We start from the raw sequence: 115,343 nt of genomic DNA, 5'->3' as shown, positions 1-115,343 counted from the left end.
CTCGCAACCTATAATAATATACTGCGGCATCGCCCGTGCATTGTCTGCGCGCATTGCGCGCGCGGCTCGGATATGGTCGCTTGCGCTTGGCCTTCCCTCGCGGAGCATCACCATGCCAACCAGCATCACCTCACCCGTCGCCAAGCTCCACATCACTGAAATCCGCGCCAGCTGGGGCTGGTTCGTGGCCCTGGGCATCGCCTTCGTGCTGCTGGGTTTCATCGCCCTCGCCCATTTGCTGACATCCACCATCGCCACCGCCCTCTATGTGGGCGCCATGGTCCTGGTGGCAGGAGTGGTCGAGATCATCCATGCCTTCCGCGTCCAGAGCTGGGGCCGGTTCCTGTTCTGGCTGCTCGGCGGCGTGCTCTATGTGGTCGCCGGCGCGCTGATCATGTACCAGCCGCTGCTCGCGGCCGGTGTCATCACGCTGATGATCGGCGTGTCCCTCGTCGTCGGCGGCGGCTTCCGGATCTTTGCCGCCATCGGCGCACGTCCGGCTGCAGGCTGGGGATTTCTTGCGCTCTCGGGCGTCATCACCTTCCTGCTTGGAGTCGTGATCATTGCGGGATGGCCGGTCAATTCGGTCTTCCTGCTCGGCCTGTTCCTGGGCATCGACCTGATCGTGAACGGCGTCACCACCACCCTGTTCGGGTTCGCCCTGCGCCAGAAGGCGCTGTAGGACCCCAAAAAAGGAGCGCGGCATGGCCGCCAGATTTTCCGGCGCGGCGCGGCATTTCAAGCGCGCCGCGCTCTTGGTCCTTACCGCCTTTTCTGCCACTCCTGCGCTGGCGCAGATGCCAGCCTGTCCGCCTCAGCCGCCGCAGGCCGCCCTGAGCGTGCCGCGCGCGGCAGAGACGCTGGCGAAGACCAAGGCCCTGACCATCGTCGCCATCGGCTCCTCCTCCACCACCGGAGTCGGCGCGTCCGATGCAACGCGGACCTATCCCGCGGTGCTCGAAGCGGAATTGCAGGCTCGCTTTCCGGGCACGCAGATCAAAGTCGTCAACAAAGGCGGCAATGCCGAGGACGTGCCGGAGAATCTCTCCCGCTTCGATCGTGACGTGGGTGCCCTGAAGCCGGACGTGGTGCTCTGGCAGGTCGGTACCAATTATGTGCTGCGCAGCTTCGGGCTCGGTACGTTCGCCGACCAGTTGCGCACCGGCATCGCCCGCATCCGCGCCTATGGCGCAGACCCGGTGCTGATCGACCTGCAATATTCGCCTTGGGTAAATATGGACGCCGACACCGGCCCGATGTTGAAACTCATCGCCGACGTGGGCCAGCAGGAGCGGGTCCCCGTGGTCGCCCGCTACGCCATGATGAAGCGCTGGAAGGAGAGCGACGGGGTGCCCCTATCGCAGATGATCATCCTCGACGGCCTGCACCTCACCGACTGGAGCTATAAATGCTTCGCCCAGGCAGTAGCGGTGCGGCTTTCCGCCGGGCTGGCGCAAACTGTAAGGCCCGCGAAACCGGCGGACGCCGCCCCGCGCGCGCCAACCGCGGTCCCGGTGCAATGAACCGTACGGTGCAGTCTCAGCGCCGCATTCCTGTGCCACGGCGCTGATCCCGCAAGGGACCGGCGCCTGAAAGCTCAGATCATCAGGTCGCGAGACTCTTCCACCGTCGCGTCCGCCTTCAGACGGTAGATGATGGGCGCACCCGTGGCGAGTTCGCGCTTCACGATGGTCTCGGGCGTGTGCCGCTCCAGCACCATCACCAACGCGCGCAACGAATTACCATGTGCCGCCACCAGGGTCCGACGGCCCCGCAGCACGCTCGGCAGGATCTCCTGGACATAATAGGGCAGCGTACGCGCCACCGTGTCGCGCAGGCTCTCGCCACCCGGCGGGGGCACGTCGTAGGAGCGGCGCCAGAGGTGTACCTGCTCGTCGCCCCAGCGCTCGCGCGCATCATCCTTGTTGAGACCGGAGAGGTCACCATAGTCGCGCTCGTTCAGAGCCTGGTCCGAGATGGTCTCGATACCGCTCAAACCCATCTCCTCCAGCATCAGGGAACATGTGCGCTGGGCACGGCCGAGGACAGAGGTGTAGGCAAGATCAAAGATGAGACCTTCGGACGCGAGCAGGCTGCCCGCACGCTGCGCTTCCGCGACCCCCTTCTCGGTCAGGCCGGGATCGCGCCAACCCGTGAAGAGATTCTTGAGGTTCCACTCGCTCTGCCCGTGACGGACGAGGACGAGAAGCCGTTCCATGGACGCATTCCTTGAGCGAAAAAGCCGAAACGGCGAGGAATATTTTGTCGGCGCGACTGATAGCACGGTTGCCGCCGGAAACTCAAAATCCGCAAGGCTCTCAGCCCCGTGGGGCGACGTTTTGCAGCGCTGTGCCCGGAGAAGGGCGAACGCTGCAAGGTTGCGTCAGAAATCGGAAAGGCCAAGCACGTCCGCCATGGAATAAAGGCCGGGCTCACGATCCTTGGCCCAGCGGGCCGCAACCAGCGCGCCATGGGAAAAGATCGACCGATCCTCCGCCTTGTGCACCAGTTCGATGCGCTCGGCCGGGCCAGCGAAAATCACCTGATGCTCGCCGATCACCGAACCGCCGCGCAGACTCGCAAAGCCGATGGTGCCGGGCCGGCGCGGGCCGGTCACACCGTCGCGGCCGCGCACGCAATAATCATCGAGATTGATATTGCGGCCGGCGGCCGCCGCCTCGCCCAGCAACAGGGCGGTGCCGGAGGGGGCGTCCACTTTGCGGGCGTGATGCATCTCGACGATCTCGATGTCGAATTCCTGTCCCAGTGTCGCCGCGACCCGTTTGGTCAAAGCCGCCAGCAAGGTGACGCCCAGGCTCATATTGCCGGAACGCACGATCGCGGTGCGCCGCGCCGCCGCCGCGATGGTGGAGAGGTCGGACGCGGAAAACCCGGTGGTACCGATGACATGGGCAATGCCGGCCTCCGCCAGCGTTTCCGCAAGCCGTACCGAGGCGGCGGGCGTAGTGAAGTCGATCACCACATCGGCGCCATTCAGCACCCGGGAGACGTCATTGCGGACCGTCACGCCACATGCGCCCTGCCCCGCCAGCAGACCGGCGTCCTCGCCGAGATGGGGACTGTCGGCATGCTCCAAGGCCCCGACCAGGGCAAATCCTTCGGTTTCCAGCACCGCGCGCAGGAGGGTGCGCCCCATGCGCCCGCTGGCCCCGGTGATGACGACACGCAGATCCGACACTTAGCGTTGCTCCCTGATCAGGCCGACCGGTCCTGTTTCAAGCCGGCTGCGGGCCGACATAGCCGGACGCGATGATGAGATCCACGTCCGCCGCGCCTTCGCGCAGCTTGACCGCCTTTTGATATCCGTCCGACTGGTAGCAGGCGCGCGCGGTCGGCACATCATCGAACGCCAGCAATACGATGCGCTGCCGGCCAATGCCTTCGAGCAATTCCTGCCGTCCGCCGCGCACGAGGAAGCGCGGTTTGAAATCTGCAGTGCCGCCCGCCGCCGCGTAAGCGCGGTATCCGTCCTCATTGGTCACGTCGATGCCCATGATCCAATAGCCGGCAGGCACATCCGACACGGGCGGAGCCGCGACCGGCGGCTCGACACCTTCCACGATCAGGACGTCGGCTATGGAATAGGGTTTGCGCAGTTCGAGCGCTGCCTGATACTCGGGCGAGAAATAGCAGGCGCGCGCCGCTTCGAAGCTTTCGAACTCGATCACCACGTTGCGGCCGCGCGAAATGCCTTCCAGGGCATCGATCGCGCCGCCACGCACCAGGAAATGGGCCTTGTGGGCCAGGAACGGCGCGGCGTTCGCCTTCGCATATTCCGCATAGCCGACCGGATTGACCACATCGACCCGTGCGATCCAATAGCCCTTGGCCATCTGCTTCCGCCCCTTATGTTTCCTGCCCGGCTGCGGCGCTGGCGCGCGCCGGGCGACCATCCCATAGCCACGCCCCCGCCGTCGAGGCGTCAGACGTCGGCGATTTGCGTCAAAATGGCCCTCGCCGCCGCCACCGGGTCCGGCGCGGCGATGATGGGGCGACCGACCACGATCATGTTGGCCCCGGCCGCGATGGCGGCTGCGGGCGTGGCGATCCGTTTTTGATCACCCACGTCCGAGCCGCTCGGCCGCACGCCGGGCGTCACCACAAGGCCGTCCGGCCCGAGCACGCCGCGCACCATGGCCGCGTCGGTGGGGGCGCAAATGACGCCGGCAATCCCGGCATCGCGCGCCTGCCCGGCGCGCATGCGCACGATCTCGCCGACACCGCGCCCGTAGCCGGCGGCCGCAAGGTCAGCATCGTCATAGGATGTCAGCACGGTCACGCCGAGTACCTTGAGGGGAGTGCCCTGCGCGCCCCGCGCGGCGGCGGCGAGGGTTTGGGGATAGGCATGGACGGTGAGCAGGGTCACGCCACGTTCGGCGGCGGCGGCGGTCGCACGCTCCACCGTATGATCGATGTCATGGAGCTTGAGATCCAGGAACACCTTCTTGCCGGCACTGATCAGGTCACTTGCAAGGTCGAGACCGCCGGCGATCGTAAGTTCCAGGCCGATCTTGTAGAAGCTGACCGCATCGCCCAATTGCCACACCAGCGCTTCGGCAGCGGCGACATTGGGGAAGTCCAGGGCCACGATGAGTTTTTCGCGCGCCGATTCTGCGGGAGGCGGGACGATCGTCGATCCGGCTATCATGGGGTCAAGACCTCCTCCATGGCGCGCCAGTGATCGGGGGGGCGACCCGGCGCGGATTGGAACCAACAGCCCCCGCCCACAGGTGGCTGGTCGTGCGCCCGGGAGATCGGATAGCCCGCGAGATGGCACAGGAGCAACGTGCCCACCCCGCCGTGGCCAACGAAGATGGGGGGTGTCTGCGGCGCATCGGCAAGCGCTGCTTCCACTTCCCGCACAATCCGCGCCTGAGCGTCGATGGCCCGCTCCCACCCGCGCACGCTCGCGTCTGGCGTCGCGAAGAAGGCGTTCGCTACCGATTGGAACTCGGCCTCCTTGAGATAGCCAGTGGCCGAGCGATCGTTTTCGTGCATCGCCGGGCGCACCTCCACCGAAAGACGCAGCGCCTCCGCCAGGATTGCGGCGGTCTCCTTGGCCTTCACCTCATCGCTTGAGACGATGCGGCCGAAGCCGAGAAGAGCTGAATCGCGGGTGAAGGCGAGGGTGCGGGCGATGCCGATTTCAGACAGACCCCACAGCGGCACCGGTACGTCCGCGTCCACCTTCACCTGGGGGTGACTGACATAAAGAAAGGGCGTCACGGCCGCCGATAGGCCCACACGCGCGCCGGAGGCAGGTTCAGCCAAACGCGGGGAGAGCGCTCGCCATTGATGCGGCCGTTCTTCAACGGCACCGGCGAGACCACCGCGTAGGTGAACTGGACAAACGGTGCTCCGCCGACGCACAGGTCAAATGCCTCGTTCACCATCCGGTCGCGATCTTCGGGCGAGCGGGTGAAGAGCGGCAGGGAGGAGATGGTGCCGACCGCCGGTCCGGGGAGGACGCCGTTCAGCGTCTTGCGCATTTCATAGGCGTCGCCCTGAATCACGGTAACACCGGGATAACGACGGCGCAGAAGAGCGCAGAATTCCGGGTTATATTCGATGAGAAACAGACGTTCTGGCGCGAATCCCCGCGCCAGCAGCGCCCGTGTCACCGGCCCCGTGCCGGGTCCAAGCTCGATCACCGGGCCGGGAACCGCCGGGTCGAGATAGCCCGCCATCATCCGGGCCAGAGCCTTTCCGGAGGGAGAAACCGCCCCGGTTTTCAAGGGATTCTGAAACCAGGATTGGAGAAACCGCAGCTCGTCGTTCATACGCGGCTTGCGCAATTCGCCGCTATGGTTTTGGGACTGCAGCATTCGCGGGCTCCGCGCCTGACCAAATATGTCGTAAGGAACCGCGATTAGACGGGAAAAGAGTTCCGGTCAAGGCAGGGCGCGGCGAACCCCATGGTATTGTAGTAGTTCAGAGTCCACCGCCCCTTAGGTCATTTGTCGAGAAATGCGATGAGTTCCTTGCGGAACTCCGGTTCGATATCCGGCCGCATCAAGGCGTAGGCGACATTGGCCATCAAGAACCCGATCTTGGAGCCACAATCATATACTGCGCCGTCGAAGGTCACGGAGAAGAAACGTTCGCGTTCCATCAGCTTCAACATGGAATCGGTGAGCTGGATTTCACCGCCGGCACCCTGCTCCTGCTTTGCCAGCAGATCGAAGATCGTCGGCTGCAAAATATAGCGTCCGGAAATGGCGAGGTTGGTGGGGGCGGTGCCGCGCTGCGGTTTTTCCACCATCTGTGTGATTTCGGGCACAAACCCCGGCGCCGAAGAGGTGCCGACAATGCCGTACTGATGGGTCTGGTCGTCCGGCACCTCATAGACCGAGATGACATTCCCGCCGGTATGCTCATAAGCCTCGACCATCTCCGAGAGGCAGCCTTTGCCATTCTTGGGGAGATGGAGCATGTCGGGCAGCAGCAGCGCGAACGGCTCGTCACCGATCAGATCGCGGGCGCACCATACGGCGTGCCCCAGGCCCAGCGGCAGTTGCTGGCGCGTGAAGGAGGTGGTGCCGGGCTTCGGCGTATCCCGGTCGAGCTGCTCCAGCTCGGCGGTCTTGCCGCGATCCACCAGGGTCTTCTCCAGCTCGAACTGGCGGTCGAAATGATCTTCGATCACCGCCTTGTTGCGGCCGGTGACGAACACGATGTGCTCGATGCCTGCGGCGCGCGCCTCGTCCACGACATGCTGCACGACCGGCCGGTCGACGACGGTCAGCATCTCCTTGGGCACCGCCTTGGTGGCGGGCAGGAAGCGCGTACCAAGGCCGGCAACCGGCAGGATGGCTTTCCGCAGAGGCTTCGGCATGGATTGGCACCATTCTGGTTTTGGGGGTCGGGGGCTTCTAGCACGCGTATCCGGTTCCCGGCAAAGCACACGATCGGGGCAATGGGCGACCTTTTGGCCGCCCGGGCCGGCCGCATCCGGTTTGCATGCAGGCTGGGCAAAAGGTAACCTATGGCCATCGGAAATGTTCCCGTGCCATTGCCGCTCAGCGATGATGCGTCGCACAATGAGCCATCGACGCACTTCAAAAAAGGGACGACCACATGGCGGTTCTGGTGACTGGCGGGGCTGGCTACATCGGGAGCCACATGGTTCTGGCCCTGCTCGACGCTGGCGAAAAGGTGGTCGTGCTGGACGATCTCTCTACCGGCTTTCGCTGGGCGGTGCCCCCCAGGCTGAATTCGTTGAGGGCGATGTCTGCGATGGCAGTTTGGTCGCCGGGATCGTGGCGCAGCACGGCATCGATGCCGTGATCCATTTTGCCGCTCGCATCGTCGTACCGGACTCCGTCACCGACCCGCTCGGCTATTATCTTGCCAATACGGTTAAGACGCGTGCGCTGCTCGAGGGCCTCGTGACGACCGGGGTGCGGCATTTCATCTTTTCGTCCACCGCCGCCGTCTACGGCATGGTCGGCACCGAGCCGGTTGACGAGGATGCCGCTCTCAATCCCATTTCGCCTTACGGCCGCTCCAAGCTGATGAGCGAATGGATGATGCGCGACGCCGGCGCTGCTTTTCCGCTGCACTATGTCGCGCTGCGCTATTTCAACGTGGCGGGCGCGGACCCGCATGGCAGATCCGGCCAATCGACGGCGGGGGCGACGCACCTCATCAAGGTTGCCTGTGAGGCGGCGCTCGGCAAACGGCCCGGCTTGCACGTGTTCGGCACGGATTATGAGACCCCCGACGGCACGTGCCTGCGCGACTACATTCATGTCAGCGACCTCGCCGCCGCCCATCTCGATGCGCTTGCCTATCTGCGGACGGGTGGCGCAAGCAGCATCTTCAATTGCGGCTACGGTCGGGGCTATTCGGTGCTGGACGTGGTGGAGACGGTAAAGGCGGTTTCCGGGGTCGATTTCCCCGTGACCTATTCGCCCCGCCGGCCTGGCGATCCCGCGGCCATTGTCGCAGCCTCCGATCGCATCCAGGCCCGGCTCGGCTGGAGGCCCAAGCTTGACGACCTGCCAACCATCGTTGCCCACGCCCTGGAATGGGAACGCAGCCTGGCCGTGCGGGCGGATATTTGATCGCCCTGCCCTCGCCGCCACATAAATTTGCCCTACGTTAACCACAGGGCAACCATATGCGCTTCCCATTAGCGGTCATGGCATCCGTGGGGCGACGTTTCTGCGCGCCGCCGTAGCGAAGAGGGCAGACATGGCGCTTAAGACAACTGGCGGAGCGCTCGCCATCGCATTCGGTCTCTCCCTGGCAGGGCTCGCGCCCGCCGGGGCACAGGCCCAAACGACCGGCTCCATCTTTGGCGTACCCGCCAATCCTAATCCCGAGGCGCCACGCGCCAGCAGCCACCCGCTGATGACGCCAGAGGCCATCGCCCAGGCGCAGGCCAATTTCCCCAATTGCATCGCCGGCATGTGGCCTCTCGCCCAGGCTAAAGGTGTGTCGCAGCGCGGTTTCGTACAATTCACCTCCGGGCTCGAGCCCGACATGAAGATCATGGACTATCTCGACAGCCAGCCGGAATTTTCCCGCGCGCTGGGCGATTACGTGAACATGCTGGTGAGCGAGCGCCGCATCGCCAAGGGCAAGGAGATCCTGGCCAAGTACAAGCCGATCTTCAATGCCGTAGAAAAGGCTTATGGCGTGGACCGCTACGCCATCGCAGCCATCTGGGGCATCGAATCCGACTACGGCAACCCCAATGGCATGGGCTCTCGCTCGGTACTGCGTTCCACCGCGACGCTAGCCTGCATCGGCCGGCGGCAGGATTATTTTCGCGACGAATTCATCGCCACCTTGCAGATCCTCGATAAGGGCGATGTGCCTGCGGACCATCTGAAGGGCTCGTGGGCCGGCGCGTTCGGCCCCACCCAATTCATGCCGACCAGCTTCCAGCGCTTCGCCGTGGATTTCGACCGCGATGGGCACCGCAACGTCGTGGATTCCATTCCTGACGTCATTGCCTCCACCGCCAACAACCTGAAGCTCGACGGCTGGCAGTTCGGCAAGACCTGGGGCTACGAGGTCGTGTTGCCGGCGAATTTCGATTATCGCTATGTGGACCGCTCGAAGCGCTACAGCCTCGCCCAATGGGCTTCGCTCGGCATCCACCGTCCCGGCGGCAAGGCGTTCCCCCGCGCCACCGATACCGCCTTCCTGCTGCTTCCAGCCGGAGCCAAAGGCCCGGCCTTCCTGATGCTGCCGAACTTCGGCTCCATCCTGAGGTATAATCCAGCGGATGCCTATGCCCTCGCCATTGGCCATCTGTCGGACCGGCTGCGCGGCGGCGGGCCGTTCGTGGCATCCTGGCCGGCTGGGGAGCGCACGCTGACCCGCGCCGAGCGGGTGGAAATGCAGACCCTGCTGCTGCAGCGCGGCTATGAGATCGGCAATCCCGACGGCATCCTCGGCACCAAGACCCGGGTCGCGGTGCAGGATTTCCAGGTCAAGAGCGGCATGGTGCCAGACGGCTATCCCAATGCGGATGTGCTCAACCGCCTCCGGCGCTGAGCGCTAAAGCCACCCGCCGCGTCGGAAACACCGGTTACAAAAGGTCACGCGCCGGATACATCGCGACATCGGCGCGAAAAACGCCCCGCTTATGCTCCGACCGTCCAGCACTTCTCCCGAAGGGCCGGACGGTCGGAGCATCTGTTCGGAGCGTTGCCATGAAACTCCCCTTTGCCTGCGCGCTTGTCGGCGCGGCCTTGGCCTTTGCTGACACCGCCGAGGCGATGAGCTGGGCCCGCAGCGGTTCTGTCGCGACCTATCGCGGCACCTATAGCGGCGCGGTGTCTGGCGCCTGCGGCGGCGGCACATGCTCGCGCACCGCCAGCATCGTCGGGCCTTATGGCGGCACCGCCAGCCGCAGCGGCACCGTCACCCGCACGGCCCCTGGCGCCTACAGCTACAGCCGCACGACGACGGGCCCCTACGGCCATAGCGTCACCCGCAGCGGTGCCTTCGCCCGCAACTGAGCTTCGCGGCGCAGCGCTTCCCCTCGCCCCACGATCGGACACTTCCATGCCCCACCTGCCCAAACGCGCGCTGCTGCGGCTCGCGCGCTTCGCCTTGCCCCTGCTGGTGCTCGGCCCGCCGCCAGCACTCGCCCAAAGCGCCGCGCCTCCTGCTGTTCAGGCGGCGCAGCAAGCGTGCCGGACCGACGCCCAGAAACTGTGCGCAAGCGTGCAGCCCGGTGGTGGGCGCATCGTGCAATGTTTGCGCGAGCAGCAGGGCCAATTGAGTGAGGCTTGCCGCACGGCGTTGGCCTCGCTCCCCTCACAGCAAGGCCAATAAGGCACGGCGACCTCTCGCCACGCCGGCTGAAATCCGCGCGCGCTCGACTTCCCTCTCCGCCTCGCGTATCCGCTGGGCGCTGGCGCTGCGTCTCTCCCGAAGGGGCATCCGATCTGCGGCGCGGCTCTGCGAAGGAGAGTTCGGGATGCGCACGCTGTCCGCTTCCATCTCGGCCCTGGCCGGCTTGGCCGCCCTCTCGGCTGCCCTGTGTGCCACGCCCGCGCACGCCCAGCAGGGCGAGATCAAGATCGGCGAGATCAATTCCTATTCCACTTTGCCCGCCTTCACGGAGCCCTATCGCAAGGGCTGGCAATTGGCGGTGGAGGAAGTGAACGCTGCCGGCGGCCTGCTCGGCAAGAAGCTGGTTGTGATCTCCAAGGACGATGCCGGAAAGCCCGCCGATGCCGTGACGGCCGCCAACGAACTGGTCTCCTCGGACCAGGTGGCGATGCTCACCGGCACCTTCTTTTCCCATATCGGCCTCGCGGTCTCTGACTATGCCAAGCAGAAGAAGGTATTCTTCCTCGCCGCCGAGCCCCTGACCGACGCCATCACCTGGGACAAGGGGAACGCCTATACGTTCCGCCTGCGCCCCTCCAATTACATGCAGGCGGCGATGCTGGCGGAGGAGGCGGCCAAGCTTCCCGCAAAGCGCTGGGCCACCATCGCCCCGAACTACGAATATGGTCAGTCGGCCGTTGCCGTGTTCAAGAAGCTGCTCTCCGCCAAGCGGCCGGATGTGGAATGGGTGGCCGAGCAATGGCCGCCCCAGGGCAAGATCGACGCCGGCCCGGTGGTGCAAGCCATCGCCGCCGCCAAGCCCGATGCGATCTTGAACGTCACCTTCGGTCCCGACCTCGCAAAGCTGGTGCGCGAAGGCAATGTGCGCGGCCTGTTCAAGGACCGCAGCGTGGTGAGCTTTCTCACCGGCGAGCCGGAATATCTCGACCCGCTGAAGGACGAGGCGCCGGAAGGCTGGATCGTCACCGGCTACCCCTGGTACGCCATCCAGAGCCCCGCGCACGACGCCTTCCTCAAGGCCTATCGGGCGAAGTTCAACGATTATCCCCGCCTCGGCTCGGTGGTCGGCTACAGCACCATCAAGGCCGCCGCCGCCATCATCGCCAAGGCAGGTTCCACCGACACCGATCAGCTGATCGCCGCCGCCGAGGGGATTTCACTCATCAGCCCGTTCGGCCCCATCGTGTTCCGCAAGGGCGACCACCAGTCCACCCTGGGCGCTTTCGTGGGCAAGACCAAAGTCCAGGACGGCCAGGGGCGGATGGTGGATTTCGTCTATCGCGACGGCGCCGCCTATCTGCCGAGCGAGGACGAGGCGGCAAAGCTGCGCCCGGCGCAATAGGCTTCCCCGCCTCGCCCGAACCGCCCCTCTCCCCGAGGGGGGGGTAGAGGGTTGGGGTGAGAGGGGAAGATCTCCGGCGAGGTGCTGTGTCCCCTCACCCGTCCGCTGCGCGGCCGACCTCTCCCCGTCGGGGAAGAGGTGAGTGGAGACCGTGAAAATCGAGGCGTGGAGACGTGAAGGCGGGGCTTCTAGCGAAGCGGAAACTGCGAAACATAAGCTGGGAGGACAAGTTTCCCCGCCTCGCCCAAGCCGCCCCCTCTCCCCGAGGGGGAGAGGGTCGGGGTGAGGGGTGAAGCTCTCCGGTGAAGCGCGGTGCCCCCTCGGGGAGAGGTGAGGAACGGCCCTGTCAAACCGAGGCGAGGAGACGAGACTTTTGGATTTCATCGTTGCCCAATTCCTCACCGGCCTTGCCAGCGCCTGCGCGCTGTTCCTGGTGGCGAGCGGGCTTTCGATCATTTTCGGCGTCACCCGCATCGTCAATTTCGCCCACGGCGCCTTCTACATGCTGGGCGCCTATGTGGCCTACAGCCTCACCGAAGCCTTGTCGGGTGCCCTCGGCTTCTGGCTGGCGCTGGTGCTCGCGGCCGGCCTCGTGGCGCTGGCCGGGGTGGGGATGGAAATTCTTCTCCTGCGCCGCATCTATCGCGCGCCCGAACTGTTCCAATTGTTGGCGACCTTCGGCGTGACGCTGATGGTGGAAGATGCCGTGGTCCTGCTCTGGGGGCCGGAAGACCTACTCGGCCCCCGCGCGCCCGGACTGAAGGGCGCGGTGGATATTCTCGGCCAGGCCATTCCCGCGTATGATTTGTTCCTGGTCGGGCTCGGCCCGGTTGTGCTCGGCGCCTTGTGGCTGGCCTTCCACACCACGCGCTGGGGCATATTGGTGCGCGCGGCGACCCAGGATCGCGACATGGTGGCCGCGCTCGGCGTGAACCAGAAATGGCTGTTCACCGGCGTCTTCGCCCTCGGCGTCTTCCTCGCGGCATTGGGCGGAGCGCTGCAATTGCCGCGCGAGGCGGTGAACCATTCCATGGACCTGAAGATCATCGTCGAGGTGTTCGTGGTGGTGGTGATCGGCGGGCTGGGCAGCGTCACGGGCGCGTTTCTGGCCGCCGTGCTGGTGTGCGAGCTGAACGCCTTCGGCATTCTCATCCTGCCGCAAGTGTCGCTGGTGCTGGTGTTCGCGGTGATGGCGCTGGTGCTCGTGCTGCGGCCCTATGGACTGCTGGGCCGGGCGGATGGCACCGCGCGGCCGGCCATCGGCAGCTTCATCGTGCCATGGCGCCCCTTCACGGCGCGCGAGCGCGCGCTGGTGGTCGGCCTGATCGTGATCGCCGCCCTGCTGCCGCTCGGAGCCGGCGCCTATGTGCTGAACGTCGCGGCGGAGATCGCGATTTTCGTCCTGTTCGCCGCGAGCCTGCACTTCCTGATGGGGGCGGGCGGCCTGCCCTCGTTCGGTCATGCGGCCTATTTCGGTCTCGGCGCCTATGGCGCGGCATTCGCCCTGAAATTCGCCGGCCTTTCCATGATCGGCGCGATTGTGCTCGGCCCGTTGCTCGGCCTTGCCGGGGCACTGCTGTTCGGCTGGTTCTGCGTGCGCCTTTCCGGCGTCTATTCGGCCATGCTCACTTTGGCCTTCGCGCAGATCGCCTGGGCGGTCGCGTTCCAATGGGTTGAGGTGACCGGCGGCGACAACGGCCTGCTCGGCGTCTGGCCGCAAGGCTTCGCCGCCACGCCCGCCGGCTTCTACTGGTTGGCTCTTGCCATCGCCGCGCTCGGAGTGATGGCTTTGCGCGCGCTGATCTTTTCCCCCTTGGGCTACGCCCTGCGCGCGGCCCGCGACAGCGCATCGCGGGCCGAGGCGCTGGGCATCGACCGCCATCGCACCCAATGGGTGGCATTCGCGCTCGCCGGCCTGTTCGCGGCCATCGCCGGCGCGCTGTTCGCCTTCCTGAAAGGCAGCGTGTTTCCCGACACGTTGGGCATTCCGCTCTCCGTGGATGCACTCGCCATGGTGCTCCTGGGGGGGGTCGAGACAATCTCCGGCGGGGTCGTCGGCGCCATCGCCTACAAGCTGCTTACGGTGTGGCTGGTCAGCGAGACCGAGCACTCCAAGCTGGTGCTTGGCATGATTATCGTCGCGCTGGTAGTCGCCTTCCCCCATGGCATCGTCGGCACGCTCGGCCGCCTGCGCGCGCGCCGCAGGGCGGCCACCCCATGAACCCGCCGCTATTGGAGGCGATCGGCCTCGCCAAGAGCTATGGCGGTGTCGCGGCGGTGCGCGACGTGTCCTTTTCCCTCGCAGCCGGCGAGATCCTCGCCCTCATCGGCCCCAACGGCGCCGGGAAGAGCACCTGCTTCGGCCTGATCGGCGGGCAAGTGGCCCCGGATGCCGGCACGGTGCGCCTCGCCGGCACCGATATCACCGGCGCACCGGCGCGCCGCCTGTTCCGCCTTGGGGTGGGGCGAACGTTTCAGATCGCCGCCGTGTTCGGCTCCATGAGCGTGCGGGAGAATGTGGCGGTCGCCCTGATGTCGCACCATGGCGCCCTTCGCCGCCCGTTCGACTTCGCTCGGCGCGATGGCGGCGAAGCCGACGCGCTGCTGGTTCTGGTCGGTCTTGGCGACCAGGCCGAGCGGGCCAGCGGCGAACTGGCCTATGGCGACATCAAGCGCCTGGAACTGGCGCTGGCGCTTGCAAACCGGCCGCGCCTGCTGCTGATGGACGAACCCACCGCCGGCATGGCGAGCGGCGAGCGCATCGCTTTGATGCGCCTCGTCGCTCGTCTCGCACGCGAGCGGCAGATGGGCATCTTGTTCACCGAGCATGATATGGACGTGGTGTTCGAGCATGCGGACCGGGTGCTGGTGCTGGATCGCGGCAGCTTGATCGCGCAGGGACCGCCCGCCGCCATCCGCGCCAACCCGCAGGTGCGCGCAATCTATCTCGGCACTGGCCTGACCTTCTCCGGGGGCGCGGATGCTTGAGGTGGCGCATCTCGATGCCTTCTACGGGCAAGCCCAGATCCTTCACGACGTGGCGCTGAAGGTCGAGCGAGGAGAGGCCCTTGCCCTGCTGGGTCGCAATGGGGCGGGGAAATCGACGACGCTGCGCGCCATCATGGCCCAGGGGCCACGCCGCACCGGCACCATCCGCTTCCTCGGGCGCGACGTCTCGGCCTTGCCGACGCACGACCTGGTCCGCGCCGGACTAGGCTATGTGCCTGAAGACAGGCGCATTTTCACCGATCTTACGGTGATGGAAAATCTGGAAGTAGGCCGCCGTCCCGCCCGCTCAGGCCTTACCCCGTGGACGGTCGAGCGGCTTTTTGCCTTGTTCCCCAATCTCGCCGAGATGCGACGGCGGCGCGGCGCGGAGATGAGCGGCGGCGAGCAGCAAATGCTCACCCTCGCCCGCACCCTCATGGGCAACCCTTTGATGCTGCTGCTGGACGAGCCTTCCGAAGGACTGGCGCCGCGCATCGTCGAGCAGATGGCGCAGGCGGTTACGGTCTTGAAGGCGGATGGATTATCGATCCTCCTGTGTGAACAGAACCTGCATTTCGCCCGACTGATCTGCGATCGCGCCAACATCATCGCGCGCGGTGGCATCGTATTCGGCGGCAGTTTCGCGGCGCTGGACCAGGACGCCGCACGCCGCGATTCCCTCCTCTCGGTATAGGACCGCGCGGCCGCGCTAAGCCGCACCGCTCGATTGGGGGGGCCAGCCCACCACAGGATCGAGCTGGGCGAGGATCGCATTCACGTTCACCGCGTCGCGCTGGTCGGGACGCAGGAAGCGACGCGCATAGACCTCCCAGAGTTGCGAATTGAGGAAATAGCGGAATACGTCGGGATCGAGATGACCGTCGCGGCACATGGAGGCGATGATCTGCAAAGATTCCGTCAGAGTCTTCTGCCGCTTGTAGGGTCGGTCCGAGGCGGTCAGCGCCTCGAACACGTCGGCCAGGGCCATGACCCGATCCATCAGGTCGAGCTGCGCCCCGCCGAGACGGCGCGGATAACCCTGCCCATCCAAACGTTCGTGATGCGTGGCGGCGATCTCCGGCACGCGCCGCAGGTGGGCCGGCCAGGGCAGGCTCAGCAGCATGATGTAGGTCTGCACAATGTGATCATTGATCTTGAAGCGCTCTTCTTCCGAAAGCGTGCCACGCCGGATCGAGAGATTATGCAACTCCCCGAGATTCAGCCGGTTGGCCGGCAGCTTCATGTCGAAGCCGTAGATATTGTCCGGATCGCCTTTTTCCACGGGCGGCTTGCGGCCATGCCAGGCGACCACATGCTCGGGCCGGTCGGCGAGCAGCGGCTCCGCGACCGGCAACACCGGCGCCGGCACATCGGCCATCCGCCGGGCTTCCTCCGCGGACAGGCCGAGGCGATTGTCGAAATGGCGCATCCAGGTCTGGCCGGCGATGGATTCGAGGCGAGCAATGCTCGCGTCGGTCAGGAATTCCCCACCGACATTGCAGGCGGCGACGAAGGCGAAATCCTCGCGCAGGGCCGTTTGTTCCGCCTGCATGTTTTGCTCCGAGGCGGACACGCTGGCGCCGTCCAGCAGACGCCGCAGATGGCGCAGCTCGGCATCGCGCCACAACACCTCGAAGCGGGTCCGGACTTCGTGAATGCGGTTGAAGATGGTCTCCAGCTTGGTGGCCTTGTCGATGACGTGCTCCGGGCTCGTGACCTTGCCGCAATCGTGCAGCCAAGCCCCGAGGTGGAAGGCGTAACGCTCGTCCTCGGTGGGGCGGAAGGTGCTGTAGGGGCCGCTTGTCTCCTGCCGCATGCTGTCGACGATCATGCTCGCCAACTTTGGAACCCGCTCGCAATGCCCGCCGGTATAGGGGCTCTTCGCGTCGATGGCGTCCGCCATCAGGTGGATGACGCCGTCAAGCAGCGTCTTCTGCGCCTCGATGAGCTGGCGGGTCTCGATGGCGACCGCGAGCACGCCGGACAGCTTCTCCGCGAAGGCGTGGAAGTCCGCGCCGTGGTTGTCGTTCAGGGGATGGTTCAGCAGCAGCAGCCCGAGGGTCCGGTGCTGACGATCCCGCAAGGTGAAGGCGATCTGCCCGACTTTTGGAGGAAGCATGCCCACCGTGGCGAGATCGTCGGTGCCCGGAAGCGGCAAATACTGGGGAAACGCGAAAACGCTGCTGTCGTCCTTCTCCCCCCGGCGGGCGGTCGCGGCGCGCTGCAAGCCCGTGCCTTTTTCATCCGCGAGATAGACGGCCCCGAACAGGCAGCCGGTGATCGCGATGGTATGGCCCAGCACCTTCTGCAGCATCTGATCGAGCCGCGTTTCGGTGCTGATGGTCTCGGTGGTGACGAGGAAGTTCTGGATTGTCACGCAGACATCGCACAGCACGTCCTCGAGATCGCGAATTTCCCGTACCACGCTGTGGACCCGCTTGGGCTGGCGGAAATCGAAGCGGGTCAGTTGCTGCGCCTGCAGGGTCAGGCTCGCGAGGCTAAGACCGAGACGCCGCCCGGCGAACCATCCAGCGAGCAGCAGGACGCCGATCAAGGCGAGCGTCCACCACAATTGGCGTGCAAGGCCTTTACGGATCGACGCCAGGAGATCGCTATCGGGCGTGGCGATCAGGAGTCGAAGGTCGCGGCCGGGGAGTGCGTCGAGGGAGATGGATCGGCCAAACCAGGTTTCCCCACCCGCCTCGTAGATCATGGAGGATGGGCGGCCGTGGGCCAGTTGCGCCAGTTTGCTAAGCGCTTCGATGCCGAGGCTTGAAATCTGCCGAAATTTGAGCGTGTCGCTCTCGCGCTGCACCGTGCGCGCGAAATCCGAATAGGCGATGACAGTGCCGTCGGGATCGATCACGGCGATCTCTGTGCGGGGCGTCGGCCTGAAGTCGCGCAGTTCGTTGTGGAGGTCGGAAACAGCGACGTCCATTCCGAGGGTCGCGCCGCCATCCTCGCTGCGGCGGCTCAGGGTCACGCCGACTTCCCCGGTGGTGTGGAAAATATAGGGGTTGGTGAGATATTCGCCGCCGTCGGCAGGAGCGGCCCGATACCAGGTCCGCTGCCTCGGGTCGTATCTGTAGTCCGGCTTGATCTCCGCCTGAAGCAGCCGCAACTGCCGGTCGAAGAACCTCCATTCGCCCACCGGATCGCCTTTGGTGTCGAGCGTGACGGACTGGACGAGGAATGCCGCGTGGGGTGGTGCGTTGAAGAATTTTTCCTCCTGCCTCCCGGAGAGGCCGCGAACCAGGAAGAACTCCCCGTTCGGATAACCCGCATACACGGCGGACACGAAGGGGATGCTGTCCAGCATACTCGCGAAGACCGGCAGGCGTTCCAGGCGTTGCGGCAAGTTGCTCGCCTCGGAGAGGGGATCGTGGGCGAGATAGTGCAGCGTTGCCGACGCAGGACCGAGCATCCTGCGTGATTTTTCATTGATCAGCTTGCCAAGGTTCTGGGCATTCTCGCTTGCAGAAGCCAGGAGCGCCCCCCGGGCTACTTGCCAGCCCTGCCACATCAGCAACGCACCAAGCGCTGCCATCGCGCAGACCACGACGAGCGCGATCAAAAATTGCAGAGGCAGCGTTTTCCGGCGGTCCCGGGGCACTGGGATTGAGGCCGCATCAGGTGTGATGAGAGTCACTTTGGGCCTTCCGAAAGAAATATCTGCGGTAGTTGCTTCGGACCTCGCAAGAGTCCGCAATCAGGGTGGGCGCCCGAACATCGTCGCCCTCAACGATCCGGAGGCAGGTCGAGAAAATCCGCCAAGGCCTGCGGCGGCATATAAGGTTGTACAATTCTGCGCCACACGCCGGACAGGATCAATCCTTCCATCACACGTTGCCAATTGGCCATGTTCGCCGGCGTGAAGCGGACGTGGGAGAAGGCAAGGCCGACTGGGAATGAGGGAAGCTGCAACGCCGGGTAGGGCGTGAACGCCTCGCGCGTCGCCGGGTCGAGACCGAGATAGGCGTGCACAATCGGCTCGATCATTGCCGTTACCTCGCCGGCGCGCAGGCCGGCCAGGGAATCGACAGCAATAGGATATTCACGCACCTTGCCGGCGAGACGGAGCTGCCGGACCTTGCCGTCGAGGAGCGGCCCGTAATGCAGGCCTTCAGTGATTCCGAGCCGGAAGCCGGGAGCGTCCATCCAGGCCTCAATCGCCTCGGTCGTCTCAAGCCCCAAGCCCCCGCGCGCCACGATGACGTTGCGCCAGCGTCCATAGGGAATGAAATAGGCGATGCGACGCCGTTCGGGCGTGGAGGCGGACATTGTCGCAATCTGCACCTCGCCGCTGCGCAGGCCTGCCCAAATCTTGCTGCGCGGAAGGACGACGATGCGAAGCACGCAGCCGGACGCATTGGCCAAAGGCTGCACCAAGTCCGCGTCGAACCCCTGCCCGTCATTGAAGGAAACCACGTTCTCGAACAGTCCGAGAGTGATCGCCCGCGTGCATCCCATATCGCCACGGCGCTCGGCATCATTCGCATAGGGTGAGGTGGAGGCCGGCTCGACGACGCGCCAGGGCTGGCTTTCCGGCGCAGCGTCGGCCGCCGCCCAGGCGGACGAGACCGTCCACCCGAGCACCAGCACCGCAGGTATGGGCACCACCATCCGGAAGAACATCGCTAACACGATACGCCTCCCCTGGCCCCGCGCGGGGGCGCGCCCCCACCATGTACCGCCAACCTACAAGCTTTGGCCATAGCTTAGCCAGCAAGAGTGCGGCGGAATCAGCGCATCCGCGCCGCTACCGCACGGGCGGGGCGAAGGACTGATTGCTGAAGGGAGAAGAAGTCGGCACCTGCACGATGATGAAGCCCCGCCCGATCGACTGATGACAGGCATTGCAAGCCCCGGTCATGTCGTGGAAGGCGGCGGCGAACTTCGCCCCGTCCTTTTGCCGGATCGCCTCGCCGATGAGATGGGCGGGCTCCGTCATGGAACTCATGTCGGCGACCGGAATGCCGGGATACAGCATCAGGGCGTCCTCAAAGCTCGCCCGAATCTGGCCGAGTTCATATTCGGCCAAGTCCCAATTGCCGAGGCGTCCTGCAAACCAAAGCTTGAAGTGCCGAAGTTGCATCGTTTCCATGATATCGCCGAGGCGCGGAATATAATGGTCGCGGGTCGGCGATGGCGTGTTGACCTGCGTCACCCCAGCCATGGGAAACAGCAGAAGGCCGGAAAGCGCGACCCCCGCAAGCGTAACCATCCATTTTGTGCGCATGGATTTAACTCCGGCCGGGTTGAAGTCTCTCCGCACCTTACGCGACACAGCGGAATACCGTTTGATCAGGATCAATGCCCGCGCCCAGGTTCGCGGCGCTCAGCACAACAGGATACGCCCACCCTGCCCCGCAGGCGATGATAATAGACACAGATGCAATGCGCACCTATTGAAGTTTTCCCGGGCTGGCGCTGATTTATTTGCCTCTACACTGGATGATGTTTTTGCGGAGCAGCACACTTTGCAAAGGACTTCCCGCGACTTCAGAGGCAAGCGCCTCACTCGGATACCCCGACCAGAGCGCATGGCGCCCTGATCGGGACCGGCCTGTGGAGCAACCGACCCTTCAGCCGGTTGCGGACCCTTCCAAAAGACGCGCCGACCGCATCGCACGCTCAAGTCGCGGCGCGGCGCTTCGTCAAACGGTCTTGGACTTTCGCAGCGCCGGATCACCATACCCGCCGCCGGTAGGCGTGATGACGATCACCGCCTCGCCGGCCTCCAGCACCGTCTGGTCGCAGCCTTCCAACACGTTGTAGGACCCATCATTGCGGCGCACGAACCCTTCGCCCACCGCGCCATATTCCCCGCCGTCCACGCCGAACGGGCGCACGCGGCGGTGCGAGGACAGCAGCGCGCAATCCATCTTCTCCAGGAAGCGGATGCGCCGGTAGGTGCCCGCGCCCGCGTTCCACTGTCCCCTCCCGCCCGAGCCGGGCCGCACGTGGAAATCCTCCAGCAGCACGGGGAAGCGGGTTTCCAGGATTTCCGGATCGGTGAGGCGGGAATTGGTCATGTGCACATGCACCGCATCCGTGCCGTCAAACCCGGGACCTGCCGGGGAGCCCGAGCAGATGGTCTCGTAATACTGGATCTTCTCATTGCCGAAGGTGAGATTGTTCATGGTGCCCTGGGAAGCGCCCATGGCTTTGAGCGCACCGAACAGGCAATTGGTGACCGCCTGCGAGGTCTCCACATTCCCCGCAACCACGGCCGCCGGATAGACCGGGGAGAGCATGGAGCCCTGCGGCACCACGATGTCGATGGGGCGCAGGCAGCCGGCATTCATGGGGATTTCGTCCTCCACCATGACGCGGAAGACATAGAGCACGGCGGCGCGCGTGACCGGGGCGGGGGCGTTGAAATTGGTCTCCTGCTGGGGCGAGGAGCCGGTGAAATCCACCGTGGCGCGGCGGGCCGCCTTGTCGACGGTGATCTTCACCTTGATCACCGTGCCCTGGTCCATCTCATAGCTGTATTCGCAGTCATTGAGACGATCGAGAACCCGGCGCACGCTCTCCTCGGCGTTGTCCTGCACGTGGCCCATATAAGCGGTGACGACATCGAGCCCGAAGGTCGAGATCATCTTGCGCAATTCCTGGATGCCCTTCTCATTGGCGGCGATTTGCGCCTTGAGGTCCGCCACGTTCTGCACCGGATTGCGCGCGGGATATTTCGCACCGGAAAGCAGGCCCAGCAATTCCTCTTCGCGGAAGCGGCCCTGGTCCACCAGTTTGAAATTGTCGATATAGACGCCCTCTTCCTCGATGATCGTGGCGCGCGGGCTCATGGAGCCGGGGGCAACGCCGCCCACATCCGCATGATGGCCGCGCGAGGCCACCCAGAACAGCAGCTCCTTGCCCGCATCGTCGAACACCGGCGAGCACACGGTGATGTCGGGCAGATGGGTGCCGCCATTATAGGGCGCGTTGAGGGCGAACACGTCGCCGGGCCGGATGGCCCCCTCATTCTCGCGGATCACGGTTTCCACCGAACGATCCATGGAGCCCAAATGCACCGGCATATGGGGCGCGTTGGCCACCAATTCTCCGGTGCCCGAGAACACCGCGCAGGAGAAGTCGAGCCGCTCCTTGATGTTCACGGAATAGGCTGTGTTCTGTAACGTCACGCCCATCTGCTCGGCGATCGACATGAAAAGATTGTTGAACACCTCCAGCATGACCGGATCGGCATGGGTGCCCACCGCCTCGGCCCGCTTGAGCGCCACCGCGCGGGTGAGAAGCAGGTGATCCTTCACGCTCACCTGAGCGCGCCAGCCCGGCTCTACGATCACTGTCTGGTTGGGCTCGATGATGATCGCCGGGCCCTCCAGCACCATGCCGGGCCGGAATGCGGCGCGCAGCACCGCCGGGGCCTCGTGCCAGTGCGCGCGCGAGAAGAAGCGGACGGTGCGATCGGCCTGCGGGGTGCCGGCGCTCAAGGGATGGTCGGCCTCCGCAATGCCGGCGCCGCCGCCGGAGGACTGCACCTCGATGGCCTCCACCACTACCGGCTTCTCGGGCGAGACGAAGCCGAATTGGGCCTTATGCTTGGCCTCGAACGCGCCCAGCATGGCGGGAATGTCGGCCAGGGTCACCGAGAGCGGGGTATCGGTGCCCTCATAGCGCAAATGGAGCTTGGCCTGGGTTTCCACCTCTGCCGTTGGAACGCCCTGCCCCACCAATTCCGCAGCGGTCTCCGCCGCCAGCGCCTCGCGGGTTTCGCCGAGCGCGACCAGGGCTTCCGGAGCCAGGCGCACGCCCACCGCCTTGGTGCGATGCGCGCGGATCGCGGCGAGCCCCATGCCATAGGCCGACAGCAGGCCGGAGAAGGGGTGGATGTGCACGCTCTTCATGCCGAGCGCGTCGGCCACCAGGCACGCGTGCTGCCCGCCCGCCCCGCCGAAGCAGGTGAGGGCATAGCGCGTTACGTCATAGCCGCGCTCCACCGAAATCTTCTTGATGGCATTGGCCATGTTTTCGACCGCGATGGTGATGAAGCCGTCCGCGACGGCTTCGGGCGTGCGTCCGTCACCGATGTCCTGCGCGAGGGTGGCGAACTTCGCCCGCACCACTTCGGCGTCGAGCGCTTCGTTCTGGCCCGGCCCGAAGATCTTCGGGAAGAAATCGGGAATGAGCTTGCCGAGCATCACATTGGCGTCGGTCACCGCCAGCGGCCCGCCGCGCCGGTAGCAGGCGGGGCCGGGATTGGCGCCGGCGCTGTCGGGGCCGACGCGGAAGCGGGCGCCGTCATAATGCAGGATCGAGCCGCCGCCCGCCGCCACGGTGTGGATGCGCATCATCGGCGCGCGGATGCGCACGCCGGCCACCTCGGTATCGAAGGCCCGCTCCAGTTCGCCGTCGAAATGGCACACGTCCGTGGAGGTGCCGCCCATGTCGAAGCCGATGATGCGCTCAAGCCCGGCGATGCCGCCGGTCTCCGCCGCGCCAACCACGCCGCCCGCCGGACCGGAGAGCAAGGCATCCTTGCCCTGGAACAGGTCCGCCGCAGTAAGCCCGCCCGACGACATCATGAACATGAGTCGGATGGGATCGGCGCCCGCGGGCTCACCGGCGCCGAGTTCCTCGGCCACCTGACCCACATAGCGGCGCAGGATGGGGGAGAGATAGGCATCCACCACGGTGGTATCGCCGCGCCCGACCAGCTTGATGAGCGGGGAGACCTCGTGGGACACCGAGACCTGGGCAAAGCCGATCTCGCGCGCCACGGCCGCCACCTGCTGCTCATGGGCGGGGAAGCGATAGGCGTGCATGAACACGATGGCCACCGCGACGATGCCGGCGGCATAGGCTTCTTCCAGGCCCGCGCGCACCGCATCAAGATCGGGCGCCGCCTCAATGGTGCCGTCGGCGCGCAAACGCTCGTCCACTTCGAGCACGCGCTCGAACAGCATGTCGGGCAAGATGATCTTCTTGGCGAAAATCTTCGGCCGCGCCTGATAGCCGATCTTCAGCGCATCGCGGAAACCGCGCGTTGTGACCAGCAGCGTGCGGTCGCCCTTGCGCTCCAACAGCGCATTGGTTGCGACGGTGGTGCCCATTTTAACGGCAGAGACGAGACCCGCCGGGATCGGTTGCCCCGCCTTCAGACCGAGCAACTCGCGGATGCCGTGGACCGCGGCATCACGATAGGCGCCGGGATTTTCCGAGAGCACCTTGTGCGCGACAAGGCTGCCATCGGGGCGGCGACCGATGATATCGGTGAAGGTGCCGCCCCGATCGATCCAGAATTCCCAAAGCCCACGCTCGCCCGCGCTCGCGGCGTCTGCGTCCACTGCCATGTCTGACCCCTGTGCTGATCTCATTCGCCGCGCCGCCCGTATGGGTCCGGCTGGCCCGTTTTCTGCAATGCACCGATGGCGCACGTGTCTCGCAAGCCAATCACGCCGTGAATAGATTGATATCGATCCAGGTATGAATGGGCTTAAAATTAGAATTTCCTATTCCCGATCCTTGTGCCCCACTCTGCACTTGAAGCCGTGACCGGGGCGGGCGTTCTGCACCGTCCGGCTTGAATGAAGTCATGCATGAGAAAAAACGTCAACATTTTGTTGACGAAATGACGGCATCAGGCCAGCATATCTTTTCAGAGCATCCAGGGTTTTGCCCGAAGGATGCCGCACCGACCGTTGAGGGGTTCAGATGACGAGTGAAGAATTCCGCCATCGATGGCGGCAGAGGAGCCGTGCGCGCCGGCCGGTGCTGCACGGCTGCCCTTCATCGCTACGCACGGGCTTGATCCACCCCGAGAAAAGGGTGGTGCGATGATCCGCAAAGCCCTTGATGGTCTTTATCTGCTCTCCGGCATTCTCGCCGGTTGCTTCCTGGTCACGATCTTCTTGTTGATGATGGCCCTTTCGCTGGGGCGGGAAGTTGGCCTCAATGTTCCCGCCGGCGATGATTTCACCTCCTGGTCGATGGCGGCCATGGCTTTCCTCGGTCTGGCCCACACCTTCAAGCACGGTGAAATGATCCGGGTCGGCCTGGTCCTTGAGCGTCTCAGAGGGCCGGCGCGCCGCTATCTTGAGCTTTTCTGCCTGCTGGTGGGTGTTTCCTTCATCGGTTATTTTGCGCTCAGCGCGACGCGTCTCACTTACGATTCTTATCGCTTCTTCGATATTTCGCAGGGCGTGATCGCGGTTCCCCTCTGGATCCCGCAAAGCGGATACACGCTCGGCCTGTGGGTCTTGTTCATCGCCATGCTGGACGAATTGATCCACGTCCTGCGCGGCAATGCCCCCCGCTATGAGAAGGAACCGGCCGCCACGCCCGACGAATTGGTCGAGCGCATCGCATCCGGCGGGGGAGTGTGAGCATGTTTCCCTCCCTCGATCTTGTACAACTCGCGCTCATTCTCCTGCTGCTGCTTGTGTTCGTACTTGGCAGCGGTGTTTGGATCGCCATTGGTCTCGGCCTCATCGGCCTTGCCGCGATGGTGCTCACGACAAACGTGCCGATCGGTCAGGTGCTCGCCACCACGGTGTGGAGCGCCAGCGCGTCCTGGACCCTCGCGGCCTTGCCACTGTTCATCTGGATGGGAGAAATCCTGTTCCGCACGCGGCTTTCGGAAGAGATGTTCCGAGGACTCTCCCCCTGGCTCCAATGGCTCCCCGGCCGGCTGTTGCATGTGAATGTCGTCGGCTGCGGGATTTTTGCTGCGGTGTCGGGGTCATCCGCGGCCACCTGCGCGACCATTGGTAAGATGGCCCTGCCGGAACTGCGCAAACGCGGTTACAGCCAAGAGCTTGCCATCGGCTCGCTTGCCGGCTCGGGCACGCTCGGCCTTCTGATCCCGCCGTCGATCCCGATGGTGGTTTATGCGGTTACCGCGAACGTATCGGTGCTGCAGGTCTTCCTGGCGGGATTCATTCCCGGCGCGCTCGTGATGGCGCTGTACAGCGGCTACATCGTGATCTGGTCACTGATGAACCCGACACTGACCCCGCCACGCGATCCCATCCTGCCTTTCCGCGAAAAGATCCGGCAATCGGCGAAGCTTATTCCCTGCCTTTTGTTGATCGCAGGCGTGTTCCTGTCGCTGTTGCTGGGGCTGGCCACGGCAACGGAATGCGCGGCATGGGGTGTGACCGGAGCCCTTGCCCTCGCCCTGTGGAGCCGCACCCTCACGTGGCGGACCTTGTACGAAAGCCTTATGAGCGCGACGCGTCTGAGCTGCATGATTATGCTCATCATTGCGGGGGCTGCCTTCACCACCGCCGCGATGGCCTATACCGGCATTCCCGCGGCCCTAGCGGCCTGGGTGGATGCCATGCACCTTAGCCCCTACATGCTCGCCCTTGCTTTGGCGATCATGTACATTTTCCTTGGATGTCTGGTGGATGGCATCTCGATGATCGTGCTCACCGCCGTCATCGTGCTGCCCATGGTTCAGCAGGCGGGCTTCGATCTGGTTTGGTTCGGCGTCTTCCTCATCATCCTTGTTGAGATGGCGCAGATCACCCCGCCGGTGGGGTTCAATCTGTTCGTGCTTCAGAGCATGAGCGGGAAAGATACACTGGCCGTGGCGAAGGCCGCGATGCCGTTTTTCATCCTGCTCAACATCGCTCTTTTAATCATTACTGTGTTCCCGGAAATCGTCCTTGTCCTTCCACGCTGGGTGTTTCCGGGCTGAGCCGAGCCTAAAGCCAAACAGAGAGGAACAACAACATGGCACGACGTCATCTTTTTGCGCCGGCATTCGCCGCCTTGGGCCTCATCGCCCTTGGGGCGAGCCCGCTTGCCGCGCAGACCAAATGGAACCTGCCTTCCGCCTATCCCGCGGATAATTTCCACACCGAGAATATCGCCCAGTTCGCGAAGGATGTGGAAGCCGCTACCGGCGGCAAGCTGGTCATCACGCTGCATCCCAACGCCTCGCTGTTCAAGGCGCCAGAGATCAAGCGCGCGGTCGCCACCGGCCAGGCCCAGGCCGGCGAAGTCATCATGTCGATCCACGAAAACGAGGACCCGATCTTCGGCATCGACGTGGTGCCCTTCCTCGCAACCTCCTATGAGGCGTCGAAAAAGCTGTGGGCCGCCTCGCGTCCGTTCGTCGAAAAGAAGATGGAAGCCCAGGGACTGATGGTCCTGTATGCGGTGCCCTGGCCGCCGCAGGGCATCTTCTCCAAGAATCCGGTGACCAAGGTCGAGGATCTGAAGGGCGCAAAATGGCGCGCCTACAATGTCGGCACCTCGCGCATCGGCGATCTGCTCGGCGCGCAGTCGGTCACCGTGCAGCAGGCAGAACTCGCGCAGGCGCTCGCCACCGGCGTGGTCACCGCCCTCATCACCTCCGCCGCCACCGGCTATGACGTGAAGATCTGGGAAAGCATCCCGTATTTCTACGACGTCCAGGCCTGGCTGCCGAAGAACATGGTGTTCGTGAACAAGGCGGCGTTCGACGCCCTCGACAAGCCGACCCAGCAGGCCGTGTTGAAGGCCGCCGCCGCCGCCGAAGAGCGGGGCTGGAAGAGCTCCATCGAGAAGAGCAAGTGGTATGTCGAGCAACTCCAGGCCAAGGGCATGAAGGTGGAGCCCCCCTCCCCCGAGCTGCGCGCCGGTTTCGAAAAGATCGGCGCCCAGCTCACCGCCGACTGGATCAAGAAGGCCGGTCCGGACGGGGAAGCCGCGCTCGCCGCCTTCAAGAAGTGAGAGCGGTAGCGTAAGGTGATCCAATCGGCCGGCCTCACCAGGGCCGGCCACACCGCCGGAGCGGCCGCGCCTTGCCGCCGCTCCTCGCTTCCGGCCCAGGCTCGCCCGGCCGGGGCACTTCTGCCCGCAAGAACAGCCGGACGCCAAGCCGCATGACCCGACGCCCCGCCTCTCCCGCACCGGCCGGCGAAGCCGATCGCACGATCTCGTCCGGACCGCTCGGCTCCATCGTGTCCTCGGCCCATCTCGCGGATGGCGCCCTACCGGCGCTCTCGGAGCTGGAATTCGGCCTCAACATGATCACCCACGGCTATCAGCGCTGGATGGTTCGCTGCATGGCCGCCGCCGGCCTGCCCGACCTTTCCGCCCTCGACGTGCTGGTGCTGCATCATGTGGCGCACCGCGAGCGTGCCAAGACCATCGCCGATCTGTGCCTCGTGCTGGATGTGGAAGACACCCATCTCGTGACCTATGCGGCCAAGAAGCTGCAGGGGATGGGCCTGGTTTCGAGCGGCCGACGCGGCAAGGAAAAGACCTTGAACGCCACCGACAAGGGCCGGCTCGCCTGCCAGCGCTATCGCGAGGTGCGCGAAGCTCTGCTGACTAAGACCGTCGCGGCCACCGGCATATCGCCGGACAAGCTCTCCGAAATCGCCGCCATGCTGCGCACCCTCTCGGGCCATTACGACCAGGCGGCGCGGGCGGCGGCCAGCCTGTAGAGGCCCATCGGGCGCGGCACAAAAAAAATCGGGGCGGGCGGCGCGCGGCGCCGGAAAGGCTGCGAGCGACACGCGCTACGCACTCTCACCGCCGCAGCGCATGGCGCCGCACGCCCCGCTCAGTGGGGTAGGAAACGAACTCAGGGTCCGACGGCGCGGGAAGCGGCGCCGCCGTCAAGATGATCGGAACTCCCTTTCAAGATGGAGGACGACCTGAAGACGGTGCCGGCGCCGCGCGCGCTGCGGGGCCGGCGAGCGGGCCCGGCCTGAGGCCGTGCGGCGCCGCTCCGCCTATCGGGCGCTCAGCACCGCAAGGTGTTGCCCCGACGCTTGGAGTGAAGCCCGGCCGAGCCCCGTGCGTCCAATCGTTTGGACGGAAGAATTGATCGGCGCCGCCAATGAAGGCGGCCTGCTCCTGCCCGTCACACGGTCGGCACGGGCACGGCGAGAGAATTGCGTGCGCAGGCAAGGAAGGCATCGGCAACCGGCGGGCGCGGGTCGCGATCGCTTGCGACGAGGCCAACCGCTTCGTGGCGCACCGGATCGACGAGGGAGAGCGCGCGCATGCCCGCGATCCGGCCGAAGCTGGAGAGATGGGTCTGCGGCACAATGCTGGCCCAGGCCCCCGATGCCACTTGCGACCAGATGCCGAAGAAGGAATTCGCCTCGATACGCGGGAGCGAGGCAACGCCCGCCTCGGCGAGCACGCGGTCGATGATCCGACGGTTCTGCATATCGGATGTCAGCAGGCACAGTGCGCTTGCCGCCGCCTCGCGCCAGGTGATGCTGTCTCGGTCGGCAAATTGAGCGGGATCGGCTGTGACGAACACATAGGTCTCATCATAGAGGACGAGGCCCCCCACGCGGCTCAGCGGTTCGGTGTCGAGATAGGTCACGCCCACGTCGAGGTCGAGATCGTCGAGGCCGCGCTGGATCGCCGCCGAGCTGAGCGATTGAATCTGTACCCGCACCTCAGGATGACGCGCACAAAATGCGTTCACCAGCGGTGGAATCGCCGGCAAGGTGGCTGGCACGGCGCCGATCCGCAACTGGCCTGAAAGCCCGGCGCCACGGCCGGACAATTCCTGCTTCAGCCCGTCGTAATCGGCGACGATACGCTGGGCCCACATCAAGATCCGCTCGCCCTCGGCGGTGAGCCCGAGAAATCTGTGGCCGCGCACGACCAGGGGCTGCCCGAGTTCTTCTTCCAGCTTGCGCAGCCCGGCCGACAGGGTGGGCTGGGAGACGTGACACGCTTCCGCCGCCCGGCCGAAATGCCCTTCCCGCGCCACTGCCAGAAAATAGTGAAGCTGGCGGACGAACATGGACCGACGCCTTGTCTTGCGCGGCCGGACGCATGGCCGCAGATCGAACCTACGATATAGCCAGGTCCATCGCCTGCGTCTGCGCCGTGCCGTTTCCTTGATGGCGAAGGCACCGCGATTGGAGCCTCCGCCCGTGCTGAGCCTTCGCCTTGCATGGGGAGGAGACGAGAGCCACATGGGGCGGCCCTCGTCGTCCTCGATGGATCAGTTGACGGCAACCATCACGTCGGATGCCTTGATGATGGCGGCGGCCTGCTGGCCGACGACAAGCTTCAGCTCGTCCACGGCCTCATTGGTGATCGACGCGGTCACGGTTGCACCGCCGCCAAGGTCGAGCCGCACATGGGACGTGGTCGCGCCCTTGATGATCTCAAGGATCGTACCCTTCAACACATTGCGTGCACTGATTTTCATGATCTTTCTCCGATGACCGCAGACGCGCGAACCGGCGTCTGTCGACCACGCACCGACATAGTTTAGAAAATATATCGCTAGCAAGAACCCATGGCGCGATATATGTGAAAATATATCGCGCTGCACCCGGAGGGGACTATGAATCTGGCTCGTCGCACTTGGCTGAAGATCGCTTGCGTTGCCCTAGGGGGCGCTTGGCTCGCCACCACGCCGTTCACCGGCGCCGCACGCGCCGCGTCGGAACCGGTCACTATTTTCGCTGCCGCTAGCCTGAAGAATGCGCTCGATGCGGTCGCCGCCGACTGGCAGAAGGAAACCGGCAAGACGACGCGCATCTCCTATGCCGCCTCCTCGGGCCTCGCCAAACAGATCGAGGCCGGCGCGCCGGCGGACATCTTCATCTCCGCCGACCTCGACTGGATGGATTATGCCGCAAGCCGCAAGCTTCTGCAGGATGGAAGCCGGTTCAATTTCCTCGGCAACCGTCTGGTCCTGATCGCCCCCAAGGAAACTCCGGCTGCGGTCGACATCAAGAAGGGCTTCGACCTTGCCGGCCTGCTGAAGGGCGGGCGCCTGGCCATGGGTTCGGTGGAAAGCGTCCCGGCCGGCAAATACGGCAAGGCGGCCCTGACCTATCTCGGCGTGTGGTCCTCGGTAGAGAACAAGGTTGCGGGCGCGGACAGCGTGCGGGCCGCCATGCTGCTGGTCTCGCGCGGTGAGGCGCCCTACGGCATCGTCTACCAGACCGACGCCGCCGCCGACCCGAGCGTGGTTATCGTCGGCACTTTCCCGGAAGACAGCCACCCCAAGATCATCTATCCGGTGGCGCTTGTCGCGGCCTCCAAGAATCCCGATGCGGCGGCTTTCCTGGCCTTCATGCGCTCGGCCAAGGAACTGCCCGCATTTGAGAAGCAGGGCTTTTCCATCCTAAAGTGAGGCGCGCGGCGCGTCCCACGCGCCGCTATCCTCCGACGCCCGGAAGGCCTGCGTGGATTTTCTGCACCTGAGCGCCGACGAATGGACGGCGGTTGTTCTCACCTTGCGCATCGCCACCGTCGCGATGCTGGCCAGCCTGCCGTTCGGCATCCTGATGGCGCTGGCCCTCGCGCGCGGCCGCTTCTGGGGCAAATCGGTGCTCAACGGCATTGTGCATCTGCCGCTCGTGCTGCCGCCGGTCGTGACCGGCTTCATCCTGCTGCTGCTGTTCGGCCGGCGCGGCCCCATCGGCGCCTTTCTGGATGCGCATTTCGGCATCGTCTTATCGTTTCGCTGGACCGGCGCGGCGCTCGCCTGCGCGGTCATGGGATTTCCGCTGATGGTGCGCACCATCCGCCTGTCCATCGAGGCGGTCGACCGCAAGCTGGAGGATGCCGCCGGCACGCTTGGCGCCAGTCCGGTGTGGGTGTTTCTCACCGTGACGCTGCCGCTGATCCTGCCGGGCGTGATCGCCGGCATGATCCTTTCGTTCGCCAAGGCCATGGGGGAGTTCGGCGCCACCATTACCTTCGTGTCCAATATTCCCGGCGAGACGCAGACCCTCTCGGCCGCCATCTACACCTTCACCCAGGTGCCCGGCGGCGATGCTGGCGCCTTCCGCCTGACGCTGATCTCGGTGGTGATCTCCATGGCGGCCCTGATCGCCTCGGAAATCCTGGCCCATGTCGCCGGCCAGAAGGCGAACCAGAGATGAGCTTGCGGGTCGAAGCCACGCTGAAGCTTGGCGCGTTCACGCTCGACGCGCGCTTTGCCTCCCATGCGGGAGTGACCGCCTTGTTCGGGCCGTCCGGCTCGGGCAAATCGACGCTGGTCAATATCATCGGCGGGCTGATCCGGCCCGACCACGGCCGGATCGAGTTCGACGACGAGGTCTTGGTGGATACCGAGCGCGGGATCTATCTGCCCAAGCACCGCCGACGCTTCGGCTATGTGTTTCAGGAAGCACGCCTGTTCCCGCATCTCTCGGTCCGGCGCAACCTGTTGTTCGGCCGTTGGTTCGCCCCTCCCTCCCAGCGGCGGGGCAATCTTGGGCAGGTGGTGGAGCTGCTCGGCATCGGCCATCTGCTCGATCGGCGGCCCGCGGCGCTCTCCGGCGGCGAGAAACAGCGCGTGGCCATCGGCCGGGCGCTGCTTTCCGAGCCCCGCCTGCTGCTGATGGATGAGCCCCTCGCGGCCCTCGACGAGGCGCGCAAGGCCGAGATCCTGCCCTATCTGGAGCGACTGCGGGACGAGACCCGCATTCCCATCGTCTATGTCAGCCATTCCCTGGCCGAAGTCTCGCGCCTCGCCTCCACTATCGTCGTGCTGGTGGAAGGGCGAACGGCCGCCGTCGGATCTGCCGACCAGGTGCTGACCCGGCCCGAGCTGGTCGCCGCGACCGGGCGGGCGGAAAGCGGCGCGGTCATCGACGCCAAGGTCGCCGCCCACGACCCCGCGCACCACATGACGGTGCTGGACACCGGCTGCGGGCAGATGCGCGTGCCGCTGTGCGACCAGCCGCCGGGTTCGAGCGTGCGGGTGCGCATTCCGGCCCGCGACGTGATGATCGCACTCGCGCCGCCGCAGGGCCTGAGCGCACTCAACGTGCTCGAAGGACAGATCGCGGAAATCGGCGCGCCCGCCGATGGAATGGTGGACATCCGACTGCTGTGTGGCGGGCAGTCCCTGCTGGCGCGGCTGACCACCTTTTCACGGGAAATGCTCGACCTGCGGACAGGAATGCCGGTTTATGCGGTGGTCAAATCCGTGGCGCTGAACGAGAGCCAGGGGTAGCGGCGTCGACCGCCTCCGACTCGGGTGGCGGCACATAGGCGGCTTCGAGCCAGGAAATATCCGCCGCCAGCGCCTTTTGGGCCTTCGCCTCCATCCCCCGGAACCGCACGATCAATTCCGCGCCGAAAGGCGTCAGGCTCGCCCCGCCTCCCCCGCCGCCGCCGCGCTTGGATTCCACCACCGGGGTCGCAAACATGCGGTTCATGGCGGCGACCAGCATCCAGGCACGCCGATAGGACAGGCCCATGGCCCGGCCGGCATTGGTGATCGAGCCTTCGGTGCGAATGCGCTCCAGCAATTCGATCTTGCCCCGCCCCAGCCGGTCCAGGGGCGGAAAGTCGATCCGCATTACGAATTTGGACATGCGCAGCTGTCTCATGCGGGCCGGGGCGAACGGCGCCATGGCCGGAAGTTCGTCGCGACGATCAAGGGACTGGAGCGGGCGATGGGAATCGAACCCACGACATACAGCTTGGGAAGCTGTCGTTCTACCACTGAACTACGCCCGCAACGCGCCAGCCAAATCAAGCAGTTACCACGACACCGCGACACGTCGCGCGCCGCGCCGAGGTCGGCAACACGTGGTTAAGGTGTAGCAAAGCCGCCCGGCCCGTGTCCATAGCCCGCGTCCATCGCTTCGCGCCGATATCTTGCCGCATCCCCCGCCCGCCGGGACGAAGAAAGGATGTGTTGCCGCGGGAGAAAAATTTAACCTTGGGATGCAATAGAGGATACATGCGCCGCTCCCGCCTTGTCATGCACGACGGGTGAACGGCAAAAGCGGGATGGGGAATGGGCATCCGCTCGTCGGGTTTCGGCGGCAGTCGCGGTTGGCCCATCGGGGGGACTTCGGATGGAGGGGGCCGCCAGGAATGGGGCAGAAGCACCGTGCGCCGAAGAGGCCGCGCCGCCCCGGAATCTCATCCGCTTGGCTGTTTCACACCCAGATCGGATCAGGAATCCCGCACTATGGTATCATGGTAGGATGGTCGCTTCTTGCGCTCACGCTATCCACAGGATATCGAACACATTCGTGTCCTTGAACCCTCAAGCAGAACGTACGGTCCGGGATTTTCGGTCTGGAGTGTTGAGCTTCAATTTTCCGCCTCGGCTGAAACGGCACCTGAGAAGCCCCCGCGCACTTTCTTTTCGAGACATGACAATGATTAAGCAAGGCGGTCATTTGCGCGTTCTGGTCGCTCTCGCTGTACTGGCCCCGCTGTGTGCCGGTGTCGCACAGGCGCAAGCCCCTCAAGGGCAGCCCCCACAAGGACCGGCGCCCCAGGGGCAGGTCACCCCTCCGGTCCAGCCAGCGCCGGCAGCCCAGGCCCAGACGCCCCCGGCACCCGAAACGCCGGCCGCGGCGCTTGCCCGCCTCGCCAGCGACCGCTCCATCACCGTGAGCATGAACCTCGAAGACCTCGGCATCGATCGGCCGATCTCGCTCTGGGGCATGGATGCGCGGCGCGAACTGTTCCTGCCGGTGCCCGCTGGAGTGCGGATCCGCGATGCGCAGATCACGCTCGACGGGCTCTACCTGCGTGGCGATGGCGGACACACAACTTACGTCGTCTCCGTCGATGGCACGCCGCAATTCTCCCGCCCGGTGGACGGAGACAAGGGCCGCGTCCACGAGGTATTGCCGATCTCCGGAGATATTCGGCCCACCGGCTTCGTCAATCTCAATCTGGCTTGGTCCTCGGTGATCTCGCAGGAATTGTGCGGCGACGAGCGCTCCATCGGCAACATCCTGGAATTCAACCCGGCGACGCGCTTCACCTATACCTACAGCGCGTCCGACATCCGCGACCTTGCCACCGCCTGGAGCGCGCTGCCGCCGCGGCCGGTGATCCTCATTCCGCCGGGCGAACTTTCCAAGCCGGCCTATGACGCGGCTTGGCGCATCGGCGTGGTGCTGCAGCAGGCCGGCAAGCAGCCCCGCATCATGGTCATGCCCGCCGTCGGGCAAGAAGTGGACACCTCGGGCATCGTGCTGTCGCCCGGCCTTGCGGCCCTGCCCGCCTTTTCGGCTTTCTCCGGCGGCGGACGCCATCGCATCGCCAACCGCGCGGAACTGGGCGCCTATATCGCGCTCGCCCGCCAGGGCGGCTTCTCCGCCGACTTCATCATTGAGGATCCCGCCATCCGGGAGACGATGGACCAGTCGGTCCGCGCGCTCGAGGACGATCTGCGTGGCACCTCGCCCGACAATGCCAGCGCCTTCGCGCCCCTGCGCAGCCAGCTGATGGGGACGGCAGCACAGGGCGAGGAGAATGTGCGCCTCGTCACCATCGCCGGGCGTCCGGTCATCGCCATCTCCGCCCAGGCCGCCGCGCAAGCCGCCGGCGTGCTTTCCGACCTGTGGCGCCAGATGCTGGTGGTGCCGGCAGCAAACGTACGCATCGCCACCACGCCCGACTTCTCCGGCGTCACCTCCATCGACCTGTCCCGCCTGGGCGGACGCACCGGCACGTTCGACGTGCTGGCGCGCGGCGACTGGAGCGCCACCTTCGATCTTGGAACCCTGCTTGGTGGCGGTCGTGTGCCGTCGGAATTCCTGGTGGACGTCTCGGCCGCGCCGAGCGCCGGCGATTCCGCGCCCATCGCCTCGATCATGCTGAACGACTATCTGCTGGGGGCGCGGCGGCTGTCCGCCAACGGCATCACCGAGCGGATTCCGGTCCAGGTGCCGCGCTACGCGCTCGCGGCACGCAACGTGTTGAAGATCTCGTTCCAGCGCCAGCCCATGAGCGACCGCTGCCGCGAGACGCCCCAGGCCTTCCCCGTGGCCGTGCTGCCCTCGAGCCGCGCGGTGCTGGTGGACGCTCCGGCCACGGTCGATTTCTTCGGCGCCATGCCGCGCCTCGCCACCCGGGCCAACGTCATCATCCCACAGGCCTATCTGCGCGAGCCGGCGACGCTGCGGCGCGTCATCGCGCTGGCGGTGGCCTCAGGCGTGACGCCGGAGCGGGCCGTCCTGACCGTCGCAGGCGACGGCGCCGAGATCACGCCGGACGGCGCCTTTCTTGCCATCGACACGCGTGTCGCCTCGGTGACCAGCAAGGCGAAGGTGGAGGGTAGCCGCCTCTCTATTAGCGGCAACAACGGGCAGACCATGCTCGACGTCGGCTCGCTGACCAATCTCGGCGTGATCGAGGCGGTGACGTCCGCCCGCCAGATCGGGCTCGTCTACCGCACCATCGGCGGGACGCCGCCGGAGTGGAAAAAGCCCTTCCTCCTCGCGGCAGGAGATATCAGCCTGCTGGCCACGACCGGCCCGGTCGTGACGCTCGACACCAATTCCGCCAGCCTCACCCGCGAGACTGCGGAAACCGATTCCTTCAGCGGTTTCCTCAAGCGCGGCCCCGCATGGGGACCTGCGGCCGTGGGCGTGGCGATCCTGCTTTTCCTGCTTTTCGTGGTCCTTGCCCAGCGGGCGCGCCGCCGCACGCGAGAGGAACCGTGATGCCAGACCGGACCGGCGTAGCGTCATGTCATATCTCTTAAACTACGGAGCGGCGGACTATTATGCCGCGCTCGAATGGGTCGCCGCTGTTGTGGCGATCATCATCCTGGTGTCGAGCCTGGATGATCTGTTCATCGACATCTATTTCTGGGTGCGCGAGACCTACCGCGCCCTCACCATCAAGCGCGTCTATCGTCCGCTGACGGTGGAGCAATTGTTGGAACGGCCGGAACAGCCGTTCGCGATCATGATCCCGGCCTGGCTGGAGGCGGACGTGATCGCCGGCATGCTGGAGACTTTGGTCGATACGCTCGATTATCGCGACTACACGATCTTCGTCGGCACCTATCCCAACGATGCCGCGACCATCGTCGAGGTCGAGAAGATGCGCCGCCGCATCAAGCAGCTGCAGCGCGTCGAGGTGCCCCACCCCGGCCCGACCTCGAAGGCGGACTGCCTGAACTGGGTGGTGCAGGCCATTTTCCTCTACGAGCAGGAAAAGGGCATGCAATTTACTGGTGTGATCCTTCACGACAGCGAAGACGTCACCCATCCGCTCGAACTGCGCCTGTTCAATTACCTGATCCCGCGCAAGGACCTGATCCAGCTGCCCGTGATCTCGCTCGAACGCGAATGGTTCGAGCTGGTGGCCGGAACCTATATGGACGAATTCGCCGAATGGCACGCCAAGGATCTGCCGGTGCGGGAGAGCATCTCCGGCATGGTGCCCTCGGCTGGCGTCGGCACGGCCTTCTCGCGGCGCGCCCTGCTTGCCCTGTGCGACACCAATGACAACCGGCCGTTCAATACCGAGAGCGTCACCGAGGATTATGATATCGGCATGCGCCTGTCGCGGCTCGGCATGCGTTCCATCTTCGTGCGCTTCCCCGTGAAATACCAGGTGAAGCGCTATTCCTGGCTCGGCAGCGGCGTGCATACCACCACCCTGGACATGCCCTTGTGCGTGCGGGAATATTTCCCCGATACGTTCCGCGCCGCCTACCGCCAGCGCGCCCGCTGGACCCTTGGTATCGCGCTGCAAAGCTGGCGCCAGCAGGGCTGGCCCGGCTCGTTGGCCACGAAATACCTGCTGGTGCGGGACCGCAAGTCGATCATCACGTCGATCGTCAGCACGCTGGCCTACGTCCTGGTGCTGAACTTCATCGCCTTCTATATCGCCGCCGAGCTCGGCGTCTGGACCCTGCGCTATCCCCCGCTGTTCACGGAAAACAGCTGGCTCCTCTATATCCTCTGGTTCAACACCTTCGCTCTGTTCCTGCGCATCACGCAGCGCGGCTATTTCGTGTGGCGCCTGTACGGCTGGCAGCAGGCCGTGCTCTCGGTGCCTCGCCTCGTGGTGTGCAACGCCGTGAACTTCGCCGCGACGCTGCGCGCCTGGCGCATCTTCATCCGCACCTCGCTGTTCGGCGAACAGGTGACATGGGACAAGACCATGCACGCCTTCCCGTCCGCCGACGAGTTGCTGTTGCGCCGTCGCAGGCTGGGCGACCTGCTGATGTCCTGGCAGGTGCTGGACGAGGCGCGCCTCGAACATGCGCTGACCCTGCAGGCCGAGCGAGACATTCCCCTCGGCCGGCTCCTCATCTTCCAGGGCTGGCTCGACGACGAGACGCTGGCGGAGGCGATCTCGGCGCAGTCCGATCTGCCGCGCGCCCATCTCGACGCGGCAACGGTCCAGGCCGTCGGCCGCCGGGTCGATCTTGGATTGTGCGTGCGGCACCGCTTCATTTTCCTCGGCAACGAGGACGGGGTGCCCCGCATCGCCGTCGGCGGTCCGCTGAAGCCGGAAGTGCTGGCCGCGCTGGCTCCGGCGCTGGGCGGCACGCCGGTGCAGATGATCGCCCGCGAAAGCGACATTGCCGCGGCCTTGCGCCTGCTCACGCAGCAGGGGGACACCTTCGGCGAGTCGGAAAAGCGGGCCGTGCCCCTGTTGGGCGACCTGCTGATCGAAAAGGGCTTGCTGCAGCGCGCCGCCTTCGATGCCGCGATGGAAGATTATCGCCCCGAGCGGGATGGCCGCATCGGCGACCATCTGGTTGCCCGCGGCGTCGTGACCCGGGAAGCGGTCGAAACCGCGCAAGCGGAGCAGCGGCGGCAGTTCGACGAATTGGCTGCGGTATAGCCGGCTTTTCAAAGCGGGATCTCGTTCGATGACCTCTATTCCCACGCGTGCGCGCTTTGCCGCCTTGTTCTGCCTGGCCGCCCTGCCCTGCCTGGCGGCGGGTGAGGCGTTGGCGCAGGCGACGCCCCTGACCCGCCTGTATGCCGCCAAGCCGCCCGCAGGCTCGGCCTTCGTGCGCGTGCTCAATCCCACGGGAGCTGCCGTGACGGTCGCGCTGGGAGACGGCGCCAAGACGCCCCTGGGCCCCGACGGCCCCCGCGCCAGCGTGTATCGGGTGGTGCGGGGCGGGACGGCGGTCAACGTCAGCGTGGACGGCAAGCCGACATCCGGGACCGCCATTCCCGCCGCTGACGGTTTCACCACCCTGGTCCTGGTGCCGGAGGGCCCGAACTTCCGGCTTGAGCCGCTGACCGATTCCACCGAGGGGCGCGACGACTTGAAGGCGATGCTTCGCTTCTATGCCCTCGCGCCCGGCTGCACCGCCACGCTGGCGGTCGCCGACGGGCCGACCGTGTTCGATGCGGTGCCGCCCATGGCCAGCCGCCAGCGGGCCATCAACCCGGTGGATGCCAGCCTGGTCGGCCGCTGCGGCGATGTCGCCTCCGCGCCGCTGAAGCTGCCGCAGCTCAAGGCTGGCGATCATTACAGCCTGTTCCTGGTGGGCACGGCGCAAGCGCCCGTGCTTGCGGGGCAGAATGACGAGACCGAACCCTATCGCGGTCCCGCCAACTGAGCGTTCAAGGGACACCGCACCGGAATGGTCTTCGCGAGCGACAGCTTCATCTTCCTCTTCCTGCCGGTGTTCCTGGTCGCCTATGGCCTGACACCGTCGCGTTGGCGCAACCTCACGCTGCTCGGCTTTTCCTGGCTGTTCTATGCGTGGTGGCGCCTGGATTTCCTGCCGCTCATCGTCGGCATCGCGGTGTGGTCCTGGGTCACCGGACTGTGGATCGCGCGGCGACCCGACCATCGGCGCGGCTGGCCCTTGTTCGTCGCGATCCTCGGCCCGCTCGCAGCGCTGGTCTGGTTCAAATACGCCAATCTGTTCGCTGCGACCGCGATCTCGTTTGGGGCGCCGCTGACCGGCTGGCAAGCGATCCTCCTGCCCATCGGCCTGTCCTTCTTCGTCTTCGGCGCCATCTCCTATTCTGTGGATGTGTATCGCGGCACGGTTCCGGCGGAACGCAGCTTCATCAATTACGCCACCTACCAGTCCATGTTCGGCCACCTCGTGGCCGGCCCGGTGGTGCGCTACCAATGGGTGGCGGACCGGCTGCACGCGCGCGCCTTCGACCGGGCGGAATTCGCCATGGGAGTGGAGCGCTTCATGCTCGGCTTCGCCCAGAAGGTGCTGATCGCCGATACGCTCGCGCCCATGGTCGATGCGGGCTATACGCTCGCCAATCCGAGCGCGGCGGACGTGGCGCTGGCCGTGCTCGGCTACACCCTGCAGCTCTATTTCGACTTCGCCGGCTACAGCTCCATGGCGATCGGGCTCGGTCTGATGGTCGGCCTGAAATTCCACGAGAATTTCGACAATCCCTATCTTTCCGTCACGCTCGCGGAATTCTGGCGCCGCTGGCACATCAGCCTGTCCACCTGGCTGCGCGATTATCTCTACATCCCGCTCGGCGGCAATCGCGGCGGGCTGTGGCGGCTGTGCGTGAACCTGCTCATCACCATGGGCCTGGGCGGCCTGTGGCACGGGGCGAGCTGGACCTTCCTGGTCTGGGGCCTCTGGCACGGCCTCGGCCTCATGGCCCTGCGGCTGGCGTCGGCGGCCGGCCTGCCCAAGGCGCCGGTCGTGATCGGCCATGTGACCACGATGCTGTTCGTCATGTTCGGCTGGCTCTTGTTTCGCGCCCAGACCTGGGATGAGTTCGCGGTCGCCCTAAACGGGCTGATGGGCGCGAACGGCTTCGCGCCGTCGCAGGAATTCCTGGCCACCCTGCATCCCACGATCCCCGCGACGCTATTGCTCGGGATCGTCCTGGTGTACGCCCCCTTGCTCGGCCGCTTCAGCGAACCGGCGGCGCGCTTCGGGGCGGTGTTGCGTGTATGGTCGGCCTTGCCACTCTGGTTGCTGGCCGTGTGGGTGCTGCAGGGGCGCACCGTCGTGCCCTTTCTCTATTTTCAGTTCTGAGCGGGGGAGCCGGCCATGCGCACGAAACTCCACCTGGTCTATGCCGCGGTTTTCCTGCTGGTGTGCTTTGCCGGAATGGCGGCGAGCGTGCCCTATCTCTGGAGCGGGAAGGCGCAAGCGACCTACGCTCCATTGACCGCACGGACCATTTTGAACGGCACCTTCACGGCCGCTTTCGACCGCACCTTCGCCAATGGCGTGCCGCAGAGCGAAGCACTCGATGGGGCGGCCGCCGGCCTGCTCTATCACACCTTGGGGGACGCCGGCCCGCAGGTGCGCGCCGGATGCCCGGACTGGCTTTTCCTCGCCGAGGAAATCCTTGAGGTGCGCGGCGGCCAGACCTTCCTTGCGAAGCGGGTCGAGCTGGCCCGCAAGATCGCCGCCGATTTCGCAAAGCGCGGAGTCTTGCTGGTTCTGGTGCCGGTCCCCGACAAGGTAGAGATGGTTCGCGTGTCCAGCTGCGGATTGCCGGTGGCGCGCCAAGCCCGCAATCGCCTTGCCGACTGGAATGCGCTTTCCCATGGGCTCGGCCTGCGGCAAGTCGATCTGCTCCCCGACTGGCCAACCCCCGGCTTCCTGCGCACCGATACCCATTGGAATTCCATCGGTGCGGGCTTTGCTGCCCAGCGGATTGCGCAGATGGCGAACGCCATGCTCGGCGGCAACGGCCCGACCAAGGTGACCCTTTCCGAAGGAGAGCCGCATCCGCGCCCCGGCGATCTGATGCGGATCGCCAATCTGATCCGCACCGCCGAAATCTTCGGGCCGACCCCAGATCAAGCGCGCGACATCACCGCCAATTGGACCCGCTCAGGCGGGTTGCTGGATGATGCCCCGGTCCCTGCCGTGATTCTTGCCGGGTCATCGTTTTCAGAGCGCTCGGGCTTTGTCGAATCGCTTCAGGCCGCGCTTTCGCGGGAAGTGGTCCAGCGCAGCATGGCCGGTGGAGGCTTCGCCGGGGCGGTGCTGGATCTTCTCGAAAAGCACCCGGATCTGATTCAGCGGACCAAGCTTGTCGTTTGGGAATGGCCGGTGCGCACCCTCACCCAGCCTCTCACCGAAGCCGAACGGCATTATCTCGAAAGGGACCTTCCATGATGCTTCCGACGAACCGCCGCGCCCTCCTTGCATCCGCCGCGCTGCTGGCGCTCGGCACTGCCTTCGGCGTCCGCCCGGCGACGGCACAGGCGCAGGGCCCCATCATCATCATGGGCAAGGGCGGGTGGCTGTTCCCGGGGTGGGAAAGCCTCACCGCGTCCGACACCGCCGGCATCCAGAACGTGGTCCAATTGATCAAGGACACCAAGGATCGCCTCGCCGCCCGCAACATCCTGCTGATGCCGCTGGTGGTGCCGTTGAAGGCCAATTTCTATCCCGACAAGCTGCCCGACGGCACCACGGTCTCGGCCGATGTGAAGGCGCGCTACGATTTCATCCTCGCCCAGCTCAAGGCGAGCGGGCTCGATGCCGTCGACCTGCGGCCGGCCATGAAGGCGGTGGAAACCGGCAAGCAGACCATTTTCTTCCGCGCCGACTATCATTGGACCGCCTGGTCCGCCGAGGCGGCCGCAGATACCGTCGCCAAGGCCATCCAGGCCAAGGTGAAGCTTTCCGGCGCGCCCGGCACCGGCGACAAGCTCGGCGACTGGGTGACACAGCGCAATCTCGGCGACCTTGCCCAACGGTTCCTGTCCCCGGATCAGCAGAAGGCTGTTGGCCCGGATCTCTATACCGTGCGCATCCCGCCGGAGGACAAGAAGGGCCTGCTCGACGCCGCTCCCGCTCCTGTCCATGTGGTGGGCAACAGTTTCGTGCAGCCTTATCTGGGCTTCCCGCAGAAACTCTCAAACGCCCTTGACCGGCCGGTTTCGCTGACCTGGAACGTCGGCAACATCGGGCCCTGGTTCACCTTCCTGCAATATGTCGGCTCCCCCGGCTTCGCCAAGCAGCCGCCGCAGGTGATCGTTTGGCAGTTCAACGAAGGCCAGTTCCACAGCGGTCCGGAAGCGACCGGCCAGTGGGATGCGCCCTCCATCCTGGCCCCGCAGGTCTGGCGCGACCGCATGACCGCCGCCGTGGGGAAATGACCCACCCTGTTAAGAAGCAATAAATCTTGGTTTACAATTGGTGAACAAGATCCTTACGCTTTCTAAACAACCCCTTTACAAGAAGTAAATTATCCGTTTCGCAAAGGTTAACTCGAAATCAGCGTCACATTTCGAGTTATCGATTAACCTTAACTGTGATTTAACCACAATCGTCGACGGTAGCGTCATGACTACCGCGATTCATCTCTCCGAGATTAGCCGATCTGCGTGCCAGCAGGCGCCAGGTCGCATGCGCAGGATCACCGCAGCAGCAATGCTGGCGGTGACGGTGAGCGGCATAGCACTGGTCGCTCACTCTCCCGCCCTGGCACAGGAACCGGCCCTGATAGGGCCGGCATGGACCGCAGCGGACAAGGCCTATTCGGCCTATCAGGCGAAGGACTACGCCGCCGCGGCCGCCCAGGCCCGCGAGGCGCTCCGCCTGCGGCCGGATGTGGCCCGGCTCTGGCTCTTGCTCATGGATGCGCTCGACGCCCAGGGCAACGTCGCCGAATCGGTCACTGCGGCAAAGGATGCGATCGCCGCGGGCGTCCAGGACCCCGCAATCACCGCCCGGTTGCGCAGCCAGAGCAAGGTGCTTGCCCAAGCGCCTTCGCTGGCCGCCAACAAGGCGCTGGAAGCGCGCAATCCCAAGGCGGCGCTGGCCGAGATTCGCAAGGCCATCGCACTTGTACCCGACGATCTCAGCTATCGCGTGCTGCTGGTCTATGCGCTGATCGCCGACGACCAGATCGACGCGGCCGAGCAGGCCGCGACGGCGGCCATCGCGGTCGATCCCAAATCCTTCCTGCCCCAGGTATTGCGCGGGTATCTGCGCGAGCGTCTCGGTCGCATCAACGAGGCAAACCAGGACTTCGACAGCGCGCTCACCGACGAAGTGCTGACCGGACCTGATGCCCGCGACGTGCGCCTCGTGATCGCCGATGCTGCCATTGCCGCCGGCAATCCGCGCCGCGCGCTGAAGATCCTCGACCCGCTGGGCGACACCCAGGATGCGGCGGTCAAGGCCCGGCGCGACGCCGCAAGCGCGCAGGACGCAACGCCGAGCATCGTGCCGAAGGACGCGTTCAAGACCCTTCCGGTGCCCTACCAGAAGTGCCGCGACACGCCCTATGGCCCCGCCTGCACCTTGGTGCCCGCCAGCACGCCGCCGGGCGTCGGCGGCGTTGCCAACCCCGGATTCAAGGCGGCGGACGAGGCTTACAAGGCCTATGCCGACGGAGACTACACCCTGGCGGAAAAGCGCATCCGCGAGGCCCTGGCGGTCAGCCCGAGCAATGCCGCCTGGCGCCGGCTGCTGATCGACACGCTGGAGCGCTCGAACCAGTTCTCCGCGCTCGACGCGGCCATCGGCGAGGCGATCGCCGCCGGCGAGGACGACCCGGCCCTGCTCGGTCTGCGCAGCATGGCGCAGACTCGCCTCGGCGAGCCCTCGGCGGTCCTGGCACTGAAACAGATGGCGGAGAAGAATCCCAAGGCGGCCGTAGAATCGGCGAAGAAGGCGGTGCAGCAGGCGCCTCACGCCATGGTGTTCCGCATCGTGCTGATCCAGGCCCTGATGGCCGCCGGCCAGACCAAGGACGCCGCCGCCGCTGCCGCCAGCGCGGTGGGAGAGGATGAGAATGACGTCCTGCCGCGCATCCTGCGCGCCTATCTGCTCCAGGCCACCGGCAATCGCGCCGGTGCGGTGGAGGATTTCGACAAGGTGCTCGCGTCCAACGTGCTCACCGACCAGGAAATCCTGAACTACAGCCTGATCGCGGCCAATGCGGCACTCGCCGCCGGCAAGCCCGACGATGCCATCAAGATCCTCAATGCGATCGAAGACGCCAAGAATCCCGACGTCGAGAGCTTCCTCAAGACCGCAGAGGCCCTGCGGGCCAGCCCGAACCGCCAGCGCCCCGCATTGCTGGCGCCGGTGCCGCTGTGCCAATCCACCAATTACGGCATCATCTGCTCGGTCTTCGCCGGCGGCACCAATGCCGGCAGCGGCGTGCCCAGCGATCCCGGCTACGAGGCCGCCGATGCCTCCATGCGCGCCATAAAGGCCCGCAACTATACCCTGGCCGTTTCGGAGGCGCGCCGGGCGGTGGAGCTTTCCCCGCGCAACCTCACCTATCGCCAGTTTCTGATCAACGCCCTCACCACCGCCGGCCGTACGGCTGAAGCGGAGACCGCGGCGAGCCAGGCCATCGCCGCCTTCCCCGGCGAGGTGACGCTGGTGGTTCAGCGCGGCTATATCCGCCAGCGGCTCGGCCGCTACGGCGGGGCGGCGTCGGATTTCTCCGCCGCCCTGCGCAGCGGCCGGCTGCCATCTGCGGACGTGCGCGGCGTGCGCCTCGCCTTGGTGGACGCCTATATGGGCGCCAAGGATCCGCAGGCCGCCCTTGATGCGCTGGCTCCGCTTGGTCGCGAGCGCAGTTATGACGTGGTCGGTCGCCGGGGCTTCGCCCTCCAGGCGCTGGGGCGCCACGAGGAGGCGCTGGAAACCTTCGAATTCGCCTATCGCCTCGCCCGCACGCCCTCCGACCGGGCCAATGTCGCCAGCGCCATTATCGGCGAACTGGTGGCGCTCGGCCGCAAGGACGAGGCAAAGGCCCGCTTCCAGCAGGCGCTCGCCAGCGGGGAATTGCGCGCCATGCGGCCGCTCGACATCGCCTATCTCGCGAACCAGTCCGGCGATACCGCCACCGCCTACAAATACTTCCACCAGGTGGACTCAACCAGCGGCCTGCGGCGCGGCACGGTTCTGGTGGATGCGGCCTACGCGGCGAAGCACGAATACCAGAACGACGAGGCGAAGGCGCTGTTCAAGCGGGCGATCGACGCCAATGCGGATGGCGTGCTCCCGCTTCCGGCGCAAACCGTATTCGGCCTGCGCCGCGAGGTGGCGGAACTCGAGCGCACCTGGGGTGTGTACGCCTCGGTCAGCTACGGCGCGGTGGGCGTCATGCCCTCCTCGCCCCTGGCGGCCCCGCCGGTCGGCGGCCACTCGATCCAGACCGGCACCGAGGTCTATTGGCGCCCGCCCGGCATCGGTTACCGCGACGGCTCGATCTTCGAGGTCTTCGCCCGCATGTTCACCACCCTTTACGACGAAAAGGGCGGCCCGACCGGTGTCGATACAATGCAAGGCAGCGTCGGGGTGCGCTGGAAGCCGCTGAAGGACCAGAACCTGGTGCTGGAAGCCAGCCGCCTGTTCCCCATCGGCTCCTATGCCCGCAACGACTGGTTGCTGCGCGCCGCCTATTCCAACGGCGACGGCGGCGACCTGAGGGTGGACGTGAACGATTGGAACTACTGGCAGTTCTACGCCGATACCAATTATTTCGTGGAACTTCCCGAATCCGTGAGCAGCTTCGAGTTCCGTTGGGGCCATTCGTTCCGGGTGAAGCCGGTCAACGACAACCTCATCGTCACCCCGTTCCTGGCCATAGGCGGCGCCTATGACTCCGTCCTCGATACACCGGGAACACTCGGCGCCGGACCGGGCGTGAATCTACGCTGGTGGTTCCGCGAGGACAAATACACCGCCCCCATGTCCTATGTGGACCTGACCGCCCAGTATCGCTTCAAGCTCGCGGGGGACAGCCGAGGCGAAGGGGTGTTCGCCGGCGCCTTCCTCTCCTACTGAACGCGCCCGGCGGGAAGCCGCCGGGCCAACGGCCCCGCGGGTTGCAGCCTGCAATGCGTAGAGAGAGCCCACTTCCCCAAACCTCGCGAACCCGGTACAAGAATAGGGCACATCAGCACACCGGTTCGGCTTTACCCACAGATGTCTCCTGCTCCCGATACCTATTTTGCACTAGCGCTGATCGGGCCGGCAATACTGGCATTGTTTTCCTTCTGTTTTCTCGGATTGTGGGCATTCGGCGGCAGCCGCAATTATATCCTGCTGTTTTCCGCGGCCAGTTTCATTTACAGCTTGGCTGCTGTTGTCCAAATCGCCTTGTGGCCGGGGGATTATGGCTACAACACAATCCTCTCCGCGCTGCTGTACACCACAAGCGTCGTCATGATCGTCGATGGGGTGCTACAGCGCGCCGATCAACGCTTGGGCACCCTTGCCATATTGATCATCTTCACGGCGATCATGGCTCCCATCTGGTATTTTTATTATGTCGAGCCCAGCCTTATAGCCCGAATATACATTCTTAATTTCGGCTTTGGACTGGTCTTTCTCTACGCCTGCATGCGCCTCGTGGGCTGGGCCTCGGGCCGGTTCATCGACCGATTCTTGTATTGGGTGCTGGTCGCGTTCGCCTTCCATTTCTTCATCCGCACCACAGCGACCATCGATCCGGACCTCGGCGATCCCGCCCGCGCCTTTGGCAGATCCACATTCTGGCTGGTGCTGCAGGTAAGCCTCGCCATTTTCGGCGCCGTCATGGCCCTGACGCTCCTTGCCGCGACTGTGGCCGACATGTTGGGGGACATGGAGCGCGACCGCGACACCGATCTCCTCACGCGCCTGCTTAACCGCCGCGGCTTCGAGCGCATTGCCACCTCCCATATGGCCCGTTCGGCGGGACGGCCGGTGAGTCTGATCTCCTGCGACATCGACCATTTCAAGTCGCTCAACGATAGCTATGGGCACGCCGCCGGCGATGCCGTGCTGAAGGAGTTCGGCGCGTTGCTGCTGAACACGATGCGCGGGGAGGACGTGATCGGCCGCATCGGCGGCGAGGAATTCGCGATCCTGCTCACCGGGGCCGACGTGGAAGGCGCACGCCAGTTCGCCGAGCGCGTGCGCGCCCTGCTGGAAGGCACGAGGTTCGAGTCGGTGCCCGATACCCGGGTCGTGACGGCGAGCTTCGGCATCGCCCAGTACCGTCCGCCGGAACCCCTGCGCAAACTGCTGGCACGGGCCGACGTCGCGCTCTATGCCGCCAAGAAGGCCGGGCGCAACCGATGCTTCGTGGCGGGACAGACCCAACAGGATCCGCCAGCGGTCGCACCCGCACGCGCCGGTGAAGCGATGCGGTGAATTGCAGGGCCGGGGCATCGCTCCTAAAGTCCCGCCATGTCACAGACGAAGCGCACAGCCCTTGCCGCCGATACCGCCGGGTTCTCGGCCCTCTACCAGACCTTCGAGGACACCGCCGACGGGCGCGCCGGACCCGCGCGCCTTGCCGCCTTGCGAGCCGAACTTGCGGCGCGCGGCCTCGGCGGCTACGTCATCCCGCGCGCGGATGCCCACCAGAACGAATATGTGACTCCCGCCGAGGAGCGCCTCGCGTGGCTGACCGGCTTTACCGGCTCGGCCGGCCTATGCGTGGTGCTGGCGGACGAAGCCGCCTTGTTCGTCGACGGGCGCTACACCCTCCAGGCCCCCTCCCAGGTGGACGGCTCCGCCTTCACCGTGGTGCCCCTGGCCGAGATCACGCCGGAACGCTGGATCGAAACGCATCTGCCCAAGGGCGCCTGCCTCGGGTTCGATCCCTGGCGCTCCACGCTGGACATGAAGGACAAGCTTTCGCAGGCGGTCGCCAAGGCCGGGGGGATCCTGGTCGCGGTGGAGGACGATCCCATCGCCCGCTTGTGGACCGACCGCCCCGCAGCACCCACGGCGCCGGCGCGCCTGCTGGATGCCGAGCGGGCCGGCGCCACGCCGCAAGACAAGCTGGCCCAGGTCCAGGCCGCGCTCGTGGCGGAAAAGCTGGATGGTGCCCTGATTTCCGACCCCCACGCCACGGCCTGGCTGTTCAATCTGCGCGGCGCCGACATCAGCCACACGCCCCTGGTGCTTGCATGGTCCCTGGTGCCGGCGCAGGGGCGGCCGCAGCTCGTGGTCGCGGCGGAGAAGCTCTCCAATGCCGTGCACGCGCAATTGGAGGATGTGGCGGACCTTGCGGACGAGCCTGCATTGGCCGACCGGCTCACCGCCTTCGCGACCGGTCGCACGGTGCGCGTGGACCAAGCGACGGCTCCGGTCGCGCTCGCCGAGATCATCACGCGTTCCGGGGGAACCGTCGCGAAGGGCGCCGACCCCATCGCCCTGCTGAAGGCGGTGAAGAACGAGGCCGAGATCGCCGGGATGCGCGCGGCCCATCTGCGAGACGGCGTCGCTTTGGCGCGGTTCCTGCGCTGGTTCGATGAAACGGCACCCGGTGGCGCGGTCAGCGAGATCCTGGCTGTCGAGGCGCTGGAAACTTTCCGCCGGCAGAGCGGGCCGCTCAACGACGTGTCCTTCCCCACCATTTCCGGCGCCGGCCCCAACGGGGCGATCGTGCATTATCGCGTCACCCAGGCCACCAACCGGCTGGTCGGCGCGGGCGAAATGTTCTTGCTGGATTCCGGCGCGCAATATCCCGACGGCACCACCGATATCACCCGCACCCTGATGGTCGGCGAACCGACGCCGCAGATGCGGACCCATTTCACGCTGGTGCTCAAAGGCCATATAGCGCTGGCTCGCGCGGTCTTCCCCGTGGGCGTGAGCGGCGCGCAGCTCGATCCCCTGGCGCGGCAGTTCCTGTGGGCGCGGGGTCTCGATTTCGACCATGGCACCGGCCACGGCGTCGGCGCGGGATTGTCGGTCCACGAGGGGCCGGCGCGCATCTCAAAGCTCGGGCATGTGCCGCTGAAAGCCGGCATGATCCTGTCGAACGAGCCCGGCTACTACAAATCGAACGGCTACGGCATCCGCCTGGAGAACCTGATCCTGGTGGAGCCGCGCCATCCCGAGGGCGGCGAGCGGCCGAGCCTGGGCTTCGAGACGCTGACCCTCGCCCCGTTCGAAAAGCGATTGCTGGCCGTCGAACTGCTCACCAAGACAGAGATCGAATGGCTGAACGCGTATCACGCCGAGGTCGCGCTGCGCGTGGGCCCGTTGCTGGAGCCGGCCGATCGCGCCTGGCTGCTTCGGGCGACATCCCCCATCGCGCCTGATGCGGTGTCTGATATTTAGGTTCTGCCGGGAGCGGAAGCGGAACCTTTTTCAAAAATGAGGCGTTGTCGTGGCAGTTAAAGTCCGGGAGACCGCACCGCCATGTCAACCATTCTGCTCGTCATCTTGATTTTGCTTTTGGTGGGCGCATTGCCAACCTGGGGATACAGCCGCAGTTGGGGTTATGGCCCGGGCGGCATTGTCGGCATTTTGCTCATCATCGTCATTGTGCTGGCGCTGACAGGCCGGATCTAGTTTTTGCGGGAGATCAGCGGAGGTGCCGGACAACAGCACCTCCGCTTCGTTTTTTGAGCCGCACCGGCGCCCGCTTGGGCGCCGACGACGTCAGGCATAGGCTTCGATCGCCCGGCCCACCTTCTCGATGAGTTCGCCGATCTGGTCCTCGGAAATGATCAGCGGCGGGGTGAGAGCAAGGGTGTCGCCGCTCGCGCGCACCATCACGCCGATGTCGTGGAACGCCCCCTCCAACGTCTTGTAACCGCGCAGGCCCGGCTGCCCCTCGCGCGGGGCAAGGTCGATGCCGGCGGTGATGCCGACGGTGCGGATATCCAGCACGCCCGGCTTCTCCCTCAGACCCATGACCGCATCGGCCCACAGAGGCTCCAGCTTGCGGGCCCGCTCGAAGGTCTGCTCCTCGGCATAAAGGTCCAGCGTCGCAAGCGCGGCGGCACAAGCAAGCGGATGGGCCGAGTAGGTATAGCCGTGGAACAGCTCGATCACATGTTCCGGGCCGCGCATGAAAGCGTCATGGATGCCCGCGCGGGCCACCACGCCGCCCATGGGGACGGCACCGGCGGTGACACCCTTGGCAAAGGTGATCAGGTCCGGCATCACGCCGTAGCGTTCGGCCGCAAACGCATAGCCGAGGCGCCCGAAGCCGGTGATGACCTCGTCGAAGATCAGCAGGATGCCGTATTTGTCGCAGATTTCCCGCAGGCGCTTGAGATAGCCCTGGGGCGCCGGGAGGACGCCGGTCGAGCCCGCCATCGGCTCGACGATCACCGCCGCGATGGTGGATGCGTCGTGCAGGCCCACGAGGCGCTCCAACTCGTCGGCGAAGTGCGCGCCATATTCCGGCTCGCCCTTCGTGAAGGCCTGGTGCTTGCGGTCGTAGGTGGTCGGCAGATGGTCGACGCCGGTGAGCAAGGTGCCGAACATCTTGCGGTTCGGCACGATGCCGCCGACGCTGATTCCGCCGAAACCGACGCCGTGATAGCCCCGTTCGCGGCCGATCAGGCGGGTGCGCGAGCCCTGGCCGATCACATTCTGGTAAGCGAGCGCGATCTTGAGCGCGGTATCCACCGCTTCCGAGCCGGAATTGCAGAAGAACACATGGTCGAGATCGCCCGGGGCGAGGGCGGCGATGCGGCTTGCGACCGTAAAGGCTCCGGCATGGCCGTACTGGAAGGTGGGGGCGAAATCCAGCTCGCTCGCGGCGGTGCGGATCGCTTCGACGATCGGCGCCCGATTGTGGCCGGGATTGGTGCACCACAGGCCGGCGCAGCCGTCGAGAATGGCGCGGCCCTCCGGGGTGTAATAATGCATGTCCTTGGCGCGGGCGATGAGACGCGGGCGCTGCTTGAAGGAGCGGTTCGCGGTGAAGGGCATCCAGAATGCGTCCAGATCGTTCGGCACCGCGTCGCCCGCTGCCCGAGCCGCAATCTCATCCAATGCCATCGTCCCTCTCCTCATCGCCATCCGGCGCTCGGCGGCCTCACAATTGCCGCCAGCGCGGGGAAGCTATCAGCGGCCAAGCCGGGAGGGAACAGGCAGCTCGCATCCCTCCCCCTTGCGCCATGCGCCCGACTGGCACAAAAGAGGGCCATGACGATGGGTCATTTTACATCGAGGCCAGGAAAAGTCTCCCGCACCGGCCTCGTATGGCAGGGCGCGGCGGTGCGCTTGGGCCGTAGCCGCTTCGATGCCGGCTCCGGGAGCCGGCCGGCGCCTCGGGCGACCGCATGCCCCGGTGCATGCCTGTGACCGGTCTCAAAGCCGATCCGAGGACCCCGCGGCCATGACGGACGAGTCCGATCTGCCCCCAGACGACCTTCCGGAAGAGGAGCTGACAGCCCCGCCGACCGAGCAGGAAATTCAGGCCGACAAGGCCCGCGCCGCGCTTGCGCGCGTGCTGGCATCGGACGAATTCGTGTCCTCGCCCCGGCTGGCGGACTTCCTGCGTTTCGTGGTGGAGGCCACCCTCGGCGGACGGGCCGACGCCATCAAGGGCTATACCATTGCGGTCGAGGCGCTGGGCCGCCCGACCAGCTTCGACCCGCAGACCGACCCTATCGTGCGCGTGGAGGCAACCCGCCTGCGGCGTGCGTTGGAACGCTATTACACCTCGGCCGGCCCCGACGAGACGCTGGAAATCGTGATTCCCAAGGGGGTCTATGTTCCGCGCTTCGTGCCGCGCGGCAATGGCGACACCGCCGGCCAGCCGGGCGCGCCGGATGGCGAGGCCCTTCCCTATCAAATCCCGCCCGGACCACCTCCCGTCGCAGCGCGGACGAGGGGACGCCTCGCCTGGGTGGCAGCCGCCGTGATCGCCGCCGGGGCGCTGGTGTGGGGCACGGTGCAACTGACCGACACCAACCGCGCCGGCCCGATCGCCTCCCTCCTCGGCTTGGAAGGCGCCAATTCCGCCAGCGAGATCGCCGACCGCATGGGCATGCCCCAATTGGAGGTCCGCCCGTTCGAGGTCAGCGGCACCAACGGTTTCAGCGCGGGCGAGGTGCATGCTTTCGAGGTGCGGCTGCGCGATGCCATGGCGCGGTTCGACTTCGTCGACGTGATGTCATCGGGGGAAGACGGTTCCGCACGCCAGTGCCGCGGCAATCCGCCACGCTCGGTGTTCTCGCTGACCGGCCTCGCCGAGGCCCATGAGGGCGGCACCTTCTCGCTGCTGGTGCGGCTCACGGATCGCTGCGGCGGCACCATCATCTGGTCCACCGCCTTCGAGGACCTGCGACGCGGCGCGGACTTTCCGGCCTCCGAACACCGGGTGGTGCGCGACATCGCCTCGGCGGTGATGCAATCCTACGGCGTGCTGCCGACCCGCGCGCGCGCCCAGGCCCGCGCCGACGCGCCGGGTTCCGGGTTCGGCTGCATCGCCCAGAGCTTCGCGGTGATCCGCAACGAGGACGGCACCACCGCCGAGCAGGCCCGGACCTGCCTCGATCAATGGGTGACGCGGGACAGCGGCTTCGGCACGTTGCACGCGGTCAAGGCCATGCTGATGCTGGACGAGGCGCAGCGCGCCTCCGACCGGCCGCTGGACCCGGCTCTGCTCGACCAGATGGAACGCGAAGCCGAGCTGGCCACCGATCTCTCCCCCAACAGCGCCTATGCGGCCAAGGTTCTTGCCAGCGTGGAATTCTTCCGCGGCGAGCGCGATGCGGCGTTCGCCGCCGGCGACCGCGCGCTGGCGCTGAACCCGCTGGATTACGACGTTGCTGCGACCGTCGGCACCATCATGATCGGGCTCGGCAAGCCCGAGCAGGGCGAGGCAGTGCTGACCTTCGCACGCAATCACGGCGCCGCGCGCACCGCCCTGCAGGATGCCTATCTCGGCATCGCTGCGTTCATGCGCGAGGACGAAATCGCCGCCACAGGCCTGTTGCCGACCTTGCAGGCCCATCCCTCCGCCCAGAGCCGGATCGCCCTTGCCCTGACGCTGCATGTGCTCGGCCGGCCGGAAGAGGAGCGCGATGTGGTGGCACGGCTTGCCCGCGACACGCCGGGCGGCGCGGCCGGGGTCTCGCGGCTGGTTCATCATCTGCTGCCGGTGCCGGATTCCTTCGCCCGCATCATGGGCGCACTGGAAGCGGCCGGCCTGCCGCAGCTCGCGGACGCCTCGCGCGGCTGACACGGCGATCGCCTTCGCGGTGCGGCAGCTTAAAATAAGGCAAATCGGTTGCGTGAGAAGGTCCGGCGGCCTCAGGCCTCTTTGACCGCATCGGGATCGAGGGCCGCGTCGGGATCGAGATCGGCGTCTTCCGGCTGCGGCTCGTCCTCCGCCTCGGCCTCCTCCACCACCACGACCCGCCGGGCGGCGAGATCCACCACCGGGACGGCGGCCTTCGTAAAGGGCACGAGGCGGGTCTTGCCGCCGCCCTCGGGCAGATATTCGAGAATGTCGCCGGCGCCGAAATCATGCAGGGCGGTCACCGCGCCGAGCCGCGTCCCGGCCTCGTCCTCCACCGAAAGGCCGATCAGATCGGCGTGGTAGAAGGCGTCTTCCTCCGGCGGCGGCAGGTCCGCGCGGGCGACGAGCAGATCGGTATTGGTCAGCGCCTCGGCGGCGGTGCGATCGGCCACGCCTTCGAGGCGGGCGACGAAATGGTCCTTTGCCTCACGCAGCGACTGGATGCGGATGCGCTTGCCCGCCGTCGTCGACAGCTTGTAGCGCCGCAGCGCCATGGGATCTTCGCCGAAGACGAACAGGCGCACTTCGCCCCGCACGCCATGGGGTGCGCCGATGCGGGCGATGAGAATTTTATCGGTCATGGAAATGCTTCTGCCAGAATCGCCGGGCGGTCCGGGCGGGACCCGCGGGGCCGCATCCCAAGCTGGAATGCGCGCCCTGCGGATCGTTCGGCCGCCGGGCGCGAAGCCCGGCGGAAAGGCTTCACTCCGCGGAGGTTTCCGCACCCGCGGCAGCGGCGGCTTCGGCGGCCTTGGCACGCTCGGCGGCGCGCTCCTGGGCCTTCTTGCCGGGCTCGCCCTTCTTCAGGTTGGAGCGGGCTTCCCGCGTCATCAGGCCCTGGGCGTCGAGGAACCGCGCCACGCGGTCGGTGGGCTGGGCGCCCTTTTCGAGCCAGGCCTTGGCCTTCTCCACGTCGAGCACCACACGCTCGGCGGAATCCTTCGCCAGCAGCGGGTTGAAGGTGCCGATCTTCTCGATGAAGCGGCCGTCGCGGGGCGAGCGGGCGTCGGCGATGACGATGCGGTAGTAGGGGCGCTTCTTGGCGCCGCCACGGGCGAGACGGATCTTCAGGGACATGGTCGTTTTCCTTTCAAACGTCGATATTCAGGTTCGTGTGGTGTCTTCCGCCGGACCGGGCCCTCGGATCGAGCCGAGGCGCCGGCGGCGGGTTGAACGCGGGTGAAACGCTTATTTCTTCTTCGGCCCCCCGAGGCCGGGAAAATTGCCCGGCGGACCCTTCGGCAGTCCGGGAAGGCCGCCGGGGAATTTGGCGGGCAGACCGCCGCCAAGACCGGGGAAATTCGGCGGCAAGCCGCCGCCGCCCGCGCCGGGCATGCCGCCCGGCATCTTCTCGGCCATCTGCTGGAGCATTTCCGGGGACGGCGCACCGCCACCCATGCCGAACATGCTGGCGAGGCCCGCCATGGGGCCGCGCTTGCCGGCCGCCCCGCCCATGGCCTTCATCATGTCGGCCATCTGGCGGTGCATCTTCAAAAGTCGGTTGATCTCTTCCACCTTGGTGCCGGAGCCGGCCGCCACCCGCCGCTTGCGCGAGGCGTCGAGCACCTTGGGGTTGCGCCGCTCCTGGCGGGTCATGGAATTGATGATCGCGGTCTGGCGCTTGAAGACCTTGTCGTCGAGATTGGCCGAGGCGATCTGGTTCTTCACCTTGGCGATGCCGGGCAGCATGCCGAGCACGCCGGTCATGCCGCCCATCTTCTGCATCTGGGCGAGCTGGTCGCGCAGGTCTTCGAGGTCGAATGCGCCCTTGCGCATCTTCTCGGCGACCGCTTTCGCCTTCTCGATATCGATATTCTCGGCGGCCTTCTCCACCAGGGCGACCACGTCGCCCATGCCGAGGATGCGGCCGGCCACGCGGCGGGGATCGAAATCCTCCAGCGCGTCCATCTTTTCGCCGGTGCCGAGCAGCTTGATGGGCTTGCCGGTGACCGCGCGCATGGAGAGCGCCGCGCCGCCGCGCCCGTCGCCATCGGCGCGGGTCAGCACGATGCCGGAGATTCCCACCCGCCCGTCGAAGGCCTTGGCGGTGTTCACCGCGTCCTGGCCGGTGAGGCTGTCGGCCACCAGCAGGATTTCATGCGGATTGGTGGCGGCCTTCACCTCCGCCACCTCGGCCATCAACGCTTCGTCGAGCGTGACGCGGCCGGCGGTGTCGAGCATGACGACGTCGTAATTGCCGAACTTCGCCGCCTCGATGGCGCGCTTGGCGATCTGCACCGCGCTCTGGCCCGGCACGATCGGCAAGGTGGCGACGCCGACCTGAAGGCCGAGGGTGGCCAATTGCTCCATGGCGGCGGGACGGCGGGTATCGAGCGAGGCCATCAGTACGCGGCGCTTGCCGCGCTCGGTGAGGCGCTTGGCGATCTTGGCGGTGGTGGTGGTCTTGCCCGAGCCCTGAAGGCCGACCATCAACATGGGCACCGGGGCGGCGGCATGCAGATCGATGGGATCGGCATCCGAACCCAGCACAGCGACCAACTCGTCATGGACGATCTTGACCACCATCTGGCCGGGGGTCACCGACTTGATGACCTCCGCGCCGACCGCGCGGGCGCGCACCTTTTCGATGAATTCGCGCACCACATCGAGGGCCACGTCCGCTTCGAGCAGCGCACGGCGAACCTCGCGCATGGCTTCGGAGACGTCGGCCTCGGTGAGGGAGCCACGCCGCTTGAGCTTGTCGAGTATGCCGCCGAGGCGGTCGGAAAGGCTGTCGAACATGGGTCCGTCCGGTGATCTCCGGCTCATCGCCGAAGGGCTTTTCCCAACAACAGGCGCAACGCGAAACTCGCCCGAGGGCGCACAGCGCTGTCGGGCGGGGACCTCCGGGCTCTCGGCCCGGTCGGCTGGATCGGCGTTGCCGTCCTTGAGAAGGGGGCGTTCTTAGCACCGACCGCCGGCAAGGGCAATGGCGGGCTGGAAATCCATGTCCCGTCCCGCCCAGCCCCGTCGCTGGAACCATCCGCGCTGCGAGGCGGTTGCCCGTGTGGCGCACAGGGCGCCCCGGGAGCCCGCGCCCATGATCAACGACCTCTGGTACAAGAACGCTGTTCTTTATTCCCTCAATGTCGGCACTTTCATGGATTCCAACGGCGACGGCGTGGGCGATTTCCCCGGCCTGATGCGCCGGCTGGATTATCTCCATGGGCTCGGCGTGACGGCGGTGTGGCTGGCGCCGTTCCAGAAATCCCCCGGCCGCGACGACGGCTACGACATAACAGATTATTACAGCGTCGATCCGCGCTACGGCACGCTCGGCGATTTCGTCGAATTCACCCACGCCGCCAAGCAGCGCGGCATGCGGGTGTTGATCGACCTCGTGGTCAACCACACCTCCGACCAGCATCCCTGGTTCAAGGAGGCCTGCGCCGATCCTGCCTCGCCGTATCGCGACTGGTATGTCTGGTCGAAGACCAAGCCCAAGACCGCCAACGAGGGCATGGTCTTCCCCGGCGTGCAGAAGAGCACATGGACCCGCAACAAGCAGGCGGGCGCCTATTATTTCCATCGCTTCTACGACTTCCAGCCCGACCTCAACACGCAGAACCCGCTCGTGGTGGCGGAAATCCTGAAGATCATGGGATTCTGGATCGAGCTCGGGGTGAGCGGCTTCCGCATGGATGCGGTGCCGTTCGTGATCGCGGAGAAGGGCGCGGACATTGCCAAGCCCAAGGAGCGCTTCGACCTGTTGCGCACCTTCCGCGAGTTCCTGCAATGGCGCCAAGGCGATTGCATCGTGCTGGCCGAGGCCAATGTACTGCCGGAAGTGAATTTCGACTATTTCGGCCGCGATGGCGACCGCATGCACATGATGTTCAACTTCCAGGTCAACCAGACTTCCTTCTATGCATTGGCGGCGGCCGACGCCGGGCCGCTCAAGGCCGCCATGCTGGCCACCAAGGCGCGGCCGGCCACCGGCCAATGGGGCCAGTTCCTGCGCAATCACGACGAGCTGGACCTCGGCCGCCTCGGTGAGGCGGAGCAGGCGAAGGTGTTCGCCGCCTTCGGCCCCGACAAGGACATGCAGCTCTACGACCGGGGCATCCGCCGCCGGCTGGCGCCCATGCTGGAGGGCGACCGCGCGCGGCTGGAACTCGCCTATTGCCTCATGTTCTCCCTGCCGGGAACGCCAGTGCTGCGCTATGGCGACGATCTCTCCCTGCCGGAGCGCAATTGCGCCCGCACCCCCATGCAATGGTCCACCGAGCCGAACGGCGGCTTCACCAAGAGCGACACGCCGCTGCTGCCGGTGATCGGCCAGGGCCCCTACGGCTATGCCCACGTGAATGTCGCGGCCCAGCGGCGCGACCCCAATTCCTTCCTCAACTGGATGGAGCGCATGATCCGCATGCGCATGGAAATGCCGGAAATCGGCTGGGGCGATTTCACGGTGCTGGAGAGCGGCAATCCCGCCGTGCCGGCGATCCGCTACGACTGGCGCAACAATTCGGTCGTCACCATCCTCAATTTGTGCCCCTCGCCGCTGGAAATCGAGCTGGACGTGGAGATGGAAGAGGAGGGCAATGCGCTGGTGGACGTGCTCGCCAACAGCCACAGCGCGGCCGACGAAAAGGGGCGGCATTGCATCTATCTCGAAGGCTACGGCTATCGCTGGTACCGGGTCGGAGGGCTCGACTATCTCTTGAAGCGCAGCGACGTCGGCATTCCCGAGCGCGACTGGGCGCGCGGCACGCAGCGCCCAGCGAAAGCCGGCGGTCCGGTCCCCGGCGCCGCACCGGTGCGCCGGCGCCGGGTGCATGCGAAGGGGTGAGTTTTAAGCCTTAGGCTCCTCGGCAAAGTGCCAGAGGACGCCCGCGGGATCGAACACATAGGAAACGCGCAGGCCCCAGCTCTCCAACTTGGGCGGGCGGGGCGGCCCCACGTCGAAGCGCTCCGCAAGCGAAAGTGCCTCGATGTGACGCCACCACGCGTCGAGGTCTTCCACCAGCACGTGCATCATGAGGTTCTCCGCGAACTCCTTCACGTAAAATTCCTGCAGCAGGAAGGCGAAGCGCCCGAGCTGCATGTGCGCCATCTTCTCGCCGAGCGGCGTCGCCTCGAAGCCCAGGGCCTCATAGAAGCCCAGGCTGACGGCAAAATCCTTGGCCGGCAGGAATGGCCGCATGGTCAGGATGGTCGAGGCGAGGCTGTCTGGAAGCATGAACCAACCCTGAGACTGCGGCCGGGAGGTTCAGGATGCCCTTTGGTCAACCTCGGCTCAAGGGCCTTCGAACGGGCCGAACACCATGTCCGGGGCGCTGGTGTTGTGGCGCGAGGGCGCGAGGCGCCCGGCCCACAGATCGAGAACCGGCCCGCCGGAAAAATCCAGGATGTCGCCCTCCGCCCAGCCCTTCGCGCCGGGCGCGCGCCACGCCACCTGGGCCACGTCGGCATTGAAGGCGGTGACATACATGGAGCGCAAAGCGGCAAACGGGTGGCCCGTCACCGGCCCGTCCAGGCTCACATCCAGCACCATGGACTCGCGATCGAGCGCCGACAGCGCCAGGCGCGCCGAACCGCCGCCCGCGAACGCGAGGGTGAAGGTGCGGGTGGCCGGATCGAACGCGATCTCCTTCAGCTTCACCAGCGGCCGGCCCTCGGTTTCCACCGGCCCCAGCAGGAAGGACGAGCCATAGGCGGTGTTGGCGAGATGGGGCGGGGCCAGCGGGCGGGCGCGCCAATAGCCATCGGGCGGATAGAACACCAGCACCTCCTCGGCCCGCTCATCCCGCCGCACCCAGAGCTGCACCATGTGCAGCCCCTCGGTCGCCGTATCGCCCACCCGCACCGGCACGCTTGCCGGACGCCAGAAGGCCGGGAAGGTATAGCCGGTGAGCCAGAGGTCCGGCGTCTCGAAGAAGGTCACGCGCTTGGGCGCTGCGGGAAAGGCGGGATCGCCGCTCATGTCGCAGGCGGTCCAATTGGGCTCGGTGCGGTCGGCGACCAGGGCCCCAAGATAGGCGGGATGCACCGCCTGGATGCGAAAGCGGCGCACCTGCGGCGAGGCGAAGGTGAGCGCCACATTGTCCTTTTCCGCGCACAGCACCGGTTCGCTCTCGTTGCGCACCTCGACCGCGAGCGGCGGCGCCGAGGGGGATGGCGCGGCGGGCGACGACGCTGAGTGCGTCTGTGCCGAGGCGTGAGCGACCCCGACAGCCGACGCGGCGAGCACCGCGAGCAGCAGGGCAAGACCCGCTGGCAACCGGCGCAGGTGTTGGAGGTCCATGGGAGCGTTCGGGATCATCGAGAGTTCCGGCATGGACGCGTGGAAGGGCGTGGCGTGGAAGGGCGTGGCGCGGACGGCCCATCAAGCCCAACCCGCTTGTTCCGCACAAGCGCCCCGGCACGGCACGCGCGCCTTGGCACACAGACGTGATCGGCCCGCCCATTTGACGGCGGCGCCCGGCTCGCCCATCACAGCGCCATGACGTTCCGCGCCAGCATCCTGACCCTTTATCCCGAGATGTTCCCCGGCCCGCTCGGCCATGCCCTCGCCGGCAAGGCGCTGGCGTCCGGCCTTTGGGCGCTTGAGGCGATGCAGATCCGCGACCATGCCCGCGACAAGCATCGCTCGGTGGACGATACGCCCGCCGGCGGCGGCCCCGGCATGGTGATGCGCGCCGACGTGCTCGCCGCCGCCATCGATGCCGTCGCCCCGCAAGGCGATCCACGTCCCCGCCTGCTCATGACCCCGCGCGGCCGCCCGCTCACCCAGGCCCGCGTGCGCGACCTCTCCGCCGGTCCCGGCGCGGTGATCTTGTGCGGACGGTTCGAAGGGGTGGACGAACGCGTGATCGCGGCACGTCAATTGGAGGAGATTTGCGTCGGCGACGTGGTGCTTTCGGGCGGGGAGAGCGCGGCGCTGCTGCTGCTTGATGCCTGCGTGCGGCTCATTCCCGGCGTCATGGGCAAGATCGAGAGCGGCACCGACGAGAGCTTTTCCGCCGGCCTGCTGGAATATCCCCAATACACCCGCCCGCAGATCTTCGAGGGCGCGCCGATCCCCGAGGTTCTGGTCAGCGGCGATCATGCCCGCATCCGCGCCTGGCGCCGCTCGCAGGCGGTGAAGGCGACGCGCGCGCGCCGGCCGGACCTGCTCGGCCCGGACAATCCGGAGGGCATGTGAAGACTGCAGGATATGACGGGCGCGGGATGTGACGGGTGCGTGAACAAAGGGCATGACAGGCCGAGCGTTCTGCGGTATAGCCCCGCCGTCCCCCTAATTTAAAACGACACGATGTGGCGCCGGGACAATCGGCCCTCGGGCCGGCGGCGTTTGGCGACCGCATGAAAGTTGGTGACACATGAACATCATTCAGACCCTTGAAGCAGAACAGGCCGCCCGCCTCGCCGAAAAGCGGCCCACCCCCGACTTCCAGCCCGGCGATACCGTGATCGTCAATGTGAAGGTCGTGGAAGGCGAGCGCACCCGCGTGCAGGCCTATGAAGGCGTGGTGATCGCGCGCAACGGCGGCGGGCTCAACGAGAGCTTCACCGTCCGCAAGATTTCCTACGGCGAAGGCGTGGAACGCGTGTTCCCGGTCTATTCGCCGCTGATCGATTCCATCAAGCTGGTGCGTCGCGGCAAGGTGCGTCGCGCCAAGCTCTATTATCTGCGCGACCGTCGCGGCAAGTCCGCCCGTATCGCCGAGCGCACCGATCGCCGCGACGAGAGCGGCAAGAAGATCAAGGCCGCTTCCCCGAAGTGAGCCTGTGCCGGGCCTGAGGGTTCGGATCGCTTTTGAACGCCGTCGGGTTCGCCCGGCGGCGTTTTTTATTGGCCCCATGCGCACACGCCCCACCTCTCCCCGACGGGGAGAGGTCGACCGCGTAAGCGGGCGGGTGAGGGGTGACACGCTCTTGAAAGAAACGCCTCAGGCGGCCTCTGCGAGCAGAGCATCGAGCAGGCCGTCCGGGTCCGCCGCAAAGGCGAGGCGCACCCGCTCCAGCGCCGCCGCGCCGCCGCCACGGTGCCCGGCGCCACCCACGTGCAACCAGGTATCCGTAAGCAGATACGGCTCGCGCCCGCCCGCTCCATCCAGCAGATAGACCTCCCGCGTCCGCGCCTGCCGCATCTCGCCGAGCGTCAGGCGGCGGTAGAGGCGATGCCAGTTCTGCCCGCCGGTATCGAGGGTCAGCGGCGTGTCGGTGCCGAAATCGAGGGCGAAATCGGCGGTCGCGGCAAAGTCGAACACGCTGTAGCCGGGCCACAGGAACCAGCAGCCGAAGCGGTCCCCATGGCGCACCATGCCATAGGCCGGCTGCGCCGCCACCCGCGCGGCCAGATCGTCCCTGGCCAACGGCACAAGATCATGGTCGAGCAGCGCGAACACCTTGGGCGCGGTGGGCCGGATCAGATTGTGATAGATCCAGTTCAGCGCCACGCCGTGGCTGCGCGAGCCATTGGTGCTGAAGCGGCTCAGCGGCTCGCGCGGCAGCGGGCAATAAATGTGGCCGCGTTCCGCGCACAGCGCGGCAATCGCCACCCGCGCCTCAGCCTTGGTGGAATTATCGCACACCACGAGCTGGGCTCCCGGCACGAACCGCATCATGGCGTGCGACAGCAGGGCGATGGCCTCCGGCAGATTGAAGGCGATGGTGAAGGCCAGCGTGCCGCCGCGATGGGCGGCGAGCGCGCGCAGCACCTCCGTCTGACCGGCCGCACGGCAGCGGCGGTAGCTGAGATCCACGAGAATATTGCGGGCCCGCCGCGCGCGATGCATCAGCGGCGTCGCGCTCGCCCATTCCAGCAGTGAATAATCCCTCAGAGCTCGCATGGCACGGGGTTGTCGCGAGGATGCCGCCCAGCGTCAAGGCGGGTTGTGTAACCCATTGTCACAGCACAGCTTCCGTTTCGGAGAATCAGCCTCCGCTCCGGGGGCGCAGCAACATGCGCAGGCGCGCCGGGGCGGCGGCCACCCCAGCGTTCGCGCTGACGCCATAGAGGCGAACCTCGCCCGTGCCATCGGCCCTCGCAAATGTGCCGAGCGGGGCAAACCCTTCCGGCGCCTGCGCCAGGGCGGCGCGCAGCCGGACGTTCTGCGGCATCGCCTGGGCGGCCGGGGCGGTATCGAGCACGATGAAGCCGGCGCCGCTCGCCACCAGGGCCGCGCCATCCTCGGCCGGTGTAGCGAGGGTCCCCTGGGCCTGCGCCGGCAGCAGCCGGCGGACCGGAGCGACGAAGGCGGTGCGCGCGCGATCACGCTGGGCGATCGCGGCGATCAGCGCGCCCTCCCCCTTCGCGTCGGAGGCGACGAGAACGAGCGCCGTCCCCGCCTGCCGCTCCAATATGGCGCGGGCAGCGGGCTCCATGCCGATCGGCAGCTTCAGCAACGGGGTCAGCAATGCCGGCAGCGCCGCGAGCAGCAACACCAGCAGCACGACCAGGCCGGACAGGATCGGCCATCCCGTGATGATGAGGCCGATCAGCGACACGCCGCCATAGACCGCCAGCATCACCAGCGGCGCGAGGGCGGGCAGCAGATGACCGGCGTCGGGCGCGAGCGGCACCAGCAGGTTCCCCACGAGCAGGGCGCCGGACAGAGCCGCCAGGGTGGTGAACAGGTCGCTCGGCGTCTCGCTCCGCCGCCAAGCCGAGACGACGGCCGACACCGCCCCGAAGGCCGCGAGCGCGAGGATCAGCGGGGTCAGTCCCGCCACCAGCGCCGCGCCATAGAACGGCGCCGAGACGTGCAGGAACGCCGGCCCCCAGCCGCCCGCGAAATGGCCCGCCACAAGCGGATAAGTGCCGAGGACCCAGGGCCCGGCGAGCACCAGCATCAAGGCGTAGGGCAGAAAGAAGCGCGGGCGGCGCATCAGGTCGAGGCGGCGCCCGCACACGGCGGCGAGCGGCGGCAGCAGCGCCAGAACGATCATGGCAAAATCGGTGAGCATGGCCGCGCTGGCCAGAAGGCCGAAGCCGAGCGACCAGGCGAGGCTGCCGGTCCTCAGGTGACGCCAATAGGCGAGCGCGGCGAGGAGGGCCAACAGGGCCGCCGGCATGTCCAGCGACACCACCAGGAGCGCCGCGCGCAAGGGCGTCAGGGCCAGCAGCACCCCGCACACCGCGATGCCCGGCAGCGGCCCGAGCTGGCGCGCGACGAGGAAGCCCGCACTCACCGCCAGGACCGCGGCCATGAGGCAGGGCAGCACCAGGGCGGCCGGGGTCGAGGGAGAGGCCGCGAGAAACCACAAGCCCTCGATGACGTAATAAAGTGGCGGATTGGGCCCCAGCGCGACGCGCGGATACTGCAGGAAGAAGCTCTCGATGAAGGCGAACGGCGCGGGAAAGCCCGCGTGCGCATAATCGGCGAACATCAGGCCGGTGACATAATGGCCCGCCTCCTGCGCCTCGGTCGCGGAGAATTCCGCGACGAACGCGCCCGAGGCGCTTTGATACAGCGCCAGCACCACCATCAGCAAAGCTGCGAAAATGGCAAACAGCAGCGCCTGAAGGCCTGAGCCCACGAGGGCCCCGATCCGGTCGTCCCCGCCCGTGTGCGCCACGCAACCTCCCGCCTCACCAAGCCCCTTGCCTAAAGGCCACGGGCGCTTTCTAAAGTTCACAGGGGGCGCCGTCCATGCCCCATGGAACAAAGCCATGAGCGTAATCCGAACCTGGCTTGGAGGCTTCGCCTGGGGCGCCGTGTTCGGCGTGGCCGGCGCCACCACCGCCGGCATCATGCTGTTCCGCCCCGATGTCATCGAGCGCATCACCATGGAACGCCCGGCCGCGCCGGCCTCGCAGGCCGCATCCGCGCCCAAGGCCGCCCCGGCCCCTCCCCTCGGCACGCCCGCTGGAGCGCCCTCTGGCGCACCCTCTGCGGCCGCAGGGCCGCCCGCCGCCGCCCGCCCCTCCGAGATACGGCAAACCGCCGCGCCCCAAATATTCCCACCCCCGAATCCGGCACCGGCCCCCGCGCCGGCCCAGGCCCCCGCGCCGACCGTGGTGAAGGCGCCGCCCTTCATCGTCAATTCGCGCACCACCGCGGCCCTGGAGCAGGTGTTTTCCCCGCCCCGTGCCTTCGCGCGCAATGACGCCCTGGTGGTGCGCGGGCGCAACATGAATTCCGAACCGGTCGAGTTCATCGTGCGGATCGACGATGCCGCGTCGAGCAATTGGACCACCCGCTTCAACAGGCTCGATACTCTGCCGCCCGGGCCGTTCGAGGTCCGCGTGCCGTTCGAAAGCCTCATGACCCCCGACAAGACGGAGCTGGATATCGGCGCCATCTCCCGTATCGTCCTGTTCTCGCAGAAAGGCGTGCTCGACATCGACGCCGCGCAGATCGAGACGAAGAAATGAGCGTGGCGGATCTTCCGGCCCTCGCGCATCCTTTGACCCGTACCCCCGCGTTGACGGTGGGCTTGACCTTGCCGCACCTTAAGCTGATGCATAAGGCAGGTGCGGCGTACGTCGCCCCATGCGCCCTTTCGCGCAATAACCCTTCGACAAGGGGAGCCCGACCTCAGGCCGGCGCGACTTTTTCAGACGGCTCCAGCCACGGACCTCAATGGCCAGCGATCTAACCTTGCGCATCGTGATCGTCGATGAGAGCCCCGTGCGCGCGGCCATCCTCAGCGAGGGGCTGCGCGAGGCCGGCTATGTCAATGTGCTGCGCGTCGAGGGCCACAAGAACCTGCTGGAACGCATCTATGCCATCGATCCGGACGTGATCCTGATCGACCTCGAAGACCCGAGCCGTGACACCATCGAGCAGATGTTCCAGATGAGCCGCGAGGTGAAGCGCCCGGTCGCCATGTTCGTGGACCAGTCGGACGGGAAGACCATTGAGGAAGCGATTGCCGCCGGCGTGGCCTCCTATGTGGTGGACGGGCTGCGCAAGGACCGGGTGAAGCCGATACTGGAAACCACCATCTCGCGCTTTCGCGCCTTCGCCCGCCTCAAGGAGGAACTGGAGGAGGCCAAGAGCCAGCTTGAGGAACGCAAGCTGGTGGACCGCGCCAAGCTGATTCTCATGAAGATGAAGAATATCGACGAGCAGGCGGCCTATAGCCTGATGCGTCGCACCGCCATGAACGAGAAGAAGCGGATGGTGGACATCGCCCAGTCCGTCATCACCGCCGCGGAGATGTTGCGATGAGACGCCTCGCCATGGGGTTCATTCCCCTCACCGACGCCGCCGTGCTGATCGCCGCCGCCGAGCGCGGCTTCTCCATGGCCGAGGGGTTGGAGATCGATCTCCACAAGGAAGTCTCCTGGGCCAATATCCGCGACAAGGTGAATGTCGGCCTGCTGGACGGTGCCCACATGCTGGGCCCGCTGGCGATCGCCTCCTCGCTCGGGCTCGGCCATGTCCGGGTGCCGCTGGTGGTGCCGTTCGCGCTCAATCTCAACGGCAGCGCCCTCACCATCGCCAAGGATGTCTATGCCGCGATGGGAGACACCGGCATCGATCTGTCCACCGCGCTGGGCGCTGCGCGCGCGCTCGGCCGGGTGGTGGCGCTGCGGCGCGCAGCGGGGCGCGAGCCCTTGATCTTCGCCTCGGTGTACAGCTTCTCCACCCATACCTATCTGGTGCGCAATTTCCTCAAGGCCGGCGGCGTGGACCCGGACCGCGACGTCCGGCTGGTGGTGATCCCGCCCCCCTTCATGGCGGAGAGCCTGCGCAACGGGCTGGTGCATGGCTTCTGCGTCGGCAGCCCCTGGAACAGCGTGGCGGTGGATGCCGATGTGGGCCGCATCGCCGTGCTCGGCGCGGAAATCTTCGGCTGGGTGCCGGAAAAGGTGCTGGGCGTGCACGCCCGCTTCGCCAATACCGAATCCGACGTGCTGCATCGCCTGGTGCGGGCGCTCTACGCCGCCGCGCGCTGGTGCGAGGACCCCGCCAACCATGAGGATCTCGCGCGCCTGCTGGGCGAGCCGCGCCATCTCTCCCTGCCCGCCGACGTGCTGCGCCGGACCCTGGACGGGCGGCTCCACACCGCGCCCGGCGGCCCGCTGCGGGCGCACGACGATTATCTGGTGCTGCATCGCGACGGCGCCAACCGCCCCGAGCCGAACCATGCGCTCTGGCTCTACAGCCAGATCGTCGAGGCCCACCAGGGGGAATGGGCGCCGGACGCGGCGCGCGAGGCCATGTCGGTCTACCGGCCGGATATCTTCGACCAGGCGGTCGGCGTGCCACCCGCCCCGCACGGCGCCGAGCCGGATTGCGTCGCAACCCAGCTCGGCCCGCCATTCGACGCCGCGCGCTTCCTCGCCACCGGCGAATGACCCCAGCGGCTGAGGAGCCTCGATCATCGGCGCTGGGTCCAGGCCCGCGCGGCGTTAAAGCCAAACCCGCGCGGCCCCGGTCGAGGACCGGTGCCGTTGGGATGAGGCGCGCGGCGCAGGCCGCTTACACCTCCCCGTGGGTCAGCTTGCCGTTCATGAGCGTGAGGTCGATCCGCGTCGCGGCGATGGCGTGCACCGGGCCATCGAAGATGTTCTTCTCCAGCACCACGAGGTCGGCCATCTTGCCCACCTCCAGCGAGCCGATCTTGTCGTCCATGCGGATCTGATAGGCCGCGCCAAGGGTATTGGCATGGACCGCCTGGGCGAGCGTCAGGCGCTCGGCGGCCGGTTCGAGCACCGGATTGCTCGCCGCGCCGATGAGCTGGCGCGTCACCGCGATCTGGATCGAATCGAGCGGCTTGAAGGTGGAGAAATAGCCGGCCGCGGGCCAGTCGGTGCCGAAGGAGATGCGCCCTCCCGCCTCAAGCTGGGATCGCGGGCGATAGATGCGCTGCTGGCGTGCCCCGTAGCGATCCTTGAGGATCTCGGTGGTGTCGGGATCGGCGGACATCCAATTGGCGGAGAACTGGCCGATGACCCCGAGCTTGCCGAAGCGGGGAATATCCGCGTCGTCCACATAGACCAGATGCGCGATGGTGTGCCGGCGCTGGCGCTGCGGATTGGCGGCGATCGCCTGCTCGATGGCGTCGAGGGCGGCCCGCGTCGTTCCCTCGCCGCACGCATGCACGTGGACGTCGAACCCGGCCTTGTCGACGGCGCCGATCAGGCGCGTCCACTCATCGCGGGAGAACGGCGAGCCGCCGGTGAAATCCGGCCGGTCCGCATAGGGCTCCAGCAGCCATGCGGTATAGCCTTCCTGCGTGCCGTCGCCGATGATCTTCACCACGGCGATCTGCACCAGTTCGGAGGCGACCTTGGCGCGCATCTCCTCCAGCGCCGCCACCGTGCCCTCGACGGGCGGAGACTTCACGAGATAGGAGCCGACCACCCGGAACGGCAGGGCGCCGCGTGCCTCAAGGTCGGTATAGAGTTTGAGGATCGCGCTCTGGTCGCTCCCCACCGGCGGCACGCCGGCATCGAAGATCGCGGTGATGCCCGCCGCGCTCGCCTTCGGCAGCCAGCCTTCCGCAAGCTTGCCGAACGCGACCGGAGAGATCGGCTCGATGGCGTTCACCAGCGCGAGCACCGCATTCACCTCCAGCGCATAGCCGGTGGGATGCCCGTCCTTGTCGCGCACGTAATAGCTGAAGCGCGGAATCGGGTCGGGCGTATCCTTGGTGACCCGCGCCACTTCCAGCGCCTTGCTGTTCACCCACAGGCTGTGGCCGTCGATGGCGAAGAAGAAGGCGGGACGGTCGGGAATGATCTTGTCCAGTTCCTGCCGCGTCGGCCCCTCTGGCGGGAACATGTCGACGCGCCAGCCGAAGCCCCGGATGTTGCCCGTGGGGTTCTCGCGCGCGTAGCGGGCGATGGCCGCGAGCGCCTCATCCTTGGTGGGCACCTGGAGATCGATGCCGGAGGTGAGGAATGCCCCGAGGAACGGGTGGATATGGCCCTCCACGAACCCCGGCATCACCAGCCGACCGTTCAGCTCCACCACCTTGGTCCCGGCGCCCTTGAGCTTGTCGATCTCGCCGGTGGTCCCCACGGCGGCGATGGTCTTGCCCCGCACCGCCAAAGCTTCTGCCCAGGGCTGCGCGGGATTTTGCGTATAGATCTTTCCGCCCCGCAGGATGATGTCCGCATCCCCGGTCGCGGCCAAAGCGGAGAGGGGCGCGGCCGAGGCCGCCGCCGTGCAGGCGAGGGTTCCGCCCACGAATCCCCGCCGGGAGAGCCGCAGCGGCGCGCGCGGCGCTGCCTCAGCCGCTGTGGCGAAGGCGCCCAAGGCTTCGTTCAGGCTGCAATTGATACACATTCTTCGCGTCTCCTCCCGTACGTTCCGACGGCTTTCGGGCCATGGTGCCGAACGCGCGGCGGGATCTCAAGCGGCGCCGCCGACCTGCCGCATCGGTTGGCACATGCTGCGTATACGCGCATGCAAAATGAGCACCCCTCTCAAGAGCAGATTTTTCGCCCCAGATTTCTCTCAATATTTTCAGCAAGATGAGAGGAAATCCCAAGTTGGCACGAGACTTGAATAGATGAATTCCAGATGCGGACAATGATGTTCGTGTCGCCAAATTCGTCCCACCGCAGGGACCTTCAGCAAAGCCGCTGACACCGATGGCCATCCGCCGTCGCGTTGTCTGCGGCTTTTTTCGTTTCTGCGCCTTGTCCGATGTCCACGAGAGGGAAATCAGAATGACCGACGCTTTCACCGCCCGGCCCGGCCAGCCCGTCGCCCGCCAGGACGACCAGCCCTCTTCGCCGGCGCGCCGCTCGCTGCTGAAAAGCAGCGCGGCCGCCCTGGGCGCGGCGGCCCTGTTCGAGGCGGCGAAGGTCGCCTTCCCGGGCGGCGTGCCCTCCGCCCATGCGGCGGCGCCGGAGACCACCAAGGCGGTGCTTGGCTATATCGCGCTGATGGACGCCTCGCCCCTGGTGATCGCCAAGGAGAAGGGCCTGTTCGCGAAATACGGCGTGCCCGACGTGGAGGTGGTGAAGCAGGCCTCCTGGGGCGCGACGCGCGACAATCTCGTGCTCGGCGGCGCGGCCAACGGCATCGACGGCGCCCATATCCTGACCCCGATGCCCTATCTCATCTCCACCGGCAAGGTCACGCAGAACAACGTGCCGACCCCCATGTACATCCTCGCCCGGCTCAATCTGGATGCGCAGGCCATCTCGGTCTCCAACGAATACAAGGACCTCAAAGTCACTGCCGACGCCTCCGCGTTAAAGAGCGTATTTGCCCAGAAGAAGGCCGAGGGCAAGGAAGTAAAGATCGCCATGACCTTTCCAGGCGGCACCCACGATCTGTGGATCCGCTATTGGATGGCCGCCGCCGGCATCGATCCCGACAAGGACGTTTCCACCATCGTGGTGCCGCCGCCGCAGATGGTGGCGAACATGAAGGTGGGCAACATGGACGCCTTCTGCGTCGGCGAGCCTTGGAACGAGCAGCTCGTCAACCAGGGCATCGGCTTCACCGCCTGCACCACAGGCGAGATCTGGAAGAACCATCCCGAGAAGGCGCTCGGCATGCGCGCCGACTTCGTCGACAAGAATCCCAATGCCACCAAGGCCATCGTGATGGCGGTGCTGGAAGCCCAGCAATGGTGCGACAAGATGGAGAACAAGCAGGAGCTGGCCGAGATCGTCGGCAAGCGCCAGTGGTTCAACGTGCCCGTCGCCGACATCATCGGCCGGCTGAAAGGCGACATCAATTACGGCAACGGCCGGGTGGTGAAGGGTTCCGACCAATACATGAAGTTCTGGAAGGATCATGCCTCCTACCCGTTCAAGAGCCATGACGCCTGGTTCGTCACCGAGGATATCCGCTGGGGCAAGTTCGAGCCGTCCATCGATATTTCCGCGCTGGTCGACAAGGTGAACCGTGAGGACATCTGGCGCGCGGCGGCGAAGGACCTTTCGGTTCCGGCGGCCGAGATCCCGACCTCCACCTCGCGCGGCACGGAAACCTTCTTCGACGGCAAGATCTTCGATCCGGCGAACCCGACCGCCTATCTCAAGAGCCTCGGCATCAAGCGCGTCGAAGTCTGAGCCGCCGCCGCATCCGCGCCGTCCGGGCGCGGATGCCCTCGCCCTGCACGATGAACAGACCTCAAAACGGGAGCTTTTGCCCCATGTCCGTCACCGCTCTCAAGGAAACGACGCCGGCCCCGAAGCGCCCGGCGGCCGAAGTGGTCCGCCTCGCGCGCCCACGCCCGCCGGCCAAGACGCGCCTTCGCACGTGGGCGACGGGCGCCGCCGTGAATGTCCTTCCGCCGCTGGTGATGACCGTGCTGCTGCTCCTTTTGTGGGAATTGCTGTGCTCCGGTCCCGGCGCCACCTTGCCGCCGCCGAGCCGCATCTGGGCCGACAGCAAGGATCTGATCGTGGATCCCTTCTTCGTCGCCGGGCCGCAGGATATCGGGCTCGGCCTGCGGGTGCTGGTGTCGCTCCAGCGGGTCGCGGTGGGCTTCGGCCTTGCCGCCGTGGTGGGCATATTGATCGGCGCGGTGATCGGCCAGTCCATCTGGGCCATGCGCGGGCTCGACCCGATCTTCCAGATGCTGCGCACCGTGCCGCCGCTCGCCTGGCTGCCCCTGGCGCTGGCCGCCTTCCGCGACAGCAGCCCCTCGGCCATTTTCGTGATCTTCATCACCGCCATCTGGCCGATCATCATCAATACGGCGGTCGGCATTCGCAATATTCCGCAAGACTATCGCAACGTGGCGCTGGTTCTGCGGCTGAACCCAATCGAATTCTTCTGGAAGATCATGCTGCCGTCTGCGGCGCCCTACATCTTCACCGGCCTGCGCATCGGCATCGGCCTCTCCTGGCTCGCCATCGTGGCGGCGGAAATGCTCACTGGCGGCGTCGGCATCGGCTTCTTCATCTGGGATGCGTGGAACTCGTCGCGCCTGTCCGACATCATCGTGGCCCTGGTCTATATCGGCGTCGTGGGCTTCGTCCTCGACCGTCTCGTGGCCGCTGTGGGTGGTTTTGTCACCCGCGGTACCGCGGCATCCTGAAGGAGGCTCCCCATGTCCGCCTATCTCGAACTGAGCCAGATCGGTAAGACGTTTTCCCGCGGCGCCGCCAGCACGGAGGTGCTGAAGGACGTGTCGCTCGACATCGCCAAGGGTGAATATCTCTCCATCATCGGCCATTCCGGCTGCGGCAAGTCCACCTTGCTGAACATCGTCGCCGGCCTCACCACCGCCACCTCCGGCGGCGTGATCCTGGACGGGCGGGAAGTGAACGCCCCCGGCCCCGACCGTGCGGTCGTATTCCAGAACCATTCGCTGCTGCCGTGGCTGACCGTCTACGACAATGTCCGCCTCGCGGTGGACAAGGTGTTCTCCGGCACCAAGTCGCGCGCCGAGCGCAACGAATGGACCCTGCACAATCTTGAACTGGTGCAGATGGCCCACGCCAAGGACAAACGCCCGGCGGAAGTGTCCGGCGGCATGAAGCAGCGGGTCGGCATCGCCCGCGCGCTCTCCATGCAGCCCAAGGTGCTGCTGCTGGACGAGCCGTTCGGCGCGCTGGACGCGCTCACCCGCGCCCATCTGCAAGACAGCGTAATGCAGATCCATGCGGCGCTGGGCAATACCATCCTCATGATTACCCATGACGTGGACGAGGCGGTGCTGCTCTCCGACCGCATCGTCATGATGACCAACGGCCCCTCCGCCCGCATCGGCGAGGTGCTCAGCGTGGATCTCGCCCGCCCCCGCCGGCGGCTGGAGCTGGTGGCGAACCCCACCTATCTCAAGGCCCGCGAAGCGGTGCTGAAATTCCTCCACGAGCGGCATCGCTTCGTGGAAGCGGCCTGAGCGGAGGACGCCCCCATGACCCCCACCCAGATCACGCTGATCCAATCCTCCTTCGCCAAGGTGGCGCCCATCTCCGAGCAGGCTGCGGCGCTGTTCTACGCCCGCCTGTTCGAAACCACGCCGCAAGTGAAGCCCCTGTTCAAGGGCGACATCACGGAGCAGGGCCGCAAGCTGATGGCGACCCTCGCCATCGTCGTGAAGGGCCTGTCCAACCTGGAAGCGGTGGTCCCCGCCGCCCAGTCGCTGGCCCGTCGCCACGTCGGGTATGGAGTTGAGGCGGCCCATTATCCGCCGGTCGGCGCGGCGCTGCTCTGGACGCTGGAACAGGGCCTCGGCGCCGATTTCACGCCCGAGGTGCGGGACGCCTGGAGCGAGGCCTATGGCCTGCTCTCCTCGGTCATGATCGCCGCCGCGGCGGAAGCGGCGGCGCAGGCTGCGGCCGAGTGACAATCATGGGCGCCTTCATCCCCTTCCCCGCACATCGCCTCCCCCTGGAGGAGAGCGCTCTTCACCTCTCCCCCACGGGGAGAGGTCGACTGCGCAGCAGGCGGGTGAGGGGGCTCGGGCGCGTCGAAACGCGGGAAAACACGCCCCTCACCCTGACCCTCTCCCCCGCGGGGAGAGGGGGCTTCCCTCTGCATCTCTCCACCCTGGAAAGGCGCGCCCTTCCCCTCTCCCCGTCGGGGAGAGGGGGCTTCTCCCTGCATCGCGCGCGCCCCTCAAGGGGAGAAGAAGCTCATGACTGAAACCCTCGTCATCGTCGGTAACGGCATGGCCGCCGCCAAGCTCTGCGAGGAGCTGGCGCAGCGGGCGCTGGGGCGCTACGCCGTCGCGGTCGTCGGCGCGGAGCCGCAGCTCGCCTATAACCGCGTGCTGCTGTCCGATGTGCTCGCCGGCAAGATCGCGGTGGCCGACGCGCAATTGAAGCCGGCCGCCTGGTGGCGCGACCGGGGCGTCACGCTGCTCTACGGAAATCCCGCAACCGCCATCGACCGTGCGACGAACACCATCGCGCTCGCGGACGGCGCCCGCCTGCCCTACCAGCATTTGGTGCTCGCCACCGGCTCCCATCCCATCCGCCTGCCGGTGCCGGGCATGGACCTGCCCGGCGTGCGCACGTTCCGCGATCTCGCGGACGTCGCGGCCCTGATGGATGCGGCGAAGCCGGGAACCCGCGCCGTGGTCATCGGCGGCGGGCTGCTGGGCCTGGAAGCGGCCAGCGGCATGGCCGGCGCCGGTGCGAAGACCACCCTCGTCCATCTCATGGACCGGCTGATGGAACGCCAGCTCGACGCGCGCGCCGGCGCCCTGCTGCGGCAGGCGGTGGAAGCGCGCGGCATCGAAGTGGTGCTCGAAGCCTCCACCGCCCGCGTGGAAGGCACCGACCATGTCACCGGCCTGCGGCTCGCCGACGGCCGGCTGATCCCCGCCGACATCGTGGTGGTGGCCTGCGGCGTCCGGCCCAATGCGGACCTTGCCCGCGCCGCCGGCCTTGCCTGCAATCGCGGCGTGCTGGTGGACGATACGCTGACGAGCGATGATCCCGCGATCCACGCCATGGGCGAATGCGCCGAGCATCGCGCCGCCGTCTACGGCCTCGTGGCACCGGCCTATGAGCAGGCCCGCGTGCTCGCCCGCCGCTTTGCCGGCGAGGCCGCGCTTTATACCGGCAGCTCGGTCTCGACCAATCTCAAGGTTTCGGGCGTGCACGTCTTCTCCGCCGGAGATGTCACCGGCGGGCCGGGCACCGAGGACATCCTCCTCACCGATCGGGCGCTCGGTCTTTACCGGCGGCTGATCGTGAAGGACGGGCTGCTGATCGGCGCCGTCTTCTACGGCGATACGGCCGACGGCCTGTTCTATCTCGACCTCATCACGAACCGCACCCCGATCGCGGCCCTGCGCGCGGACCTCGCCTTCGGGCCGGTCGCGCGCGATGCCGCGGCCTGAGGAGAAGAAACCATGGGCGGCGATTTCACCATCGACCAGAAGCGCTATCTCGAAGGCTTCGTTTCGGGGGCCCAGGTGGCCCGCGTCGCGCGCGTGCCGGGCGCCGGCCCTGCCGCGCCTGCCGCCGACCCCACCGGCCCGGATGCCGCCAGCCACACGGCCATGGCCCGCACCGAGGCCGAGGGCAAGAAGCTCACGCCCGAGGAAAAAGCCAAGCGCGAGGAAATGGGCCTCGACAGCTATGCCCGCATGAAGGAGGCCGCCCAGGCCGGTGAATTCCCCAAGGGGCAGGACATCCTGCGCTGGAAATACAATGGCCTGTTCTATGTCGCCCCGGCGCAGGACAGCTTCATGTGCCGCATGCGCATGCCCAACGGCATCCTGACCCATTGGCAATTCCGGGGCATCGCCGATATCGCCCGCGACCATGGTGGCGGCTATTGCGACGTCACCACCCGCGCCAATCTGCAAATCCGCGAGATCCCGGCCGCCGACGGCGTGATTTTGCTGGAAAAGCTGGTGGACCTCGGCCTCACGGCACGCGGCACCGGCGGCGACAATATCCGCAACGTGACGGGCACGCCCACCGCCGGCATCGACCCGCAGGAATTGCTCGACACCCGCCCCTATGCGCGGGAGTGGCACCATTACATTCTCAACACCCGCGCCATGTATGGCCTGCCGCGCAAGTTCAACGTGGCGTTCGACGGTGCCGGACGCATCGGCGCGCTGGAGGACACCAACGACATCGGCTTCCAGGCGGTGGAAGTGCGCGAGGGCTTTGGCGTGGAGCCGGGCGTGTGGTTCCGCCTCGCGCTCGGCGGCATCACCGGCCACAAGGATTTCGCCCGCGACACCGGGGTGATCCTGGAGCCCAAGGACGCGACCCGCGTGGCGGACGCCATCGTGCGCGTGTTCATCGACAGCGGCGACCGCACCGACCGCAAGAAGGCGCGGCTGAAATATGTGCTCGACGCCTGGGGCTTCGAGAAATTCCTTCTCGCCGTGGAAGAGAAGCTCGGCCAAAAGCTGCTGCGCCTCCCCGCCGAAGCCGTGCTGCCGCGCCCGCAGGCGGACCGCATGGCCCATCTCGGCGTGCATCCCCAGAAGCAGGCGGGGCTGAACTGGATCGGCATCGGCCTGCCGGTCGGCCGCATCACGGCGTCGCAGATGCACGCCCTCGCCGATCTCGCGGTGCGCCTGGGCGATGGCGATTTGCGCCTGACGGTGTGGCAGAACCTGCTGCTGTCCGGCGTGCCCGATGCCCGAGTGGACGAGGCCAAAGCCGCCATCGCGGGCATCGGCCTCACGGCGGAAGCGAGCGCTTTGCAGGCCGGCATCGTCGCCTGTACCGGCTCGAAAGGCTGTCGCTTCGCCGCCGCCGACACCAAGGGCACGGCTCTCGCCATCGGCGCCCATTGCGGCCCGCGCGTGGCCCTGAGCGAGCCGGTGAACATCCATGTCACCGGCTGCCACAACAGTTGCGCCCAGCATTATATCGGCGACATCGGCCTGATCGGCGCGCGCGTCGCCCTCAATGAGGAGGGCGATACGGTGGACGGCTATCACCTGCTGGTGGGCGGCGGGTTCGGCACCGATGCCGCCATCGCCGAGGAGCTGTTCCGCGATGTGAAGGCGGAAGAGGTGCCGGTGCTGGTGGAGAAGCTGCTGAAAACCTGGCTCGCCCATCGCACGGCCGGCGAGCCGTTCGCCGCCTTCACCCGCCGCACGGATGCGGAAAAGCTGAAATCCCTCGTCGCTGCGGAGCCCGCGGAATGACCCTCCAGACCCGCCCGCCCCAAACCGCGCCAAACGCCGTGGTGCCCTTCCTGCCGGAGAGCGCGCCCTTCACGCCCGAGCAGCGCTCCTGGCTGAACGGCTTCTTCGCCGGTGTGTTCTCCTCGGATGCCGGCGCCACCAGCCTCTCCCCGGCTGAGAGCGCGGCCCTGCTCGCCGGCGCAGGCCCGGCGGGGGAGGAAGATGACGGCGCCCCCTGGCATGACGCCGCCCTGCCGCTCGACGAACGCATGGCGCTCGCCGAGGGAAAACCCCTGCCCCGCCGCATGATGGCGGCCATGGCGCAGCAGGATTGCGGCCAGTGCGGCTATCTCTGCGAGAGCTATTCCAAGGCTATCGCCACGGGCGAGGAGACCAAGCTCAATCTGTGCGCGCCGGGGGGCAAGGAAACCCTACGCATGCTCAAGCAGCTCGCCGCCGAACGGGACGCCGCGCCCGCCCCGGCCCCTGCTGCTTCTGCGGCGGTGGCGCCGCCCCCTTCCGCCGCCCGCGCCGCGCCCCTCGGCACGCGGGAGAACCCCGGCGAAGTCGTGTTCCTCGGCCGCTCCCGGCTGAACAAGGCAGGCTCGGAAAAGGAGACCTGGCATGTCGAGTTCGACCTTGCGGGCTCCGGCATCGATTATCGCGCGGGCGACAGCTTCGGCCTGTTCCCGGTGAATGATCCAGAGCTGGTGGATGCGGTGCTGGCCGCGCTCCATGCGCCGGCAGATTTCCCCATCAATGAGAAGACCTTGCACGACGTGCTGGCGCGCGAAGTGTGCCTCGGCGCGGCGCCCGATGCGCTGTTTCATTTGATCTCCTACATCACCGGCGGCGCGCGCAAGACCAAGGCGAAGGCGCTGGCGGCGGGAGAAGATCCCGACGGCGATGCCGCGACCCTCGACGTGCTGGCGGCGTTGGAGAAATTTCCCGGCATCCGGCCCGATCCGGAAGCCCTCATCGAATGCCTGGAGCCGCTCCAGCCGCGGCTGTATTCCATCTCGTCGAGCCCGCTGGCCACCCCCGGCCGGCTGTCCCTGACGGTGGATGCGGTGCGCTATGCGGTGGGCTCCCGCACGCGCCACGGGGTCGCCTCCACCTTCCTCGGCGGACGGGTGCCGGAGGGCACGCGGCTGAAGGCCTATATTCAGAAGGCGCACGGCTTCGCGCTGCCGCAGGATGCCGCCAAGGGCGTCATCATGGTGGGGCCGGGCACCGGCATCGCCCCGTTCCGCGCCTTCCTGCACGAGCGCATGGCCGCCAAGGCGCCCGGCAAGAACTGGCTGTTCTTCGGCCATCAGCGCCGCGAGAGCGATTTCTTCTATGAGGAGGAATTGGTGGGCCTGCAGGCGGCCGGCTGCCTGACGCGGCTCGAAACCGCCTGGTCGCGCGACGGCGCCGAGAAAATCTATGTGCAGGACCGCATTCGCGAGCATGGCGCGGAGCTGTGGGCATGGTTCCAGGAGGGCGCGCATTTCTACATCTGCGGCGATGCCAAGCGCATGGCGAAAGATGTGGAACTCGCGCTCGCCGATGTCGCTTCGCAGCACGGCGGCATGGATCTCGAGAAAGCCCGCGCCTTCATCGCCGAGTTGAAGAAAGCCGGACGCTATCAGGCGGACGTCTATTGAGAGGCGGCCGGACATGAATGCTCTTCCCTCCGCCCCCGCGATCGCCACCACCTGCCCCTATTGCGGCGTCGGCTGCGGCGTGAAGGCGACCCCGGATGGACAGGGCGGCGCGCTGATCGCCGGGGATCAGGCGCATCCCGCCAATCTCGGCCGCCTGTGCTCCAAGGGCGCGGCGCTGGGCGAAACGCTGGACCGCGACACCCGCCTGCTGCATCCCATGATGCGCGGCGCCGACGGCACGCTTGCGCGCACGCACTGGAATGATGCCCTCGACCGGATCGCGGAGCAGTTCCGCGCCATCCGCGCCGCGCACGGGCCGCAGGCGGTGGCCTTCTATCTCTCCGGCCAATTGCTGAGCGAGGATTATTACGCCGCCAACAAGCTGGCCAAGGGCTTCCTGGGCACGGCCAATGTGGATACCAATTCGCGCCTGTGCATGGCCTCCTCGGTCGCCGGCCACAAGCGCGCGTTCGGCTCGGACACGGTGCCGGGCTGCTATGAGGATCTGGACGCGGCCGACCTCATCATTCTCACCGGCGCCAACAGCGCCTGGTGCCATCCGGTGCTGTTTCGCCGCATGGTGGCGGCGCGGGCCGCGCGGGGCACCCGCCTGGTGGTCATCGATCCGCGCCGCACCGCCACGGGAGATGAGGCCGATCTGTTCCTGCCGATCGCCCATGGCACCGATGCCGCGCTGTTTTCCGGCCTGCTGGTGCATCTCGCCGACACCGGCGCGCTCGACCAAGATTATATCGATGCCCACACCGAGGGCTTTGCCGAGACGCTCGCGCAGGCCCGCGCGGCAACTCCGGACCGTGCCGCCACCGCCGCCGCGACCGGGCTCGAACCGGAGGCGGTCGCCGAATTCTTCGCCCTGTTCCGCGCCACGCCGCGCGTGGTCACCTGCTATTCCCAGGGCGTGAACCAATCGGCGGTGGGCACCGATAAGGTGAATGCCATCCTCAATTGCCATCTGGCGAGCGGGCGCATCGGCAAGCCGGGCATGGGGCCGTTCTCGCTCACCGGCCAGCCCAACGCCATGGGCGGGCGCGAGGTGGGCGGGCTCGCCAACCAGCTTGCCGCCCACATGGGCTTTTCCCCCGCCGAGGTGGACCGGGTGCGCCGGTTCTGGGACGCGCCCGCCATCGCCACCGCCGAGGGGCTGAAGGCGGTCGAGATGTTCGACGCCATCGCGCGCGGCGAGATCAAGGCGCTCTGGGTCATGGGCACCAATCCGGCCGTGAGCCTGCCCCAGGCGGGCGAGGTGCGCGCGGCGCTGGCCAAGCTGGACCTGTTCGTGCTGTCGGAAAACGTGGTGGGCAACGATACCGCCGCCTGCGCGCCCCATGTGCTGCTGCCCGCCGCCGCTTGGGGCGAGAAGGACGGCACGGTGACCAATTCCGAGCGGCGCATCTCGCGCCAGCGCGCGTTCCTCGCCCTGCCCGGCGCGGTGCGGCCGGATTGGTGGGCGCTCGCGCAAGTCGCGGCGCGGCTCGGCCATGGCCGCGCCTTCGCCTGGCAAGGCCCAGCCGATATCTTCCGCGAGCATGCCGCCCTCTCCGGCTTTGAGAATGGAGGCACGCGCGATTTCGATATTTCCGGCCTCGCGACCTTGAGCGACGCCGACTATGAAAGCCTCGCCCCGGTGCAATGGCCGGTGCCGCAGGGCACGCGGGAGGGCCGCGCGCGGCTGTTCGCCGACGGGGGCTTCTTCACGCCCAACCGGCGCGCGCGCTTCCGCGCCCCGCTGCCCACCGCGCCCGCCCCGCGCGCCGATTATCCGTTCCTGCTCAATACCGGGCGGGTGCGCGACCAATGGCACACCATGACCCGCACCGGGCTCAGCCCGCGCCTCGCCGGCCATGTCAAGGCGCCGTTCGTCGGCGTTCACCCCGCCGATGCCTGCGCGCTGGGGCTTGAGGAGGGCGCTCTGGCGCGGGTATCCTCCGCTCATGGCACGGCGGTGCTGGAAGTCCGCATCGATGCCGGCCAGCCCATCGGCACCCTGTTCGCGCCGATCCATTGGAGCGATGCCAATGCCTCGCACGGTGTCGTCGGGGCGCTGGTGCACAAGCGCACCGATCCCCATTCCGGCCAGCCCGATCTGAAAGCGACCCCGGCCACCCTTGCGCCGGTCCCGGTGCGCGGGCGCGGCTATCTGCTGGCGCGCAGCCTGCCGCAATTGCCTTTGCCGGAGGGCACGTGGTGGGCGCGGGCGAGGCTGGAAGGCGGCTTCGGCTGGCGGCTGGCCGGCGCGGCGGAGCCGCAGGACTGGGCGGCCTGGGTGGAGCGCCTCGGCCTGCCGGTGGACCGCGCTGAACTGATGGACCTGCCCGGCGGGCAGTATCGCACCGCCGCCTTCGATGCGGCGGGCCGGCTCGTCTTCGCGCTGCTGATGGGTCCGCCCGATGCCCCGCAGGCCTGGGATGCGCTGGCCGGCCTGCTGGGGGATGAGGCGGTATCGCCCGAAGACCGGCGCATCCTGCTCTCCGGCCGGCGGGCCGGGGCGCGCGGCGCCTGCGGGCCGCTGGTCTGCTCCTGCTTCGGCGTGCCGCGCGGCGCCATCACCGAGGCCATCGCCGCCGGCGATCGCGACGCCGCAGCCATCGGCGCCCGGCTCAAGGCCGGCACCAATTGCGGCTCCTGCCTGCCGGAACTTCGCCAGATCCTCCAGGAGGTCCTGGTCCCCGCCTGATCAGGTGCCCGCCTGAGCCGACGACCCCCTGAAACGAAAAAGGCCGGGCAAACCGCCCGGCCTCGATCACACGGTCCGATCGGCGGATCAGTCCGCCGCCGGCTCCTTCTCGCCCTTGGCGCGCTCGATGCCTTCGAGGATCAGCGCCTTGGCTTCGCCCACATCGCCCCAGCGCACGATCTTGACCCATTTGTTGGGTTCGAGATCCTTGTAATGGGTGAAGAAGTGCTCGATCTGCTGGAGCGTGATGTCCGGCAGGTCGGAATAATTGATCACCTTGTCGTAGCGCTTGGTGAGCTTGTGGGCCGGCACGGCGATGATCTTCTCGTCGAAGCCGCCCTCGTCCTCCATCAGCAGCACGCCCACGGGGCGCACGGCGATGACCGCGCCCGGCACGATGGCGCGGGTATTGGCAACCAGCACGTCGCAGGGATCGCCGTCGCCGGAGAGGGTGTGGGGGATGAAGCCGTAGTTTCCGGGATACCGCATGGCGGTATAAAGGAAGCGATCGACGAACAGGGTGCCGGAAGCCTTGTCCATCTCATACTTGATGGGCTCACCGCCGATCGGCACCTCGATCACAACATTGACTTCTTCGGGCGGATTCTTGCCGATCTTGATGGCGTCGATGCGCATGTGGCCACTCACTTGAAGCTATGGATCTCGCGCCCTGAACGGACGGCGCGGCTACCGCTGCCAAGCGAAGGCGACTTTGTCCAGGGTTTTCGTACCGAAGCGCTCGATGGAGGCTGCGACCGGTTGCCCACCGAGCGATTCGTAGAAGCCCACCGCGCCGGCATTGTCCTTCAGCGCCCAGACAACGAGGCCATTCAGCCCGGCAAGGGTCAGATCCCGCCGCGCGGCGGAAAACAGGCGCTGGCCGAAGCCAAGGCCCTGATAGACCGGCTTGAGATAGATTTCGTAGATCTCCCCGCCATAAGGCAGGTTCTTGGCGCGGTTGCCGCCGTAATTGGTGTAGCCCACCACGCCCTCGCCGGCGATCAGCACGGAAACGCGGCTGCCTCGGCCGATGGCCTGTTCCCACCACGCGGGGCCGCGCCGCTCCACCATCCGCTCCAGCTCCAGGCCGGGGATGAGGCCGCGATAGACTGAACGCCAAGCGCTGTCATGAACGTCCGCGATGGCGGGGGCGTCCTGGGGCTTCGCGCGACGTATCTCGATGAGGCCCGTACTCATGGGGTGATTGGAGCAAACCTCGGCCTCCGCTTCAAGTGGCCTTGTTGTCACGAATCGGCGCCCTCCACTTTTTGTCGGTCGCCTTTTGCGCGCGTCCTGGTTCAACCCCACCGCCGAGTGCGCTAGGAAGGAACATCGAACCGCGCGCCTCCCGCGCCGGGCGTGCCAGCGCGAGACGCGATGTTCCGCTTCCTGTTCCGCTTCTTCGGCTTCTGGGTCCTGGCCGGCGGCTTTGTCGCTTTGGTGGTGGATGGAACCCGCTCCATCGCATCCAGCCGGCTGATCCTCACCTCGACCCAGGATGCCTGGACCGCCCTGTCTCCCACCACCTTCGCCGCCGCGCAGGCCAAGATCGCCGCCCTTTCGCCACTCGCCTGGAGCGATGCGGCGGTGCCGGTGCTGGGGTTGCCGCTGTTCCTGCTGCTCGCCATCGTCGGCTTTGCCTTGCTCGCCCTCGGCCGGGTGCGCCAGCGCTCCCGCTTCCTGGCAAACTGACACTTGGCGTCGGGCGCAGCCTGCCCCCTCGCGAAAACGGCCCGCACACCCCATATTGGGCATCGAGACGTGCGAGCCCGTGCCGGGCGAGCTGCGGGCGCAAGGTCAGCCCGGCTCGTTCCAGGCGGTCGCGACGGCCTCCTTCACCCATTGAGCGCCCGGCGCCCGCCCTGTGAGGCGCGGTGCGGCGCAGACGAGGAGCCGCCATGTTCTGGTCGAAAAAGTCGCTGAACCTTCCCTCCCCCACCGAGGCCCTGCCGGGCCGCGCCGAGCCGCTGGCGACCGCGCGGGAGCATTTCGTCAATCACAAGCCCTTGAAGGGCCCCTATCCCGAAGGCCTGGAGACCGCGGTATTCGCGCTCGGCTGTTTCTGGGGCGCGGAGCGCAAATTCTGGCAGGTGCCGGGCGTCTATGTCACCGCCGTCGGCTATGTGGCCGGCGCCACGCCCAATGCCACCTATCAGGAAGTCTGCACCGGCCGCACCGGCCACACCGAAGGCGTGCTGGTGGTCTATGACCCCGCGAAGGTCAGCTTCGCGGACTTGCTGAAGGTGTTCTGGGAGAGCCACGACCCCACCCAGGGCATGCGCCAGGGCAATGATATCGGCACCCAATACCGCTCCGGCATCTATGTCACCGACCAGGCGCGACAGGCGCAGGCGGAAGCCTCCAAGGCGGCGTATGAGGAAGCTCTGAAAGCCAAGGGATTTGGCCCCATCACCACCGAGATCGGCGATGCCGGCCCGTTCTTCTTCGCCGAAGAGGATCACCAGCAATATCTCGCCAAGAACCCCGCGGGCTATTGCGGGCTTGGCGGCACCGGCGTCTCGTGCCCGATCGGCCTCACCGCCGCCGCCGAATAAAGCTTGCGCGACATGACGTAGGGGCGGCGCCCCGGATCTGATGTTCCGGGGCGCCGCGCCTCTTTCCAAACGCCGGAGCCGCGTTTAAGCGGAGGGGCCTCTGAAGGAGCGTTCCATGGCCTTCGTCATCCCCGCCCCCGCCGTTCCAAGCCTTGCCGTTGCGGGATCGCAAGATCTCTTCCCGGTCCATCGCATCTATTGCGTCGGGCGCAATTTCGCCGACCACGCCATCGAGATGGGGCACGACCCCAATCGCGAGCCGCCCTTCTTCTTCCAGAAGAACCCGGACAATCTGATCCCGAGCGGTTCCACCATCCCCTATCCCAAGCGCACTGCCGACCTGCATTTCGAGGTCGAGATGGTGGTGGCGCTCAAGGGCGGCGGCGAGGACGTGCCGGTCAGCGAGGCCTTGGACCTCGTGTATGGCTATGGCGTCGGCCTCGACCTGACCCGCCGCGACCTGCAGGGCGAAGCCAAGAAGCTGGGCCGGCCGTGGGAAGTGGGCAAGGCGTTCGAACAATCCGCCCCCTGCTCCGCTCTGGTGCCGGCCGACCGCATCGGTCATCCCGATGCCGGCCGGGTGTGGCTGAGCGTCAACGGCAAGCTGCGGCAGGAGGGCGACCTCAACCAGATGATCTGGAAGGTGCCGGAAATGATCGCCACCCTCTCCACCCTGTTCCGCCTGGAGCCGGGCGACCTGATCTTCGCCGGCACCCCGGCGGGTGTTGGCCCCACCGTCTCCGGCGACGTGCTGGAAGGCGGCGTCGATGGCGTCGCGGGCATCAGCCTCACCATCGCCTGAGCGGGCGCGGCGCGGGATCTGTCTTGGATCCCGCTTGGCCACCCCTCCGGCCCGACCTCTCCCCGAGGGGGAGAGGTCGCCCGCTTGCGGGCGGGTGAGGGGGCAAGTGCGCACCCCTCCGGAGGGACAAAAACTTCGGTATGACGAAGTTCGCCGGAACTTGCCGAACATTGCGCGTCAAAGGCAATGTTCTTGCGTTCTCCACGCGGTTCTTCTTCGCCCGCGGGCCTGTTTCACGTGAAACACAAAGCCTGTGAGCGCCGCCGGGCCGCTCAGCCCTTCTTGGTGAGCAGCTTCTTCGGCCGACGCTGGCGCGCCACGTCGAACAGGGAAAAAGTCCTGTTCACATAATTGGTTACGCCGGACATGGCATCGATATGGTTGCGCAGGTCCGGCGTCATCTCCGCCTCCACCATGCGGATCGGGCGCGAGGGGTCCACGGTCTCGAAACGGGCATAGAACAAGGGTTCTCCCCGCTTGATGACAATGTCTTTTTTCGGCTCGAACCACTCGAAGGCCCACATGAGCTGGCGCGGCCAGTTCTCGATCGGGAAGCGACCGCTAATCAGCACCCCCGGCAGCGGATTGGGCCGGTAATGATTGAACGGCGGGAGCTGGTTGATGTAGATCGGCTCGTCGGCAACAAACACATAGGGCGTCATGAGCTGCAGGATCGGCCGCTCCGGATGCCGCCATTCCTTTGCCGAGACGAGGCTGATCATCTGCCCGAGGTGCTTTGCCCGGATGTTTGACTGATCCCCGGCCGCGTTTACCAGGCTCGGCACGCGGGTCTTCTCGTCCACATGGAATCGCAGATGCATGTCGATCGGCGAGACCACTTCGAACAGGCGCGCGTCATGGTCGATGACGGCCGGGCAATAGCGCACGGACTTGGGGTGCCGGACCGCCTGCTCCTCCCGCACCACCTTGCGCGGCGCCTCCCAGATGAAGGTGCCCTTGTTCTGGTCGAACAGCCACCCCACTTCCGCAACCCGGCTCGGAAGCCGCACCGCGCGCCCAAACAACTTCATCATCGTGCGTCCCGAAAACCCAGATCTTGAGGTCTAAGCACAAATCGGTTCCTTGAAAAGCAGGCGCTACCGCGCGCCGGCACGATCAGGGCGCTGGCCTTATTGGTGCCATGCTCGCGGCAGCATAAACACCCTCACGGCCCGCACCGACGCATCGGCCCCAGGAGTACCAGATGGCAGCTGAAGCGGGCAAAGCGCTTTCTTCCAAGGACGCCAAGGCGCGCGGCGCCGCGCGCTTCCTGTTCAGCGTGCTCAGCTTCGCGATGGCCCCCGCCGGCATTGGCATCGGCCTGCGCGTGTTCGGCCACTTGACGCTGCGCGCCTCGTTGGGCTGGGCCATGCTGTGTTATCCGTTGATCCTCGTTGCCGCAGTGATCCTCGGAGTGTCGGTCATGTTCCGTCCGGCCGCCGGTTCGCTGATGCCGGAAGAACCGCGCCCCATCACCGAAGCTGAAGCCGAAAACGTGCAGGATCCGATCATCGGCTGAGCTGCCGGTCGGTGTCGTCTTTGAGCACGAGATGCGGCGAACCGCCCCAAGCCGCTTGCGATTGGAACAGAAGCATGGCTGCGTCGTCCTTTACAGCGGACGCCGGCGGCGGCGTGCGCACGTCTGTCTCCACTCCAGACCGTTCGAGACCCGCCATGAAGCTGTTCGAGTGTCAGAACTGTCGAAATCCCGTGTTCTTCGACAATACGGTGTGCATGAATTGCGGCCATCGCCTGGGCTACCTGCCGGAACGGCACACCATATCGGCGGTGGAACCGGATGACGGCACGGCCTGGACCGCGCTCGCCGACCGCAGCCGCCCCTATCTGTTCTGCGACAATGCCCAATATGACGCCTGCAACTGGTTGATCCCGGCGGATGCCGGCCGCACCACCTGCGAAGCATGCCGCCATAATCGCACGGTGCCGGACCTCTCGATCCCGGAGAACCTGGTGCGCTGGCGCAAGATGGAAATGGCCAAGCACCATCTGTTCTATTCCCTTCTGCGCTGGGGCCTGCCGATGCCCGACCGTACGGAAGAGCCGGAAAGCGGCCTCGCCTTCGACTTTCTCGCCGACGTAACCATGCCGAGCGGCGACCAGGAACGCGTGCTCACGGGCCACGACAATGGTGTCATCACCATCAATATCGCCGAGGCGGACGATGCCGAGCGCGAATTGCGCCGCACGAGCATGAAGGAGCCGTACCGGACCCTGCTGGGCCATTTCCGTCATGAGGTCGGGCATTATTACTGGGATCGGCTGGTCCGCGACGGTCAGAAGCTGGACGCGTGCCGCGCCATATTCGGCGACGACCGCCAGGATTACGGCGCCGCCCTCCAACGCCATTACGACAACGGCCCCCCGGCCGGATGGCAGGATGCCTTCATCAGTTCCTATGCCACCGCCCATCCGTGGGAGGATTTCGCCGAGACCTGGGCGCATTACCTCCATATGGTGGACGCGCTGGAAACCGCAGGGGCCTTCGGCATCAAGCTTCAGCCAAAGGTGCGCAAGAACGCCGGGCTTGCTCTTAATGTGGACTTCAAGCCCTATCAGGCGAGCGATGCGGCAGAACTGGTCGAAGCTTTCGTGCCGCTGACCGTGGCCGTGAACTCAATCAATCGGTCTATGGGGCAACCCGACCTCTACCCGTTCGTACTCTCGCTTCCGGTGACGCAAAAGCTGCAGTTCATCCATGAACTGGTGGCAGGCGCGGAGCGGCTGTCCGCACCCGCGCCGCAGGGCAGCGGAGCGATGGCGAGCATCGCCGAACAGGCAAGCTGAAAAAGAAATGCCCCGCTCTCCGGGGGGAAGAGAGCGGGGCCTTGGGGGTCACCGTTGGGGGACGGTGATATCCTGAGAACGCGGGCCAGCAAATCGGGTTCCACCGATTTCAGAATTTTTTCGTTTCCTTCGTCCGACCCGAAAAGGCTCAGTTCAGGCTGGCGCGCTTGGCCTTGGCCATACGCGCCTTGGAGGTCGTCTTGACCGCGGAGAGCGCGGGATCCTGCGCGGCATCGGGGGCGCGCATCGGCGCAACCTTTTGTGCAAGAGCAGCCTGGGCGCGGATCTGCCGCAGCACCGGCGTCAAAAGTTGGTGGGCCAGCGCGAGGCCTGCCGCAACGTCCTCTTCCGAGGCGCCTTCCTGAACGAAATTGAGCTTGGCGCGCAGAGCCCGCTCAAGGTGGTCGACATCGTCGCGATGCTTCCCTGCGACCATCTCCGCCCCAAGGAGGCGGATCAGATTGAGCAGAGCCGCGAGGGTAACCTTCGTAACGGCATCGATATTGGTTTGATCGGGCATATGCCCCTCCATGAGAAGACCCGAATTCCGTCCTTGGCGTGCCTACCTCACCGGCACCACTATCCTCCCATCGTGCGCGTTCCGCACGAAAAGTTTCGTTACCGGGTCTCCTGCGACGCACTCCTGGGTAGCAGGCTGGCGCGAAACTGCCCCAACTCGCAGTGGCGGGTCACGCAGCAGCAGGCTATTTACCGGCAATATTCGGGGGTACGCATGAGCGTTACGGAACGGGCATTGGTGTTCTACAGCGGCGTCGACATCGCCGCCCCATGGGCGGAGGCGCTGCGGGCCCACATGCCCGACCTCGACGTGCGCATTGCACCGGATACCGGCGACCCTGCGGAAGTCCGCTACACCCTCGTTTGGAAGCCTCCGCACGGATTTTTCCAGCAATTTCCGAATCTTGAGCTGGTGGTGAACCTCGGCGCCGGGGTCGATGCCCTGGTGGCGCGGGACGATCTGCCGGATGTGCCCATCACCCGCGTTTCCGACCCCGACATGGGGCGAATGATGGCCTCCTTTGTCCTGTTCGCGGTGTTACGCCACGCCCGAAACATACCCACCTTCGAGCGGGCCCAGAAAGAGCACCGCTGGCACTACGTCCATCCCCGCACGGCCGACGAGATTACAGTCGGAGTGCTTGGCCTCGGCGAACTCGGCGCCATGGCGGCGCAGGAAGTCGCGCGCCAAGGCTTCAACGTGCGCGGCTGGTCGCGCTCGCCGAAGGATCTGCCCGGCATCACCTGCTTCCACGGCATCGATTCGCTGGAATCTTTCCTTGGGGAATGCGAGATCTTGGTGGTGATGCTGCCGCTCACCGGCGAAACCCGGGGCCTTATCGACGAAAAACGCCTGTCCCAACTCCCGCATGGCGCGAAATTCATCAATGTTGCGCGCGGCCCGATCGTCGACGAGCCGGCCCTGATTGCCGCGCTCCAATCGGGCCAGATCGGCGAAGCGACGCTCGACGTGTTCGCCCACGAGCCGCTGCCGCCGGAAAGCCCACTATGGGCCATGGATAACGTACTGATCACGCCGCACTTGGCGTCCATCGCCATTCCCAAGTCGGCGGCGGCGCAGATCGCCGAGAACATCCGCCGCGTGCGCGAGGGGCGCGAGGTGCTGAATCGGGTCGATCCGAGCCTTGGATATTGACCGCCGCATGCGCGAGGCGCCGCCATTTTTTGCGGGCGCCTCGCGTCTTTCAAAGACCGGCCGCGCGAAATCAGACCTTCAGGCGCGCGGCGTGCCAGGCGACATGGTCGGCCATGAAACTGGAAATGAAATAATAGGAATGGTCATACCCCTCGCGCATATGCAGCGTGAGGGGGATGCCGGCCGTGGCGCAGGCCGCTTGCAGCAGCCAGGGCCGCAGGCCGTCCTCCAGAAAGCTGTCCGCCGCGCCCTGGTCCACCAGGAATTCAGCAAAGCGGTGGCCATCCTTGATCAGGGCGCAGGTGTCATAGGCGCGCCACGCGGCCTCGTCAGGGCCAAGATATTTCTCGAAGGCCGGCCGCGACCATCCCGCATCCATGGGATGGACGATGGGGGCGAAGGCTGAGCAGCTTTTGAACCGGCCGGGAGTCTTCAGGGCTAGCGTCAGGGCGCCGTGCCCGCCCATGGAATGACCGAAGATGCCCTGGCGGGCCATATCGGCCGGAAAATTCGCCGCGATGAGAGCGGGAAGTTCCTCGCCCACATAGGACGCCATGCGGTAATTTGCGGCGTAAGGCGGCTCGGTCGCATCCACATAGAAGCCGGCGCCGCAACCAAACTGCCAATTGTCCGGCTCGTCCGGCACATCGGGGCCGCGCGGGGAGGTGTCAGGGCATACGATCATGATGCCGTGCTCGGCGGCGGCGCGGCGATATTCGCCCTTCTCCATCACATTGGCATGGGTGCAGGTGAGGCCGGAGAGATACCACAGCACGGGCACGGGACCCTGTTCCGCCTGTGGCGGAACATAGACCGCGAAGGTCATGGGGCATTTGGTTTCCACTGAGGCATGGCGATAGACACCCTGCACCCCGCCGAACGCCTTCGCCCGCGAGAGAGTTTCCATCAAAACAGCACCACCGAGCGGATCGACGTGCCCGCATGCATCAGGTCGAAGGCGGTGTTGATCTCTTCGAGCGGCATGGTGTGGGTGATCAGGGGGTCGATCTGGATCTTCCCCTCCATGTACCAGTCGACGATCTTGGGCACGTCGGTGCGGCCCCGCGCGCCGCCGAAGGCCGAGCCGCGCCAATTGCGCCCGGTGACCAATTGGAACGGCCGGGTGGAGATTTCCGCCCCCGCCGGCGCCACGCCGATGACGATGGAGGTGCCCCAGCCGCGATGGCAGCATTCCAGCGCCTGGCGCATCACATCCACATTGCCGGTGCAGTCGAAGGAGAAATCGGCGCCGCCGTCGGTCAGGTCCTGGATGGCGGAGACCACCTTGTCGGTCCCCACGTCGCGCGGGTTGACGAAATGGGTCATGCCGAACCGCTTCGCCATCTCCACCTTGGCGGGATTGATGTCGACGCCGATGATCTTGTCGGCGCCCACCATGCGGGCGCCCTGGATGACGTTGAGGCCGATGCCGCCGAGGCCGAACACCACCACGTTCGCGCCCGGCCACACCTTGCCGGTATAGACCACCGCGCCGATGCCGGTGGTGACCCCGCAGCCGATGTAGCAGATCTTGTCGAACGGGGCATCCTCGCGCACCTTCGCGAGCGCGATCTCCGGCAGGACAGTGAAGTTGGAGAAGGTCGAGCAGCCCATGTAATGGAAAATCTCGCCGCCATCGCAGGAGAAGCGGCTGGTGCGGTCGGGCATCAGGCCCTGCCCCTGGGTCGCGCGGATCGAGGTGCACAGGTTCGAGCGCTGCGAGAGGCATGTCTTGCACTGGCGGCATTCCGGCGTGTAGAGCGGAATCACATGGTCGCCGACCTTCAGCGAGGTCACGCCCGCGCCCAGCTCGCGCACGATGCCCGCGCCCTCATGACCGAGAATAGCCGGGAACTTGCCCTCGGAATCGAGCCCGTCCAACGTATAGGCGTCGGTGTGGCATACGCCGGTGGCCATGATTTCCACCAGCACCTCGCCCGCCTTGGGGCCGCCGATCTCGATGGTCTCGATGGTGAGGGGCTTCTTGGCTTCCCAGGCGACCGCAGCGCGCGTCTTCATGGCGTTCTCCGAGAGATGGATGCCCGCCGCGCGGGCCTGCGCTCCTATAGCTTCCTTCTTTCCGACAGGGAATCGCGTTTGCGACACGCCGTGCCGCCTTCGGGAAAGCAGATCCGCCTACCCCTTCTTCATGGCGAAGCGCTTCAGTCCCTCGGCCATGACGAGATAGCCGACCACCAGCAAAGCGAGGCCACCCAACATGGCCGGCGGCAGCAGGGCGAAGCCGAACCAGGCGCCGAACGGCGTAAAGGGCAGCGCCATCGCCACCAGCAGCGCGCCGAGGGAAGAGCCGGCAAGCAGGGGGTGGGGCAGGTCCGCCCAAGGGCGCGCCCGGGTTCGGATAATGAAGATGACGAGGATCTGCGTCGCCATGGATTCCAGGAACCAGGCGGTGCGGAACGCCTCGGGCGTCGCGTTGAACAGGAAGATCAGACCGCCGAAGGTGAGCAGGTCGAACACCGAGGACAGCGGCCCCATAATGGCCGCGAACCGCACCAATCCCGACATGTCCCATACCTGCGGCCGCGCCAGTGCCTCGGCCCGCACCCGATCGAACGGGATGCCGATCTCCGAGAGATCGTAAAGCAGGTTGTTGAGCAGAATCTGGGTCGGCAGCATGGGCAGGAACGGCAAGAACAGGGACGCCGCCGCCATGGAGAGCATGTTCCCGAAATTGGAACTGGCCGCCATCCGCACATATTTGAGGATGTTGACGAAGGTGCGCCGCCCCTCCTCCACCCCGTCGGCCACCACGCCGAGATCGCTTTCCAGCAGGATCATGTCCGCCGCCGCCTGGGCGACCCCGGTGGCACCCGCCACGGAAAGCCCGATATCGGCGGCCTTTAGGCCTGGCGCATCATTGATGCCATCGCCGAGGAAGCCGACCACCGCGCCCCGCGCCTGCAGCGCCTTGACGATGCGCGACTTCTGATCCGGCGACAGGCGGCCGTAGGCGTCCACCTTCCGCACCCGCACCGCGAGCGCCGCATCGCTGAGGGTCGCGACATCGGCGCCGGACAAAACCTCGTCGGCATTCAACCCGACCAGCCCGGCAAGGCGCTTGACGACCACCGGATCGTCGCCGGAGAGGATTTTCAGCCGCACGCCAGCCGCCGCGAGCCGCGCGATGGCGGCGGCTGCGGTGGCCTTGGGAGGATCCGCGAAGGCGCACAGACCCTCGAATACCAGGCCGATTTCATCGGCCACGGTAAAGTCGCTCGGCGCACCGCCCCAGGGCTTTGAGGCCACCGCCACCGCCCGCAGGCCATCTCCCGCCAGAGCCTGCACCAGCGCATGCGCCCGCCCCTGGGCGGTCTCGTCCAGCGGAGCCCCGTCGCGTCGCATGGTGCAGAGTTTCAGCACCGCCTCGGGCGCACCCTTTACGATCACACGCCGGCCTTCCGGCCCGTTCGCCAACACCGAACCGATGCGGCGGGAGAAGTCGAAGGCGTGCACCTCTTCCAACGTCCAGCCCGTCGCCGCATCCGGGCGACATTCCAGCAGAGCGGCGTCGAGCGCTCCGCGATCACCGCCGAGGCGGGCCGCAAGCGCCGCGAGCGTGGCGGCGCGCGGGTCTTCGGCGCCGGAGGGATCAAGGCTTTTTGCCAGCGTGATGTGGGCTTCGGTGAGCGTGCCGGTCTTGTCCGTACACAGCACGTTCATGGCGCCGAGGTCATGGATCGCCGCCAGGCGCTTCACGATCACCTTGCGCGCCGCCATGCGCAGGGCCCCGCGCGACAGAGTCACGGTGGTGATCATGGGCAGCAGCTCGGGCGTCAGGCCCACCGCAAGCGCCACCGCGAACATGAGGGATTCCAGCACCGGCCGGCCGAACAGCATGTGCGCTGTCAACACCAGCAATACCAAAGCCAGGGTCAGGCGCGCTGTCAAAAGCCCGAAGGCATGCAGATCCCGCTGGAACGGCGATGGGGTCTGCACCTCCGCGAGTGCTGACGCGGCTTCACCGAACAGGCTGTCGCGGCCGGTGCGGACCACCAGCGCCAAAGCCTCCCCGGTCTGCGCCACGGCGCCGCGAAACACCGCATTGTCGGCTTCCCCCGCCAGGGAAGAGGCGACGATGCCCGGCTGTTTGCGCACCGGATAGGGCTCGCCGGTCAGAGCTGCTTCATCGCAAGTGAAGGCATTTGCCTCCAGCACCCGCGCATCGGCCGGGATGATGTCGCCGGCGCGGATGCGCACCAGGTCGCCCGGCACCAAATCTGCGACGAACACATCGCAAAATGCGCCGTCGCGCCGGGCTTCCGCCTTCACGGCGACCGAGCAGCGCAGCATCTCGGCGGCTTTCAGCGCCTGACCTTCCTGTACCGTGTCGAGAATAATGGAGAGACTGAGGATGGCGAGGATGATGGTCCCGCCCACCGCATCTCCGGTCGCCACCGAGACCGCGCCGGCCGCCAGCAGGATCAGCGAGAGCGGCTCCAGCAGCCGCCGTATCACGGCACGGACCGCACCGATCTTCTTGGGCTGGCTGTCCGAATTGGCACCGAAGCGGGCACGCCGCTCTTCGACCTGGGCTGCACTCAAGCCGTCCGCCGTGCAGCCAAGGCCGCTCAGCATGGCATCGACGGACAGGCTCCAGAACGGTTTTTCCTGTGAAGCCATGGCGTCCCGGAACCCCCTCGCCCGTCAGGCAACGATGTGGAAGCCCGCGTCCGCATAAACCACAGAACCGGTGAGCGGCGCCCCCGCCTCGCTCACCAGGAACGCCGCCACCTTGCCAATCTGCTCGGTGCTGACAAGGTGTTTGGCCGGGGTGCGGGTCCGCACCTTGTCAAGCAATTCGTCGAAGCGATCGATACCGGACGCGGCGCGGGTCTGGACTGGGCCTGCGGAGAGAGCATGGACGCGGATGCCAGCCTCCGCGAGGTCGGCGGCGAGATAGCGCACGGTGGATTCCAGCGCCGCCTTCACGGGACCCATGAGATTGTAATTGTCCACCACCCGCTCGCTGCCGAAGAAGCTCACGGTCTGGAGCGAACCGCCGGTCTTCATCAGCGGCAGGGCGAGCTTGGCCATGCGGATGAAGGAATGGCACGACACGTCCATGGCCATGGCGAAGCCCTCGGCGGAACAGTTCACCAAGCTTGTGTGCAGGTCCTCGCGCGGGGCGAACGCAATGGAATGGAACACGAAATCCAGGCTTCCCCATTGCCGGTCGATGGTGGCGAACACCTCCTCCAGTTGGCCCGGAATGCGCACGTCACACGGCACGATGATGGACGCCTCCAGGGTCTCCGCCAGCGGCCGCACATAGGGGATCGCCTTCTCGTTGAGATAGGTCACCGCCAGCTCGGCACCCGCGGCATGGAAGGCGCGGGCGCAGCCGTGGGCGATGCTCTCGGCATTGGCGATGCCGACCACGAGGCCGCGCTTTCCCGTGAGGTCGACAACGGCACTCATCGCACGGGCTCCAGACGCTGGATGATGTGGACCGCCTCGTCGGCGATCACCTGTTCCTCGTCGGTGGGAATGACGAAGACCTGAACCTTGCTGTCGAGGGTGGAGATCAGCGCCGCGTTGGCGGCATTGCTCTCGGGGTCGAGCTTCATGCCGAGCCAGCCGAGATGCGCGGCAACAGCGCTGCGGATCGCACCCTGGTGCTCGCCGATGCCAGCGGTGAAGACGAAGCCGTCGAGCCCGCCCAGCGTATTGGCCAGCGCCGCCGTTTCCCGGGCGATGCGGAAGGCGAAAAGTTCGATCGCCTCGCGCGCTTCCTCCGCATGGGAGGCGAGCAGGGCCCGGGTATCGCCGCTGATGTCGGAAACGCCCAGCAGGCCGGAGCGGTGGTAGAGAATGTCCTCCACCTCTTCGAGCGGACGCTTCTCCTGCTTCAGCATGTGGATCACCACGCCCGGATCCAATGTCCCGCAGCGGGTGGACATGGGAATGCCGTCGAGGGTCGAGAAGCCCATGGAGGTGTCGCGACTGATACCGCCGGCCAGCGCGCACAGGCTGGCGCCGCTGCCGAGATGGGCCACCACCACCCGGCCGCCACAGGTGGGATCGTGCCGCCCGAGCTGGCCGGCAATGTATTTGTAGGACAGGCCATGGAAGCCATAGCGCTTGATGCCAGCGTCGAACATCGCGCGCGGCAGGGCGAAGCGGCGCACGACATCGGCCTGGGTGCGATGGAAGGCGGTGTCGAATGAGGCCACTTGAGGCAGGTCCGGGCGCAGGTGATGCAGCGCCCGGATGAGACGTACGCTCTGCGGCTGGTGCAACGGCGCGAGCGGCGTGAGGGCGCAGATGGCCTCGAAGGCCTCGTGGTCCACAAGCACAGGGCCACCGAAATGGTCGCCGCCGTGCACCACCCGGTGGCCGACGGCCGTGAGGCCGGCCACGCCGAAATGCTCCACCAGCCAGCGGAGCGTCTCGTCGATCACTTCGCGCAGATCCTCGGTGACGGCGGACATCAGCGGAATGTCGGTCACCTGCCCACCCTCGCTGACGCTCAGCGTCAGGGGCGTGTGGTGCAGGTCGATGATGCCCTTGCCGAGCCGGCGGGCATGGTCGTCCGCCACCGCGAACAGGCCGAGCTTCAAGGTGGACGAGCCCGGATTGAAGGTCAGGAGGATATGGTCACTCACACCGTCACCCCATCGAGATGGGGTTGGCCGGCGACCGAGAGTTTTGCCAGAGCCACCGAGGCGAGACGCACCTTCAGCGAATCCGACCGGCTGGTGAGGATGATCGGTACCCGCGCCCCGAGCACAAGCCCCGCCGCATCGGCGCCGGCCAGATAGATCAATTGCTTGGCAAGCATGTTGCCCGCCTCCAGATTGGGCACCAGCAGAATGTCCGGCTGCCCGGCGACGGGGGAGACGATCTGCTTGATGTGCGCGGCGTCGAGGCTGATAGCATTGTCGAAGGCGAGCGGCCCGTCGACCTTTGCGCCGGTAATCTGCCCGCGCGCCGCCATCACGGTAAGCGCCGCCGCATCGAGTGTCGCCGGCATGTCCGGATTCACCGTCTCCACCGCCGCCAGAACCGCGACCAGCGGCTCGGGAATGCCAAGGCGGTGCAGCAGGTCGATGGCATTCTGGCAGATGTCGCGCTTGTGCTGCAGCGTTGGTGCGATGTTGATGGCCGCGTCGGTGACGATCAGCGGCTTGGGATAAGACGGCACGTCGAGGGCATAGACGTGGCTGATGCGCCGCTCGGTGCGCAGGCCGGAGCCGGAGGCGACCACGGCACCCAGCAGTTCGTCGGTATGCAGGCTGCCCTTCATGAGCGCCGCGCATTCCCCCGATGTGGCGAGTTCGACTCCGCGCATGGCCGCGGCATGGCTGTGTTCCACGGATACGATGCGCAGACCGGCAAGGGAAACGCCGGCCTTCTCGGCGGCCGCGCGGATCTTGTGCTCGGGGCCGATGAGGACAGGTTCGATCAGGCCTTCGTCGCGCGCCTCGACCGCCGCCTGGATGGCTTCCGTGCTGCAGGGATGGACCACGCCGACGATCATGGGCGGCAGGGAACGGGCACGCTGGACGAATTCGGAATAACGCTCGCCGCCCCGCAGCAGCACTTCCGGCACCGCCATGCGCGGCAGGGAGAGCTTCTCCGCGGGCGCGATCACGGTGGCTGTGCCGGTGAGCACGTCGGCGCCGGTCTGATTGGTGCAGCGCGTGTCGAACAGGACGATGCGCTTCTCCGGCTTTTTCTCCAGCACCGTCACGGTGGCGGTGATGGTATCGCCGGGGGCCACAGGCTTGCGGAAATGCAGGTCCTGCGCGAGGTAGATCGTGCCCGGCCCCGGAAGCTGCGTCCCAAGCAAGGTCGAGATCAGCCCCCCGGTCCACATGCCGTGGATCACCACGTGGCCGAAGATGTCGGTGGCGGCATAGGCTTTGTCGAGATGGGCCGGGTTCACGTCGCCCGAGACGGCGGCAAACAGCTCGATGTCCTCATTCGTGACCATTCGCGTGAGCGAGGCGCAATCACCCACGTTCAACTCGTCGAACGTGCGGTTCAATAGCAGGGGCGCGTTCATTTGGCTCTCACGCTTGCAGGACATAGGTGCCGGGAGCGTCGGCGAGCGCAGGATAGCCCGCACCCGGCGCCCCCATGGGCGGAGGAGACACAAGGCCCGGCGAGGACTGGCGGGCGAGCCAGCCCTGCCACGCGGGCCACCAGGACCCGGCCTCCGGCACCGTGTCGGCGAACCATTCGTCGGGTCCGAGGCAGGTGTCCATGGAGGCCTTGTGGCGGAGGCGGAATTGACGGTGCGGATGGCCCGGCTCGCTGACGATGCCGGCATTATGCCCGCCGCTGGTCAGCGCGAAGGTGATGTCGGTGTCGGCGAGGTAGTGGATCTTATAGACCGAGCGCCATGGGGCAATATGGTCGCGTTCCGTGCCGACGACGAAAATCGGCACCCGGATGTCCTGGATCGCGATCGGATGGCCGTTCACCACGTAGCGGCCGGACGCGAGGTCGTTGTTCAGGAACAGCTTGCGCAGATAATCCGAATGCATCTTGTAGGGCATGCGGGTGGCATCTGCATTCCAGGCCATCAGGTCGTTCATGGGATAGCGCTCACCCATGAGATAATCGTGCACCATGCGGGACCAAACGAGGTCGTTCGACTTCAACAACTGGAAGGCGCCGGCCATCTGGCTCGAATCCAGATAGCCGCGGTCCCACATCATGTCCTCCAGCAGGGCAACCTGGCTATGGTCGATGAACAGTTCCAGCTCGCCCGGCTCGGTGAAGTCGGTCTGGGCGGCGAACAGAGTCATGGAGGCGAGGCGAGCATCGTCTGCGTCCGCCATCGCGGCTGCCGCGACCGTGAGCAGCGTGCCGCCGAGGCAATAGCCGACACCGTGGATGCGCTCGCCCGGCACTACCGCGTTGACGGCGTCCAGCGCCGCGGCCACGCCGAGCTGGCGGTAATCCTCGAAGCTCAGGTCGCGGTCCTCGGCGGTGACGTTGCGCCAGGAAATGGCGAACACCGTATGCCCCTGCCCCACCATGTAGCGGATCAGCGAATTGTTGGGTGAGAGGTCGAGGATGTAATATTTCATGATCCAGGCCGGCACGATCAGCACCGGCTCGCGGTACACGCTCTCGGTTGCCGGGCTGTACTGGATCAGTTCGATCAGGCGGTTGCGGTAGATCACCTTGCCGGGCGTCGCGGCAACGTCGCGGCCCACCTTGAAGTCCTCGACGCCCAAAGGCGGTTTGTGAGCCCGCTTGCGGGCGAGATCTTCCATCAAATTCTTCGCGCCGGCGACCAGGTTCGCGCCGCCGCTATCGATGGTTTTTTGCGCCACATCCGGATTGGCGAACGGCAGGTTGGCCGGCGAGGCCATGTCCAGAAGCTGCCGGGCGGTGAAGGAAACCACGTCGGCGTGGTGCGGCGCCATGCCCGGCACGTTGCTGGTCGCTTCCTGCCACCATTGCTGGGTGCGCAGAAATCCCTCGCGCCAGATGGAATAGGGCCAGCGGGTCCACCCCTCGCTGCGGAAGCGCTCGTCGCCGGTCACCGGGCCCGCAGCCTCGAAGGTCGTCGGCGCCGCCGGATTGAGCAGGTGGGCGGCGAATTCGCGGGCACCGAACATGGCTTTCAGCGCCAGCTCCGTGCGCTTTCCGGGCGCCGAGGCAAGATGCAGCGCCCAATCGGTATAGGCGAGCGTAAGGGCAGCGGGTGACAGCCCCCCGGTCATCTCGGCGACGGCCGCTCCGACGCGCCGGTCGAACAGGCAGAGGCCCTCGTGATCGAGACACGCGCTGTCCACGGAAGGCTCCAGCGGCACCTCGTGTGCGGGCGGTCGTGACGGTGCGGGCGGTTGCGATGTGGGCTGCCCGGAAGGCGCCGCCGGGGAGGGAGTAGCGGAGGGCGCATTCGTATCGCTGACAAGCCTCAGGACCGTCTCTGGCATGTTCGCCTCGCCTTCAGATATGTGCCGAGTCCTGCAAGTCTACGCCAGGCCCGGCCGAACGGTTGCATTGATCGCGCCTGATACTGCGCAGGGGACGGATTCCACCAGCGATCGTGCCTCACACCCGGCTTCACGCCGTGCACGGGAACGGGGCGAGCAAGGCGGGCGCTTGGCCAAGCAGCCCGTCAATGCAGCGGCAACCTAGCGATGCCGCGTGCACTGCAACAGCCTCGGAAACTACGTAAACACGGCTAGCATGTCGGCTAAGTATTTAAAACCAAGGCAGATATACAAACCGCGTGAAAACCGGCAGCGCCGGCTTGACCTTGCGGAAGAGAAGAGTTGCATGGGTCCTGCCTATGCAGGAGATGGAACTTGGCCGTAGATGTGGACTTGTTAGCTTTTGGCGGCGCGACACGCGGAGAGGCGAGAATGCATCGATGTACGCATAGGCCGCGCGCCGCGTTTCCGTCCCTGCGCTTCCCGACGCGCCGCATGCCGCGCCGGCCGTGCCCCCTGTTTCCCACGTGAGGCCGGCCGATGCCGCCTCAGACCACAGGAGCTGTCAGATGAGTGACGCAAAGTCCCAGCCGCAGAAACCCAAGAAGGGGAAGGAGGAGGCGAAGCCGTCCGTCAAGTCGCGGGTCACGGCTGCGCTGCAGACCCGCAGCAATTTCTCCACCAACGCGGTGCAGGACATCACCGGCGCGCTGAACACCCTGCTTGCGGATGTGTTTGTGCTCTATCTCAAGACCAAGAACTTCCATTGGCACATGTCGGGCCCGCATTTCCGCGACTATCACCTGCTCTTGGACGAGCAGAGCGACCAGATCTTCGCCATGACCGACCCGATCGCCGAGCGGGTACGCAAGATCGGCGGCACCACGCTCAAGTCCGTCGGCCAGATCGCCCGCCAGCAGCGCCTGCTGGACAATGACGCGGAGTTCGTGACCCCGCAGGACATGCTCAGCGAACTACGCGACGACAACGTGCAGCTTGTCGCCTCCATGCGGGAGGTTCACGGCCTATGCGATGAAAACGAGGATGTCGCCACGGCCAGCCTGCTGGAAAACTGGATCGACGAGGCCGAGCGCCGGGCGTGGTTCCTGTTCGAGACCACCCGCCGCACGGTTTGATCGCGCAGAGCGCTTGATCCCAAGGGCCGGTCCGCCGGCCCTTGGGCCACTCTGCACAAGCGCCTTGTGCGAGCCGTTTTCCCCTGCGTTCAGCTAGCGGTGCCGGGCGACCCCGACATCGGTTCTGACGGGTCCCAAGCGGGGCGGTCCGATGAGCACGGAGAGCGCGCGGGCATAGTCCAGCACCAGGCCAGGCGTCCAGGCCATGGCCCCCGCCCGATGGCGCAGCATGCCGGCAATCCACAACTCGACGCTGAAGGCCAGACGCAGCACGAATAAGAACGAGCGCGCCTGTTCCTCGAACACACCCTCTACCCCGGCGTCGAGCGCCTTCGCCACCACGCTGGAACAATTGCGGTTGGTGAGGTTGTAGGTGGTATCGCAGCGATACTGGGTCCAGAATTCCCGCACCGCCGCGCCATTGAGCCCGGCCAGGCGGACCTCGAACGTGGACGGGCACCAATCGGCGCTCTCTTGCACGTAGCTCGGCTGAAACACGCCCGACACGTCGTTGTCTGAGGTCGCCCGCAGCACGCGGGAAAAATCGCTCGGCGAGCGGTCGATCTCCTGGCCCGGATAATGGCTGATATAGACATCAGGTGGCAGCTCCAGCGCGGCATGGCCGGTGGAGATGATGCCCTTCTCATCGCGTGCCGCGATATAGCGGCTCACGCCGTGGTTGAGCGAGACCATATGCCCCGTGGGCGTCCACACATGGACGATGACCGTGTCCCGCTCGGTCTCCTCCATCGGCTGGCCGTCCGCCGCCGTGGCGCCGGACTGCAGCGCATTGCTCCAATCCATGCGCGGCCAGCCGCGGCTGAGGATCGTCGAAATCGGCATGTCCTCCGGCAGATGGCGGATGCGCAGGGCGAGCGCGCATATGCCGAAGCCCGAGACCATGATCAATTGCCCAACGTCCGCGCCCACTTCCGCCTGCCATTGGGTGGGCCAGGGAACGAGCGACCACAGGCCCAGCAGGAATTCCACGCCGGCGGCGACCAGCGACATGCGCCAACCTGAAAAACGCACGACCACCGCGCTCACCCCCCGCAGCGTCGCGTCGGCGATCAGGAACCCGCCGACGAGGAAGCCGATGATCATGTCGCTGTGCCAGGGCGCATCGATCAGCAGCAGGCCGATGACCAGAAACACCAGCCCCTTGGCAAGCCGCAACGGCCGCGTGCCGCCGATCCCGCCCAAGAAGGTGACCAGCGATGCACTGCCATCGATCAGCAATGGAAGCGCGAAGAACGTGGGGGGGATGCGGATCTCGTCGATAAAGGCATCGGCGAAGAACAGCAGCCCGAGCGTCAGCCAGAGTGCGCCCGTCAGCGCCAAAACCCACCACCGGCGCCGCACCAACCGGGCGCCAAGTACAAGTAGGAAAACCTGAATCACGCGGTGAGTACTCCGTCAAAGCACCGCCGACAGGCGCTCGCTGATTTATTTCAGGGCTACGCCGGAGTGTCGAGCACGAATGAAACCGAAAGATACCTTCAAGAGAAGGGTGGGTTAGCCCGCCTCCGCCCCCTATGCGGAGCTTAAGCTACGGCTCCTGGAGCCGGAGCATGGAGATGATCACCAAGCCCTTCCCCCTCGACTCGCTTGGCCGGCGCCTGCGCGAAAGGGTGAAGCGCAAGGAGGTTCGCTGACGCGTCCCTGAAGGGACAACGATTAGACTAGCCCTTGGCGAGACGCTTGAGCGCGGGCGCAAGCGGCTTTGCCGCCGCGTCATACTCCGCCCAGGGCTTGCGCGTCGAAAGCAGCTCTGGCGCGGTGCGCACCGTGAAGCGCTTGGGATCGAGCGTCTCGTCCACCTCCTCCCATAGCAGCGGCATGGAAACGGTGGCGCCCGGCCGCGCCCGAGGCGAGAGCGGCGCCACCGCCGTCGCCATGCGGTCGTTGCGCAGATAATCGAGGAAGATGCGCGAGGTGCGCAGCTTCTTGGCCATGTTCACGAGATAAAGCTCCGGGGCGTCGCGCGCCATGCGGGCGCAGACCTCGCGCGCGAACCCCTTCGCCTGCGACCAGTCCGGTCCTCCGGATCTTGGCGCCGCGAGCGGCACCACCACATGCAGCCCCTTGCCCCCCGTGGTCTTGCACAAGCTCTCAAGCCCGAGGTCCGCCAGCGCGTCGCGCATCGCGAGGGCGGCCGTGACCACAGCGGAAAACGCCACCTCCGGCCCCGGATCGAGATCGAACACCAGCCGCCCCGGAACCTCGGGCCGGCCGGGCGCGCAGTTCCATGGGTGCAGTTCCAGCCCCGCCACCTGCGCCACCGCCGCGAGCCCTTCCACGCGGTCGATCTGCAAATAGGGCTTGCGATCACCCGAAACGGTCACAAGCTCCAGCAGGTTCGATGTGCCTTTCATGGCGTGGCGCTGGAAGAAGGTCTCGCCGCCGATCCCATCCGGCGCGCGAACGATGGAGCAGGGACGCCCCTTGATGTGCGGCAGCATCCAGGCCCCCACCGCCTCGAAATAGCGCGCGAGATCGAGCTTCGTCACCGGCACTTCGTCATCGGCGTCAGGCCAGAGCGGCTTGTCGGGATTGGAGAGCAGCACGCCCATGACCTGCGGCCTGCCTGAGGAAACCGCCCGCGCAGAAGGTTTCGGCGTGGCTTTGGCATCAGGCGCCGGTGCCTTGCCCCGCCCTGCGCCCTGCGCGGGAAGGGGGATCTGCGTCTCCTCCACCGGCGCGGGACGCTCGGCTTCCACCTCGGCGGCCGGCTTGTCCTCGCGCAGCGCCTTGAAGGCGGCCTGGCGCACCATGCCGGAGGTGGTCCAGCCGGCGAATTCCACCTCCGCCACCAGCTCGGGCCGGGTCCAGTGCACGCCCGCTTCCTTGCGCGGGGCGGTCTTGCCCGAGAACGGCGATGTCTGCGCCTCCACCGCCTGCAGGCGCGGCAAGAGCGTGCGCACCTTGGCGGCGCCATATCCTGTGCCAACGCGGCCGAGATAGACGAAATGGTCCGCGCGATGCACGCCCACCAGCAGCGAGCGGAATTGGCCGTTTGTGGTCGCCCAGCCGCCGATCACCACCTCATGGCCGGCGCGGCACTTGGCCTTGGTCCAGGCGCCGGTGCGGCCCGAGGCATAAGGCGCGTCCCGGCGCTTCGAGACGATGCCCTCCAGGTCGAGCTGGCATGCCGAGCGCAGCACTGCATCGCCGCTATTGTCCAGATGCTCGACATAGCGGATGCGCAGCCCGTCGCCATGCGCCGCCAGCAGGGCCTGAAGGCGCTGCTTGCGGGCTTCCAGGGGAAGGCTTCGCAGATCCTCACCCGCCTCGAACAGCAGGTCGAAGACGAAATAGACCAGATCCTTTGTGTGTCCTTCCGACAGCGCCACCTGGAGCGCGGGAAAATCCGGCGCGCCGTGGGCGTTGAGCGCCACCACCTCGCCGTCGATCAGCGCATCGGGAAGACTTTGTGCCGCTTGCGCGATGGCGGAAAAGCGCGCGGTCCAATCGAGGCCGGTGCGCGTGCGCAGGACTGCCTTACCGTCTTCCACCCGCATCTGGATGCGATAGCCGTCGAGCTTGATTTCGTGCACCCAATCCCTGCCCACCGGCGGGCGCTCCAGCGAGGTGCAGAGCTGGGGCGGAACGAAATCCGGCATCGTGGCGGCCCCGGCGAGTGCGCCTTTGCCGGACGCGCCCTTGCCGGCGCGGGCCCGTGCGGGCGCCGCCGCGCGGGCGGATCGCACCACGGCGGACCCGGCGGCGCCGGCCGTCGCGGCACGCTTCTCGGCGGCCAGCCCGGCGCGGGAATCCCACACCGCATCGGCGGCGATCTTGCTGGCGCGCGCCGTCATGAAGGGGGTGGGCGCCGGGCCTTCGCCGGCGGCGATCTCCGCCATGCCGCGCCCGGAGGCGACCGAGCGATCTTGCTTCAGCAGCGCATCCTTGTCGCCGGGATGGGCGTCCGCGTCGCGATGCTTGATCAGCAGCCAATTGGTGCGCTTGCCGCCCGTGCGATCGGTCTTCATGCGCACCAGAACATAGCTGCCGTGCAGCTTTTCCCCATGGAGGGTGAATTTCAGGTCCCCCTTGGCCAGCGCCTCTTCGGGGGAAAGACCGCCCTCCACCTCCCAGGTGCCGCGATCCCACAGCATTACCGTGCCGCCGCCATACTGGCCCTTGGGGATGGTGCCTTCGAAATCACCGTAGTCGAGCGGATGGTCCTCCACCTCCACGGCGAGGCGCTTGTCGGCCGGATCGAGAGAGGGGCCGCGCGTCACCGCCCAGGACTTGAAGACACCGTCCAGTTCCAGGCGAAAATCATAATGCAGCCGCGTCGCGTCGTGCTTCTGAATCACGAAACGTCGCGTCTCGGCAGGCGCGATGGTCTCGGCGCCGCTCGGCTCGGTGGTCTTCTGGAAATCGCGCTTGGCGCGATAGCTGGAAAGCGTGTTCATCGGTGCCACGTTCATCTCCGCCTGATGGAACGGGAACTCGGCTTGAGCCTAAGGGTTCATTGCGCAAGGGTGCAAATCGCACCGGAGCGAGACCATGGCCGCGCCGACCTTCTGGAAGGGCTTTTTGAAGCTGTCGCTGGTCACCTGTCCGGTGGCCATGATGCCAGCGACAACGCAATCGGAAAAGATCCGCTTCCACACGCTCAACCGCGAAACCGGCCATCGGGTCCGCGCGCAATATATCGACAACCAGACCCACGCCTCGGTGGACGACGACGACCAGGTGATGGGCTATGCCCGCGACGGAGACAGCTATGTCACCTTCGAGGACGAGGAACTGGACGCGGTGGCGCTGGAAAGCACCCGCACGATCGATATCGAGACCTTCGTGCCCGACGGGTCGATCGGCTGGATCTGGTACGACACCCCGCATTATCTCTTTCCCAACGATCCGGTGGGCGAGGAAGCTTTCGCCGTCATCCGCGATGCCATGGGCGCCACCAAGACCGCCGGCATCGCCCGCCTCGTGCTCTATCGGCGCGAGCGCGCGGTGCTGGTGAAGCCGGACGGCAAGGGCATGGTGGTGTGGACCCTGCGCTACGGCAATGAGGTGCGCGCCCCGGACGAGGTGTTCGCCGCCATCGACGCCGCAAAGCCCGAGGCGCCGCTGATGAAGCTCATCCAGTCGCTCATCGCCGAGCGCTCGCAGCCTTGGAGTGCGGATCTCGTGAAGGACCCCGTTCAAGCGGAGTTGAAGACCATTATCGCCGCCAAGAAGAAGGGGCGCACACCGGCCAAGGCAAAGCCGCCTGCGGAGGCGCCGAGCAATGTGGTCAACATCATGGATGCCCTGAAGCGCAGCCTGAAAGCCGAAGAAGCGAGCGGCAAACGCCGCAAGTGAAGTGCCGGCGCGCGCACGGCCCGAGGTACGATCGACATTCAGTGTCCGGCGCGATTGAAGCAGAGCATCGTCATGCACGGGCTTGACCCGCGCATCCACGCGGCTCCATTGGCGCCGGCTTTTCAGGGATGGCGCGTTCGGCCGGCGTGGATGGCCGGGACGAGCCCGGCCATGACGCGCAAAAGACGAGGGAAAAGGGATAAGGCGCGCCCGCGCAAAGTCCTTTGCTTCAGCCGGCCTTGCGCGCCGGTCGTGCCTTTGGCTTTGTCGATTCTGCCTTGGATGCCTTCGTCTTGGCCGAGGATTTGGCGACCTTGGCTGAACCTGCTGGCTTGGGCGACGCCTTCGCCTCGCCTTTGGCTCCCGCTTTGGCTCCGCCGCCGTGCCCGGCGCTCTCGCGCAGCGCGTCCAGCAGACTCACCACATTGGATTTTGCGGCGGGCTTCGGCCGGGCGATCTTGCGGCCTTCCAGCTTGGCGCGGACCAATTCCACCACCGCCCCCTCATAGCGATCCTCGAAGGCGGTGGGATCAAAACTGCCGGCCTTGGTGGAGATGATGTGCTTTGCGAGGTCCAGCATCTCGCCTTTCACTTTCAGGGCGGGCACGTCGGCGAAGGCCTCGGCGGCGGCGCGCACCTCATAGTCGAAATTCAGGGTGGTCGCGATCATGCCCTGCTCGAACGGGCGCAGCAGCACGGTGCGCATGCGGCGGAACAGGACCGTACGGGCGAGCGCCGCCACTTTCTTCGCCTCCATGCCCGCGCGGATCAGCGCGAACACCTTGGCGGCCACCTCGTCGGTGGGGGCAAGATAATAAGGGCGGTCGAAATAGACGAGGTCGATGTCCGAGCACGCAATGAACGCCTGTATATCAAGGGTCTTGTCGCTCTCGGGAACGGCTGCGGCAACTTCCTCCGGCTCAAGCATGATGTAGGCGCCGTTGCCGGTCTCATAGCCCTTCACCTGCTGCTCGCGCGGCACCTCTTCGCCGGTTTCCTCGTCCACGAACACGCGGCTCAGCCGGTTGCCGCTTGTGCGGCTCACCGTATGGAAGGAAACGCGCTCGGATTGAGACACGGCGGAATAAAGCCCGACCGCGCAGCTCAGCTCCGCGATCTTGAGGAAGCCCTTCCAATTGGCGCGAGGTGACACGGCAGCGCTCCGATGCACAGACAAAGCTCAACGTGCGCCCCGCCTTTCCGTTCCGCACCCGCAAGGTTTCGCGGGCCACCTCGCGAAGAGCTGCATTGACCGGGGCCTCGCACAATTTTACTCAAGGATGATAAGCGCGGCCCGCATCGAACGAGGCCGCAATTCGGGAGAGGGACGCGCCCGCGCGCGCCATGCCGGGAGAGGTGACGTGCTCGCCCATAATCCTTGGCTTGTGGCCCTATCGCTGTTGATCGCGGCGCAGGGCAGTTATGTGAGCCTGCTGCTGGCGGACCAGGTGGACCGCAGCGAAGGCGTGCGCCGGCGCCTGGCGCTTGCGGCGGCGGCGGTGACGCTTGCGGTCAGCATCTGGTCCATGCACTTCGTCGGCATGCTGGCGGCGCAATTTCCGGTCGGCGTGGATTTCCTGGTGTTGCCGACCCTGGTGTCCTTCCTCATCTGCGTGCTGATGGTGGGAGCCGGCGTGCTGATCGTGCACACCTCCCATCCCCGGCCGCTGCGCATCGCCGGCGGGGCGCTCGCCATGGGGGCGGGGGTGATCGCGATGCATTATGTCGGCATGTCCGCCATCGACATGCCGGGCCACATGCACCATGCGCCGCGCTATGTGCTGGCGGCGGGAGTGGTGGCGGTGGCGGCGAGCGCGCTGGCCCTGTGGCAAATCGAGCGCCCGTTCGTCAGCGCCTCGCGCATGGCCTCGGCGATCCTGCTCGGCCTCGCCATTTCCGGCATGCATTATACCGCCATGGCCGGCATGAGCGTAATGGCCGACCATGCAGCCCCCCTCTCCTCCGCTGTCACGCCGAGCCTGTCGCACGATCTCATGGCGATGATCGTAGCCATCGTGTCGTTCCTCATCTCCGGCGGCTTCCTGCTCTCGCTCATGCCCGAGCGGGCGCCCGCCGTTGAACCGGCTGCGGCCGGCCCCTCCCCTCGTCTCGCGTTCGGCGATCCGACAGGAGGGCGCCCGTTGGAGCCGAGCCCGGCCGTCCTTCCACCGCATGTTCAGGCCCCGGCCCTCACCGGGCCGGCCGATGTCGTTCAAGCGGACGGGTTGGCTTCTGAAGACGCCCCGCCGTCAAAGAACGGCACCCCGCATCGCTTCCCCCGCGAGATCGATGTGGAAAAGGACGGCCATCGCCGCGCGCTGCCGGTGGGGGAGATCGTGTTCGTGCGGGCCAATGCCCGCTACACCTATATCTCCGATGGCGCCCACGAATTCTTCTGCCAGCACACCATCGGCGAAGTGGACGCCCTGCTCGATCCCGCCGCCTTCATGCGCGTCCACCGCAGCTATATCGTCTCGCTCGCCCATATCGAGACGGTCCGCCGGGTGGGCGATGCGGGCGCCGCCGAGATCGACGCGGTTCTGCAACGCAGCATTCCTGTTGCGCGCGCGCGGTTCTCGACGCTGAAACAGCGGGTGAGTGCGGCCAAGGCCTGAACAGGTCAGCATCCCCGCCGCACTTCATGCCAAAATGTCAGCGTCGCTGCCGCAGTTCATGCGCCATCCGCCGCGCTTCATGACCGTGCGAAGCTATTGATTCCTTTACCCTTGTTGCTGCGGCGCGAGAGCGGCGAGCCTGTTTGGAACAAGACCAGTTCCGCTTAACCGGTCTGCTCCAAGGGGAAGACGCCATGATTCCCGGTTCCTTCGAATATCACCGGCCCAAAAGCCTGCCGGAGGCGGTGGCCCTGCTGGCGCGGCTTGGCGAGGATGCCCGCCCGCTGGCCGGCGGCCACAGCCTGATTCCCATGATGAAGCTGCGCATGGCGACGCCGGAGCATCTGGTGGACCTCGCCGGCATCGCCGACCTCAAGGGCATCCGCCGCGAGGGCGACCGCATCGTCATCGGCGCCATGACCACCCAGGCCGAGCTGATCGCCTCGGCGGACCTTTCCAGCGCCCTGCCGATCCTCAAGGAAACCGCGCTGCTGATCGCCGATCCACAGGTGCGCTATGTGGGCACGCTCGGCGGCAATGTCGCCAATGGCGATCCCGGCAACGACATGCCGGCGGTGATGATGGCGCTCGACGCCACCTATCAGCTGGCCGGGGAGAAGGGCCCGCGTGAGGTGGCCGCCCGCGACTTCTACCAGGGCGCCTATTTCACCGCCCTCGAGCCGGGCGAGATGCTTGCCGCCATCTCCATCCCGGTGCCGCCGCAAGGGCACGGCGCCGCCTATGAGAAGCTGAAGCGCAAGATCGGCGATTATGCCACCGCCGCCGCGGCCGTCGTGCTCACCAAGGCGGACGGGCGCATCGCGACTTGCGCCATCGCGCTCACAAACGTGGGCGACACCCCGCTGCTGGCGGAAGAAGCCGCGCACATCCTCACCGGCACCAGCGCGGATGCGGCGAGCATCGCGCGCGCCATCGCCGCCGCCGAAGCCATCACCGAGCCGGCGACCGACGGACGCGGCACGGCCGCCTACCGCACCAAGATGGCGGGAATCATGCTCCAGCGCGCCCTGGCGCGGGCGCTCGCCCGCGCCGCCGGCTGATCCCTTACTCCGCGAGGAACCCAAAAATGGCGAAGGTTCACGTCTCCATGACGGTGAACGGCGATGCGGTCGAAGGGCTCGTCGAGCCGCGCACGCTGCTCATTCATTTCATCCGCGAAAACCTGATGCTCACCGGCGCCCATATCGGCTGCGACACCTCTCATTGCGGCGCCTGCACGGTGGATCTCGACGGCAAGTCGGTGAAAAGCTGCACCGTGTTCGCGGTGCAGGCCGAGGGCGCCAGCATCACCACCATCGAGGGCATGGCCGCGCCCGACGGCACGCTGCACGCCTTGCAGGAAGGCTTCCGCATGATGCACGGCCTGCAATGCGGCTTCTGCACCCCCGGCATGATCCTGCGCGCCCATCGCCTGCTGCTGGAAAATCCGGACCCGAGCGAAGAGGAAATCCGCTTCGGCATCGCCGGCAACATGTGCCGCTGCACCGGCTACCAGAACATCGTCAAGGCGATCCAATACGCCGCCGCCAAGATCAATGGCGTGCCGTTCCAGGAGGCTGCGGAATGAACGACCAGACCCCCACCAAGGCGGAGCGGGAAGCGCGCCTCCAAGGCATGGGCTGCAAGCGCAAGCGGGTAGAGGACATCCGCTTCACGCAAGGCCGCGGCAATTATGTGGACGACATCAAATTGCCGGGCATGCTGTTCGGCGATTTCTATCGCTCGCCCTATCCGCACGCCCGCATCAAGAAACTCGACACCTCCCGCGCGAAAGCCCTGCCCGGCGTGCGCGCGGTGCTGACCGCCGCCGATCTCAAGCCGCTGAATCTGCATTACATGCCCACGCTGGCGGGCGACGTGCAGGCCGTGCTGGCGGACGAGAAGGTGCTGTTCCAGAACCAGGAAGTCGCCTTCGTCATCGCCGACGACCGCTATATCGCCGCCGACGCCATCGAGCTCATCGACTGCGAATATGAGGAACTGCCGGTCCTGGTGGACCCCTCCAAGGCCCTGCTGCCCGATGCGCCCATCCTGCGCGAGGACATCGTGGACAAAATGGTCGGCGCCCACGGGCCGCGCCGCCATGCGAACCACATCTTCAACTGGCAGGTGGGCGAGAAGGACGGCACGGACGAAGCCTTCGCCTCGGCCCCGGTGACGGTGAAGGAGACCTTCTATTATCACCGCACCCATCCTTCGCCCCTGGAGACCTGCCAGGCGCTCGCCTCCATGGACAAGATCAAGGGCGAATTGACGCTCTACGGCACCTTCCAGGCGCCGCACGTCATCCGCACCGTGGTGTCGCTCATCTCGGGCCTGCCGGAGCACAAGATCCACGTGATCGCGCCCGACATCGGCGGCGGCTTCGGCAATAAGGTCGGCGCCTATGCCGGCTATGTCTGCGCGGTGGTGGGCTCCATCGTGCTCGGCAAGCCGGTGAAATGGGTCGAGGACCGGATGGAGAATCTCTCCACCACCTCGTTCGCCCGCGACTATCACATGACCACTGAACTTGCCGCGAGCGAGGACGGCAAGATCCTCGCCATGCGCTGCTATGTGCTGGCCGACCATGGCGCGTTCGACGCCTGCGCCGACCCGTCCAAATGGCCGGCGGGCTTCATGAACATCTGCACCGGCTCCTACGACATCCCGGTGGCGCATCTGGAGGTGGACGGGGTCTATACCAACAAGGCGTCGGGCGGGGTGGCCTATCGCTGCTCGTTCCGGGTGACGGAAGCGGTCTATGCCATCGAGCGGGCGGTGGAAGTGCTGGCGCAGAAGCTCGGCATGGACAGCGCCGACCTGCGCGTGAAGAACTTCATCCGCCGCGATCAATTCCCGTATCACGCCGCGCTCGGCTGGGAATATGATTCCGGCGATTACCATTTCGCCATGGAAAAGGCGATGAACGCGGTGGATTATCGCGGCCTGCGCGCGGAACAGGCGGCGAAGCGCGAAGCGTTCAAGCGCGGCGAGACGCGCGAGATCATGGGCATCGGCGTTTCCTTCTTCACGGAGATTGTCGGCGCCGGGCCGTCCAAGAATTGCGACATCCTCGGCATCGGCATGTTCGACAGCTGCGAGATCCGCATCCACCCCACCGGCTCGGTGATCGCCCGCATGGGCACGAAGAGCCAGGGCCAGGGGCATGAGACCACTTATGCCCAGATCCTCGCCACAGAGCTGGGCATCCCCGCCGACGACATCATGATCGAGGAGGGCAATACCGACACCGCGCCCTACGGCCTCGGCACCTATGGCTCGCGCTCCACCCCCACGGCGGGGGCCGCCACCGCCATGGCGGCGCGCAAGATCCGGGCGAAGGCGCAGATGATCGCCGCGCACCTGCTGGAAGTGCACCACAACGATCTCGAATGGGACGTGGATGCTTTCCAGGTGAAGGGCCTGCCGGAGAAGCGCAAGAGCATGAAGGAGATCGCCTGGGCTTCCTACAACCAGCCGATCCCCAATCTGGAACCGGGCCTGGAGGCGGTGAATTATTACGACCCGCCGAACATGACCTATCCCTTCGGCGCCTATTTCTGCGTCATGGACATCGATGTCGACACCGGCGTCTTCAAGGTCCGCCGCTTCTACGCGCTGGACGATTGCGGCACGCGCATCAATCCCATGATCATCGAGGGGCAGGTGCACGGCGGGCTGACGGAGGCGTTCGCGGTCTCCATGGGCCAGGAGATCCGCTACGATTCCATGGGCAATGTGATGGGGGCGTCCTTCATGGACTTCTTCCTGCCCACGGCGGTGGAGACGCCCCATTGGGAGACCGACTTCACCGAGACCCCTTCGCCGCATCATCCCATCGGCGCGAAGGGCGTGGGCGAGAGCCCGCATGTGGGCGGCGTACCGTGCTTCTCCAATGCGGTGAACGACGCCTTCTCCTTCCTCGGCACCACCCATATCGACATGCCGCACGATGCCTGGCGCATGTGGGAGACCGCGGAAAAGCTCGGCCTGCACGCGCGCCCGGCGGCCGCCGCCTGATCCTCCAGGGAGGGCGCAGGGGCGCCCTCCCCTCTTTTTCGATGGCGAAGCAATCATGAGCGACCGGGACATCATCGCGCAGCGCCTCGCCGAGGCCGGCTATCTCGCCGACCGCGACCTTGCGACCGCGCTCTATCTGATGGACCTGCTGCACCGTCCGCTGCTGCTGGAAGGCGCGGCCGGGGTCGGCAAGACGGCGGTGGCGCAGGCGCTCGCAAAGGTGCACGGCGCGCCGCTGATCCGCCTGCAATGCTATGAGGGGCTGGACCAGAACGCCGCCCTCTACGAATGGAACTACCAGCGCCAGATCCTCGCGCTCAAGGCCCGCGAAGGCAGCGGCGAGAGCCCGCGCGCGGTGGAGGCGGAGATCTTCTCGCAAGACTATCTGCTGGAACGCCCGTTGCTCGCGGCGATCCGCAGCGTGACCCCCGCCGTGCTGCTGATCGACGAGGTGGACCGCGCGGACGAGGAGTTCGAAGCCTTCCTGCTGGAGATCCTCTCCGATTTCCAGGTCACCATTCCCGAGCTCGGCACCGTTACGGCGCGTTCCATTCCGCGCGTGGTGCTCACCTCCAACGGCACGCGCGAACTCTCCGACGCGCTGCGCCGCCGCTGCCTCTATCATTTCGTGGATTTTCCGGAGGTGGACCGCGAGGCCGCGATCCTGAAGGCCCGCGTGCCGGGCATCGACGCGGCGCTGGCGCTCCAGGTGGCGCGCTTCGTGCGCGACGTGCGGCGGGAAGATTTGCGCAAGGTGCCGGGCGTCGCCGAGAGCCTGGATTTCGCCGCCGCCCTCACCGGCATCGGGCTGAAGGACCTGCGGCACGACCCCGAGAGCGTCTACGACCTGCTCATCACCTTGCTGAAAACCCATGAGGACCGCTGCGCTTTGCCGCGCGAAGTGGTCTCCCGCCTGCTGGAACAGGTGGCCTGATGCACGCGCCCGCGCCCTCCCCCCGTCCCGAGCCGCCGCCGGCCGGCGCGATGGTGCGCGCGCGGCTCGCGGGCTTCGTGCGGGCGCTGCGCGACAACGGCTTCGCCACCGGCCTCGCCGAGAGCGCCGACGCGCTGCGGGTGCTGGCCCAACCCGGCCTTGCAGACAAGGCCCGCCTGCGCGCCGCCCTGCGCGCGGTGTTCGCTTCCCGCCGCTCGGACTGGGAGAAATTCGACGATCTATTCGAGGCCTATTGGTTCGAGAAGCATTTGCGCGCCAGCGTGCGCATGGCGGACCAGCGCCGCACGCCCACCGCCCTGCCGCCGCGCCCCGGCACGGAGGCGCCCGAGGCGGGCGGCAGCGGGCCGGTGAGCCGGGTGGACCGCGTGCCAGGCAGCGAGGCGGGAGCGGACGAAGGCGCCGAGCAGCGCCGCGCCGGGGCCTCCCGCGCCGAGCGGCTGGAGACCACCGACTTTCGCCATATCGCCGACCCGCAGGAGCTGGAGCGCGCCTATGCGCTGGCCCAGCGCCTCGCCAAGGCCATGCGCGCCCGCCTCACCCGCCGCGCCCGCGCCGCCCGCACCGGTGCCCGGCTGGACCTGCGGCGCACCCTCCACCGGTCGGTCGCGCGGGGCGGCCTGCCGGTGGAGCTGGTGCATCGCCGCCGCCGCGCAAAGCCCTTGAAGCTGGTGATCCTGCTGGATGCCTCCGGCTCCATGAGCCCCTATGTGGCGGTGTTCGTGCGCTTCATCCACGGCGCGCTGGACAGCTTCCGCCAGGCCGCCGCCTTCGTCTTCCACACCCGCCTGATCGACGTGACCGACGCGGTGAAGGAGAAGGACCCGCAGCGCGCCATGGACCGCCTCGGCCTGATGGCCCAAGGGGTGGGCGGCGGCACGCGGATCGGCGAGAGCCTCGCCACCTTCAACCGCTGGCATGCCGCGCGCACGCTCCATTCGCGCACCGCCGTGCTGATCGTCTCCGACGGCTACGACACCGGCGAACCCGAGCTTCTGGCGCGCGAGATGGCGGCCCTGCATCGCCGCTGCCGCCGCATCGTGTGGCTCAACCCCATGATCGGCTGGCGCGATTATGCCCCGGAGGCCGCCGGCATGAAGGCGGCGCTGCCGTTCGTGGACCTGTTCGCGCCGGCCCACAATCTGGAGAGCCTGGAAGCTCTCGAACCCTATCTCGCCCGGCTATGACGGGAGGAGGCGCCATGACCAGTCCCATCGACATGTTCGCGCTCATGGACGGCATGAAGCAGAAGGAGCAGCCGTTCGCCCTCGCCACCGTGGTGCGCACGGTCTCCGTCACCGCTGCCAAGGCGGGCGCGAAGGCGCTGATTTTGCCCGACGGCACGGTGCTCGCCGGCTGGATCGGCGGCGGCTGCGCGCGCGGAGCGACGCTGAAGGCGGCGCGCGAGGCCCTCGCCGACGGCCAGCCGCGCCTGGTCTCGATCCAGCCGGAAGACCTGCTGTCCGATCTCGGCGTGCACGCCGGGGAGACCCGCGAGGGGGTGCGCTACGTCTCCAACATGTGCCCGTCGAAGGGCACCATGGATATCTTCGTGGAACCCGTGCTGCCGCGCCCGGAACTGGTGGTGATGGGCGCTTCCCCCGTTGCGGTGGCGCTGGTTGCGCTGGCGCCGCAGTTCGGCTTCAGCGTCACCGCCGCCGCGCCGGCCGCGGACCATGCGAAATTCGCCGGCGCTGATCACATGACAGACGGCTTCGCTCCGCCGCCGGCCAGTGGGCCGCGCTTCGTCGTGGTCTCCACCCAGGGCGCGGGCGATCTCGCCGCCCTCACCGCCGCGCTCGGCCTGGAGGCGCGCCATGTGGCCTTCGTAGGCTCGCGGCGCAAGGCGCAGACGCTCAGCGAGAAATTACGCGACGCCGGCGTTCCGCAAGCCCGGCTCGATGTCCTGAAAGCCCCGGCGGGCCTCGATCTCGGCGCCATCACGCCGGAGGAGATCGCGCTCTCCATCCTCGCCGAACTGGTGCTCGTGCGCAGGCGCGACCAGCGCGGCGCCGCTGCTTAGAAAATCAGAAAAAGAGAGACCATCGCCATGGACATGAACGGCTCACAGCGCATCGAAGCCAGCCCGGCGGCCGTCTGGGCGGCGCTGAACGATCCGCAGGTGCTGAAGCAATGCATCCCCGGCTGCGAGAGCATCGAGAAGACCTCGGACACGCAGATGGAAGCCGTGGTGGTGCTGCGGGTGGGGCCGGTGAAGGCCTCGTTCAAGGGCGCCGTCACCTTGTCGGACATCGTTCCGGAACAGGGCTACACCATCACCGGCGAAGGGTCCGGCGGGCTTGCCGGCTATGCCAAGGGTTCGGCCAAGGTGCGCCTCGAGCCGGAGGGCGACGCGACCCTCCTGCATTATGAGGTGAAGGCGGACGTGGGCGGCAAGCTCGCTCAGCTCGGCGCGCGGCTGATCGATGCTACGTCCAAGAAGCTGGCGGGTGAATTCTTCACCAGCTTCGGCGCGGTGGTCGCCCCGCCGCCCGAGGCGCCAGCGGCCGAGGTGGAGGCGCAAGTTCCGGCCGAAGGCGCGGAGAAGACCGGCAAGGGCTGGCTCGGCGGCATTTTCGGCAAGGCCACGGCGGGGGCGCTGGTGGCGGGTGCCCTGCTCGTGCCGCCCTGCTGCCTCAGCGGCACCCACACCCATGGGGCCGGCCTCTCGGCCTTCCCGATCTGCTTCGGCGCACGGTGAGGGCGCGTATGCTGGAGGCTGCGGACGTGGGCGTGTCCCTGCCTGAAGAATTGATGGTTAAGCGCAACACGGCCGCAATCGTGGGTCGGATGCGCTACCCTTCCGCTGCCCATCAAGCCGGCCGACGGCCGACACGAGAAATCGAAGGCACGTTCGTACATTGAGCACGTCCCCGCCGACCAGAAATCCCCAGCCTGTTCGAGCGAACCATCGAGATTGCCCATGGCAATGACAATCGGCATGGCCAGCCCCATTTAGACAAGAGGCTCATATTCTAGAAGAATCAAACTTTTGCCCAAGACGTAGCAGCGCCACGCCACCCCCCACACACCTAATGCGCTCAACCCTGCGGGAGGCATCGCTTGCCCTCGTGCGGCCCCAGCAGCCTCTCCATCAGCAAGCGGCCGTGTTGATGGACCCTCCACCTTTCTTTGTGGGTGGGCCTCAAGGCTGTATATTGCCGAAGGTACACTCTCGATCGGCTGGGACGTCAAAATGAAATATGCCGTTATAGGACAAAGCAACACTTTAGTTCGCGGTAATTTTGTCGAACAATTACGCGATGACTACCCAGAACATGAGGCCGTAGCTCTCGGTCGCTTGGGAGCGAGCTATTCAATCATACTCCCATATTTCGCACACGATGGGCGTTTTTTCAACGGGGCCTCTTTTTGTATCATTGATGTCTGCGTTGTTGATGCAGGACAGTTTGCTGGAGGCAGTTACGATATTTCCCGCTCCCGTCTTTGTCTGGAATGGATTGGACACCAATGCCGAAAATA

95 protein-coding genes, 1 tRNA gene and 1 pseudogene are annotated in these 115,343 nt (G+C 66.3%); 59 read left to right on the top strand and 38 right to left on the bottom strand.

Annotated elements, in window-relative coordinates; translation table 11 throughout:
• Nucleotides 1–112 precede the first annotated feature (112 nt).
• On the top strand, nt 113–682 hold the full coding sequence (locus tag V5F77_RS13905) for an HdeD family acid-resistance protein (protein ID WP_429005953.1): 570 nt from the start codon (nt 113–115) through the stop codon (nt 680–682).
• 22 nt (nt 683–704) lie between these two features.
• Nucleotides 705–1,523 (top strand): SGNH/GDSL hydrolase family protein, encoded by an 819-nt coding sequence (locus V5F77_RS13900; RefSeq protein WP_429005952.1) that lies wholly within the window; start codon nt 705–707, stop codon nt 1,521–1,523.
• 74 nt (nt 1,524–1,597) lie between these two features.
• Here the strand turns inward: V5F77_RS13900 and V5F77_RS13895 are convergent, their stop codons facing one another.
• The 7 genes from V5F77_RS13895 to galU form a co-directional block, all read right to left on the bottom strand.
• Nucleotides 1,598–2,218 (bottom strand): 2,3-bisphosphoglycerate-dependent phosphoglycerate mutase, encoded by a 621-nt coding sequence (locus V5F77_RS13895; protein WP_429005951.1) that lies wholly within the window; start codon nt 2,216–2,218, stop codon nt 1,598–1,600.
• Nucleotides 2,219–2,383: 165 nt separating this feature from the next.
• Complete coding sequence (dapB, locus tag V5F77_RS13890) at nt 2,384–3,199, bottom strand: 4-hydroxy-tetrahydrodipicolinate reductase (protein ID WP_429005950.1); 816 nt, start codon at nt 3,197–3,199, stop codon at nt 2,384–2,386.
• Between the two features lie 37 nt (nt 3,200–3,236).
• Nucleotides 3,237–3,854: a DUF1330 domain-containing protein gene (locus V5F77_RS13885; protein ID WP_429005949.1), complete on the bottom strand. Its 618-nt coding sequence runs from the start codon at nt 3,852–3,854 to the stop codon at nt 3,237–3,239.
• Between the two features lie 89 nt (nt 3,855–3,943).
• A complete protein-coding gene (gene pyrF / locus V5F77_RS13880) occupies nt 3,944–4,669 on the bottom strand; it encodes an orotidine-5'-phosphate decarboxylase (RefSeq protein WP_429005948.1) in 726 nt (241 codons plus the stop codon).
• Nucleotides 4,666–5,247: a histidine phosphatase family protein gene (locus V5F77_RS13875; protein WP_429005947.1), complete on the bottom strand. Its 582-nt coding sequence runs from the start codon at nt 5,245–5,247 to the stop codon at nt 4,666–4,668. Before V5F77_RS13875 ends, pyrF begins: the two co-directional genes overlap by 4 nt.
• Nucleotides 5,244–5,846 carry a class I SAM-dependent methyltransferase gene (locus V5F77_RS13870; RefSeq protein WP_429005946.1) on the bottom strand — a complete coding sequence of 201 codons (603 nt, stop codon included), beginning with the start codon at nt 5,844–5,846 and terminating at the stop codon, nt 5,244–5,246. The genes V5F77_RS13875 and V5F77_RS13870 overlap by 4 nt, the downstream gene beginning before the upstream one ends.
• A gap of 128 nt (nt 5,847–5,974) precedes the next feature.
• The gene (galU, locus tag V5F77_RS13865) at nt 5,975–6,856 is read right to left on the bottom strand and encodes a UTP--glucose-1-phosphate uridylyltransferase GalU (protein WP_429005945.1); all 882 of its coding nucleotides are present in this window, start codon (nt 6,854–6,856) and stop codon (nt 5,975–5,977) included.
• 242 nt (nt 6,857–7,098) lie between these two features.
• On the opposite strand from galU, the pseudogene galE reads away from it, so the two are divergent.
• The 8 genes and pseudogenes from galE (at nt 7,099) to V5F77_RS13825 (ending at nt 15,362) form a co-directional block, all read left to right on the top strand.
• Nucleotides 7,099–8,087: pseudogene (gene galE / locus V5F77_RS13860) on the top strand (UDP-glucose 4-epimerase GalE).
• A 130-nt stretch (nt 8,088–8,217) separates the two neighbouring features.
• Nucleotides 8,218–9,531, top strand: a complete 1,314-nt coding sequence (locus V5F77_RS13855; protein WP_429005944.1) for a lytic murein transglycosylase — start codon at nt 8,218–8,220, stop codon at nt 9,529–9,531.
• A gap of 158 nt (nt 9,532–9,689) precedes the next feature.
• Nucleotides 9,690–9,998 (top strand): hypothetical protein, encoded by a 309-nt coding sequence (locus tag V5F77_RS13850; protein ID WP_429005943.1) that lies wholly within the window; start codon nt 9,690–9,692, stop codon nt 9,996–9,998.
• A gap of 46 nt (nt 9,999–10,044) precedes the next feature.
• Nucleotides 10,045–10,317, top strand: coding sequence for a cysteine rich repeat-containing protein (locus tag V5F77_RS13845; protein ID WP_429005942.1), 273 nt, complete (start codon nt 10,045–10,047; stop codon nt 10,315–10,317).
• A 145-nt stretch (nt 10,318–10,462) separates the two neighbouring features.
• A complete protein-coding gene (locus tag V5F77_RS13840; protein WP_429005941.1) occupies nt 10,463–11,680 on the top strand; it encodes an ABC transporter substrate-binding protein in 1,218 nt (405 codons plus the stop codon).
• Between the two features lie 373 nt (nt 11,681–12,053).
• Nucleotides 12,054–13,901: an ABC transporter permease gene (locus V5F77_RS13835; protein WP_429005940.1), complete on the top strand. Its 1,848-nt coding sequence runs from the start codon at nt 12,054–12,056 to the stop codon at nt 13,899–13,901.
• A complete protein-coding gene (locus tag V5F77_RS13830) occupies nt 13,898–14,668 on the top strand; it encodes an ABC transporter ATP-binding protein (protein WP_429005939.1) in 771 nt (256 codons plus the stop codon). Before V5F77_RS13835 ends, V5F77_RS13830 begins: the two co-directional genes overlap by 4 nt.
• A complete protein-coding gene (locus tag V5F77_RS13825) occupies nt 14,661–15,362 on the top strand; it encodes an ABC transporter ATP-binding protein (RefSeq protein WP_429005938.1) in 702 nt (233 codons plus the stop codon). The genes V5F77_RS13830 and V5F77_RS13825 overlap by 8 nt, the downstream gene beginning before the upstream one ends.
• 15 nt (nt 15,363–15,377) lie before the next feature.
• On the opposite strand, the gene V5F77_RS13820 is transcribed toward V5F77_RS13825, so the two are convergent.
• The 4 genes from V5F77_RS13820 to V5F77_RS13805 form a co-directional block, all read right to left on the bottom strand.
• Complete coding sequence (locus tag V5F77_RS13820; RefSeq protein WP_429005937.1) at nt 15,378–18,215, bottom strand: HD domain-containing phosphohydrolase; 2,838 nt, start codon at nt 18,213–18,215, stop codon at nt 15,378–15,380.
• Between the two features lie 191 nt (nt 18,216–18,406).
• Nucleotides 18,407–19,303 (bottom strand): substrate-binding periplasmic protein, encoded by an 897-nt coding sequence (locus V5F77_RS13815; protein WP_429005968.1) that lies wholly within the window; start codon nt 19,301–19,303, stop codon nt 18,407–18,409.
• Nucleotides 19,304–19,427: 124 nt separating this feature from the next.
• Nucleotides 19,428–19,907, bottom strand: coding sequence for a hypothetical protein (locus V5F77_RS13810; RefSeq protein ID WP_429005936.1), 480 nt, complete (start codon nt 19,905–19,907; stop codon nt 19,428–19,430).
• A 418-nt stretch (nt 19,908–20,325) separates the two neighbouring features.
• Nucleotides 20,326–23,988: a hydantoinase B/oxoprolinase family protein gene (locus V5F77_RS13805; protein WP_429005935.1), complete on the bottom strand. Its 3,663-nt coding sequence runs from the start codon at nt 23,986–23,988 to the stop codon at nt 20,326–20,328.
• A 387-nt stretch (nt 23,989–24,375) separates the two neighbouring features.
• Here V5F77_RS13805 and V5F77_RS13800 point away from each other — a divergent pair, with 387 nt between their 5' ends.
• From V5F77_RS13800 to V5F77_RS13785, 4 genes are all read left to right on the top strand, one after another.
• Nucleotides 24,376–25,020: a TRAP transporter small permease gene (locus V5F77_RS13800; RefSeq protein ID WP_429005934.1), complete on the top strand. Its 645-nt coding sequence runs from the start codon at nt 24,376–24,378 to the stop codon at nt 25,018–25,020.
• A 2-nt stretch (nt 25,021–25,022) separates the two neighbouring features.
• Nucleotides 25,023–26,339, top strand: coding sequence for a TRAP transporter large permease (locus V5F77_RS13795; protein WP_429005933.1), 1,317 nt, complete (start codon nt 25,023–25,025; stop codon nt 26,337–26,339).
• A 35-nt stretch (nt 26,340–26,374) separates the two neighbouring features.
• The gene (locus V5F77_RS13790) at nt 26,375–27,358 is read left to right on the top strand and encodes a TRAP transporter substrate-binding protein (RefSeq protein WP_429005932.1); all 984 of its coding nucleotides are present in this window, start codon (nt 26,375–26,377) and stop codon (nt 27,356–27,358) included.
• 152 nt (nt 27,359–27,510) lie between these two features.
• Nucleotides 27,511–28,077 (top strand): winged helix DNA-binding protein, encoded by a 567-nt coding sequence (locus tag V5F77_RS13785; RefSeq protein WP_429005931.1) that lies wholly within the window; start codon nt 27,511–27,513, stop codon nt 28,075–28,077.
• Nucleotides 28,078–28,499: 422 nt separating this feature from the next.
• Here the strand turns inward: V5F77_RS13785 and V5F77_RS13780 are convergent, their stop codons facing one another.
• Both V5F77_RS13780 and V5F77_RS13775 read right to left on the bottom strand, forming a co-directional pair.
• Nucleotides 28,500–29,402: a LysR family transcriptional regulator gene (locus tag V5F77_RS13780; RefSeq protein ID WP_429005930.1), complete on the bottom strand. Its 903-nt coding sequence runs from the start codon at nt 29,400–29,402 to the stop codon at nt 28,500–28,502.
• 204 nt (nt 29,403–29,606) lie between these two features.
• Nucleotides 29,607–29,816, bottom strand: a complete 210-nt coding sequence (locus V5F77_RS13775; protein WP_429005929.1) for a TOBE domain-containing protein — start codon at nt 29,814–29,816, stop codon at nt 29,607–29,609.
• Between the two features lie 138 nt (nt 29,817–29,954).
• On the opposite strand from V5F77_RS13775, the gene modA reads away from it, so the two are divergent.
• The 3 genes from modA to modC are packed head-to-tail and all read left to right on the top strand — an operon-like array spanning nt 29,955 to nt 32,585.
• Complete coding sequence (gene modA, locus V5F77_RS13770; protein ID WP_429005928.1) at nt 29,955–30,752, top strand: molybdate ABC transporter substrate-binding protein; 798 nt, start codon at nt 29,955–29,957, stop codon at nt 30,750–30,752.
• Nucleotides 30,753–30,804: 52 nt separating this feature from the next.
• Nucleotides 30,805–31,506, top strand: coding sequence for a molybdate ABC transporter permease subunit (modB, locus tag V5F77_RS13765; RefSeq protein ID WP_429005927.1), 702 nt, complete (start codon nt 30,805–30,807; stop codon nt 31,504–31,506).
• Nucleotides 31,503–32,585 (top strand): molybdenum ABC transporter ATP-binding protein, encoded by a 1,083-nt coding sequence (gene modC, locus V5F77_RS13760; protein WP_429005926.1) that lies wholly within the window; start codon nt 31,503–31,505, stop codon nt 32,583–32,585. The genes modB and modC overlap by 4 nt, the downstream gene beginning before the upstream one ends.
• On the opposite strand, the gene V5F77_RS13755 is transcribed toward modC, so the two are convergent.
• A complete protein-coding gene (locus tag V5F77_RS13755) occupies nt 32,551–32,949 on the bottom strand; it encodes a winged helix-turn-helix domain-containing protein (protein ID WP_429005925.1) in 399 nt (132 codons plus the stop codon). The two genes, modC and V5F77_RS13755, sit on opposite strands and share 35 nt — an antisense overlap.
• Nucleotides 32,950–33,019: 70 nt before the next feature.
• Nucleotides 33,020–33,094: transfer RNA gene (locus V5F77_RS13750), tRNA-Gly, on the bottom strand.
• A gap of 653 nt (nt 33,095–33,747) precedes the next feature.
• Between V5F77_RS13750 and V5F77_RS13745 the strand changes: the two genes are divergently transcribed.
• The 10 genes from V5F77_RS13745 to V5F77_RS13700 all read left to right on the top strand — a co-directional run bounded on the left by V5F77_RS13745 (nt 33,748) and on the right by V5F77_RS13700 (nt 49,589).
• Nucleotides 33,748–36,051, top strand: coding sequence for a hypothetical protein (locus tag V5F77_RS13745; protein WP_429005924.1), 2,304 nt, complete (start codon nt 33,748–33,750; stop codon nt 36,049–36,051).
• A gap of 25 nt (nt 36,052–36,076) precedes the next feature.
• Nucleotides 36,077–38,194, top strand: coding sequence for a glycosyl transferase family protein (locus V5F77_RS13740; RefSeq protein ID WP_429005923.1), 2,118 nt, complete (start codon nt 36,077–36,079; stop codon nt 38,192–38,194).
• Between the two features lie 28 nt (nt 38,195–38,222).
• A complete protein-coding gene (locus V5F77_RS13735) occupies nt 38,223–38,927 on the top strand; it encodes an alginate O-acetyltransferase AlgF (protein ID WP_429005922.1) in 705 nt (234 codons plus the stop codon).
• A gap of 24 nt (nt 38,928–38,951) precedes the next feature.
• Nucleotides 38,952–40,337 carry an MBOAT family O-acyltransferase gene (locus tag V5F77_RS13730; protein ID WP_429005921.1) on the top strand — a complete coding sequence of 462 codons (1,386 nt, stop codon included), beginning with the start codon at nt 38,952–38,954 and terminating at the stop codon, nt 40,335–40,337.
• Nucleotides 40,338–40,352: 15 nt separating this feature from the next.
• Nucleotides 40,353–41,435 (top strand): alginate O-acetyltransferase AlgX-related protein, encoded by a 1,083-nt coding sequence (locus V5F77_RS13725; RefSeq protein WP_429005920.1) that lies wholly within the window; start codon nt 40,353–40,355, stop codon nt 41,433–41,435.
• On the top strand, nt 41,432–42,424 hold the full coding sequence (locus V5F77_RS13720) for an alginate O-acetyltransferase AlgX-related protein (RefSeq protein ID WP_429005919.1): 993 nt from the start codon (nt 41,432–41,434) through the stop codon (nt 42,422–42,424). The genes V5F77_RS13725 and V5F77_RS13720 overlap by 4 nt, the downstream gene beginning before the upstream one ends.
• Before the next feature lie 250 nt (nt 42,425–42,674).
• Nucleotides 42,675–46,079 (top strand): NfrA family protein, encoded by a 3,405-nt coding sequence (locus V5F77_RS13715; protein WP_429005918.1) that lies wholly within the window; start codon nt 42,675–42,677, stop codon nt 46,077–46,079.
• Between the two features lie 141 nt (nt 46,080–46,220).
• The gene (locus V5F77_RS13710; protein WP_429005917.1) at nt 46,221–47,432 is read left to right on the top strand and encodes a GGDEF domain-containing protein; all 1,212 of its coding nucleotides are present in this window, start codon (nt 46,221–46,223) and stop codon (nt 47,430–47,432) included.
• Between the two features lie 36 nt (nt 47,433–47,468).
• Complete coding sequence (locus V5F77_RS13705; protein ID WP_429005916.1) at nt 47,469–49,355, top strand: M24 family metallopeptidase; 1,887 nt, start codon at nt 47,469–47,471, stop codon at nt 49,353–49,355.
• An 81-nt stretch (nt 49,356–49,436) separates the two neighbouring features.
• A complete protein-coding gene (locus V5F77_RS13700; protein WP_429005915.1) occupies nt 49,437–49,589 on the top strand; it encodes a DUF3309 family protein in 153 nt (50 codons plus the stop codon).
• A gap of 90 nt (nt 49,590–49,679) precedes the next feature.
• Here V5F77_RS13700 and V5F77_RS13695 read toward each other — a convergent pair whose 3' ends face one another.
• The gene (locus V5F77_RS13695) at nt 49,680–51,032 is read right to left on the bottom strand and encodes an aspartate aminotransferase family protein (RefSeq protein ID WP_429005914.1); all 1,353 of its coding nucleotides are present in this window, start codon (nt 51,030–51,032) and stop codon (nt 49,680–49,682) included.
• Nucleotides 51,033–51,372: 340 nt separating this feature from the next.
• Between V5F77_RS13695 and V5F77_RS13690 the strand changes: the two genes are divergently transcribed.
• Nucleotides 51,373–53,223: a tetratricopeptide repeat protein gene (locus V5F77_RS13690; RefSeq protein ID WP_429005913.1), complete on the top strand. Its 1,851-nt coding sequence runs from the start codon at nt 51,373–51,375 to the stop codon at nt 53,221–53,223.
• A 71-nt stretch (nt 53,224–53,294) separates the two neighbouring features.
• On the opposite strand, the gene rimM is transcribed toward V5F77_RS13690, so the two are convergent.
• The 3 genes from rimM to ffh all read right to left on the bottom strand — a co-directional run bounded on the left by rimM (nt 53,295) and on the right by ffh (nt 56,025).
• The gene (rimM, locus tag V5F77_RS13685; RefSeq protein WP_429005912.1) at nt 53,295–53,864 is read right to left on the bottom strand and encodes a ribosome maturation factor RimM; all 570 of its coding nucleotides are present in this window, start codon (nt 53,862–53,864) and stop codon (nt 53,295–53,297) included.
• A gap of 121 nt (nt 53,865–53,985) precedes the next feature.
• Nucleotides 53,986–54,360 carry a 30S ribosomal protein S16 gene (gene rpsP / locus V5F77_RS13680; RefSeq protein WP_429005911.1) on the bottom strand — a complete coding sequence of 125 codons (375 nt, stop codon included), beginning with the start codon at nt 54,358–54,360 and terminating at the stop codon, nt 53,986–53,988.
• Between the two features lie 111 nt (nt 54,361–54,471).
• Entirely contained in the window at nt 54,472–56,025 is a 1,554-nt protein-coding gene (gene ffh / locus V5F77_RS13675) for a signal recognition particle protein (RefSeq protein ID WP_429005910.1), read from the bottom strand.
• A gap of 298 nt (nt 56,026–56,323) precedes the next feature.
• Here ffh and V5F77_RS13670 point away from each other — a divergent pair, with 298 nt between their 5' ends.
• Entirely contained in the window at nt 56,324–58,075 is a 1,752-nt protein-coding gene (locus V5F77_RS13670; protein WP_429005909.1) for an alpha-amylase family protein, read from the top strand.
• A 3-nt stretch (nt 58,076–58,078) separates the two neighbouring features.
• Here the strand turns inward: V5F77_RS13670 and V5F77_RS13665 are convergent, their stop codons facing one another.
• Together V5F77_RS13665 and V5F77_RS13660 are read right to left on the bottom strand one after the other, a co-directional pair.
• On the bottom strand, nt 58,079–58,465 hold the full coding sequence (locus V5F77_RS13665; RefSeq protein ID WP_429005908.1) for a VOC family protein: 387 nt from the start codon (nt 58,463–58,465) through the stop codon (nt 58,079–58,081).
• A 57-nt stretch (nt 58,466–58,522) separates the two neighbouring features.
• On the bottom strand, nt 58,523–59,548 hold the full coding sequence (locus V5F77_RS13660; protein ID WP_429005907.1) for a hypothetical protein: 1,026 nt from the start codon (nt 59,546–59,548) through the stop codon (nt 58,523–58,525).
• 180 nt (nt 59,549–59,728) lie between these two features.
• Between V5F77_RS13660 and trmD the strand changes: the two genes are divergently transcribed.
• A complete protein-coding gene (trmD, locus tag V5F77_RS13655; protein ID WP_429005906.1) occupies nt 59,729–60,430 on the top strand; it encodes a tRNA (guanosine(37)-N1)-methyltransferase TrmD in 702 nt (233 codons plus the stop codon).
• 178 nt (nt 60,431–60,608) lie between these two features.
• Nucleotides 60,609–61,013, top strand: coding sequence for a 50S ribosomal protein L19 (gene rplS, locus V5F77_RS13650; RefSeq protein ID WP_429005905.1), 405 nt, complete (start codon nt 60,609–60,611; stop codon nt 61,011–61,013).
• A gap of 165 nt (nt 61,014–61,178) precedes the next feature.
• On the opposite strand, the gene V5F77_RS13645 is transcribed toward rplS, so the two are convergent.
• Both V5F77_RS13645 and V5F77_RS13640 read right to left on the bottom strand, forming a co-directional pair.
• Nucleotides 61,179–62,081, bottom strand: a complete 903-nt coding sequence (locus V5F77_RS13645; protein ID WP_429005904.1) for a hypothetical protein — start codon at nt 62,079–62,081, stop codon at nt 61,179–61,181.
• 85 nt (nt 62,082–62,166) lie between these two features.
• Entirely contained in the window at nt 62,167–63,810 is a 1,644-nt protein-coding gene (locus tag V5F77_RS13640; protein ID WP_429005903.1) for an ArnT family glycosyltransferase, read from the bottom strand.
• A gap of 94 nt (nt 63,811–63,904) precedes the next feature.
• On the opposite strand from V5F77_RS13640, the gene V5F77_RS13635 reads away from it, so the two are divergent.
• The 3 genes from V5F77_RS13635 (at nt 63,905) to V5F77_RS13625 (ending at nt 66,541) form a co-directional block, all read left to right on the top strand.
• Complete coding sequence (locus V5F77_RS13635) at nt 63,905–64,609, top strand: hypothetical protein (protein ID WP_429005902.1); 705 nt, start codon at nt 63,905–63,907, stop codon at nt 64,607–64,609.
• 208 nt (nt 64,610–64,817) lie between these two features.
• Nucleotides 64,818–65,408 carry an ANTAR domain-containing response regulator gene (locus V5F77_RS13630; RefSeq protein WP_429005901.1) on the top strand — a complete coding sequence of 197 codons (591 nt, stop codon included), beginning with the start codon at nt 64,818–64,820 and terminating at the stop codon, nt 65,406–65,408.
• Entirely contained in the window at nt 65,405–66,541 is a 1,137-nt protein-coding gene (locus tag V5F77_RS13625; RefSeq protein WP_429005900.1) for a CmpA/NrtA family ABC transporter substrate-binding protein, read from the top strand. The genes V5F77_RS13630 and V5F77_RS13625 overlap by 4 nt, the downstream gene beginning before the upstream one ends.
• 124 nt (nt 66,542–66,665) lie before the next feature.
• On the opposite strand, the gene V5F77_RS13620 is transcribed toward V5F77_RS13625, so the two are convergent.
• The gene (locus tag V5F77_RS13620) at nt 66,666–68,477 is read right to left on the bottom strand and encodes an amidohydrolase (RefSeq protein WP_429005899.1); all 1,812 of its coding nucleotides are present in this window, start codon (nt 68,475–68,477) and stop codon (nt 66,666–66,668) included.
• Nucleotides 68,478–68,863: 386 nt separating this feature from the next.
• Between V5F77_RS13620 and V5F77_RS13615 the strand changes: the two genes are divergently transcribed.
• The 8 genes from V5F77_RS13615 (at nt 68,864) to V5F77_RS13580 (ending at nt 80,055) form a co-directional block, all read left to right on the top strand.
• A complete protein-coding gene (locus V5F77_RS13615) occupies nt 68,864–70,222 on the top strand; it encodes a CmpA/NrtA family ABC transporter substrate-binding protein (RefSeq protein WP_429005898.1) in 1,359 nt (452 codons plus the stop codon).
• A gap of 83 nt (nt 70,223–70,305) precedes the next feature.
• Nucleotides 70,306–71,196, top strand: a complete 891-nt coding sequence (ntrB, locus tag V5F77_RS13610) for a nitrate ABC transporter permease (protein WP_429005897.1) — start codon at nt 70,306–70,308, stop codon at nt 71,194–71,196.
• Between the two features lie 12 nt (nt 71,197–71,208).
• Entirely contained in the window at nt 71,209–72,003 is a 795-nt protein-coding gene (locus V5F77_RS13605) for an ABC transporter ATP-binding protein (RefSeq protein WP_429005896.1), read from the top strand.
• 15 nt (nt 72,004–72,018) lie between these two features.
• A complete protein-coding gene (locus V5F77_RS13600; protein ID WP_429005895.1) occupies nt 72,019–72,450 on the top strand; it encodes a globin family protein in 432 nt (143 codons plus the stop codon).
• Between the two features lie 291 nt (nt 72,451–72,741).
• Entirely contained in the window at nt 72,742–73,953 is a 1,212-nt protein-coding gene (locus V5F77_RS13595) for an NAD(P)/FAD-dependent oxidoreductase (RefSeq protein WP_429005894.1), read from the top strand.
• Between the two features lie 12 nt (nt 73,954–73,965).
• Nucleotides 73,966–75,732 carry a NirA family protein gene (locus V5F77_RS13590; RefSeq protein ID WP_429005893.1) on the top strand — a complete coding sequence of 589 codons (1,767 nt, stop codon included), beginning with the start codon at nt 73,966–73,968 and terminating at the stop codon, nt 75,730–75,732.
• Nucleotides 75,729–77,360 (top strand): sulfite reductase subunit alpha, encoded by a 1,632-nt coding sequence (locus V5F77_RS13585; protein WP_429005892.1) that lies wholly within the window; start codon nt 75,729–75,731, stop codon nt 77,358–77,360. Before V5F77_RS13590 ends, V5F77_RS13585 begins: the two co-directional genes overlap by 4 nt.
• Before the next feature lie 13 nt (nt 77,361–77,373).
• Nucleotides 77,374–80,055, top strand: a complete 2,682-nt coding sequence (locus V5F77_RS13580; RefSeq protein WP_429005891.1) for a nitrate reductase — start codon at nt 77,374–77,376, stop codon at nt 80,053–80,055.
• A gap of 87 nt (nt 80,056–80,142) precedes the next feature.
• On the opposite strand, the gene ppa is transcribed toward V5F77_RS13580, so the two are convergent.
• Nucleotides 80,143–80,691, bottom strand: a complete 549-nt coding sequence (gene ppa / locus V5F77_RS13575) for an inorganic diphosphatase (RefSeq protein ID WP_429005890.1) — start codon at nt 80,689–80,691, stop codon at nt 80,143–80,145.
• Between the two features lie 51 nt (nt 80,692–80,742).
• Nucleotides 80,743–81,252 (bottom strand): GNAT family N-acetyltransferase, encoded by a 510-nt coding sequence (locus V5F77_RS13570; RefSeq protein WP_429005889.1) that lies wholly within the window; start codon nt 81,250–81,252, stop codon nt 80,743–80,745.
• Between the two features lie 180 nt (nt 81,253–81,432).
• Here V5F77_RS13570 and V5F77_RS13565 point away from each other — a divergent pair, with 180 nt between their 5' ends.
• The 3 genes from V5F77_RS13565 (at nt 81,433) to V5F77_RS13555 (ending at nt 83,412) form a co-directional block, all read left to right on the top strand.
• The gene (locus V5F77_RS13565) at nt 81,433–81,747 is read left to right on the top strand and encodes a hypothetical protein (protein WP_429005888.1); all 315 of its coding nucleotides are present in this window, start codon (nt 81,433–81,435) and stop codon (nt 81,745–81,747) included.
• 206 nt (nt 81,748–81,953) lie between these two features.
• Nucleotides 81,954–82,610, top strand: coding sequence for a peptide-methionine (S)-S-oxide reductase MsrA (gene msrA, locus V5F77_RS13560; protein WP_429005887.1), 657 nt, complete (start codon nt 81,954–81,956; stop codon nt 82,608–82,610).
• Nucleotides 82,611–82,725: 115 nt separating this feature from the next.
• Nucleotides 82,726–83,412 (top strand): fumarylacetoacetate hydrolase family protein, encoded by a 687-nt coding sequence (locus tag V5F77_RS13555; RefSeq protein WP_429005886.1) that lies wholly within the window; start codon nt 82,726–82,728, stop codon nt 83,410–83,412.
• Nucleotides 83,413–83,684: 272 nt separating this feature from the next.
• On the opposite strand, the gene V5F77_RS13550 is transcribed toward V5F77_RS13555, so the two are convergent.
• Nucleotides 83,685–84,446 (bottom strand): hypothetical protein, encoded by a 762-nt coding sequence (locus tag V5F77_RS13550; RefSeq protein WP_429005885.1) that lies wholly within the window; start codon nt 84,444–84,446, stop codon nt 83,685–83,687.
• A gap of 170 nt (nt 84,447–84,616) precedes the next feature.
• On the opposite strand from V5F77_RS13550, the gene V5F77_RS13545 reads away from it, so the two are divergent.
• Both V5F77_RS13545 and V5F77_RS13540 read left to right on the top strand, forming a co-directional pair.
• The gene (locus tag V5F77_RS13545) at nt 84,617–84,931 is read left to right on the top strand and encodes a hypothetical protein (protein WP_429005884.1); all 315 of its coding nucleotides are present in this window, start codon (nt 84,617–84,619) and stop codon (nt 84,929–84,931) included.
• A 155-nt stretch (nt 84,932–85,086) separates the two neighbouring features.
• Complete coding sequence (locus V5F77_RS13540; RefSeq protein ID WP_429005883.1) at nt 85,087–86,217, top strand: zinc-binding metallopeptidase family protein; 1,131 nt, start codon at nt 85,087–85,089, stop codon at nt 86,215–86,217.
• A 148-nt stretch (nt 86,218–86,365) separates the two neighbouring features.
• Here the strand turns inward: V5F77_RS13540 and V5F77_RS13535 are convergent, their stop codons facing one another.
• Nucleotides 86,366–86,737 carry a hypothetical protein gene (locus V5F77_RS13535; protein WP_429005882.1) on the bottom strand — a complete coding sequence of 124 codons (372 nt, stop codon included), beginning with the start codon at nt 86,735–86,737 and terminating at the stop codon, nt 86,366–86,368.
• Nucleotides 86,738–86,950: 213 nt separating this feature from the next.
• Here V5F77_RS13535 and V5F77_RS13530 point away from each other — a divergent pair, with 213 nt between their 5' ends.
• Nucleotides 86,951–87,892 (top strand): 2-hydroxyacid dehydrogenase, encoded by a 942-nt coding sequence (locus V5F77_RS13530; protein ID WP_429005881.1) that lies wholly within the window; start codon nt 86,951–86,953, stop codon nt 87,890–87,892.
• Nucleotides 87,893–87,962: 70 nt separating this feature from the next.
• On the opposite strand, the gene fghA is transcribed toward V5F77_RS13530, so the two are convergent.
• From fghA to V5F77_RS13495, 7 genes are all read right to left on the bottom strand, one after another.
• Nucleotides 87,963–88,799 carry an S-formylglutathione hydrolase gene (gene fghA / locus V5F77_RS13525; protein ID WP_429005880.1) on the bottom strand — a complete coding sequence of 279 codons (837 nt, stop codon included), beginning with the start codon at nt 88,797–88,799 and terminating at the stop codon, nt 87,963–87,965.
• Nucleotides 88,799–89,911, bottom strand: a complete 1,113-nt coding sequence (locus V5F77_RS13520) for an S-(hydroxymethyl)glutathione dehydrogenase/class III alcohol dehydrogenase (protein WP_429005879.1) — start codon at nt 89,909–89,911, stop codon at nt 88,799–88,801. Before V5F77_RS13520 ends, fghA begins: the two co-directional genes overlap by 1 nt.
• A gap of 117 nt (nt 89,912–90,028) precedes the next feature.
• Nucleotides 90,029–92,533: a magnesium-translocating P-type ATPase gene (gene mgtA, locus V5F77_RS13515; protein ID WP_429005878.1), complete on the bottom strand. Its 2,505-nt coding sequence runs from the start codon at nt 92,531–92,533 to the stop codon at nt 90,029–90,031.
• Nucleotides 92,534–92,557: 24 nt separating this feature from the next.
• Nucleotides 92,558–93,331 carry an enoyl-ACP reductase FabI gene (gene fabI / locus V5F77_RS13510; RefSeq protein WP_429005877.1) on the bottom strand — a complete coding sequence of 258 codons (774 nt, stop codon included), beginning with the start codon at nt 93,329–93,331 and terminating at the stop codon, nt 92,558–92,560.
• Nucleotides 93,328–94,518, bottom strand: coding sequence for an acetate/propionate family kinase (locus tag V5F77_RS13505; protein ID WP_429005876.1), 1,191 nt, complete (start codon nt 94,516–94,518; stop codon nt 93,328–93,330). The genes fabI and V5F77_RS13505 overlap by 4 nt, the downstream gene beginning before the upstream one ends.
• Nucleotides 94,515–95,921 carry a bifunctional enoyl-CoA hydratase/phosphate acetyltransferase gene (locus V5F77_RS13500; protein WP_429005875.1) on the bottom strand — a complete coding sequence of 469 codons (1,407 nt, stop codon included), beginning with the start codon at nt 95,919–95,921 and terminating at the stop codon, nt 94,515–94,517. Before V5F77_RS13500 ends, V5F77_RS13505 begins: the two co-directional genes overlap by 4 nt.
• Before the next feature lie 7 nt (nt 95,922–95,928).
• Complete coding sequence (locus V5F77_RS13495; RefSeq protein WP_429005874.1) at nt 95,929–97,812, bottom strand: PHA/PHB synthase family protein; 1,884 nt, start codon at nt 97,810–97,812, stop codon at nt 95,929–95,931.
• Nucleotides 97,813–98,381: 569 nt separating this feature from the next.
• Here V5F77_RS13495 and V5F77_RS13490 point away from each other — a divergent pair.
• Nucleotides 98,382–98,948: a Dps family protein gene (locus V5F77_RS13490; protein ID WP_429005873.1), complete on the top strand. Its 567-nt coding sequence runs from the start codon at nt 98,382–98,384 to the stop codon at nt 98,946–98,948.
• Between the two features lie 93 nt (nt 98,949–99,041).
• Here V5F77_RS13490 and V5F77_RS13485 read toward each other — a convergent pair whose 3' ends face one another.
• The gene (locus V5F77_RS13485) at nt 99,042–100,349 is read right to left on the bottom strand and encodes an HdeD family acid-resistance protein (RefSeq protein ID WP_429005872.1); all 1,308 of its coding nucleotides are present in this window, start codon (nt 100,347–100,349) and stop codon (nt 99,042–99,044) included.
• Nucleotides 100,350–100,630: 281 nt separating this feature from the next.
• A complete protein-coding gene (gene ligD / locus V5F77_RS13480; RefSeq protein ID WP_429005967.1) occupies nt 100,631–103,369 on the bottom strand; it encodes a DNA ligase D in 2,739 nt (912 codons plus the stop codon).
• A gap of 94 nt (nt 103,370–103,463) precedes the next feature.
• Between ligD and ku (V5F77_RS13475) the strand changes: the two genes are divergently transcribed.
• Nucleotides 103,464–104,270, top strand: coding sequence for a non-homologous end joining protein Ku (gene ku / locus V5F77_RS13475; protein ID WP_429005871.1), 807 nt, complete (start codon nt 103,464–103,466; stop codon nt 104,268–104,270).
• A gap of 229 nt (nt 104,271–104,499) precedes the next feature.
• On the opposite strand, the gene ku (V5F77_RS13470) is transcribed toward ku (V5F77_RS13475), so the two are convergent.
• Nucleotides 104,500–105,423 carry a non-homologous end joining protein Ku gene (gene ku / locus V5F77_RS13470; protein ID WP_429005870.1) on the bottom strand — a complete coding sequence of 308 codons (924 nt, stop codon included), beginning with the start codon at nt 105,421–105,423 and terminating at the stop codon, nt 104,500–104,502.
• A gap of 208 nt (nt 105,424–105,631) precedes the next feature.
• Here ku (V5F77_RS13470) and V5F77_RS13465 point away from each other — a divergent pair, with 208 nt between their 5' ends.
• The 9 genes from V5F77_RS13465 to V5F77_RS13425 all read left to right on the top strand — a co-directional run.
• The gene (locus V5F77_RS13465; RefSeq protein WP_429005869.1) at nt 105,632–106,885 is read left to right on the top strand and encodes an MHYT domain-containing protein; all 1,254 of its coding nucleotides are present in this window, start codon (nt 105,632–105,634) and stop codon (nt 106,883–106,885) included.
• 194 nt (nt 106,886–107,079) lie between these two features.
• On the top strand, nt 107,080–107,946 hold the full coding sequence (locus tag V5F77_RS13460; RefSeq protein WP_429005868.1) for an FAD binding domain-containing protein: 867 nt from the start codon (nt 107,080–107,082) through the stop codon (nt 107,944–107,946).
• Between the two features lie 26 nt (nt 107,947–107,972).
• Entirely contained in the window at nt 107,973–108,473 is a 501-nt protein-coding gene (locus V5F77_RS13455; protein ID WP_429005867.1) for a 2Fe-2S iron-sulfur cluster-binding protein, read from the top strand.
• A complete protein-coding gene (locus tag V5F77_RS13450) occupies nt 108,470–110,908 on the top strand; it encodes an aerobic carbon-monoxide dehydrogenase large subunit (RefSeq protein ID WP_429005866.1) in 2,439 nt (812 codons plus the stop codon). The genes V5F77_RS13455 and V5F77_RS13450 overlap by 4 nt, the downstream gene beginning before the upstream one ends.
• Before the next feature lie 55 nt (nt 110,909–110,963).
• Nucleotides 110,964–111,842: an AAA family ATPase gene (locus V5F77_RS13445; RefSeq protein WP_429005865.1), complete on the top strand. Its 879-nt coding sequence runs from the start codon at nt 110,964–110,966 to the stop codon at nt 111,840–111,842.
• Nucleotides 111,842–113,047, top strand: a complete 1,206-nt coding sequence (locus tag V5F77_RS13440) for a vWA domain-containing protein (protein ID WP_429005864.1) — start codon at nt 111,842–111,844, stop codon at nt 113,045–113,047. Before V5F77_RS13445 ends, V5F77_RS13440 begins: the two co-directional genes overlap by 1 nt.
• Nucleotides 113,048–113,061: 14 nt before the next feature.
• The gene (locus V5F77_RS13435; protein WP_429005863.1) at nt 113,062–113,883 is read left to right on the top strand and encodes an XdhC family protein; all 822 of its coding nucleotides are present in this window, start codon (nt 113,062–113,064) and stop codon (nt 113,881–113,883) included.
• Nucleotides 113,884–113,910: 27 nt separating this feature from the next.
• A complete protein-coding gene (locus V5F77_RS13430; RefSeq protein ID WP_429005862.1) occupies nt 113,911–114,561 on the top strand; it encodes an SRPBCC family protein in 651 nt (216 codons plus the stop codon).
• 495 nt (nt 114,562–115,056) lie between these two features.
• On the top strand, nt 115,057–115,343 hold a 287-nt coding region (locus V5F77_RS13425), incomplete at its 3' end, for a hypothetical protein (RefSeq protein WP_429005861.1).

Source organism: Roseixanthobacter psychrophilus (assembly GCF_043195195.1).
Classification (GTDB): domain Bacteria; phylum Pseudomonadota; class Alphaproteobacteria; order Rhizobiales; family Xanthobacteraceae; genus NCEH01.
The sequence above is the reverse complement of the archived record's forward strand: the minus strand, read 5'-3'. Positions and strand labels throughout refer to the sequence as shown.

What these genes read in the sequence shown, in the direction of transcription:
- V5F77_RS13905 (WP_429005953.1), top strand. Translation starts at nt 113, where the DNA reads ATGCCAACCAGCATCACCTCACCCGTCGCCAAGCTCCACATCACTGAA.
- V5F77_RS13900 (WP_429005952.1), top strand. Translation starts at nt 705, where the DNA reads ATGGCCGCCAGATTTTCCGGCGCGGCGCGGCATTTCAAGCGCGCCGCG.
- V5F77_RS13895 (WP_429005951.1), bottom strand. Translation starts at nt 2,218, where the DNA reads ATGGAACGGCTTCTCGTCCTCGTCCGTCACGGGCAGAGCGAGTGGAAC.
- V5F77_RS13885 (WP_429005949.1), bottom strand. Translation starts at nt 3,854, where the DNA reads ATGGCCAAGGGCTATTGGATCGCACGGGTCGATGTGGTCAATCCGGTC.
- pyrF (WP_429005948.1), bottom strand. Translation starts at nt 4,669, where the DNA reads ATGATAGCCGGATCGACGATCGTCCCGCCTCCCGCAGAATCGGCGCGC.
- V5F77_RS13870 (WP_429005946.1), bottom strand. Translation starts at nt 5,846, where the DNA reads ATGCTGCAGTCCCAAAACCATAGCGGCGAATTGCGCAAGCCGCGTATG.
- galU (WP_429005945.1), bottom strand. Translation starts at nt 6,856, where the DNA reads ATGCCGAAGCCTCTGCGGAAAGCCATCCTGCCGGTTGCCGGCCTTGGT.
- V5F77_RS13855 (WP_429005944.1), top strand. Translation starts at nt 8,218, where the DNA reads ATGGCGCTTAAGACAACTGGCGGAGCGCTCGCCATCGCATTCGGTCTC.
- V5F77_RS13850 (WP_429005943.1), top strand. Translation starts at nt 9,690, where the DNA reads ATGAAACTCCCCTTTGCCTGCGCGCTTGTCGGCGCGGCCTTGGCCTTT.
- V5F77_RS13845 (WP_429005942.1), top strand. Translation starts at nt 10,045, where the DNA reads ATGCCCCACCTGCCCAAACGCGCGCTGCTGCGGCTCGCGCGCTTCGCC.
- V5F77_RS13840 (WP_429005941.1), top strand. Translation starts at nt 10,463, where the DNA reads ATGCGCACGCTGTCCGCTTCCATCTCGGCCCTGGCCGGCTTGGCCGCC.
- V5F77_RS13830 (WP_429005939.1), top strand. Translation starts at nt 13,898, where the DNA reads ATGAACCCGCCGCTATTGGAGGCGATCGGCCTCGCCAAGAGCTATGGC.
- V5F77_RS13825 (WP_429005938.1), top strand. Translation starts at nt 14,661, where the DNA reads ATGCTTGAGGTGGCGCATCTCGATGCCTTCTACGGGCAAGCCCAGATC.
- V5F77_RS13820 (WP_429005937.1), bottom strand. Translation starts at nt 18,215, where the DNA reads ATGGCAGCGCTTGGTGCGTTGCTGATGTGGCAGGGCTGGCAAGTAGCC.
- V5F77_RS13815 (WP_429005968.1), bottom strand. Translation starts at nt 19,303, where the DNA reads ATGTTCTTCCGGATGGTGGTGCCCATACCTGCGGTGCTGGTGCTCGGG.
- V5F77_RS13810 (WP_429005936.1), bottom strand. Translation starts at nt 19,907, where the DNA reads ATGCGCACAAAATGGATGGTTACGCTTGCGGGGGTCGCGCTTTCCGGC.
- V5F77_RS13805 (WP_429005935.1), bottom strand. Translation starts at nt 23,988, where the DNA reads ATGGCAGTGGACGCAGACGCCGCGAGCGCGGGCGAGCGTGGGCTTTGG.
- V5F77_RS13800 (WP_429005934.1), top strand. Translation starts at nt 24,376, where the DNA reads ATGGCGGCAGAGGAGCCGTGCGCGCCGGCCGGTGCTGCACGGCTGCCC.
- V5F77_RS13795 (WP_429005933.1), top strand. Translation starts at nt 25,023, where the DNA reads ATGTTTCCCTCCCTCGATCTTGTACAACTCGCGCTCATTCTCCTGCTG.
- V5F77_RS13790 (WP_429005932.1), top strand. Translation starts at nt 26,375, where the DNA reads ATGGCACGACGTCATCTTTTTGCGCCGGCATTCGCCGCCTTGGGCCTC.
- V5F77_RS13785 (WP_429005931.1), top strand. Translation starts at nt 27,511, where the DNA reads ATGACCCGACGCCCCGCCTCTCCCGCACCGGCCGGCGAAGCCGATCGC.
- V5F77_RS13780 (WP_429005930.1), bottom strand. Translation starts at nt 29,402, where the DNA reads ATGTTCGTCCGCCAGCTTCACTATTTTCTGGCAGTGGCGCGGGAAGGG.
- V5F77_RS13775 (WP_429005929.1), bottom strand. Translation starts at nt 29,816, where the DNA reads ATGAAAATCAGTGCACGCAATGTGTTGAAGGGTACGATCCTTGAGATC.
- modA (WP_429005928.1), top strand. Translation starts at nt 29,955, where the DNA reads ATGAATCTGGCTCGTCGCACTTGGCTGAAGATCGCTTGCGTTGCCCTA.
- modC (WP_429005926.1), top strand. Translation starts at nt 31,503, where the DNA reads ATGAGCTTGCGGGTCGAAGCCACGCTGAAGCTTGGCGCGTTCACGCTC.
- V5F77_RS13755 (WP_429005925.1), bottom strand. Translation starts at nt 32,949, where the DNA reads ATGTCCAAATTCGTAATGCGGATCGACTTTCCGCCCCTGGACCGGCTG.
- V5F77_RS13745 (WP_429005924.1), top strand. Translation starts at nt 33,748, where the DNA reads ATGATTAAGCAAGGCGGTCATTTGCGCGTTCTGGTCGCTCTCGCTGTA.
- V5F77_RS13740 (WP_429005923.1), top strand. Translation starts at nt 36,077, where the DNA reads ATGTCATATCTCTTAAACTACGGAGCGGCGGACTATTATGCCGCGCTC.
- V5F77_RS13735 (WP_429005922.1), top strand. Translation starts at nt 38,223, where the DNA reads ATGACCTCTATTCCCACGCGTGCGCGCTTTGCCGCCTTGTTCTGCCTG.
- V5F77_RS13730 (WP_429005921.1), top strand. Translation starts at nt 38,952, where the DNA reads ATGGTCTTCGCGAGCGACAGCTTCATCTTCCTCTTCCTGCCGGTGTTC.
- V5F77_RS13725 (WP_429005920.1), top strand. Translation starts at nt 40,353, where the DNA reads ATGCGCACGAAACTCCACCTGGTCTATGCCGCGGTTTTCCTGCTGGTG.
- V5F77_RS13720 (WP_429005919.1), top strand. Translation starts at nt 41,432, where the DNA reads ATGATGCTTCCGACGAACCGCCGCGCCCTCCTTGCATCCGCCGCGCTG.
- V5F77_RS13715 (WP_429005918.1), top strand. Translation starts at nt 42,675, where the DNA reads ATGCGCAGGATCACCGCAGCAGCAATGCTGGCGGTGACGGTGAGCGGC.
- V5F77_RS13710 (WP_429005917.1), top strand. Translation starts at nt 46,221, where the DNA reads ATGTCTCCTGCTCCCGATACCTATTTTGCACTAGCGCTGATCGGGCCG.
- V5F77_RS13705 (WP_429005916.1), top strand. Translation starts at nt 47,469, where the DNA reads ATGTCACAGACGAAGCGCACAGCCCTTGCCGCCGATACCGCCGGGTTC.
- V5F77_RS13700 (WP_429005915.1), top strand. Translation starts at nt 49,437, where the DNA reads ATGTCAACCATTCTGCTCGTCATCTTGATTTTGCTTTTGGTGGGCGCA.
- V5F77_RS13695 (WP_429005914.1), bottom strand. Translation starts at nt 51,032, where the DNA reads ATGGCATTGGATGAGATTGCGGCTCGGGCAGCGGGCGACGCGGTGCCG.
- V5F77_RS13690 (WP_429005913.1), top strand. Translation starts at nt 51,373, where the DNA reads ATGACGGACGAGTCCGATCTGCCCCCAGACGACCTTCCGGAAGAGGAG.
- rimM (WP_429005912.1), bottom strand. Translation starts at nt 53,864, where the DNA reads ATGACCGATAAAATTCTCATCGCCCGCATCGGCGCACCCCATGGCGTG.
- rpsP (WP_429005911.1), bottom strand. Translation starts at nt 54,360, where the DNA reads ATGTCCCTGAAGATCCGTCTCGCCCGTGGCGGCGCCAAGAAGCGCCCC.
- ffh (WP_429005910.1), bottom strand. Translation starts at nt 56,025, where the DNA reads ATGTTCGACAGCCTTTCCGACCGCCTCGGCGGCATACTCGACAAGCTC.
- V5F77_RS13670 (WP_429005909.1), top strand. Translation starts at nt 56,324, where the DNA reads ATGATCAACGACCTCTGGTACAAGAACGCTGTTCTTTATTCCCTCAAT.
- V5F77_RS13665 (WP_429005908.1), bottom strand. Translation starts at nt 58,465, where the DNA reads ATGCTTCCAGACAGCCTCGCCTCGACCATCCTGACCATGCGGCCATTC.
- V5F77_RS13660 (WP_429005907.1), bottom strand. Translation starts at nt 59,548, where the DNA reads ATGATCCCGAACGCTCCCATGGACCTCCAACACCTGCGCCGGTTGCCA.
- trmD (WP_429005906.1), top strand. Translation starts at nt 59,729, where the DNA reads ATGACGTTCCGCGCCAGCATCCTGACCCTTTATCCCGAGATGTTCCCC.
- rplS (WP_429005905.1), top strand. Translation starts at nt 60,609, where the DNA reads ATGAACATCATTCAGACCCTTGAAGCAGAACAGGCCGCCCGCCTCGCC.
- V5F77_RS13645 (WP_429005904.1), bottom strand. Translation starts at nt 62,081, where the DNA reads ATGCGAGCTCTGAGGGATTATTCACTGCTGGAATGGGCGAGCGCGACG.
- V5F77_RS13635 (WP_429005902.1), top strand. Translation starts at nt 63,905, where the DNA reads ATGAGCGTAATCCGAACCTGGCTTGGAGGCTTCGCCTGGGGCGCCGTG.
- V5F77_RS13630 (WP_429005901.1), top strand. Translation starts at nt 64,818, where the DNA reads ATGGCCAGCGATCTAACCTTGCGCATCGTGATCGTCGATGAGAGCCCC.
- V5F77_RS13625 (WP_429005900.1), top strand. Translation starts at nt 65,405, where the DNA reads ATGAGACGCCTCGCCATGGGGTTCATTCCCCTCACCGACGCCGCCGTG.
- V5F77_RS13620 (WP_429005899.1), bottom strand. Translation starts at nt 68,477, where the DNA reads ATGTGTATCAATTGCAGCCTGAACGAAGCCTTGGGCGCCTTCGCCACA.
- V5F77_RS13615 (WP_429005898.1), top strand. Translation starts at nt 68,864, where the DNA reads ATGACCGACGCTTTCACCGCCCGGCCCGGCCAGCCCGTCGCCCGCCAG.
- ntrB (WP_429005897.1), top strand. Translation starts at nt 70,306, where the DNA reads ATGTCCGTCACCGCTCTCAAGGAAACGACGCCGGCCCCGAAGCGCCCG.
- V5F77_RS13605 (WP_429005896.1), top strand. Translation starts at nt 71,209, where the DNA reads ATGTCCGCCTATCTCGAACTGAGCCAGATCGGTAAGACGTTTTCCCGC.
- V5F77_RS13600 (WP_429005895.1), top strand. Translation starts at nt 72,019, where the DNA reads ATGACCCCCACCCAGATCACGCTGATCCAATCCTCCTTCGCCAAGGTG.
- V5F77_RS13595 (WP_429005894.1), top strand. Translation starts at nt 72,742, where the DNA reads ATGACTGAAACCCTCGTCATCGTCGGTAACGGCATGGCCGCCGCCAAG.
- V5F77_RS13590 (WP_429005893.1), top strand. Translation starts at nt 73,966, where the DNA reads ATGGGCGGCGATTTCACCATCGACCAGAAGCGCTATCTCGAAGGCTTC.
- V5F77_RS13585 (WP_429005892.1), top strand. Translation starts at nt 75,729, where the DNA reads ATGACCCTCCAGACCCGCCCGCCCCAAACCGCGCCAAACGCCGTGGTG.
- V5F77_RS13580 (WP_429005891.1), top strand. Translation starts at nt 77,374, where the DNA reads ATGAATGCTCTTCCCTCCGCCCCCGCGATCGCCACCACCTGCCCCTAT.
- ppa (WP_429005890.1), bottom strand. Translation starts at nt 80,691, where the DNA reads ATGCGCATCGACGCCATCAAGATCGGCAAGAATCCGCCCGAAGAAGTC.
- V5F77_RS13570 (WP_429005889.1), bottom strand. Translation starts at nt 81,252, where the DNA reads ATGAGTACGGGCCTCATCGAGATACGTCGCGCGAAGCCCCAGGACGCC.
- V5F77_RS13565 (WP_429005888.1), top strand. Translation starts at nt 81,433, where the DNA reads ATGTTCCGCTTCCTGTTCCGCTTCTTCGGCTTCTGGGTCCTGGCCGGC.
- msrA (WP_429005887.1), top strand. Translation starts at nt 81,954, where the DNA reads ATGTTCTGGTCGAAAAAGTCGCTGAACCTTCCCTCCCCCACCGAGGCC.
- V5F77_RS13555 (WP_429005886.1), top strand. Translation starts at nt 82,726, where the DNA reads ATGGCCTTCGTCATCCCCGCCCCCGCCGTTCCAAGCCTTGCCGTTGCG.
- V5F77_RS13550 (WP_429005885.1), bottom strand. Translation starts at nt 84,446, where the DNA reads ATGATGAAGTTGTTTGGGCGCGCGGTGCGGCTTCCGAGCCGGGTTGCG.
- V5F77_RS13545 (WP_429005884.1), top strand. Translation starts at nt 84,617, where the DNA reads ATGGCAGCTGAAGCGGGCAAAGCGCTTTCTTCCAAGGACGCCAAGGCG.
- V5F77_RS13540 (WP_429005883.1), top strand. Translation starts at nt 85,087, where the DNA reads ATGAAGCTGTTCGAGTGTCAGAACTGTCGAAATCCCGTGTTCTTCGAC.
- V5F77_RS13535 (WP_429005882.1), bottom strand. Translation starts at nt 86,737, where the DNA reads ATGCCCGATCAAACCAATATCGATGCCGTTACGAAGGTTACCCTCGCG.
- V5F77_RS13530 (WP_429005881.1), top strand. Translation starts at nt 86,951, where the DNA reads ATGAGCGTTACGGAACGGGCATTGGTGTTCTACAGCGGCGTCGACATC.
- fghA (WP_429005880.1), bottom strand. Translation starts at nt 88,799, where the DNA reads ATGGAAACTCTCTCGCGGGCGAAGGCGTTCGGCGGGGTGCAGGGTGTC.
- V5F77_RS13520 (WP_429005879.1), bottom strand. Translation starts at nt 89,911, where the DNA reads ATGAAGACGCGCGCTGCGGTCGCCTGGGAAGCCAAGAAGCCCCTCACC.
- mgtA (WP_429005878.1), bottom strand. Translation starts at nt 92,533, where the DNA reads ATGGCTTCACAGGAAAAACCGTTCTGGAGCCTGTCCGTCGATGCCATG.
- fabI (WP_429005877.1), bottom strand. Translation starts at nt 93,331, where the DNA reads ATGAGTGCCGTTGTCGACCTCACGGGAAAGCGCGGCCTCGTGGTCGGC.
- V5F77_RS13500 (WP_429005875.1), bottom strand. Translation starts at nt 95,921, where the DNA reads ATGAACGCGCCCCTGCTATTGAACCGCACGTTCGACGAGTTGAACGTG.
- V5F77_RS13495 (WP_429005874.1), bottom strand. Translation starts at nt 97,812, where the DNA reads ATGCCAGAGACGGTCCTGAGGCTTGTCAGCGATACGAATGCGCCCTCC.
- V5F77_RS13490 (WP_429005873.1), top strand. Translation starts at nt 98,382, where the DNA reads ATGAGTGACGCAAAGTCCCAGCCGCAGAAACCCAAGAAGGGGAAGGAG.
- ligD (WP_429005967.1), bottom strand. Translation starts at nt 103,369, where the DNA reads ATGAACACGCTTTCCAGCTATCGCGCCAAGCGCGATTTCCAGAAGACC.
- ku (WP_429005871.1), top strand. Translation starts at nt 103,464, where the DNA reads ATGGCCGCGCCGACCTTCTGGAAGGGCTTTTTGAAGCTGTCGCTGGTC.
- V5F77_RS13460 (WP_429005868.1), top strand. Translation starts at nt 107,080, where the DNA reads ATGATTCCCGGTTCCTTCGAATATCACCGGCCCAAAAGCCTGCCGGAG.
- V5F77_RS13455 (WP_429005867.1), top strand. Translation starts at nt 107,973, where the DNA reads ATGGCGAAGGTTCACGTCTCCATGACGGTGAACGGCGATGCGGTCGAA.
- V5F77_RS13450 (WP_429005866.1), top strand. Translation starts at nt 108,470, where the DNA reads ATGAACGACCAGACCCCCACCAAGGCGGAGCGGGAAGCGCGCCTCCAA.
- V5F77_RS13445 (WP_429005865.1), top strand. Translation starts at nt 110,964, where the DNA reads ATGAGCGACCGGGACATCATCGCGCAGCGCCTCGCCGAGGCCGGCTAT.
- V5F77_RS13440 (WP_429005864.1), top strand. Translation starts at nt 111,842, where the DNA reads ATGCACGCGCCCGCGCCCTCCCCCCGTCCCGAGCCGCCGCCGGCCGGC.
- V5F77_RS13435 (WP_429005863.1), top strand. Translation starts at nt 113,062, where the DNA reads ATGACCAGTCCCATCGACATGTTCGCGCTCATGGACGGCATGAAGCAG.
- V5F77_RS13430 (WP_429005862.1), top strand. Translation starts at nt 113,911, where the DNA reads ATGGACATGAACGGCTCACAGCGCATCGAAGCCAGCCCGGCGGCCGTC.